Annotated in this window: 110 protein-coding genes, 3 tRNA genes and 1 pseudogene (2 of these 114 running past the window's edge); 46 read left to right on the plus strand and 68 right to left on the minus strand. The window is 60.8% G+C overall.

Annotated features, from left to right (window positions below; translation table 11 throughout):
• The 10 genes from motD to flhA all read right to left on the minus strand — a co-directional run.
• Positions 1 to 316, minus strand: partial view of a flagellar motor protein MotD gene (gene motD / locus ALTERO38_RS09855; RefSeq protein ID WP_159968276.1) — the beginning only. It extends 512 nt beyond the left edge of the window; only the first 316 of its 828 coding nucleotides appear in the window; it begins with the start codon at positions 314 to 316; its stop codon lies beyond the left edge, outside the window.
• Between the two features lie 141 nt (positions 317 to 457).
• Positions 458 to 1198, minus strand: a complete 741-nt coding sequence (locus tag ALTERO38_RS09860) for a flagellar motor protein (RefSeq protein WP_102836073.1) — start codon at positions 1196 to 1198, stop codon at positions 458 to 460.
• A complete protein-coding gene (locus tag ALTERO38_RS09865; RefSeq protein WP_159968277.1) occupies positions 1198 to 2319 on the minus strand; it encodes a chemotaxis response regulator protein-glutamate methylesterase in 1122 nt (373 codons plus the stop codon). The genes ALTERO38_RS09860 and ALTERO38_RS09865 overlap by 1 nt, the downstream gene beginning before the upstream one ends.
• 49 nt (positions 2320 to 2368) lie before the next feature.
• Positions 2369 to 4564, minus strand: coding sequence for a chemotaxis protein CheA (locus ALTERO38_RS09870; RefSeq protein WP_159968278.1), 2196 nt, complete (start codon positions 4562 to 4564; stop codon positions 2369 to 2371).
• A gap of 12 nt (positions 4565 to 4576) precedes the next feature.
• Positions 4577 to 5371 (minus strand): protein phosphatase CheZ, encoded by a 795-nt coding sequence (locus ALTERO38_RS09875; RefSeq protein WP_102836070.1) that lies wholly within the window; start codon positions 5369 to 5371, stop codon positions 4577 to 4579.
• Between the two features lie 23 nt (positions 5372 to 5394).
• Complete coding sequence (locus tag ALTERO38_RS09880; RefSeq protein WP_172830728.1) at positions 5395 to 5769, minus strand: chemotaxis response regulator CheY; 375 nt, start codon at positions 5767 to 5769, stop codon at positions 5395 to 5397.
• A 116-nt stretch (positions 5770 to 5885) separates the two neighbouring features.
• Positions 5886 to 6611, minus strand: coding sequence for an RNA polymerase sigma factor FliA (gene fliA, locus ALTERO38_RS09885; protein ID WP_102836069.1), 726 nt, complete (start codon positions 6609 to 6611; stop codon positions 5886 to 5888).
• A 14-nt stretch (positions 6612 to 6625) separates the two neighbouring features.
• Positions 6626 to 7456 (minus strand): flagellar synthesis regulator FleN, encoded by an 831-nt coding sequence (gene fleN, locus ALTERO38_RS09890; protein WP_102836068.1) that lies wholly within the window; start codon positions 7454 to 7456, stop codon positions 6626 to 6628.
• Positions 7457 to 7547: 91 nt separating this feature from the next.
• Entirely contained in the window at positions 7548 to 8825 is a 1278-nt protein-coding gene (gene flhF, locus ALTERO38_RS09895; RefSeq protein WP_159968279.1) for a flagellar biosynthesis protein FlhF, read from the minus strand.
• A 16-nt stretch (positions 8826 to 8841) separates the two neighbouring features.
• Positions 8842 to 10962, minus strand: a complete 2121-nt coding sequence (gene flhA / locus ALTERO38_RS09900) for a flagellar biosynthesis protein FlhA (protein WP_102836066.1) — start codon at positions 10960 to 10962, stop codon at positions 8842 to 8844.
• 203 nt (positions 10963 to 11165) lie between these two features.
• On the opposite strand from flhA, the gene sodC reads away from it, so the two are divergent.
• Positions 11166 to 11687, plus strand: coding sequence for a superoxide dismutase family protein (gene sodC / locus ALTERO38_RS09905; protein WP_102836065.1), 522 nt, complete (start codon positions 11166 to 11168; stop codon positions 11685 to 11687).
• 251 nt (positions 11688 to 11938) lie between these two features.
• Here sodC and flhB read toward each other — a convergent pair whose 3' ends face one another.
• From flhB to fliE, 18 genes are all read right to left on the minus strand, one after another.
• Complete coding sequence (gene flhB, locus ALTERO38_RS09910) at positions 11939 to 13075, minus strand: flagellar biosynthesis protein FlhB (protein WP_102836064.1); 1137 nt, start codon at positions 13073 to 13075, stop codon at positions 11939 to 11941.
• Positions 13076 to 13111: 36 nt separating this feature from the next.
• Complete coding sequence (gene fliR / locus ALTERO38_RS09915) at positions 13112 to 13891, minus strand: flagellar biosynthetic protein FliR (RefSeq protein ID WP_102836063.1); 780 nt, start codon at positions 13889 to 13891, stop codon at positions 13112 to 13114.
• A 36-nt stretch (positions 13892 to 13927) separates the two neighbouring features.
• Positions 13928 to 14197 (minus strand): flagellar biosynthesis protein FliQ, encoded by a 270-nt coding sequence (fliQ, locus tag ALTERO38_RS09920; protein WP_045425749.1) that lies wholly within the window; start codon positions 14195 to 14197, stop codon positions 13928 to 13930.
• A gap of 19 nt (positions 14198 to 14216) precedes the next feature.
• Complete coding sequence (fliP, locus tag ALTERO38_RS09925; protein ID WP_102836061.1) at positions 14217 to 14993, minus strand: flagellar type III secretion system pore protein FliP; 777 nt, start codon at positions 14991 to 14993, stop codon at positions 14217 to 14219.
• A complete protein-coding gene (gene fliO, locus ALTERO38_RS09930) occupies positions 14993 to 15412 on the minus strand; it encodes a flagellar biosynthetic protein FliO (protein WP_159968280.1) in 420 nt (139 codons plus the stop codon). Before fliO ends, fliP begins: the two co-directional genes overlap by 1 nt.
• Before the next feature lies 1 nt (position 15413).
• The gene (gene fliN / locus ALTERO38_RS09935) at positions 15414 to 15884 is read right to left on the minus strand and encodes a flagellar motor switch protein FliN (protein WP_102836059.1); all 471 of its coding nucleotides are present in this window, start codon (positions 15882 to 15884) and stop codon (positions 15414 to 15416) included.
• Positions 15885 to 15924: 40 nt separating this feature from the next.
• The gene (fliM, locus tag ALTERO38_RS09940) at positions 15925 to 16896 is read right to left on the minus strand and encodes a flagellar motor switch protein FliM (RefSeq protein ID WP_102836058.1); all 972 of its coding nucleotides are present in this window, start codon (positions 16894 to 16896) and stop codon (positions 15925 to 15927) included.
• A 12-nt stretch (positions 16897 to 16908) separates the two neighbouring features.
• Complete coding sequence (fliL, locus tag ALTERO38_RS09945) at positions 16909 to 17439, minus strand: flagellar basal body-associated protein FliL (RefSeq protein ID WP_102836057.1); 531 nt, start codon at positions 17437 to 17439, stop codon at positions 16909 to 16911.
• A gap of 201 nt (positions 17440 to 17640) precedes the next feature.
• Complete coding sequence (locus ALTERO38_RS09950; RefSeq protein ID WP_159968281.1) at positions 17641 to 18882, minus strand: flagellar hook-length control protein FliK; 1242 nt, start codon at positions 18880 to 18882, stop codon at positions 17641 to 17643.
• 122 nt (positions 18883 to 19004) lie between these two features.
• Positions 19005 to 19313, minus strand: coding sequence for an Hpt domain-containing protein (locus ALTERO38_RS09955; protein ID WP_372239411.1), 309 nt, complete (start codon positions 19311 to 19313; stop codon positions 19005 to 19007).
• A 76-nt stretch (positions 19314 to 19389) separates the two neighbouring features.
• Positions 19390 to 21093, minus strand: coding sequence for a fused response regulator/phosphatase (locus ALTERO38_RS09960; protein WP_159968283.1), 1704 nt, complete (start codon positions 21091 to 21093; stop codon positions 19390 to 19392).
• Entirely contained in the window at positions 21093 to 21398 is a 306-nt protein-coding gene (locus tag ALTERO38_RS09965) for an STAS domain-containing protein (RefSeq protein ID WP_102836053.1), read from the minus strand. Before ALTERO38_RS09965 ends, ALTERO38_RS09960 begins: the two co-directional genes overlap by 1 nt.
• Positions 21399 to 21572: 174 nt before the next feature.
• A complete protein-coding gene (gene fliJ, locus ALTERO38_RS09970) occupies positions 21573 to 22025 on the minus strand; it encodes a flagellar export protein FliJ (RefSeq protein ID WP_159968284.1) in 453 nt (150 codons plus the stop codon).
• 3 nt (positions 22026 to 22028) lie between these two features.
• Complete coding sequence (gene fliI / locus ALTERO38_RS09975) at positions 22029 to 23387, minus strand: flagellar protein export ATPase FliI (protein ID WP_102836051.1); 1359 nt, start codon at positions 23385 to 23387, stop codon at positions 22029 to 22031.
• Complete coding sequence (gene fliH, locus ALTERO38_RS09980) at positions 23377 to 24165, minus strand: flagellar assembly protein FliH (protein ID WP_159968285.1); 789 nt, start codon at positions 24163 to 24165, stop codon at positions 23377 to 23379. Before fliH ends, fliI begins: the two co-directional genes overlap by 11 nt.
• Positions 24166 to 24180: 15 nt before the next feature.
• A complete protein-coding gene (gene fliG / locus ALTERO38_RS09985) occupies positions 24181 to 25197 on the minus strand; it encodes a flagellar motor switch protein FliG (protein ID WP_102836049.1) in 1017 nt (338 codons plus the stop codon).
• Positions 25190 to 26977 (minus strand): flagellar basal-body MS-ring/collar protein FliF, encoded by a 1788-nt coding sequence (gene fliF, locus ALTERO38_RS09990; protein WP_159968286.1) that lies wholly within the window; start codon positions 26975 to 26977, stop codon positions 25190 to 25192. The genes fliG and fliF overlap by 8 nt, the downstream gene beginning before the upstream one ends.
• 15 nt (positions 26978 to 26992) lie before the next feature.
• A complete protein-coding gene (gene fliE / locus ALTERO38_RS09995) occupies positions 26993 to 27322 on the minus strand; it encodes a flagellar hook-basal body complex protein FliE (RefSeq protein ID WP_102836403.1) in 330 nt (109 codons plus the stop codon).
• 302 nt (positions 27323 to 27624) lie between these two features.
• On the opposite strand from fliE, the gene ALTERO38_RS10000 reads away from it, so the two are divergent.
• On the plus strand, positions 27625 to 28821 hold the full coding sequence (locus tag ALTERO38_RS10000; protein WP_159968287.1) for a benzoate/H(+) symporter BenE family transporter: 1197 nt from the start codon (positions 27625 to 27627) through the stop codon (positions 28819 to 28821).
• Here the strand turns inward: ALTERO38_RS10000 and ALTERO38_RS10005 are convergent, their stop codons facing one another.
• Positions 28822 to 29583, minus strand: coding sequence for an SDR family oxidoreductase (locus ALTERO38_RS10005; protein ID WP_159968288.1), 762 nt, complete (start codon positions 29581 to 29583; stop codon positions 28822 to 28824).
• Between the two features lie 213 nt (positions 29584 to 29796).
• Between ALTERO38_RS10005 and ALTERO38_RS10010 the strand changes: the two genes are divergently transcribed.
• Complete coding sequence (locus ALTERO38_RS10010) at positions 29797 to 30801, plus strand: NADP-dependent oxidoreductase (protein ID WP_159968289.1); 1005 nt, start codon at positions 29797 to 29799, stop codon at positions 30799 to 30801.
• Between the two features lie 48 nt (positions 30802 to 30849).
• Here the strand turns inward: ALTERO38_RS10010 and pyrF are convergent, their stop codons facing one another.
• Positions 30850 to 31545 carry an orotidine-5'-phosphate decarboxylase gene (gene pyrF / locus ALTERO38_RS10015; RefSeq protein ID WP_159968290.1) on the minus strand — a complete coding sequence of 232 codons (696 nt, stop codon included), beginning with the start codon at positions 31543 to 31545 and terminating at the stop codon, positions 30850 to 30852.
• Positions 31546 to 31697: 152 nt separating this feature from the next.
• On the opposite strand from pyrF, the gene ALTERO38_RS10020 reads away from it, so the two are divergent.
• Both ALTERO38_RS10020 and ALTERO38_RS10025 read left to right on the plus strand, forming a co-directional pair.
• On the plus strand, positions 31698 to 31865 hold the full coding sequence (locus ALTERO38_RS10020) for a DUF2897 family protein (protein ID WP_102836043.1): 168 nt from the start codon (positions 31698 to 31700) through the stop codon (positions 31863 to 31865).
• A gap of 144 nt (positions 31866 to 32009) precedes the next feature.
• On the plus strand, positions 32010 to 34589 hold the full coding sequence (locus ALTERO38_RS10025; RefSeq protein ID WP_159968291.1) for an EAL domain-containing protein: 2580 nt from the start codon (positions 32010 to 32012) through the stop codon (positions 34587 to 34589).
• 15 nt (positions 34590 to 34604) lie between these two features.
• Here the strand turns inward: ALTERO38_RS10025 and ALTERO38_RS10030 are convergent, their stop codons facing one another.
• From ALTERO38_RS10030 to ALTERO38_RS10060, 7 genes are all read right to left on the minus strand, one after another.
• The gene (locus ALTERO38_RS10030) at positions 34605 to 34958 is read right to left on the minus strand and encodes a hypothetical protein (RefSeq protein ID WP_159968292.1); all 354 of its coding nucleotides are present in this window, start codon (positions 34956 to 34958) and stop codon (positions 34605 to 34607) included.
• Between the two features lie 178 nt (positions 34959 to 35136).
• Positions 35137 to 36567 carry a PLP-dependent aminotransferase family protein gene (locus ALTERO38_RS10035; RefSeq protein ID WP_102836402.1) on the minus strand — a complete coding sequence of 477 codons (1431 nt, stop codon included), beginning with the start codon at positions 36565 to 36567 and terminating at the stop codon, positions 35137 to 35139.
• A 114-nt stretch (positions 36568 to 36681) separates the two neighbouring features.
• Positions 36682 to 37488 (minus strand): OmpA family protein, encoded by an 807-nt coding sequence (locus tag ALTERO38_RS10040; RefSeq protein ID WP_159968293.1) that lies wholly within the window; start codon positions 37486 to 37488, stop codon positions 36682 to 36684.
• Positions 37485 to 37796, minus strand: a complete 312-nt coding sequence (locus ALTERO38_RS10045; protein WP_159969675.1) for a DUF4398 domain-containing protein — start codon at positions 37794 to 37796, stop codon at positions 37485 to 37487. Before ALTERO38_RS10045 ends, ALTERO38_RS10040 begins: the two co-directional genes overlap by 4 nt.
• Before the next feature lie 48 nt (positions 37797 to 37844).
• Positions 37845 to 38669: an ABC transporter substrate-binding protein gene (locus tag ALTERO38_RS10050; protein WP_159969676.1), complete on the minus strand. Its 825-nt coding sequence runs from the start codon at positions 38667 to 38669 to the stop codon at positions 37845 to 37847.
• A 126-nt stretch (positions 38670 to 38795) separates the two neighbouring features.
• The gene (locus ALTERO38_RS10055; protein ID WP_102836038.1) at positions 38796 to 39725 is read right to left on the minus strand and encodes an electron transfer flavoprotein subunit alpha/FixB family protein; all 930 of its coding nucleotides are present in this window, start codon (positions 39723 to 39725) and stop codon (positions 38796 to 38798) included.
• A complete protein-coding gene (locus tag ALTERO38_RS10060) occupies positions 39726 to 40475 on the minus strand; it encodes an electron transfer flavoprotein subunit beta/FixA family protein (protein WP_045425680.1) in 750 nt (249 codons plus the stop codon).
• Between the two features lie 331 nt (positions 40476 to 40806).
• Here ALTERO38_RS10060 and ALTERO38_RS10065 point away from each other — a divergent pair, with 331 nt between their 5' ends.
• Positions 40807 to 42462 carry an electron transfer flavoprotein-ubiquinone oxidoreductase gene (locus ALTERO38_RS10065; protein ID WP_102836036.1) on the plus strand — a complete coding sequence of 552 codons (1656 nt, stop codon included), beginning with the start codon at positions 40807 to 40809 and terminating at the stop codon, positions 42460 to 42462.
• Between the two features lie 220 nt (positions 42463 to 42682).
• Here ALTERO38_RS10065 and ALTERO38_RS10070 read toward each other — a convergent pair whose 3' ends face one another.
• The 4 genes from ALTERO38_RS10070 to ALTERO38_RS10085 form a co-directional block, all read right to left on the minus strand.
• Positions 42683 to 42892, minus strand: coding sequence for a cold-shock protein (locus ALTERO38_RS10070; protein ID WP_014852307.1), 210 nt, complete (start codon positions 42890 to 42892; stop codon positions 42683 to 42685).
• A gap of 201 nt (positions 42893 to 43093) precedes the next feature.
• Entirely contained in the window at positions 43094 to 44938 is a 1845-nt protein-coding gene (locus tag ALTERO38_RS10075) for a Gldg family protein (protein ID WP_159968294.1), read from the minus strand.
• Positions 44939 to 44948: 10 nt separating this feature from the next.
• Complete coding sequence (locus ALTERO38_RS10080; RefSeq protein ID WP_159968295.1) at positions 44949 to 45680, minus strand: ABC transporter permease subunit; 732 nt, start codon at positions 45678 to 45680, stop codon at positions 44949 to 44951.
• A complete protein-coding gene (locus ALTERO38_RS10085; protein ID WP_159968296.1) occupies positions 45677 to 46600 on the minus strand; it encodes an ABC transporter ATP-binding protein in 924 nt (307 codons plus the stop codon). The genes ALTERO38_RS10080 and ALTERO38_RS10085 overlap by 4 nt, the downstream gene beginning before the upstream one ends.
• A gap of 184 nt (positions 46601 to 46784) precedes the next feature.
• Between ALTERO38_RS10085 and ALTERO38_RS10090 the strand changes: the two genes are divergently transcribed.
• The 3 genes from ALTERO38_RS10090 (at position 46785) to ALTERO38_RS10100 (ending at position 51758) form a co-directional block, all read left to right on the plus strand.
• Positions 46785 to 47261: a YqhA family protein gene (locus tag ALTERO38_RS10090; RefSeq protein WP_102836032.1), complete on the plus strand. Its 477-nt coding sequence runs from the start codon at positions 46785 to 46787 to the stop codon at positions 47259 to 47261.
• Positions 47262 to 47470: 209 nt separating this feature from the next.
• Positions 47471 to 49954, plus strand: coding sequence for a glycerol-3-phosphate 1-O-acyltransferase PlsB (gene plsB / locus ALTERO38_RS10095; RefSeq protein ID WP_159968297.1), 2484 nt, complete (start codon positions 47471 to 47473; stop codon positions 49952 to 49954).
• A gap of 166 nt (positions 49955 to 50120) precedes the next feature.
• Positions 50121 to 51758 carry a choice-of-anchor Q domain-containing protein gene (locus ALTERO38_RS10100; protein ID WP_159968298.1) on the plus strand — a complete coding sequence of 546 codons (1638 nt, stop codon included), beginning with the start codon at positions 50121 to 50123 and terminating at the stop codon, positions 51756 to 51758.
• Positions 51759 to 51774: 16 nt separating this feature from the next.
• Here ALTERO38_RS10100 and ALTERO38_RS10105 read toward each other — a convergent pair whose 3' ends face one another.
• On the minus strand, positions 51775 to 52212 hold the full coding sequence (locus ALTERO38_RS10105; protein WP_159968299.1) for a TerB family tellurite resistance protein: 438 nt from the start codon (positions 52210 to 52212) through the stop codon (positions 51775 to 51777).
• Between the two features lie 341 nt (positions 52213 to 52553).
• Between ALTERO38_RS10105 and ALTERO38_RS10110 the strand changes: the two genes are divergently transcribed.
• Entirely contained in the window at positions 52554 to 53240 is a 687-nt protein-coding gene (locus tag ALTERO38_RS10110; protein WP_148926361.1) for a DUF4197 domain-containing protein, read from the plus strand.
• Between the two features lie 26 nt (positions 53241 to 53266).
• Positions 53267 to 53884 carry a hemolysin III family protein gene (locus tag ALTERO38_RS10115; RefSeq protein ID WP_159968300.1) on the plus strand — a complete coding sequence of 206 codons (618 nt, stop codon included), beginning with the start codon at positions 53267 to 53269 and terminating at the stop codon, positions 53882 to 53884.
• A 23-nt stretch (positions 53885 to 53907) separates the two neighbouring features.
• Here ALTERO38_RS10115 and ALTERO38_RS10120 read toward each other — a convergent pair whose 3' ends face one another.
• From ALTERO38_RS10120 to ALTERO38_RS10130, 3 genes are all read right to left on the minus strand, one after another.
• Positions 53908 to 54363 (minus strand): hypothetical protein, encoded by a 456-nt coding sequence (locus ALTERO38_RS10120; protein WP_159968301.1) that lies wholly within the window; start codon positions 54361 to 54363, stop codon positions 53908 to 53910.
• 182 nt (positions 54364 to 54545) lie between these two features.
• On the minus strand, positions 54546 to 55901 hold the full coding sequence (locus ALTERO38_RS10125; protein ID WP_159969677.1) for a heavy metal sensor histidine kinase: 1356 nt from the start codon (positions 55899 to 55901) through the stop codon (positions 54546 to 54548).
• Complete coding sequence (locus tag ALTERO38_RS10130; RefSeq protein ID WP_148926363.1) at positions 55901 to 56584, minus strand: heavy metal response regulator transcription factor; 684 nt, start codon at positions 56582 to 56584, stop codon at positions 55901 to 55903. Before ALTERO38_RS10130 ends, ALTERO38_RS10125 begins: the two co-directional genes overlap by 1 nt.
• 219 nt (positions 56585 to 56803) lie before the next feature.
• On the opposite strand from ALTERO38_RS10130, the gene ALTERO38_RS10135 reads away from it, so the two are divergent.
• From ALTERO38_RS10135 to ALTERO38_RS10160, 6 genes are all read left to right on the plus strand, one after another.
• Positions 56804 to 57067 (plus strand): heavy-metal-associated domain-containing protein, encoded by a 264-nt coding sequence (locus tag ALTERO38_RS10135; RefSeq protein WP_159968302.1) that lies wholly within the window; start codon positions 56804 to 56806, stop codon positions 57065 to 57067.
• 22 nt (positions 57068 to 57089) lie between these two features.
• Positions 57090 to 57533: a DUF411 domain-containing protein gene (locus ALTERO38_RS10140; RefSeq protein ID WP_159968303.1), complete on the plus strand. Its 444-nt coding sequence runs from the start codon at positions 57090 to 57092 to the stop codon at positions 57531 to 57533.
• Between the two features lie 81 nt (positions 57534 to 57614).
• Positions 57615 to 59423 carry a copper resistance system multicopper oxidase gene (locus ALTERO38_RS10145; RefSeq protein WP_159968304.1) on the plus strand — a complete coding sequence of 603 codons (1809 nt, stop codon included), beginning with the start codon at positions 57615 to 57617 and terminating at the stop codon, positions 59421 to 59423.
• Between the two features lie 11 nt (positions 59424 to 59434).
• On the plus strand, positions 59435 to 59764 hold the full coding sequence (locus ALTERO38_RS10150; RefSeq protein WP_159968305.1) for a hypothetical protein: 330 nt from the start codon (positions 59435 to 59437) through the stop codon (positions 59762 to 59764).
• Positions 59754 to 60734, plus strand: a complete 981-nt coding sequence (locus tag ALTERO38_RS10155) for a copper resistance protein B (protein WP_159968306.1) — start codon at positions 59754 to 59756, stop codon at positions 60732 to 60734. Before ALTERO38_RS10150 ends, ALTERO38_RS10155 begins: the two co-directional genes overlap by 11 nt.
• Before the next feature lie 11 nt (positions 60735 to 60745).
• Positions 60746 to 61414: a cytochrome c gene (locus tag ALTERO38_RS10160; protein WP_159969678.1), complete on the plus strand. Its 669-nt coding sequence runs from the start codon at positions 60746 to 60748 to the stop codon at positions 61412 to 61414.
• Between the two features lie 48 nt (positions 61415 to 61462).
• Here ALTERO38_RS10160 and mdoH read toward each other — a convergent pair whose 3' ends face one another.
• The 4 genes from mdoH to ALTERO38_RS10180 form a co-directional block, all read right to left on the minus strand.
• A complete protein-coding gene (gene mdoH, locus ALTERO38_RS10165) occupies positions 61463 to 64048 on the minus strand; it encodes a glucans biosynthesis glucosyltransferase MdoH (protein WP_159968307.1) in 2586 nt (861 codons plus the stop codon).
• The gene (locus ALTERO38_RS10170; RefSeq protein WP_148926986.1) at positions 64041 to 65558 is read right to left on the minus strand and encodes a glucan biosynthesis protein G; all 1518 of its coding nucleotides are present in this window, start codon (positions 65556 to 65558) and stop codon (positions 64041 to 64043) included. Before ALTERO38_RS10170 ends, mdoH begins: the two co-directional genes overlap by 8 nt.
• Before the next feature lie 290 nt (positions 65559 to 65848).
• Positions 65849 to 68140 carry a beta-glucosidase BglX gene (gene bglX / locus ALTERO38_RS10175; protein WP_159968308.1) on the minus strand — a complete coding sequence of 764 codons (2292 nt, stop codon included), beginning with the start codon at positions 68138 to 68140 and terminating at the stop codon, positions 65849 to 65851.
• A gap of 312 nt (positions 68141 to 68452) precedes the next feature.
• Positions 68453 to 68992, minus strand: a complete 540-nt coding sequence (locus tag ALTERO38_RS10180) for a DUF3087 domain-containing protein (protein WP_159968309.1) — start codon at positions 68990 to 68992, stop codon at positions 68453 to 68455.
• A 250-nt stretch (positions 68993 to 69242) separates the two neighbouring features.
• Between ALTERO38_RS10180 and ALTERO38_RS10185 the strand changes: the two genes are divergently transcribed.
• The 5 genes from ALTERO38_RS10185 (at position 69243) to pdeM (ending at position 76583) form a co-directional block, all read left to right on the plus strand.
• Positions 69243 to 69797: a hypothetical protein gene (locus tag ALTERO38_RS10185; protein WP_159968310.1), complete on the plus strand. Its 555-nt coding sequence runs from the start codon at positions 69243 to 69245 to the stop codon at positions 69795 to 69797.
• A gap of 158 nt (positions 69798 to 69955) precedes the next feature.
• Complete coding sequence (locus ALTERO38_RS10190) at positions 69956 to 70972, plus strand: ligase-associated DNA damage response exonuclease (protein ID WP_159968311.1); 1017 nt, start codon at positions 69956 to 69958, stop codon at positions 70970 to 70972.
• A 223-nt stretch (positions 70973 to 71195) separates the two neighbouring features.
• Positions 71196 to 72905 (plus strand): ATP-dependent DNA ligase, encoded by a 1710-nt coding sequence (locus tag ALTERO38_RS10195; RefSeq protein WP_159968312.1) that lies wholly within the window; start codon positions 71196 to 71198, stop codon positions 72903 to 72905.
• 148 nt (positions 72906 to 73053) lie between these two features.
• Positions 73054 to 75672 carry a ligase-associated DNA damage response DEXH box helicase gene (locus ALTERO38_RS10200; protein WP_159968313.1) on the plus strand — a complete coding sequence of 873 codons (2619 nt, stop codon included), beginning with the start codon at positions 73054 to 73056 and terminating at the stop codon, positions 75670 to 75672.
• A gap of 254 nt (positions 75673 to 75926) precedes the next feature.
• Positions 75927 to 76583 carry a ligase-associated DNA damage response endonuclease PdeM gene (gene pdeM / locus ALTERO38_RS10205; protein ID WP_159968314.1) on the plus strand — a complete coding sequence of 219 codons (657 nt, stop codon included), beginning with the start codon at positions 75927 to 75929 and terminating at the stop codon, positions 76581 to 76583.
• A gap of 4 nt (positions 76584 to 76587) precedes the next feature.
• On the opposite strand, the gene ALTERO38_RS10210 is transcribed toward pdeM, so the two are convergent.
• Positions 76588 to 76821 carry a hypothetical protein gene (locus ALTERO38_RS10210; RefSeq protein ID WP_102836010.1) on the minus strand — a complete coding sequence of 78 codons (234 nt, stop codon included), beginning with the start codon at positions 76819 to 76821 and terminating at the stop codon, positions 76588 to 76590.
• Between the two features lie 184 nt (positions 76822 to 77005).
• Between ALTERO38_RS10210 and ALTERO38_RS10215 the strand changes: the two genes are divergently transcribed.
• Positions 77006 to 78337 (plus strand): erythromycin esterase family protein, encoded by a 1332-nt coding sequence (locus ALTERO38_RS10215; protein ID WP_159968315.1) that lies wholly within the window; start codon positions 77006 to 77008, stop codon positions 78335 to 78337.
• Between the two features lie 3 nt (positions 78338 to 78340).
• Entirely contained in the window at positions 78341 to 79018 is a 678-nt protein-coding gene (locus ALTERO38_RS10220; RefSeq protein ID WP_102836008.1) for a phosphoribosyltransferase, read from the plus strand.
• A 6-nt stretch (positions 79019 to 79024) separates the two neighbouring features.
• On the opposite strand, the gene ALTERO38_RS10225 is transcribed toward ALTERO38_RS10220, so the two are convergent.
• From ALTERO38_RS10225 to mazG, 3 genes are all read right to left on the minus strand, one after another.
• Entirely contained in the window at positions 79025 to 79180 is a 156-nt protein-coding gene (locus ALTERO38_RS10225) for a hypothetical protein (RefSeq protein WP_167369788.1), read from the minus strand.
• 309 nt (positions 79181 to 79489) lie between these two features.
• The gene (locus ALTERO38_RS10230) at positions 79490 to 80029 is read right to left on the minus strand and encodes a DUF2058 domain-containing protein (protein ID WP_102836007.1); all 540 of its coding nucleotides are present in this window, start codon (positions 80027 to 80029) and stop codon (positions 79490 to 79492) included.
• 108 nt (positions 80030 to 80137) lie between these two features.
• Positions 80138 to 80968: a nucleoside triphosphate pyrophosphohydrolase gene (mazG, locus tag ALTERO38_RS10235; protein ID WP_159968316.1), complete on the minus strand. Its 831-nt coding sequence runs from the start codon at positions 80966 to 80968 to the stop codon at positions 80138 to 80140.
• 451 nt (positions 80969 to 81419) lie between these two features.
• Here mazG and ALTERO38_RS10240 point away from each other — a divergent pair, with 451 nt between their 5' ends.
• From ALTERO38_RS10240 to ALTERO38_RS10310, 16 genes and pseudogenes are all read left to right on the plus strand, one after another.
• Positions 81420 to 81674 carry a hypothetical protein gene (locus ALTERO38_RS10240; protein WP_256663874.1) on the plus strand — a complete coding sequence of 85 codons (255 nt, stop codon included), beginning with the start codon at positions 81420 to 81422 and terminating at the stop codon, positions 81672 to 81674.
• Positions 81675 to 81748: 74 nt separating this feature from the next.
• The gene (locus ALTERO38_RS10245; protein ID WP_159968317.1) at positions 81749 to 82213 is read left to right on the plus strand and encodes an antitoxin Xre/MbcA/ParS toxin-binding domain-containing protein; all 465 of its coding nucleotides are present in this window, start codon (positions 81749 to 81751) and stop codon (positions 82211 to 82213) included.
• The gene (locus ALTERO38_RS10250; RefSeq protein ID WP_159968318.1) at positions 82213 to 82680 is read left to right on the plus strand and encodes an RES family NAD+ phosphorylase; all 468 of its coding nucleotides are present in this window, start codon (positions 82213 to 82215) and stop codon (positions 82678 to 82680) included. Before ALTERO38_RS10245 ends, ALTERO38_RS10250 begins: the two co-directional genes overlap by 1 nt.
• Positions 82681 to 82719: 39 nt before the next feature.
• Positions 82720 to 82815, plus strand: a pseudogene (locus tag ALTERO38_RS21525) (RES domain-containing protein); the annotation flags it as partial.
• A 415-nt stretch (positions 82816 to 83230) separates the two neighbouring features.
• Positions 83231 to 85186: a conjugal transfer protein TraG gene (locus tag ALTERO38_RS10255; RefSeq protein WP_372239412.1), complete on the plus strand. Its 1956-nt coding sequence runs from the start codon at positions 83231 to 83233 to the stop codon at positions 85184 to 85186.
• Entirely contained in the window at positions 85183 to 85635 is a 453-nt protein-coding gene (locus tag ALTERO38_RS10260) for a ribbon-helix-helix protein, CopG family (protein WP_159968320.1), read from the plus strand. Before ALTERO38_RS10255 ends, ALTERO38_RS10260 begins: the two co-directional genes overlap by 4 nt.
• Positions 85632 to 86645 (plus strand): P-type conjugative transfer ATPase TrbB, encoded by a 1014-nt coding sequence (gene trbB / locus ALTERO38_RS10265; RefSeq protein ID WP_256663875.1) that lies wholly within the window; start codon positions 85632 to 85634, stop codon positions 86643 to 86645. The genes ALTERO38_RS10260 and trbB overlap by 4 nt, the downstream gene beginning before the upstream one ends.
• Positions 86642 to 86980, plus strand: coding sequence for a TrbC/VirB2 family protein (locus ALTERO38_RS10270; RefSeq protein ID WP_159968321.1), 339 nt, complete (start codon positions 86642 to 86644; stop codon positions 86978 to 86980). Before trbB ends, ALTERO38_RS10270 begins: the two co-directional genes overlap by 4 nt.
• Entirely contained in the window at positions 86977 to 87249 is a 273-nt protein-coding gene (locus ALTERO38_RS10275) for a VirB3 family type IV secretion system protein (protein ID WP_159968322.1), read from the plus strand. Before ALTERO38_RS10270 ends, ALTERO38_RS10275 begins: the two co-directional genes overlap by 4 nt.
• A gap of 10 nt (positions 87250 to 87259) precedes the next feature.
• Positions 87260 to 89683, plus strand: a complete 2424-nt coding sequence (gene trbE, locus ALTERO38_RS10280; RefSeq protein ID WP_159968323.1) for a conjugal transfer protein TrbE — start codon at positions 87260 to 87262, stop codon at positions 89681 to 89683.
• 17 nt (positions 89684 to 89700) lie between these two features.
• Entirely contained in the window at positions 89701 to 90414 is a 714-nt protein-coding gene (gene trbJ / locus ALTERO38_RS10285; protein ID WP_256663877.1) for a P-type conjugative transfer protein TrbJ, read from the plus strand.
• The gene (locus ALTERO38_RS10290; protein ID WP_159968325.1) at positions 90411 to 90623 is read left to right on the plus strand and encodes a hypothetical protein; all 213 of its coding nucleotides are present in this window, start codon (positions 90411 to 90413) and stop codon (positions 90621 to 90623) included. The genes trbJ and ALTERO38_RS10290 overlap by 4 nt, the downstream gene beginning before the upstream one ends.
• Positions 90620 to 91789, plus strand: a complete 1170-nt coding sequence (gene trbL / locus ALTERO38_RS10295; protein ID WP_159968326.1) for a P-type conjugative transfer protein TrbL — start codon at positions 90620 to 90622, stop codon at positions 91787 to 91789. The genes ALTERO38_RS10290 and trbL overlap by 4 nt, the downstream gene beginning before the upstream one ends.
• 11 nt (positions 91790 to 91800) lie before the next feature.
• Positions 91801 to 92493: a conjugal transfer protein TrbF gene (gene trbF / locus ALTERO38_RS10300; RefSeq protein WP_159968327.1), complete on the plus strand. Its 693-nt coding sequence runs from the start codon at positions 91801 to 91803 to the stop codon at positions 92491 to 92493.
• An 11-nt stretch (positions 92494 to 92504) separates the two neighbouring features.
• Positions 92505 to 93497: a P-type conjugative transfer protein TrbG gene (trbG, locus tag ALTERO38_RS10305; RefSeq protein WP_159968328.1), complete on the plus strand. Its 993-nt coding sequence runs from the start codon at positions 92505 to 92507 to the stop codon at positions 93495 to 93497.
• Positions 93491 to 94780, plus strand: coding sequence for a TrbI/VirB10 family protein (locus ALTERO38_RS10310; RefSeq protein WP_159968329.1), 1290 nt, complete (start codon positions 93491 to 93493; stop codon positions 94778 to 94780). Before trbG ends, ALTERO38_RS10310 begins: the two co-directional genes overlap by 7 nt.
• Positions 94781 to 94846: 66 nt before the next feature.
• Here the strand turns inward: ALTERO38_RS10310 and ALTERO38_RS10315 are convergent, their stop codons facing one another.
• Both ALTERO38_RS10315 and ALTERO38_RS10320 read right to left on the minus strand, forming a co-directional pair.
• A complete protein-coding gene (locus tag ALTERO38_RS10315; RefSeq protein WP_159968330.1) occupies positions 94847 to 95134 on the minus strand; it encodes a type II toxin-antitoxin system RelE/ParE family toxin in 288 nt (95 codons plus the stop codon).
• Positions 95124 to 95363 (minus strand): type II toxin-antitoxin system RelB/DinJ family antitoxin, encoded by a 240-nt coding sequence (locus ALTERO38_RS10320; protein WP_159968331.1) that lies wholly within the window; start codon positions 95361 to 95363, stop codon positions 95124 to 95126. The genes ALTERO38_RS10315 and ALTERO38_RS10320 overlap by 11 nt, the downstream gene beginning before the upstream one ends.
• A gap of 405 nt (positions 95364 to 95768) precedes the next feature.
• Here ALTERO38_RS10320 and ALTERO38_RS21790 point away from each other — a divergent pair, with 405 nt between their 5' ends.
• Positions 95769 to 95876: a helix-turn-helix transcriptional regulator gene (locus ALTERO38_RS21790; protein WP_372239413.1), complete on the plus strand. Its 108-nt coding sequence runs from the start codon at positions 95769 to 95771 to the stop codon at positions 95874 to 95876.
• On the opposite strand, the gene ALTERO38_RS10330 is transcribed toward ALTERO38_RS21790, so the two are convergent.
• From ALTERO38_RS10330 to ALTERO38_RS10345, 4 genes are all read right to left on the minus strand, one after another.
• Positions 95827 to 97077, minus strand: coding sequence for an integrase arm-type DNA-binding domain-containing protein (locus ALTERO38_RS10330; protein ID WP_159968333.1), 1251 nt, complete (start codon positions 97075 to 97077; stop codon positions 95827 to 95829). The two genes, ALTERO38_RS21790 and ALTERO38_RS10330, sit on opposite strands and share 50 nt — an antisense overlap.
• Before the next feature lie 171 nt (positions 97078 to 97248).
• Positions 97249 to 97333: transfer RNA gene (locus tag ALTERO38_RS10335), tRNA-Leu, on the minus strand.
• Positions 97334 to 97379: 46 nt separating this feature from the next.
• Positions 97380 to 97455: transfer RNA gene (locus tag ALTERO38_RS10340), tRNA-His, on the minus strand.
• A 31-nt stretch (positions 97456 to 97486) separates the two neighbouring features.
• Positions 97487 to 97563 (minus strand) — tRNA-Arg (locus ALTERO38_RS10345).
• Positions 97564 to 97833: 270 nt separating this feature from the next.
• Here ALTERO38_RS10345 and folD point away from each other — a divergent pair.
• Complete coding sequence (gene folD / locus ALTERO38_RS10350) at positions 97834 to 98688, plus strand: bifunctional methylenetetrahydrofolate dehydrogenase/methenyltetrahydrofolate cyclohydrolase FolD (protein ID WP_159968334.1); 855 nt, start codon at positions 97834 to 97836, stop codon at positions 98686 to 98688.
• Positions 98689 to 98768: 80 nt separating this feature from the next.
• Here the strand turns inward: folD and ALTERO38_RS10355 are convergent, their stop codons facing one another.
• From ALTERO38_RS10355 to ALTERO38_RS10380, 6 genes are read right to left on the minus strand one after another with little or no spacing between them, the layout of a single operon-like run.
• Positions 98769 to 100508 carry an ABC transporter substrate-binding protein gene (locus ALTERO38_RS10355; protein ID WP_159968335.1) on the minus strand — a complete coding sequence of 580 codons (1740 nt, stop codon included), beginning with the start codon at positions 100506 to 100508 and terminating at the stop codon, positions 98769 to 98771.
• 42 nt (positions 100509 to 100550) lie between these two features.
• On the minus strand, positions 100551 to 100823 hold the full coding sequence (locus ALTERO38_RS10360) for a DUF2160 domain-containing protein (protein ID WP_159968336.1): 273 nt from the start codon (positions 100821 to 100823) through the stop codon (positions 100551 to 100553).
• Between the two features lie 10 nt (positions 100824 to 100833).
• A complete protein-coding gene (locus ALTERO38_RS10365; protein WP_159969680.1) occupies positions 100834 to 101634 on the minus strand; it encodes a carbohydrate ABC transporter permease in 801 nt (266 codons plus the stop codon).
• 10 nt (positions 101635 to 101644) lie between these two features.
• Positions 101645 to 102508 (minus strand): carbohydrate ABC transporter permease, encoded by an 864-nt coding sequence (locus ALTERO38_RS10370; RefSeq protein WP_159968337.1) that lies wholly within the window; start codon positions 102506 to 102508, stop codon positions 101645 to 101647.
• Positions 102505 to 103602, minus strand: coding sequence for an ABC transporter ATP-binding protein (locus ALTERO38_RS10375; protein ID WP_159968338.1), 1098 nt, complete (start codon positions 103600 to 103602; stop codon positions 102505 to 102507). The genes ALTERO38_RS10370 and ALTERO38_RS10375 overlap by 4 nt, the downstream gene beginning before the upstream one ends.
• Before the next feature lie 10 nt (positions 103603 to 103612).
• The gene (locus ALTERO38_RS10380; RefSeq protein WP_102835305.1) at positions 103613 to 104695 is read right to left on the minus strand and encodes an ABC transporter ATP-binding protein; all 1083 of its coding nucleotides are present in this window, start codon (positions 104693 to 104695) and stop codon (positions 103613 to 103615) included.
• A 219-nt stretch (positions 104696 to 104914) separates the two neighbouring features.
• Here ALTERO38_RS10380 and ALTERO38_RS10385 point away from each other — a divergent pair, with 219 nt between their 5' ends.
• Positions 104915 to 106786, plus strand: a complete 1872-nt coding sequence (locus tag ALTERO38_RS10385) for a sigma-54-dependent Fis family transcriptional regulator (protein WP_159968339.1) — start codon at positions 104915 to 104917, stop codon at positions 106784 to 106786.
• A gap of 171 nt (positions 106787 to 106957) precedes the next feature.
• On the opposite strand, the gene cysS is transcribed toward ALTERO38_RS10385, so the two are convergent.
• On the minus strand, positions 106958 to 108343 hold the full coding sequence (cysS, locus tag ALTERO38_RS10390) for a cysteine--tRNA ligase (RefSeq protein WP_159968340.1): 1386 nt from the start codon (positions 108341 to 108343) through the stop codon (positions 106958 to 106960).
• Positions 108343 to 110013, minus strand: a complete 1671-nt coding sequence (locus ALTERO38_RS10395; protein WP_159968341.1) for a glutamine--tRNA ligase/YqeY domain fusion protein — start codon at positions 110011 to 110013, stop codon at positions 108343 to 108345. The genes cysS and ALTERO38_RS10395 overlap by 1 nt, the downstream gene beginning before the upstream one ends.
• A 185-nt stretch (positions 110014 to 110198) precedes the next feature.
• Here ALTERO38_RS10395 and ALTERO38_RS10400 point away from each other — a divergent pair, with 185 nt between their 5' ends.
• Entirely contained in the window at positions 110199 to 110693 is a 495-nt protein-coding gene (locus tag ALTERO38_RS10400; protein ID WP_019339172.1) for a peptidylprolyl isomerase, read from the plus strand.
• A gap of 6 nt (positions 110694 to 110699) precedes the next feature.
• Complete coding sequence (gene lpxH, locus ALTERO38_RS10405; RefSeq protein ID WP_159968342.1) at positions 110700 to 111422, plus strand: UDP-2,3-diacylglucosamine diphosphatase; 723 nt, start codon at positions 110700 to 110702, stop codon at positions 111420 to 111422.
• A gap of 4 nt (positions 111423 to 111426) precedes the next feature.
• On the opposite strand, the gene ALTERO38_RS10410 is transcribed toward lpxH, so the two are convergent.
• On the minus strand, positions 111427 to 112032 hold the full coding sequence (locus tag ALTERO38_RS10410; protein WP_159968343.1) for a tRNA-(ms[2]io[6]A)-hydroxylase: 606 nt from the start codon (positions 112030 to 112032) through the stop codon (positions 111427 to 111429).
• A gap of 175 nt (positions 112033 to 112207) precedes the next feature.
• Between ALTERO38_RS10410 and ALTERO38_RS10415 the strand changes: the two genes are divergently transcribed.
• On the plus strand, positions 112208 to 112885 hold the 5' portion of the coding sequence (locus ALTERO38_RS10415; protein WP_159968344.1) for a universal stress protein. The gene runs 186 nt beyond the window's last position; the window shows 678 of its 864 coding nt (coding positions 1–678); it begins with the start codon at positions 112208 to 112210; the stop codon falls past the right edge of the window.

Below are 112885 nucleotides of genomic sequence, written 5' to 3' on the forward strand. Positions count from 1 at the left end.
CCGCCTGCATGCTCTTCATGATGCTCTGCAGCGGATCGATTGGCTGCTGCGATGATTGCGGCTCATCGATCTGGGATACATCTGGCTGCGTAGTCCGCGGCCGCTCTTCACCAATCGGAATCGGTTTGACGGCGCGGTCGACCTGATTGAAAACGCCTACCAACGAGTCGGACAAGATTTTGTATTTGCCCTCGTTGAGCGAGGAGATCGAATACATCACCACGAAAAAGGCAAACAGCAGTGTGATGAAGTCCGCGTAGGAGACCAACCAACGCTCGTGATTCTCGGGCTCTTCGTGACTGCGGCGACGAGCCATGATCAGATCACCACACGCCAGGCGCAACAAATGAACAGGCTCACCTTAGCGGCACTTGGGTAGAACGTCTTGCTTGCAGTCTTTGCCATGTTCAGTCCCAGATCCGCAGCGCCGAGCGTACGCAGCGTTGCCCTTGTGTCATTAATCGATGAAACCCTGGAGTTTCATTTCGATGGAGCGAGGGTTTTCTCCTTCGGCGATCGATAGAACGCCTTCGAGCAACATTTCGCGGTAAGCGGTCTGCTTCTGCACCACACTCTTGAGCTTGTTGCCCATCGGCAACACCAGCAAGTTGGCAAAGGCCACGCCATAGATGGTGGCAACGAATGCAACCGCGATACCGCTGCCCAGCTGGCTGGGATCGGCGAGGTTGCCCATGACATGTATCAGCCCCATCACCGCACCGATAATGCCTACCGTGGGCGAGTAGCCGCCCATGCTCTCGAATACTTTCGCCGCCCTGAGATCGCGGGTTTCCTGGGTGTACAGATCAACTTCGAGAATGCTGCGAATCACTTCCGGCTCAGCACCATCGACCAGCAGCTGCAGGCCTTTGCGAGCATAAGGATCCGGCTCGGTTTCGGCGATCGGCTCGAGGCCAAGCAGCCCCTCCTTGCGCGCCGTGGCACTCCATCCCGTGACCAGACTGATTCCACGAACCATGTCGATGCGCGGCGGGAAAAAAATCCAGCCCATCACCGACATCGCACGCATGAACACCGGCATGGGCGTCTGCAACAACACTGCCCCGAGCGTACCGCCGAGAACGATAAGCGCAGCCGGCCCGTTGAGCAGCGCCGAAACATGCCCACCCTCTAGGAAATTACCCCCAACAATGGCGACGAATGCGAGCACCAGCCCAATCAGGCTGAGTACATCCATTAGATGCACGCCTCGCTCAAGTGGCGACCAATGTCATCGAGCCCGTAAACGGCGTCGCTGAGGTTGGCCTTGACCACCGCCATCGGCATGCCATAGATCACACAGCTGGCCTCGTCCTGAGCCCACACCTGGCTACCGCTCTGCTTGAGCATCCTCGCCCCTTCGCGGCCGTCAGCACCCATCCCGGTCAGCACTACGGCCAGCACTTTGTCTCCGTAGGCCTTGGCGGCTGAACCAAAGGTAACGTCAACGCAAGGCCTGTAATTGAGGCGCTCATCGCCCGGCAGAATGCGTACCGTGCCGCGCCCGTCGACCATCATCTGTTTACCGCCCGGCGCCAGAAGTGCCAAGCCAGGGCGAAGTACATCGCCATCTTCTGCTTCTTTGACGCTGATCTTGCAGAGCTTGTCCAGACGTTCAGCGAAGGCTTTGGTAAACGCGGCCGGCATGTGCTGGATCAGCACGATAGGCGCCGGAAAATTGCCGGGCAGTTGCGTCAGTACGCGCTGAAGCGCAACCGGTCCACCGGTCGAGGTGCCAATGGCAACCAGCCGGTACGACTTGCGACGAGGCGCCGAAGCTGGAGCTTGAGCTTGAGCTTGAGCTGTATGGACCGGCGCCGAAGGCCTCGTATGAGAGGTGATACCCGAAGGGCTGCCGCCGACCGGGCGCGCTGCGTGGGTCGTGGCTGCCGGAGCGGTGACAGTACTGCTGAAACGGCGATTGCTTCGCGAGATGCTATGAACCTTCTCGCAGAGCAGCTGCTTGACCTTGTCCGGATTTCGCGAGATGTCCTCGAAATTCTTGGGCAGAAAATCAACGGCCCCCGCATCCAGCGCATCGAGCGTGACCCGCGCGCCTTCATGGGTAAGCGAGGAAAACATCAACACCGGCGTTGGGCAGCGTTGCATGATCTGCCGAACGGCGGTTATACCGTCCATCATCGGCATCTCGTAATCCATGGTGATGACGTCCGGTTTCAGCGCCAGCGCCTGGTCGATAGCCTCGCGCCCGTTGGTCGCGGTTCCGATCACCTGAATATTCGAGTCTGAAGAAAGGATCTCCGATACACGGCGGCGGAAGAAGCCGGAATCGTCCACCACCAGGACCTTGACTGCCATAAAACAACTCCTAGCGACAGCGGTCCGAGAAAAAACCGCTGCCTACTGATCAGATCCGGCGCGCGTAACGCTTGAGCATGCTCGGGACGTCCAGGATCAAGGCGATACGACCATCGCCGGTGATAGTCGCGCCGGACATTCCCGGAGTGCCCTGCAGCATCTTGCCCAATGGCTTGATCACCACCTCCTCCTGCCCCACCAGCTGATCGACGACGAAGCCGATACTTTGATTGCCGACGTTGAGGATCACTACGTGCCCCTCACGCTGCTCTTCGAGCTCGGCTCCGTGCACCAGCCAGCGCTTGAGATAGAACAACGGAAGCGCCTTGTCGCGGACTATCACGACTTCCTGACCGTCAACCACGTTGGTACGGGACAGGTCGAGGTGGAAAATTTCATTGACGCTGACCAGCGGGAAGGCGAACGCCTGGTTGGCGAGCATCACCATCAGGGTCGGCATGATCGCCAGCGTCAGCGGCACCTTGATCACGACGCGCGAGCCCTGGCCCTTGTTGGAAAAGACGTTGACCGTGCCGTTAAGCTGCGAAATCTTGGTCTTGACCACATCCATACCGACGCCGCGGCCGGACACGTCGGAGATTTCGGTCTTGGTCGAGAAGCCCGGCGCAAAAATAAGGTTGTAAGATTCCAGATCGCTCAGTCGGTCGGCGGCGTCTTTATCGAGCAAACCTTTCTCAACTGCCTTCGCACGCAAGACGTCCGCATCCATGCCTTTACCGTCATCGGTGATCAGCAGCAGGATATGGTCGCCTTCCTGTTCAGCGGAAAGCACGACCTTGCCGGTGCGCGGCTTGCCTGCGGCTTCGCGCTCTTCCGGAGTTTCGATGCCGTGGTCCACCGCGTTGCGCACCAAGTGCACCAGTGGATCGGCCAGCGCCTCGACAAGGTTCTTGTCCAGATCGGTTTCTTCACCGACCAGCTCCAGATTGATCTCTTTCTTGAGGCTGCGAGCCAGATCGCGAACCAGACGCGGGAAGCGGCCAAAAACCTTCTTGATCGGCTGCATGCGCGTTTTCATCACGGCACTTTGCAGATCGGCGGTCACCACATCGAGGTTGGACACGGCCTTGGCCATGGCTTCATCGGCACTGTTGGAGCCCAGGCGCACCAGGCGATTACGCACCAGCACCAGCTCACCAACCATGTTCATGATTTCATCAAGTCGGGCGGTATCGACTCGAACGGTTGTCTCCGCCTCGCTCGCGGGCTTTTCCGGTGCGGCGGCAGGCTTGGATGCAGGCTCTGCTTTAGCCGGAACAGGGGCTTTGCTCGCTACGGTGCTTACAGCTGGCTTCGCAGGCGCAGCCTTCTTTTCCGCAGGCGCGGTAACCGCTGCGGGCTTAGCAACAGGCACAACTGCAGCCGCAGCTGGTGCAGCCGCGTCGGGCTCAAACTTTCCTTTTCCATGCAGCTGGTCCAGCAGCGCTTCGAACTCGTCGTCGCTAATGTCGTCACCACCAGCAGCTACAGGCTTGGCCGCCGCTTCAGCGGGTGCGGCTGCCACCGGCTCGGCGAACTGGCCTTTGCCATGCAGCTGGTCGAGCAGCGCCTCGAACTCATCATCAGTGATCTCGTCGCTGGCAGACGGTTGCACGACAGCCGCAGCCGATGCAGCCGGCTTTGCGTCCTGCTCAGCCGCGAACTGGCCCTTACCGTGGAGTTGATCAAGCAACGATTCGAACTCCTCGTCGGTGATCTCGTCAGCGGCACTGGAGGCTGGGGTCTCGACAGACTCTTCCAGCGCGCCAAGAAACTGCTCGAACTCGCTATCGGCAGTAACCGCAGGCTCGGGTTCAGCCTCGACAGGGGCTTCGACCACAGGTTCCTGCGCACCGGCCGGCTCAGCCAAGCGGGCCAGTGCTGCCAGTAGCTCAGGGGTCGCCGGGGTTACCTCGGTACGCTCGCGCACCTGGCTAAACATTTCATTGACGGAGTCCAGAGCCTGCAGCACGACATCCATCAATTCCGAGTCGACGCGACGTTCACCCTTGCGCAGGATGTCGAAGACGTTTTCGGCGATGTGGCAGCATTCCACCAGCTCATGTAGCTGGAGAAACCCGGCACCGCCTTTTACCGTATGGAAACCGCGAAAAATCGCATTGAGCAAGGCTGTGTCATCGGGGCTGCTTTCCAGCTCCACCAGCTGCTCTGACAATAGTTCGAGAATCTCGCCGGCCTCTACCAGGAAATCCTGGAGGATTTCTTCATCGGCGTCGAAGCTCATATTTAACTTCCCCTAAAAGCCCAGGCTCGAAAGCAGATCATCGACATCGTCCTGCCCGGAAACGACGTCTTCACGTATATCGGCATGCATCTGCGGACCTTCACCATTGGAAGGCTGTTTTTCTTGTTTTTTTAGTTCCTGCTCGGCGCGCATCGCTTCGCGGTCATGCTGGATGCCCGCCACGCGGTCAACCTGGCCTGCCATCAGCACCAGATTAAGCAGGTTACTTTCGAGTTCGGTAATGAGCCGGGTCACCCTTTTGATCACCTGACCGGTAAGGTCCTGGAAATCCTGGGCCAGCATGATTTCGCTAAGGTTCTGCGACAGCTGACTGCCATCGTTCATGCTGCGCTGGAGAAACTGATCGATGCGTTTGACCAGGTCGCGGAACTGCTCAGCATTCATATCGCGACGCATGAAGCGCTGCCAATCGGCAGTCAGACTCTGGGCTTCGTAGCTGACGTAGTTCACCAGCGGCGCCGATTCCTCAACCAGGTCCATGGTGCGGTTGGCCGCTTTTTCGGTCATCTCCACCACGTAGGACAATCGGTCCGTGGCGTCGGTGATTGGCGACGGATCACCCCCCGTCGCACAGGTGTCCATTTCGAGCTTGACGATGGCGTTGTGCAGCTCACGCGTGAGCTTGCCGACTTCCTGGTACAGCCCCAGGTTGCGCGCCTGATTGAGCTCGTTAAACATCTGCGTCGCTTCTTCGAAGCGGCCTTGCTGCAGACTTTCAATCAATTGGGGTGCATGAGCCCTCAGAGTCGCTTCGAACTCTGCCAGGCCTTGGTCTGCTTGCGTCATAGTGCCCTCGCGGCGTTACTGCTTCAGCCGTTGACGCGCTCGAAGATCTTTTCGATCTTTTCTTTGAGCACTTGAGCCGTGAATGGCTTGACCACGTATCCGTTAACGCCAGCCTGCGCGGCCTCGATGATCTGATCGCGCTTCGCCTCGGCGGTCACCATCAACACCGGCAGGTGCTTGAGGCGCTCGTCGGCGCGGACCGCGCGCAGCAGGTCGATGCCGCTCATGCCGGGCATGTTCCAGTCGGTGACGAGAAAATCGAAACTTCCGCTCTTCAGCATTGGCAAAGCAGTAGTGCCATCATCCGCTTCGGCGGTATTGGTAAAGCCCAGATCGCGCAAGAGGTTCTTGATGATCCGTCTCATGGTCGAAAAATCGTCGACGATGAGGATTTTCATGTTCTTGTCCAAGTACACCTCCGTAAACCCGAATCCGAGACCTGCTCACGGTCTGTTTGCGGGCCTCATGAATGAAGCTCGTAAGCGGTCTCTAATGCTTTGTTGCAAACCGGTCGTTAACGCGCGCGCCACTCGCCAAGACGAGCCCGCAGACGTGCCGCGCACTGACTGTGCAACTGGCTCACCCGCGATTCACTGACGCCCAGTACCTGACCGATTTCCTTCAAGTTCAACTCTTCGTCGTAATACAGCGAAAGCACCAACTTTTCACGTTCAGGCAGGTTGCCGATGGCTTCAGCCAACGCCTGTTGAAAACGCTCGTCTTCGAGATCGCGGGACGGTTCCGGATGGGTGCTGGCAGCATCCTCCTCGAACTCCCCATGCTCGCCTTCCTGAAGCAGATCATCGAAGCTGAACAGGCGGCTGCCCAAGGTGTCGCCCAGAATGCCGTAGTACTCATCGAGACTCAATTTAAGTTCGGCCGCAACTTCCTGATCTTTAGCGTCGCGTCCTGTTCTGGCCTCAATTGCCCGAATCGCCTCACTGACCATGCGCGAATTCCGGTGTACCGAACGCGGCGCCCAATCACCCTTGCGCACCTCGTCGAGCATCGCACCGCGTATGCGAATACCTGCGTAAGTCTCGAAGCTCGCACCCTTGCCGGCGTCATATTTCTTTGACGCTTCCAGCAAGCCGATCATCCCAGCCTGCATCAGGTCGTCGACCTGCACGCTCGCCGGCAATCGCGCCAGGAGGTGGTAAGCAATGCGTTTGACCAGCGGCGCGTATTGATCGATGAGTTGGTACTGCGAGTCTTTAGCCTGAGCTTTGCTGTAATACATACCGAATCCAGCCGCTATTGTTCGTTAGGCTCTGCGGCGGGCCTTACCAGGCGCTCCACAAAGAACTCCAGATGACCGCGTGGCGTTGCCGGCAACGGCCAGGTGTCAACTTTCTGCGCGATGGCCTTGAACGCCAGCGAACACTTTGCACGGGGGTAGGCTTCATAAACGGCACGCTGCTTCTGCACGGCCTTGCGCACCGACTCGTCGTACGGAATCGCGCCTACATACTGCAGCGCCACGTCCAGGAAGCGCTCAGTCACCTTGGTCAACTTGGCGAACAGATTGCGGCCTTCCTGCGGCGCATGGGCCATGTTGGCCAGTACCCGGAAGCGGCTGATGCCGTAGTCGCGATTGAGCAATTTGATCAGCGCGTAGGCATCGGTGATCGACGTGGGTTCGTCGGTCACCACCAGCAGCACTTCCTGTGCGGCGCGCACAAAGCTCACCACACCATCACCAATGCCGGCGGCGGTATCGATGATCAGCACATCGATGTCATCGCCGATATCGCTGAACGCTTGGATCAGGCCGGAGTGCTGCAGCGTCGATAGCTGCACCATGCTCTGCGTGCCGGATGCGGCCGGCACGATGCGGATGCCGCCCGGCCCCTGGATCAGCACGTCACGAAGATCGCATTCGCCTGCAATGACATCAGCCAGGGTGCGTTTGGTTGTCAGGCCGAGCAACACATCGACGTTGGCCAGACCGAGGTCGGCGTCGAGCAATACGACCCTACGCCCGAGATCGGCCAGCGCCAAGGACAGATTGACCGACACGTTGGTCTTGCCGACGCCACCTTTGCCGCCGGTCACTGCAATAACCTGTACGGGATGCATACCCATTTTCACACGCCTATCTCTTGCTGGAGCCCTAGGGCCATCGATGCGTTCAGCCCGAACGCGTCTTCTTTGTGTGTCACACGTAGCAAAGCGTTCATCCGACCTTCCGAGAACCGTTGTAAAGATCGGAGAACATGTCAGCCATGGTTTCCTCGCTCGGATTCTCTTCCGATTGCAAGCTCACCGCACGACTGACCAACTGGTGACTGCGAGGCAGATGCAGGTCGTCCGGAATACGCGGCCCATCGGCGAGGTAAGCGATAGGCAGATGCTGACTGATGATAAGCCCCAACACATCGCCCAGGCTGCCGGCCTCATCCAGTTTAGTCAGGATGCAGCCAGCCAGCCCGCAACGGCGGTAATTGTGCCAGGTCGCCTTGAGCACCTGGCTCTGGCTGGTCGCTGGCAGAACCAGATAATTTTTCGCCTTGATGCCACGGTCCGCCAACGCTTCGAGCTGCACCTTCATCATCGAATCACCCGCGGGTAGACCAGCGGTATCGACAAGAATCAGGCGCTTACGAGCCAACGGCGCCAGTGTTTTGCTCAAGGGCTGACTCGGGTCCAGCTGAATAACCGGTACGTCGAGAATACGCCCCAGTGTTTTCAGCTGTTCCTGAGCCCCAATCCGATAGTTGTCCATGCTCGCCAGAGCGATGCTCTGCGGGCCGTGCTTGAGCACGTAGCGTGCAGCGAGCTTGGCCAGGGTGGTGGTCTTGCCGGCACCGGCTGGGCCGACCAGAGCGATCACCCCGCCCTCTTCCAGCGGCTCGACCTTGGTCACCTTGATCGATTGCGCCAGATGAGCCAACAACATCCGCCAGGCCTGGCGTGGCTCCGATACGGTGGAGACTTTTTCAAGCAAGGCGCGAGACAGTTCGGCCGGCAAACCGATGCGCTGCAGGCGGCGCCAGAGGCCAGCCTGTTGCGGACGGCGGCTCTGCTCCTGCCCCCAGGCAATCGAACCGAGCTGCACTTCGATCAGTTCACGCAGGCCTTGCAGTTCCGACTGCATCGCCTCGACCGCACGTGATTCGAACGACGGGCTCGCGGCGCCGGGGGTTGCCTGGGGCGCAGCTGCGGGCTTCTCGTCAAGCAGCTGACGATCCTGACCAGCCGAACCGCGCGCTGGCGCGCTTATTTCAGCGTGGGCACTGGCAAGTCGCGCCTGAGTCTTGCGCAGCTCGGCTTCGAGAGCCGGATTAGGCTGCTTCGCCACAGCCGATTCCATCGGATAATCAAGCACAGCGGTCAGCTCGACGCCGCCAGCGACCCGACGGTTTCCCGTGATCACGGCGTCAGCGCCCAGCTCGTCACGAATCATCTTCATGGCGATACGCATGTCGGCTGCGAAGAAACGTTTGACCTGCATGGCCTGTAGCCCTCAGTTAATTCTGACCCACCGTTGAAACGATGGTGACCTGCTTGTTATCCGGTATTTCCTGATAGGCCAGGACATGAATGTTCGGTACGGCGAGGCGGGCAAACCGCGACAGCATCGCGCGGACTGGACCTGCCACCAGCAGAATCGCCGGCTTACCTAACATTTCTTGACGCTGTGCCGCTTCTACCAGAGAACGTTGCAACTTTTCGGCCATTCCTGGCTCGAGGAGAATGCCATCTTCCGAGCCTTGTCCAGCCTTCTGAAGGCTATTGAGCAATATCTGTTCCAACCTGGGTTCAAGGGTGATCACAGGCAGCTGCGGCTCAAGCCCGACAACGTTTTGCACGATTGCACGAGACAGTGCGACACGCACTGCCGCTACCATCGCGGCGGGATCTTGACTCTTGGCGGCGACGTTGGCGATGGCCTCGGCAATCGTACGGATGTCACGCACAGGCACCTGCTCCTGCAGCAGCGCCTGCAGCACCTTGAGCAAGGTGGACAAGGAAATCATCCCGGGCACCAACTCCTCGGCGAGCTTGGGCGAGCTCTTGGCCAGCAATTGCAGAAGCTGCTGAACTTCCTCATGCCCGAGCAGTTCATGGGCATGCTTGTGCAGTATCTGGTTGAGGTGCGTCGCTACCACAGTGCTGGCATCCACCACCGTGTAGCCGAGCGATTGGGCCTGATCGCGCTGGCTGGCCTCGATCCATACCGCCTCCAGCCCGAAAGCCGGATCCTTGGCGGCGATGCCGTTGAGCGGGCCGAATACCTGCCCCGGATTGATCGCCAGCTCGCGATCCGGATACACCTCGGCTTCCGCCAGGCTTACGCCCATCAGCGTCAAGCGATAGGCGTTGGGCAACAGGTCCAGATTGTCGCGAATGTGCACCGATGGCATCAGAAAGCCCAGATCCTGGGACAGCTTCTTGCGCACGCCCTTGATCCGGGCCAGCAGCTGTCCACCCTGATTGCGGTCAACCAGGGGGATCAGCCGGTAACCGACTTCCAGGCCGACCATATCCACCGCCGTCACATCATCCCAGCCCAGCTCCTTGGTCTCGGCGGCCCGCTGGGCAGGGAGCATTTCCTGCTGCTTCTGCACCTCCTGCTCGGCCTGTTGCGTGACCTGCTTCTGGCGGTGCCAGATCCAGTAGGCGCCACCTGCAGCCACCGCACCGAGGCCGAGAAACGACATGTGCGGCATGCCCGGCACCAGGCCCATGGCAATCATGATGCCTGCCGATACCGCCAGCGCCTTGGGCGAGGCGAACATCTGCCGGTTGACCTGCTGCCCCATGTCCTCGGAACTGGTAACGCGGGTCACCATGATGGCGGCGGCCGTTGACAGCAAGAGCGAAGGGATCTGCGCAACGAGGCCGTCACCGATGGTCAGCAAGGCATAAACCTGCCCCGCCTCGCTGAAGCTCATGCCGTGCTGCGCCATGCCGATGCCGACGCCGCCGATGAGGTTGATGAACAGAATCAGCAGGCCGGCAATGGCGTCGCCGCGAACGAACTTGCTCGCACCGTCCATCGAACCGTAAAAGTCCGCCTCGGAGGCGACCTCGACCCGGCGTAACTTCGCCTCGGACTGATCGATCAACCCGGCGTTGAGGTCAGCGTCGATCGCCATCTGCTTGCCCGGCATGGCGTCGAGGGTGAAGCGCGCGCTGACTTCGGAGATCCGCCCGGCACCTTTGGTCACCACGACAAAGTTGATGATCATCAGAATCGCGAAAACGACGATACCGACGACGTAGTTGCCGCCGATCACCACGTTGCCGAACGCCTCGATCACGTGGCCAGCCGCTGAGCCGCCTTCATGGCCATTGATCAGCACCACTCGCGTCGATGCCACGTTGAGCGCGAGTCGCATCAGCGTGGCGACCAGGAGGATCGTCGGGAATACGGCAAAGTCCAGTGGCCGCAGGGCGTAGACGCTGACCAACAGCACGACGATCGACAACGCAATGTTGAAGGTAAACAGCAGGTCCAGAAGGAACGGCGGCACCGACAGCATCATCATGCCCATCATGACCAGCAACAGCAGCGGCACCCCGAGGTTACCCCGCCCTGCGCCAGCTAGGCCGTTGCCGAAATTGATGAGTTGCGTGCGATCCACGTAGACCCCGCCAGACAAGAACAAAGAATTGACGCAAAACGCGTCCTATCCGGGCTATAGCAAGAAGAGGTCCAGTTTTGGTCGAGCCTCTATACGGCCATGCGAGGCCATGGCAGGCCAATCGAACGCGTCTGGGCCGAGGTAGTCAGACAGTCGACGGGTGGCGTAACGCTGCCCCACTTCAGTCAGAACAGGAGCGTGCTATGAAACAGTGGTTAATCGCTGCAATGGCCGGCTGCGCCGCAATGGGCGTACAGGCCGAAACCCTTACGGTCGAGATGAACAAGGTCAATGACCAGGGCATCGCCAGCGCCGTCGGCACCGTGAAGATCGAAACCACCGATCAGGGCCTGGTATTTCGCCCCGACCTGTCTGGCCTGAATGCCGGCGCGCACGGCTTTCATGTCCACGCCAATGGCAGTTGCCAGCCAGCAGAGAAAGACGGCAAACCGGCAGCAGCGGTTGCGGCTGGCGGTCACTGGGACCCCAAGAACGCCGGCAAGCATGGCGAACCCTGGGGTGAAGGCCACATGGGAGATCTGCCGGTCCTGGTGGTTGACGCTGAGGGCAAGGCCAACCAACCGGTATTGGCACCACGCCTGAAAAGCCTCGGCGATCTCAAAGGCCACGCTTTGATGGTTCATGAAGGCGGCGACAACTATTCCGACGAGCCCAAACCGCTGGGCGGTGGCGGCGCACGAGTAGCCTGTGGGGTAATCGAGTAACGCCACTTGCGGCTTAAGCCATAAGGCAGGCTGGCCTTACCGGCCAGCTTCAGGCCCGCAAGGGTTGGCTGAATCCCACCCTATGGGGCCCTGTGCGCGGTTTGACGGATGCAGGGTGGGCTCCTGCCAAAGAGGAACAAAGAACCTGTCCTGGCAGGCCAATCAATATCCCTCTCGCATGCGCATCCCTACTTTTGCTCCCTCCGCAAGGCGCCAGGTTCGCGCTTCACGCCAAGCGTATTCCCATTCGATCATTCATCGCGGCGCAAGTCCGGCGGAATCGGCAAGCTGCTCAACGGATCCGGCCGCTTGCCCTTGCCGGAGCGGTACTGGCGTAACTGGTAGACGTAGGCCAAGACCTGCGCTACCGCAAGATACAGGCCTGCCGGAATCTCCCGGTCGAGCTCAGTCGAGTAGTAAACCGCTCGCGCCAGAGCCGGTGATTCGAGCACCGTCACCTGATGTTCGTTGGCGATTTCGCGAATTTTCAGGGCGACGAAATCCCCACCCTTGGCCACCAGCATTGGCGCCCCACCCTTGCTGCCGTCGTATTTGAGCGCCACGGCAAAGTGCGTCGGGTTGGTGATGACGACGTCCGCCTCCGGCACCGCCTGCATCATCCGCCGCTGAGCCGCGTCGCGCTGCAACTGGCGAATCCGCGATTTGACTTCAGGTTTGCCCTCGCTGTCCTTGTACTCGTCGCGCACTTCCTGCTTGGTCATCATCAGCTTCTGTTTGTTGTCCCAGAGCTGAAAAGGCACGTCCACTGCAGCGATCAGGATCAACCCGCAGGCCATCCAGAGTGCAGACCAGCCAACCACCTCCACGCTATGCATGATCGCCAAGTCCAGCGGCTGTTTGGCGATGGATAGCAGATCGTCCTGATAGGCGCTGAGGACCGCCAGCGCCACGAGCAGCACCACAAGAAACTTGCCCAGCGCTTTCAGCAGCTCGACCAGCGCCTTGGTCGAGAACATCCGTTTAAGGCCGGGCCCGGGGTTCATACGGCTGAATTTAGGCGCCATTGCCTTGGCTGAGAACAGCCAACCGCCCAGCGAGATCGGCCCGATGATCGAGACGAGCAGCAGCACGATCAGCAGCGGCATGATGGCTTCCAACGCAATCATGCCGCTGCCCATCAACAGCCTCACCATAGAGCCTTCGTCCAACAGCGTTTCGCGGCTCAATTCGAAGCTGCCCTGCATGATGGCCATCAGGCTGCCGGCCAGGCTGCCGCCGGACGCCAATAAACCGCCAATACCACCCAGTGTCACCGCCACCGTATTCAGTTCGCGGGAACGGGCCAGCTGGCCTTTTTCACGCGACTCACGGATGCGTTTCTCCGTGGGTTCCTCGCTTTTATCGGCGCCGCTTTCGCTCTCAGCCATATTCGGCCTCCGGCAGCGTTAGGGAACAAATGAGCATCAGCGTAGGCCGATCAATTCGCGCAGCATCGCCAGCGCTTCACTGACGAAGGTCTGGTACTGCGCAAGAATGTCGGCCATGCCGATCCAGACGATGATCAAACCCAGCACCAGCGTCAGCGGAAAACCGATCGAGAAGATATTCAACTGCGGCGCAGCGCGCGTCATCAGGCCGAAGGCGAGGTTAACCACAAGCAGCGCGGTGATCGCCGGCAGTACCAACAGCAGACCGGCACCCAGAACCCAACCAAGCTTGCCGGCCACTTCCCAGAAATGGTTGGTGCCTACCAGCCAACCACCGATCGGCAAAGTGGTGAAACTCTCGGTGAGAATTTCCAGCACCACCAGGTGCCCGTTCATGGCGAAGAACAGCAGAATCACCAGCATGTTGAAGAACTGGCCAATCACCGGCACCGAGACGCCGTTGGCCGGGTCGACCATCGACGCGAACCCAAGGCCCATCTGCATGGCAAGCAGCTGACCGGAGACTATGAACACCTGGAAGAACAGCTGTAGCACGAAGCCCAGCATGACCCCGATCAGGATTTGTTCCGCAATCAGCACCAGTGCCTGCCCGCTCAACGCCTCCACCACTGGCACCGCCGGCAACCCCGGGACGAGGACGACTGCAATCGCGACCGCCAGGTAAAGCCGAATCCGCATTGGCACCAGCTGGGTGCCGATGATCGGCATGCTCATCAGCAGCGCTGCAATCCGAAACAACGGCAGCAGAAATTGCCCGACCCAGGCCCCGATCTGAGCATCGCTGAGCTCAAGCACTGGCGCACCGCTTGCGAGAGGCTTCGATCATCATGGCTAGCCGATGATCAGCGGAATGTTCTGAACCAGACCCTGGGTGTACTCCATGAGCTCACGAACCAACCAGGGCCCGGCCCAGATCAGCGTCAGCAGCATGACCAACAGGCGCGGCAGAAAGCTCAAGGTTTGTTCGTTGATCTGAGTAGCGGCCTGGAACATCGCCACCACCAGGCCAACCAGCAGGCTGGGCACGACCAGCACACCGACAATCATGGCGGTCATCCAGAGCGCTTCGCGAAACAGGTCAACCGCGACTTCGGGTGTCATGAGTGTCTCCGTCTAGGCCCTAGAGCGTGCCGAAACTGCTGGCGAGCGTACCGATGATCAGACCCCAGCCGTCGACCAGTACGAACAGCATGATCTTGAATGGCAACGAAATGATCAGCGGTGAGAGCATCATCATGCCCATCGCCATCAGCACGCTGGCGACCACCATGTCGATGATCAGGAACGGAATGAAGATCATGAAGCCGATCTGGAAAGCGGTTTTAAGCTCGGAGGTCACGAAGGCGGGAACCAGGATGGTCAGTGGCGCCGCATCCGGAGTCTGAATATCGGTCCGCCGCGACAGTCGCACGAACAGCTCCAGATCACTCTCGCGGGTCTGGGCGAGCATGAAGTTTTTCAACGGCACCTCGGCGCGTGAAATAGCTTCTGGCGCCGACAGCTGCTGATTCAAGTAAGGCTGTACCGCCTCGTTGTTAATCCGCTCGAACACCGGCGCCATGATGAACAGCGTCAGAAAGATGGTCAGGCCGACAAGGATCTGGTTCGACGGTGTCTGCTGCAGGCCCAGCGCCTGACGCAAGATGGAAAAAACGATGATGATCCGGGTGAAACTGGTCATCAGCATGACAAACGCCGGGATAAAGCTCAGCGCGGTCATGATCAGCAGAATCTGCAGGCTGACCGAATATTCCTGCTGTCCCTGCGCGTCAGTACTCAGGGTAATGGCCGGTATTGACAAGGGGTTGTCGCCCTGGCTGATCAGCCCTCCTGCATCCTGGCCCACGGCAAACGGGGCGGCCAGGATCAGCAGGGCCGCCAACAACAATCGAAGCATCAGGGCTTGTCCTTATTGTCCCGCCCGAGCAGCTCCATCAGGCGCTGGGCAAACTCCGGGTTGGCAGGCTCGGCATCCGGCAGGTGTACCGGCTCCTCGAGCACATGCAATGGGGTGATTCGTCCGGCGCTCAGACCAAGCAGAACCTGTTCACTGCCGACCTGCACCAACACCAGCCGCTCGCGAGGGCCAAGCGCATGACTGGAGATCAGCTTGATCGCCTGATTGCTGCGCGGGTTCAGTTGCTGCATCCGGCGCAGCAGCCAGGCAAGCAGGAAGATCAGCCCGATGACCAGCAGCAGGCCAAGCAGCAACTTGGTCATCTGCGTGCCCATGCCGCTGCTGCTCATGCTTGCCGCAGGCTCGGCGGCCATCGCTGGCAACGCCAGGAACAACAAAGGAAAGGCCAGGCAGCGCATGTCAGCGCAACTTCTTGATGCGTTCGCTCGGACTGATCACGTCAGTCAGACGAATGCCGAATTTTTCGTTCACGACCACTACTTCGCCGTGGGCAATCAGCGTGCCGTTGACCAGTACATCCAGTGGCTCGCCGGCCAGGCGGTCCAGCTCGACCACCGAACCCTGATTGAGCTGCAACAGGTTCCGAATGCTGATTTCGGTACTGCCGACCTCCATGGAGATCGATACCGGGATATCCAGGATAACGTCCAGGTTAGGGCCTTCCAGACCAGCGGGCACCGCGGCCGCCTTGGGACTGCTGCCGAACTCCTCCAGCGGCGCACGAGGCGGCGCTGGCGCTGCCGCCGGCCCCTGATTCAGCAAGGCATCGATGTCATCCTGATTGGCGTCACCGGCCTCAGCCAGCGCCGAAGCCCATTCATCCGCCAGTGCCTGCTCGTCGGCGGAAGTGTTTTCGTGTTCGTCTGCCATCGCTAATCCTCGACCGGCGGGTAATTGAATAAAGACTGAATCAACGTGGTCGCAATACGGATTCGAGCACTTGCAGGGCCAGGTTGCCCTTGTGCGCACCCAGCTTGACCTTGAACGCCGGCATGCCATTGGCGCGCATGATCATGTCTTCGGGCATTTCCACCGGGATCACGTCGCCCGGCTGCATGTTGAGAATCTCGCGCAGCTTGAGCTGACGCCGCACCACCGTCGCACTGAGCGGCACATTCACATCGAGCACGTCCTCGCGCAGCGCGTTGACCCAGCGCTCGTCTTGATCGCTGACATCGGACTGAAAACCGGCGTCGAGCATCTCGCGGATCGGCTCGATCATCGAGTACGGCATTGTGACGTGGAAATCGCCGCCGCCGCTTTCAAGCTCGATATGAAACGTCGACACCACCACCACTTCGCTGGGGCTGACAATGTTGGCCAGTGCCGGATTCACTTCCGAATGCACGTACTCGAAGTTCACGTCGAGCACTGCGTGCCAGGCTTCCTTGAGGTCGACAAAGGCCTGATCCAGCACCATTCGCACCACCCGCAATTCGGTGGGGGTGAATTCCCGGCCCTCGATCTTGGCGTGCCGACCGTCACCACCAAAGAAATTATCCACCAGCTTGAACACCAGCTTGGCGTCGAGGATGAACAGCGACGTACCACGCAAAGGCTTGATCTTTACTAGGTTGAGGCTGGTCGGTACATACAGCGAGTGTATGTATTCACCAAACTTCATCACCTGCACGCCGCCGACCGAAACATCCGCCGAACGGCGCAGCAGGTTGAACATGCTGATGCGTGTGTAGCGGGCAAAACGTTCGTTGATCATCTCCAGGGTGGGCATGCGTCCGCGAACGATGCGGTCCTGGCTGGTCAGGTCGTAACTCTTGATGCTGCCCGGTTCGGAATCGCTTTCGGTATCGACCAGACCGTCGTCAACTCCGTGCAGGAGCGCGTCGATCTCGTCTTGCGAGAGCAGGTCTTGAACAGCCATCTGGAACGACCCCTATTGCAATACGAAGTTGGTGAACAGCACTTGCTCGACCGCAAGCTTGCCGATTTCCTTCTGCGCCAGCTCCTGAACGCTGGCGGTCGCCTGCTGACGCAGCATTTCCTGGCCCACCGGCGTCGCCAGGCTGGCAAAGTCCTGACTGGAGAACAACATAACCAGTTGATTGCGTAACAAGGGCATGTGTTCCTTCAATCCGTCGAGGGCTGCCTGATCGCGCGACATCAGCGCAACACTGACTTGCATGTAGCGTTGACGCCCACCGGCATTGGTGAAGTTGACAATGAAAGCCGGCGCCAGCACTTCGTAGATCGCCGCCTGGCGCTGGGGCGCGGCATCCTCGCTTGCAGCCTCGTCCGCCGGCTTGTCTGCCTCACCTTTAGACATGAAGTACAAGGTAGCGCCGACCGACACCCCGACAGCCAGCAGCAATCCGAGGACGATCATGATGATCAGTTTGAGCTTGCCCTTCCCTTCGGTCGCAGCCGCAGGACTCGGGACGTCCGGAGGTCCTTGTTTCTTTGCCATGCCAAATATCCGTCATCACAAGTGTTATCACTCGCCTCATCACGATGCGAGCAACTGCTGTGCCAAAGTATCGACTAGCGAACAGGCAGCGTAAACGATTGCCATGCTGCGTCCTCTTTTTGCAGACGAATAGTCGGAACCGCAATCAGCGCGGGCAAAAAAAACCGGGCTAGAAGCCCGGTTCCGGTCAGCCTGTGGTGGTCACGCGTAGTAATCCACCAAGCCGCGGTCGCCACCGGCACGTGCGGAGCTGATTTCCATGCTGCCTTGCACGACCTCATCTTCCCCTGCAGTCGATACACCGGCGACGCCTCGGTCTCGCGACTCGCCGCCGCTGCCGTCACCGCGCCACCCTCGGGACTGGTCAGAGACGTTTACGTCCATCGTCATCCCCTGCTGGGTGAACATATCGCGCAATCGCTGCATCTGCCCTTCCAGCGCATCGCGTACGCCAGCGTGCGGACTGAGGAAGGTTACCTGGGTCTGATCCTTGGTCATGTCGATACGGACCTCCATGCGGCCCAACTCGGCGGGATCAAGCTGGATCTCGGCCGACTTGAGGTTCTGGCTCGACAACCACATGACCCGATCCACCACCGCTTCACTCCAGCCAGACTGCTGCATCTGTACCGGTTGGCCCGGCACCATTGGCGGCTTGAGTATCTGCTGCATCTGGTTTTGCTGCGCGATCGCCTGGGTCAGGGGGTTCAGACGATTGATCGCGGCTTCGCTGGCGTTTGCGCGGCTTTCTTTGGGCGCTTCCAGTTGCTCGAGTAGCTCGGCGAAGCCTTCTTCTGGTGAGCTTTCGTCAGCCTCGTCGACCAGCTTTTCACCCAACAGGCTCGTCGAGACTGCCTCCTTGGCGTCCAACGTGGGCTCTTCGGCCGGAGCGAGGCTCGCCACTACAGGGCTCTTCTGAGCGGTGGATTGAATGTCCAGCGTCCGCTGCCCAGCCAGCACCGTTTCGCCATCTGCCGGAACATCCTCTGCAACCGCTTGTGGCTGCGCCAGACCAACCAAAAACTCACTGCCGGTCAACGGCGGCTCTTCGACCACCGCTTCCGTGCTGACCTCACCCTGCCCGCCCATGCCGAACAGCAGCAACGGATCAAGCTCGGCTTCGGCGGTCGGAACGCTGTCATCGACCGTCTCGAGACTGGCCGGCAAATCGTTGCCGGTTTCGTTCGCGACCGGCTTTTCGACGCCACTGGCCTTGTCGGTTTCCTGACTCGGCTCCTCGCCGGCGGCCTTGTTTCGGACTGGCTTCGCCGACGCACCTTGCGCCTCGGCAGGCTTGCCCTGACGCTCTTTTGCGTACACGTTAGCGAAGCTGGAAGCCTCATCCCGACTGGACTGTGGAGCAGGCTTGGGGGATATGCCCGCCGACTTGGCGGCGGCAGTCGGGGCCTTGATATTGAGCAACAGATCGGGGGAAACGGCCATGGATCTTTCCGCTGGGAGTGGGGACGTGTAGATGCCTAAGCAAACTCCGGGCCAGCCAGCACGAGGTGATGAGTCAAAGGCAACTTAGCGAACCGCAGCGGATCTGCCGGTACAGGCGTTGATCAGGCAGGTCCGCTCCAACGCTGGCGTTCGGCCCGATAGAGAATGCGCACAATGGCAAATTCGCGCTCTATGCGCTCGATCAACGCTGGCGCCTCGTCGAGCTGCTCGCGTCTGGCGGTTTCCTCCATCTCGCGACAAAGTTCTGCCAGCAGCGCGGCGCCCATATTGCTGCAGCTCCCTTTGAAACTGTGCGCAGCCTGGCGCAGGCTCTCTGCTTGGCCGCTCCGGCAGGCCGCCTGTAACAGACGCAGTCGCTCTTCCGAATCGACGAGAAAAGTATCCAGCAGCACCGGGTACTCCGCTTCCATCACTTCCTGAAGGGTTCCCAGCACGCTGTTGTCGAGATGTTCGGCCACGGAGATGCTCCTGGCTGTAAACGGCGGATTATGCATGACCGACCCAATGAAACTCTACGTTGAGCACCTTGCCATCAGGCTGCCAATAAAAGCGCTCGCTTAACTGGCGAATCATACGCAGGCCTCGCCCACCCAGCTGCTCGCTGCAGTACTGCTGATTCAGCGCACGCTGCACATCGAAGCCCGGACCACTGTCGCGGACAGTGATGCGCAGATATCCGCTGCCCCCTTCAGACTTGACGGTCAACTCGATGGACACGAACCCTTCGTCAAGCGCTTCCAGGCGTCGCTGACGCTCCCGGTAATAGCTGGCGAAGCCTTCCGCATCGCTTTTGATCGATGAATCGAGCAACAGCACCCCATGCTCCATGGCATTGGAATAAAGCTCGCTCAACACTGTGAAAATTGTTCCTACCCGATAGCGCAAGGGTGAAATCTGCAGCAGCAGCTGCATCGTCATAGGCAAAGGGTCGGCCGTGCGCAGGCTGTCAGGCCGCAACTCGAAGCAGGTCGTCCAGTCCCGCGGACGCAACTCCCGACTTCCTAACGGATAGACATGGGAAAGGTGGGCTGCAGTCTCCTCCGACTCGGCCAACATGCTCACTTCGACGAGGCTCAGGTCGTCAAGTATTTGACCATGGAAGGCCTGCAGTGCTTCCTGTACGTCGTCGAACAGTGTCGCCGGGTTGCGGTTGGCCTCAATCACTGCAAGCAACCGCTGTTCGCCAAACAGCTGATCGTCAGCGTTGCGGCTCTCCAGCAACCCGTCTGACAACAGCAACAAGCGATCACCCATCGCCAAGGGGAGTGTCTCGAAGCTGTCATCGAATGACGACGCTTCACGCACGCCCAAGGGCAGATGCCTGGACCGCAAAGGCAACCAATCGCCGTCCGCCTTGAGCAGATAACCGTCGGGCAAACCACCGTTCCACACACGCAGGATCCCCTGCTCGAGGTTGATGTCGAGAAAGGTCGCGCAGCAAAACATTTCCACCGGCAGGATCAGTTTCAACTTGGCGTTGATATCGCGAAGGATCTGGTTGCTCGAATAGCCCTTGGCAGTCATCCCGTAAAAGGTTTCTGCCAACGGCATGGCGCCTACCGCGGCCGGCAGACCATGGCCGGTGAAGTCGCCGAGCAGCACGAACATCCTGCCGGCAGGCGCTTGAGCAGCCAGTAAAAGATCGCCATTGAACAGTGCTCGAGGAGACTGCCGGTAACGAATGTTAGGAGCGTTCAGGCAGCCGGCGTGGGCGACCTTGTCGAAAATCGCCTTCGCCGCTCGTTGCTCGTCGAGCAATTGCTGGTTGCGGCGCCCGATGAGATCGCGCTGCTCCAGGACAGTCGCCTGCAATCGCCGCAAGCGGTGCATGGCCTGGATCTTCGCTTCCAGAATGATCGGGTTGTACGGCTTGGCGATAAAGTCATCGCCGCCCGCCTCAAGACAGCGAACCAGCGCTTCGTTCTCGGTCAGCGAAGTGAGAAAGATGATCGGGACCAGTTCATTGCCAGCCAGCCGCTTGATCTGTTGTGCCGCTTCGAAGCCGTCCATCACTGGCATCAACGCATCCATCAACACCAGCTGCGGACGTTCGCGCTCGAACAGGCTGATCGCCTCGGCGCCATTGGCCGCGGTGGTCACTCGATGGCCCTGGCGGCGAACGATGGCCGCCAACAGCATGCGGTCGGCCGCACCATCCTCGGCAATGAGTATGGAGAGCCGACCAGGCATCAGGCTATTGCGAACAATTGTTCGAAGTTGGAAACCGCAAGAACTTTGCGCACATCAGGGTTGCAGTTGACCAAACGAATATCGGCTTTTTCGCTGCCGCCGTGATCACGCAGCAAGAGCAACATGCCCAGAGCAGAGCTGTCGAGATAAGTCGCGCCGTCGAGGTCGACCACATAGCGTCGGGGCGAGCTCCCGGCATTCTGATAGGCGTCCCGAAAGGCCTGGTGGGTGTTGAAATCGAAGCGCCCCTGAATCGTAATGGTCAGCTCCTGTCCATCTGCCGATAGCTGTGAACTGATGGTCATCTAGCACTCCTGTTTCGAACGAGGTCGTGACCTTTCGCCACGGCTGTCGTTATTGCTGGGTTGGTGCCGGCCCGCCGATTGGCGCCTCGTCCAACGACTGCAGCTTCAGTTCCAGCCGCACTGTTGTAAAGAAGCTGGTGAAGATTTAGCACCCAAAGTCCGGCACAGCAAGCTTCAATCGGGTTTGGGGCGGCTGGACAGTCGCTGGGAAAACTCGTCCAGCAGCTTTTGCTCTCGCTTGTCCGCTGCGGTCCTCGCCTCCTGCAGGTAGCGTTCGACCAGTTTACGCAGACCGTCGAGCCGCGCTCGCCGCTGCTGCCATTGCTCGCGCAGCTTGTCGAGGTTGTTGCGGTGCCAATCCAGGCTGCGCTGCTGTTGTCCGATAGCCGACTCGAGCTGAGAGAGAAAGCGCTGGTAGTTCATCAGCCATTGGCCGGACACGCCTTGGCTGCCTTGGGCCATCCACTGCTGCTGGTAATCGGCAAAGTATTGCCGTAACTCGCCCAGTTTGGCTTCGGCCTGTGCGACTTGCGTCTGGCCTTGTCCAAACAGCTTCGCAGCCTCTCGCTCGGCACACTCGGCCATATCGATCACCGGCGCCAGGCGCGCCGCTCGGCTGGCCGGCAAGGTTTAGCCTGCTGCCTTGGGATTGAATACGCTGGCCAGCAGCGCTTCGCTCTGGGCCAGGTGTTCGGCCTCGTTCAGGCCCTGCCGGAGGTAGCGAACCATCTCCGCCTGCCGGGCGATGGCGAGGTCGGTTTCCGGATCACCACCAGGCACATAGGCGCCGACACTGATCAGATCCCGGCTTTGCTGAAAGCGCGACCAGAGTTGCTTGAAGCGCTGGGCATTGCGCATATGCTCGGCGCTGACTACCTGCGGCATGACCCGACTGATCGAGGCCTCGATGTCGATGGCGGGGTAATGCCCCTCCTCAGCCAAGCGGCGAGAAAGCACAAAATGGCCGTCGAGCACACCGCGCGCCGCATCGGCGATCGGATCTTGCTGGTCGTCCCCCTCAGACAAGACGGTATAGAACGCCGTGATCGAGCCACCGCCCTCTTCCGCGTTGCCCGCGCGCTCCACCAGGCTTGGCAGCTTGGCAAACACCGACGGCGGGTAACCCTTGGTCGCGGGCGGCTCGCCGATGGCCAGGGCGATCTCGCGCTGGGCCTGGGCGAAGCGGGTCAGCGAGTCCATCAACAACAGCACGTTTTTGCCTTTGTCGCGGAAATACTCGGCGATGCGCGTGCAGTACATGGCGGCGCGCAGGCGCATCAAGGGTGCATCGTCCGCCGGCGAAGCCACCACCACCGAACGCTTGATGCTTTCTTCGGTGAGGATGTTCTCGATGAATTCCTTCACTTCCCGACCACGCTCGCCGATAAGCCCGACAACGATGATGTCGGCCTCGGTAAAGCGCGTCATCATGCCCAGCAGGACCGATTTACCAACGCCGGTGCCGGCAAAAAGGCCAAGACGCTGGCCACGGCCCACGGTGAGCAGGCCATTGATGCTGCGGATCCCCACGTCCAGCGGGTCGCTGATCGGATGACGCTTGAGCGGGTTGATCACCGGGCCATCCATCGGCACCCAGTCTTCGGCCTTCATCCCGCCCTTTCCATCCAATGCACGCCCTGCTCCGTCCAGCACGCGGCCAAGCATCGAGGTTCCCATCGGCAGGCGTCCGGTGTTGGCCAGCGGCACGACGCGGGCCCCCGGTGCAATGCCAGCGAGGCTGCCCACCGGCATCAGGTAGAGTTTGCCGCCGGAAAAGCCCATGACCTCTGCCTCGACCTGGGTCGGATGGTAGCTGTCCTCGTTGATCACCAGGCAGCGGCTGCCAACAGCCGCGCGCAAGCCTTCGGCTTCCAGCGTCAGCCCAACCATACGCAACAACCGACCCTCGAGGATCGGTTGGCTGGGAAGCTTGATCGCCTCGCCGTAGGTTTCGAAGCGCTTGGCGAAGCTGGTGCGCTCAAGACGCATCGGGATTGTCCAGGCCTGGATCCAGATTCAGGTGCAAGTCAGCCTCGGGTGGACTGGTGGCGTTCTCGCGCTGCTGTTCGAACAACTGCTTGATAGCCTGCCCCAGGCGGGTCTCGATACTGGCGTCGATGCGGCTTTGCTCGGTTTCGATGCGGCAGCCGCCGGGCAGCAGATCACTGTCTTCTACGATTTTCCAGGTCTCTTCGTGGCGCTCGCGCAGCGCTTTCACCAGATCGAAATCTTGCGGGTTGATGTAGATGCGCACGTTGCTGGCGCCCATCGGCAGCAATTTGAGTGCTTCGCGCAGCACTTGGCGGATCTGGCTGGAATCGATCAGCAGGTCGCGTTGAATCACTTCGCGGGCCAGCTGACTGACCAGCGTGACCATGGCGTGTTCAAGGTTGCGATCCTGGTCGGCGATGGGTTCGAGCAGCTGCGTCATCAACTTTTCCAAACTATCCAGCTTGGGCGTAAGCGCCGCCTCGGCCTCCTGCTTGGCTTTGAGCTGACCGGCGTGAAACCCGTCCTTCTCGCCAGTACTGAAACCTTCGTTGTACGCCTCCTGACGGATTGCCTCGAGCTCGTCGAGCGTCAGCGGTTTGACTTCCTCGACCGGCACGTCTTCGCTGCGTGACAAGTTCTCGTCTTCGACCGGCTCCTCGTCAATCTCTGGGTCTTCCGGCTCGGCACCCAGAGGGTCGAAGCTCGGCAAGGCCCAGCGATCAAACACGTTGACGTCTTTCGCGCGGATTACGTCGCTGGGGTTTTCCTTGGACATACGGCTCGCTTAGACCTAGAGCATTTCTTCACCGCCCTTGCCACCGAGCACGATTTCTCCGGCTTCGGCCATGCGACGGGCAATGGTGAGGATTTCTTTCTGAGCGCCTTCGACTTCGCTGACACGCACCGGCCCTTTGGCTTCCAGGTCGTCACGCAGCAGTTCGCCGGCACGTTTGGACATGTTCTTGAAGATCTTTTCCTTGATGGCGTCATCGGCGCCCTTGAGCGCCAGCACCAGCACATCCGAGGATACTTCACGCAACAGCACCTGGATGCCCCGGTCGTCGACATCGGCGAGGTTGTCGAAGACGAACATCAGGTCCTCGATCTGCGACGAGAGGTCCTCATCCACATCGCGAATGGCGTCCATCAGCTGGCCTTCGACCGAGCTGTCGAGGTAGTTCATGATGTCCGCCGCGCGCTTGACGCCGCCCAGCGTCGCCCGCGTGGTATTGGCGTTGCCGGAGAACTGTTTCTCCAGGATCAGGTTCAGCTCCTTCAGCGCCGCCGGCTGCACGGTGTTGAGCGACGACACGCGCAGTACGATGTCGAGCCGTACCTTGTGGTCGAAGTGCGAAAGCACCTCGCCCGCCTGATCGGGGTCAAGGTAGGCGACGACGATCGCCTGGATCTGTGGGTGCTCGTAGCGGATCACGTCAGCGACCGCCCGTGGCTCCATCCACTTGAGGCTGTCTAGGCCGCTGGTGTTGCCGCCGAGCAGAATGCGGTCAATCAAGCCGCCGGCTTTGTCCTCGCCCAGCGCCTGGGTGAGCATCTTGCGGATATAGCCATCCGAACCGACCCCGAGACTGGTCTGGTCGCCAACAATCTCGACGAACTCCCCCATCACCTGTTCAATCTGGTTTTTTTGCACGTTGCGCAATTGCGCCATCGCCGTGCCGACCTTCTGCACTTCCTTCGGCCCGAGGTGACGCAATACCTGCGCGGCATCGGCCTCGCCCAGCGAGAGCAGCAGGACCGCAGCCTTGTCGACCTTGTTCAGCTTGACGGGATTTCGAGCATCACTCATCTGCGTTGATCCACTCTTTGACAACCTGAGCCACCCGGCCCGGGTCCTCTGCTACCAGATTCTTGATGGCATTCAATTGCGCATCGTATCCCTCGGTCGGGCTCGGCAGCATGATGCTCTGCGGGCCGCTCAGGCTGACGCGGTCGCTCGAAAGCGCACCGTCTATGCCTTCCATGTCACCAAGTTCGGCATCGCCACCCACCGTTTGCAATTCCTTGCTCTTGCCGGCGTTGGTCAGATTGTTCAGTACGGGCCTTAGCACGCCGAACACCAACACCAGGATGAACAGGACGCCGAGCACTTGCTTGACGATGTCCCAGAACCACGGCTGCGAGTAGAACGGAATGTCGATGAACGTCTCGTCGAGCGAATCAGCAGCGAACGGGGCATTGATCACGCTGACGCTGTCACCACGGCTCGCATCGAAACCAACAGCATCCTGTACCAGCCGGGTGAAGCGCGCCAGTTCTTCGGCGGTACGCGGTACGCGAGTCGTGGTTCCGTCAGCTGCAACCGTCGTCTGGTCGTCGAGCACCACAGCAACCGACAGGCGACGCAGGCGCCCCTGCTGCTGCTTGGTGTAACTGATCGAGCGGTCCAGCTCGTAGTTGCGGGTCGCCTGCTCGCGCTTGTCTGCCGGATACGGCGCCAACATCGGTTGGCCTGTTGCCGGGTCCATGACCTGCTGGCCGTTGGCGTCCAGCAGCGGCTGGCCCGGAGCAATGGCGCCCGCCGCGCCGGCCTGCCCGGCGACAGCATTCTCGGGCGCGGCAGCGGGCCCCGGTGGCTGATTGCTGAGAGCGCCAGGCACACCTTGCGGACCGAGGCTGCTCTGACGCTGCTCGCTAACGCTCTGCTCACTGCGCAGTGCCGGTTGGTCCGGGTTGAATGTCTCGGAGGTGGACTCTACCGCGCTGAAATCTACATCGGCAGACACTTCGGCCTTGTAGCGACCGCTGCCCAGCACCGGCTGCAGGATATTGTGCACGCGCTGGGTGTAGAGGCTCTCCATGCGGCGACTGTAGTCGAACTGCTTGCCGGCCATGCTCAGCTCGGTGAGTTCCTGCTGATCGGACAGCAGGTTGCCCTTCTGATCGACCACGGTAATTTGTGATTTGGTGAGTTCCGGCACGCTGGTCGCGACCAGGTTGATGATCGCCATCACCTGACTTGGCTCGAGATTGCGCCCCGGATAGAGCTCAACCAGAACCGATGCGCTCGGCTTGCGCTCGTCGCGGACGAAAACTGAACTCTTTGGAATGGCCAAGTGGACGCGCGCGCCCTTGACGTTGTTCAAGCTGGAAATGGTACGACCCAGCTCGCCTTCGAGACCACGGCGATAGCGGGTGGCTTCCATGAACTGACTGGTGCCGAGGCCTTGTTCTTTATCGAGAATCTCAAAGCCGATATTGCTGTCGGTCTGGGCAATGCCGGCGCTGGCCAGCTTCAGCCGCGCACGGGCAAGGTCGTCGGCCTTGACCAACAGGGCGCCGGAGTTGGGCTCTACCGTGTAGGAAATGTCTGCAGCTGCCAGGGTTTCCATCACCTGGTTGGCGTCCATTCCGGCAAGGCTGCCCAGCAGTGGGCGATAATCCGGTTGCTGTGACCAAAGCACCACGGCAAAGCCGATGGCGACGCTCGCTGCCAGACCGACCAGCAGGCCGATCTGCCGCAGCATCGACATTTCGGAAAGGTTTTCCAGAAAGGACAGGCCCAGCAGAGGCTTCTTCGGGCCTTCCGAAGCAACCGGCACTGGAACTTTGCTAAGCGCGTCAGCCATTGTTCAAATCCTGCCTTAAACCGGCATCTGCATGATGTCTTGGTACGCCTGAACCAGCTTGTTGCGCACCTGGGTCATCGCTTGAAAAGAGACGCTGGCTTTCTGGGAGGCGATCATGACTTCAGTCAGGTCGATGCCGCCCTGGCCCATCTCGAAGGCAGTAGCCAACTGGCTGGAGGCCTGCTGGGTTTCGTTCACTTTATTGACGGCCTGGCCGAGCATGTCGGAAAAGCTCGAAGCACCCACCTCCGGGGCCGCCGTCACAGGCTTGGAGCGCGCCATTGCATCGGTCTGCATGGCCCGCATTTCCAGCATCAAGCGATTGAATTCGATACCCTGACTCATCATTCCTCCAACAGCTGCGGTTTTTTTGACGCCTCGCAGCAGGCACAGGAGTAATAGCAACATCGGTGCCAGTGTCAGCACGGCCATCACCGTGCCTCTCGACATGGGAGACGAACGGCGCTGAGGGGTGCGGGTGACTGTTACGCTGATCGCGCCGTTGGCTGTACCGCGACGCGAAGCGCGTGACGCCCTAGCCTGTCGTCATACCGCCTGCAGACGCCTGTTGAGGCAGAACACCAGTTCACTCGTGAGCCTTCTGCAATTCCTGTGAATCCATTTCCGAACCGGACCCCAAGCCGACGATGACCGCCACCGCCGCTCAACCTTACCGTCTATTCAAGGACAGCTCGGCCTCTACCGTCGTGGCTGGCTTCATCGCCATGCTCACCGGCTATACCAGCTCGCTGGTGCTGATGTTCCAGGCCGGCCAGGCTGCCGGGCTCAGCGGCGCCCAGATCTCCTCCTGGATCTGGGCACTGTCGATCGGCATGGCGATCTGCAGCATCGGATTGTCGTTGCGCTACCGAACGCCGGTCGTGATCGCCTGGTCGACCCCGGGCGCCGCGTTGCTGATCAGCAGCCTGCCCGGCGTTCCGTACAGCGAAGCGATCGGCGCCTTTATCTTTGCTTCAGCGCTGATCGCCCTGTGCGGGCTCACCGGCAGCTTCGAGCGGTTGATGCGCAAGGTACCCGCATCGCTGGCAGCCGCGTTGCTGGCGGGCGTCCTGTTCAACATTGGCAGCGAGATTTTCCGCGCGGTTGAAGTCCAGCCGATTCTGGTTCTGGCGATGTTCTTCAGCTATCTACTGTTCAAGCGCGTGCAGCCCCGCTATGCGGTGCTGTCGGCACTTCTGGTCGGCTGTGCATTGTCGGCCGGGCTCGGTCTGCTGGACTTCCGCCAGCTGAGTCTGGAAGTGGCGGTGCCGGTCTGGACCACGCCCAGCTTGTCACTTGCGGCCATCTTCAGCATCGGCATACCGCTGTTCGTGATCGCCATGGCCTCGCAAAACATGCCAGGGCTGGCAGTGCTTCGCGCTGAGGGCTATCAGGTGCCGGCCTCACCACTGATCTCGGTGACGGGCATCGCCTCGGTATTGCTGTCACCCTTTGGCTCCCACGGTATTCATCTGGCAGCGATCACCATGGCTATCTGCAGCGGGCCGGAAGCGCATCCAGACCCGGCGAGACGCTACACCGCAGCCGTCTGGTGCGGCGTTTTCTACGGCATCGCCGGGATTTTCGGCGCCACGCTGGCAGCCCTGTTCGCATCCTTTCCGGCAGCGTTGGTGTTGTCCATCGCAGCGCTCGCCCTGCTCGGTTCGATCGGTAGCGGCCTGACTCAGGCCATGCAAACGCCGCGCGAGCGCGAAGCGGCGCTGATTACCTTCATGGTGACGGCGTCGGGGCTGACGCTTTTCGGCATCGGCTCCGCGCTGTGGGGATTGGTCGCGGGTGTGCTGACGCTGTTGATCGTCAGCGCACCCAAGCGATCAGCCTGATCAGATTGCCGTGGCTCCGCCATCGACCGCAAGTGCGTGACCGGTGGTAAAGGCCGCAGCATCGCTGCAGAGGTAGAGCACGGCAGCAGCAATTTCCTCGACCTTGCCTACGCGACCGACCGGGTGCATGGCCGCGGCAAACTCCGCTTTGCGTGGGTCTGCCTCATAAGCACGACGAAACATGTCGGTATCGATCACCGCAGGACAGACGGCGTTGACCCTGATTTTCTTCTTGGCGTACTCGATGGCCGCCGACTTGGTGAGGCCGATGACCGCATGCTTGGACGCCGAATAGATGCTCATTTTCGGCGCCGCCCCCAGGCCCGCCACCGAGGCCGTGTTGACGATGGCGCCGCCACCCTGGGCGAGCATCAACGGCAGCTGGTGTTTCATGCACAGCCAGACCCCTTTGACGTTGACTCCCATGATGGCGTCGAACTCGGCTTCACTGCCTTCAGCCAGGCGGCCCTGTTCGATTTCAATCCCGGCATTGTTGAACGCATAGTCGATGCGCCCATAGGTCGCCACCGCCTGCTCGACCATCGCCTTGACCTCTGCGTCGCGGGTGACGTCGCAGCGCACGAACTCCGCCTCGCCACCGGCCTGGCGAATCGCTTCAGCGCATGCTGCTCCACCGGCCTCGTCCACATCGGCCACCACCACCTTCAGCCCCTGTTCGGCAAACGCCAACGCCGTCGCACGGCCAATGCCCGCTGCACCACCCGTAACCAATGCAACCTGACCGGAAAAACACATGCTCATGCTAGATACCCTGATCGATTGAAGAAAGGCGCCAGTCCTAATGTGACTGCAAGCCATATGCTGGTCATGGTTATACCGCCATCCCGAGATCCGCTTAAGCAGTAGCTGGCGATATCACTCACGCGGATGCCATTGCATTCCAGCGTGACCGTCTTACTTGCGGTGCTGCCTCAGGGAGGCTAAACCAACGGTTTGCACACACAAGAGGCTCCCATGGACAAGACCAATCGCCAGTTCCTGCTGGCCAAGCGCCCCGTCGGCGCACCTGACCGCGCAACATTCGAGTTCGCTGAAAAGCCACTGGGCGAACCCGGCTCGAACCAGATACTGGTGAAGAACGAATACCTGTCGCTTGACCCAGCCATGCGCGGCTGGATGAACGATGCCAAGTCGTACATTCCCCCGGTTGGCATCGGCGAGGTGATGCGTGCGCTAGGCGTGGGCAAGGTCATTGCCTCCCAACACCCAGGGTTCGCCGAAGGCGATTACGTCAATGGCGCACTTGGCGTGCAGGACTATTTCCTCGGCGAGCCGAAAGGCTTCTACAAAGTCGATCCGAACCAGGCCCCGCTGCCTCGCTACCTGTCTGCGCTGGGCATGACTGGCATGACAGCCTATTTCGGTCTGCTGTCGGTCGGCGAGCCAAAAGCCGGTGAAACTGTGGTGATCTCCGGCGCAGCAGGCGCAGTTGGCAGCGTCGCGGGCCAGATCGCCAAGATCAAAGGCTGTCGCGTAGTCGGGATCGCCGGCGGTGCGGACAAGTGCCGCTTCCTCACCGAGGAGCTCGGTTTCGATGCGGCTATCGACTACAAGAGCGAAGACGTTGCCGCCGGCCTGAAGCGCGAATGCCCGAAAGGCGTTGATGTGTACTTCGACAACGTCGGCGGTGACATCCTCGACGCGGTGCTGACGCGCATTGCTGTGGGCGCGCGCATCGTCATCTGCGGCGCCATCAGCCAGTACAACAACAAGGAAGCGGTCAAGGGACCGGCCAACTACCTGTCGCTGCTGGTCAACCGCGGCAGAATGCAGGGCATGGTGGTGATGGACTACGTTTCACGCTATCCAGAAGCCATGAAAGACATGGCGGGCTGGATGCAAAGCGGCGAGCTGAAGAGCAAGGAAGACATCGTTGAAGGGCTGGAAACCTTCCCGGAGACGCTGATGAAACTGTTCACCGGCGGCAACTTCGGCAAGCTGGTGCTGAGGGTCAGCTAAGCGGATGGTGAATGAGCCGGCCGCGGCCATCGCGGCCGGCTTTTTAGTTCACGCCAGTTCTGCGACGACCGCCGCCAGCGCTTGAGCCGGGTCCGCGGCCTGAGCGATTGGGCGGCCGATCACCAGGTAATCAGAACCTGCCTGAATTGCCTGCGCAGGCGTGAGAATGCGCCGCTGATCATCCGCTGCGCTGCCGGCGGGACGAATGCCCGGCGTCACCAGCTGCAGTCCGGCGAACTGCGCTTTCAGTGATTGCGCCTCCTGAGCCGAGCAGACCAGCCCATCGAGCCCAGCCTTTTCCGCCAGCCCCGCAAGCCGCAATACCTGCTGCTGCGGTTGTAGATCCAACCCGATATCAGCCAGGTCCGCCTGCTCCATGCTGGTCAACACTGTCACGCCGATGAGCAGAGGCTTTTGCCCGCTCAGCGTGTCCAGAGTTTCGCGACAAGCCGCCATCATCCGCAGACCACCCGAGCAATGTACGTTCACCATCCACACGCCCAGCTCTGCCGCCGCCTTGACGGCCATCGCCGTGGTATTGGGGATGTCGTGGAATTTCAAGTCTAGAAACACCTCGAACCCCTTGGCCTGCAACGCTTCCACCACCGGCGGACCGCAGCGGGTGAACAGTTCCTTGCCAACCTTGACGCGACATAGCGCCGGATCCAATTGCCCGGCCAAAGCCAATGCAGCATCACGGGAGGGAAAATCGAGCGCAACAATGATCGGCGTCTGGCAGGGCATGGCAAGTCCTCGGCAAAATTCGGCGCGCATTGTCGCAGAAAAACAACTTTTGAGCGGAGCCGCTCAAGCCACGCCGTGTTGCACCGGTATGGCTTCACAATGCAGCCCGGCGTAAGGTGGTATGCATACAGATCAAGCTACTGGAGAAGTCCATGCCCTGGTACATCTGGCTTTTACTGGTTCTCGTCATTGGCACGATCATCGGCGGCCTGCTGATGTTGCGTGCCGGGGCGCGCAAGATTCCGCTGACCGAAGAGCAAAAACAGCGCATTGCTCAGCGCAACGCCGAAGCAGACGCCCAGGACGCTCGGGACCGATAAGCCCTTACAACCTTGGTTTGGTGTCGCACCCTCACGGCTCGACGCCCGACGACCGCGCGTCCAGAAACCTATGCAACCGGCGGCAACAGATGGCATTTAGCCATGAACCAAGCGATCATTCGATCCTCTCTACAGGATGATTGAATGCCAGCTTCTCACCCCCTCACCGATCACATCGATCCCAACGCTAAAAGCACCTTCGCTCGCCGCATTTTGCCGGGCATCGCGTGCCTGTTGGCGGTCGCGCTGCTGGCGGCTGCCGTTGCGGTAATCCAGATCGCCAGGACCATCGACAGTGATGCGCTTGTGCGGGAGCATTTTCTGACGGGCAAGGCGTTTGAAGCGCACCGGCGCGGCATGAGCCGCCACGTGGCGGACAACGCCTTCTGGGGAGATGCATACGCCAATCTGAGCACGCGGGTAAATCTGGACTGGGCATACGAACAGGCAAACCTGGGACCCTCGCTGTACGAAGACTTTGGCTACGACGCCGTTTTCGTTATCGACGCGGACGGCAAAACCACCTACTCAGTCATCCGCGGTGAGCTCGTTCAGGTCGATGCTCGGCAATGGCTCGAAAACGGGCTGCAGACTCTGCTAGCCGATGCTCGGCTCGCCGTTGAGGATGATGAGACGTCCTCTGGCGTACTCACAGCCGGAGGACAGCCTGCGCTGGCAAGTGCAGCCGTCATGACAACCGGCGGCAGCGACATCGAAGAACAACCCGGCCCCGCCTCGACTTTGGTCTTTGTCGACCTGATGGACCGCGACTGGCTCCTTGAGGTAGGAGAAGCGTACGCCGTTAAAGGCCTTCGTATAGACGATGGCAACGAGCGCATCGACGGTGCGCTGACCGAACTGATCAGGCTTGATGGCTCGCCGGTGCGTTTTACCTGGAGCGTGTCGCAGCCCGGCGAGTATCTGTTGTGGATGACACTGCCGGTCCTCGGTGCCGTCACCCTCGGGCTTGGCCTGCTGGCTTGGCTGCTCTTGTGCCAGGCACTCAAGACCGTACGCATCATGGAAGCCAGCTACAAGCGCTTGGCGATCAGCCGCACCGCCTTGGCGTCCAGCGAGGAGCGCTTTCGTGACGTGGCGGAAGCCGCTTCCGACTGGATATGGGAAACGGACCAGAATGCCCAGCTCACCTATCTATCGGCCCGCTTCGAGGAGATTACCGGCCATGCGCCCGCGGCCTGGATAGGCCGTCCTTTGATCGACCTGCTGCTCACGGATCATGCAGCACTGCAGGACTGGCTCACCGGTAAACACAGCGTACCGCTGCGTTGCAGCTATCACGCCGCTGATGGCTGCGTGCGTCATTGCCGTTTGTCTGCCCGGGAAATCCGCAACGGCGGCCAACTCCTGGGATATCGCGGCACTGCCAGCGATGTTACCGAGGAGACCAAGGCTCAGGCTCGGGTCCAGTATCTGTCTCAGCATGATGCGTTGACTGGCTTACCCAACCGCAACCGGTTACGCGATTATCTCGAAAGCAAGCTCAACTCTCTGAATACAGCCTCGCGGCTGACCGTGCTCTATATCGACCTGGATCGCTTCAAACCGGTGAACGATACCCTCGGTCATGGCGCTGGCGACGAAGTCCTCATCGGCGTCGCAAACCGCCTGAAGCAGTGCATCAGAGGTGACGATCTGGTCGCCCGGCTGGGCGGCGATGAGTTCGTCATGGTGGTGAGCCGCCTGCAACACAATGAAGACATCGAAATGCTCTGCGCCCGTGTTGTGCGCGTTGTCAGCGAGCCGTTCAGCTATGAGGACAAGCAGATCCACATCGGCGCCAGCGTTGGGATTGCCGTGGCGCCGACCGATGCCAGCCAGGCCAACGAACTGCTGCGGTGCGCCGATATTGCCCTTTATCAGGCCAAGGCTGATGGGCGTGGAACCTGGTGCTTCTACGGCAGCGAGATGGACAAACGACTGCATGAAAGGCGCTGTCAGGAGGACGAGCTGCGCCGGGCAATCACCGAAGGTCAGTTCGAAGCCTATTATCAGCCCCGCTATCTGAGCAAAGGCATGTGCATCAACGGTGCAGAAACGTTGCTGCGCTGGCACCACCCCACGCGAGGCTTACTGCTACCGGAACAGTTCATTCCCCTCGCAGAGGAAACCGGGCTAATCGTGCCGCTGGGCGAGTGGGTGCTTCGTAAGGCCTGCCTCGAGGCGTCGAACTGGTCAGATGAGCTGGTCGTGTCGGTCAATATTTCACCCCTGCAACTGCGCGTTGGCGACCTGTACCAGATGATCATCAGCGCGCTCACGGACAGTGGCCTGCCCGCCAGCCGCCTTGAGCTGGAGATTACCGAGACCGCTTTGCTGCAGGAAAACGAGAGCACGCTGGATGTGCTCAATCGGTTGAAGTCGCTCGGCTTGCGGCTTGCAATGGATGACTTCGGTACCGGCTACTCGTCACTGAGCAATCTACGGAACTACCCGTTCGACATGATCAAGATCGACGGCAGTTTCGTTGCGGGCATGTCCCATTCGGTTGAAAACCACTCCATTGTCAAAGCCTTGATCGACCTTGGTCATGGTTTGAGCATGCGCGTTACTGCGGAAGGTGTGGAAACGCTGGAACAACTGAATCTGCTACTGGCTGACGGTTGTAGCGAACTGCAAGGATTTCACATGAGCCATCCGCTGCCCGCCAACGAGCTCCACGCTCTACTTAGCACCGCGCGCCTGAGTGACGAGGTGAAACAATAATCCAACGTCAGCGGTTCAGCGTTTGAGTTCGAAATTGATCTGCGCACCATCGATGAGAGCTTCGTCCTCGGCCGTTCCCGGCAGCAACTCGCCGCTCATTTGCAGCGAGCGAGACTCCTGGCTGGACTCGAATAGCGGTGGCAGCAGGCTCAAGGACGCTGGCTTCTCAGCAGGGTCAAGGCTTTCCGCCCAGTCATCAGGAAGGCTAAGGTCGAGGTCTGGCTCTGGCAGTTCCACTTTTTCCAGCTTGGTCTTTGGCACGGAGGCAGAAGGCTTGGCCTTTGGCGCAGGCGTGGGCGCACTGGGTTCGGTCGGGGGCTGTTCCGGGTTCGCTGCTAGAGTTGGCTCCTTTTCAGACTCGATACTCACCGGTCCTACCTGCGTATCCAGCTCGGGCTCGGCAACTAGCGGCGCAGCTGTGTCAGGTGGCGAAACAGCGACCTTGGGCGGCGTGGGAGGCCTAGGCTGATCCGGAACCTCGTCACAGCCAGCCAGTAGCGACAGCCCAATCAACGTCAGCCATCTCATTTTCCGCCCTCCCCGTCATTCAGTTCGATTGCCGGCAAAGCTCCCCAGCAAGCTCACCTAAAGTTTTCAATGCTCGCTCCGCCTCGGCCGTCCAGGGCAGCGCGCAGTTGAGCCGGATACAGTGATTGAACTGTTCAGTGTTGCTGAAAATTAGCCCTGGCGCGATGCTGATGCCTCGCTTCAACGCCTGAACGTGCAGCTCCTTGGTATTCACCCGAGCCGGCAAGCTGACCCAGAGAATGAACCCGCCCGTAGGACGTGTCATCTGTGTGCCCTCAGGGAAATACCGTTGGACCGCCAACTGGAAAGCGCTGAGATTCTTCCGGTACTCGTGGCGAATGTAACGCAGATGGCGATCGTACCCCCCGTTTTCAAGATAGGCCGCCACGCCCATCTGCGTGACGCTGCAGGCCGAATGCGTACTAAAGGTCTGCAGGCGTTTTATTTCTTCGCGGTAACGACCAGGCAATATCCAGCCAATACGCACGCCAGGCGAAATGGTCTTCGAGAAGCTCGAGCAATAAATCACCCGCCCCTCGGTGTCATTCGACTTGAGCGCCCTAATCGACCCTACGTCGAACAATAACTCGCCGTAGATATCGTCTTCGACAATCTGTATGTCGAAATTCGCCGCCATTTTTAACAACTGCTTCTGCCGTCCGTCCGGGACGCTGCCACCCAGGGGATTACTCAGCCGCGCGGTCAACACCAGCGCCTTGATCGGCCACTGACTGGCTGCAAGCTGCAACGCTTCGAGGCTGAGCCCGGTATCCGGATCACACGGGATCTCGATCACCTTGAGCCCGAGCAAATCGGCCAGTTGAAGCAAACCGTAGTAACTGGGCGATTCCGCTGCGATCAAATCACCGGGCTTGGTCAGCACCCGCAACGACATCTGCAGCGCATCGACACAGCCATGTGTGATCACGACCTCGTCAGGCCCGACAACCACGCCGGCGTCGCGCATGCGGATAGCCACCTGCCGGCGCAGCGGCTCATAGCCGGGACTGAACATATAGCTGAAGGCCTGCTGACTCTGGAAGCGAGTGACCTTGGCAAGCTGCTGATGCAACGCCCGGGCAGGCAGATAGTCCACGTGCGGTACGGCGGCGCCCAGCGGTATGAGCCCGTCACGGCGTGACTCGCTAAGCACCTGATTGATAATGCTGCTGCGAGTGACCAGCGTCGGACGCTCGACCTGCGCAATATCCGGCGTAGGGGCAGTCAGTGCCGGAGTGTGATGCACATAAAACCCCGACTGCGGGCGAGCACGGATCATTCCCTGGTCTTCGAGATTGGCATAGGCCTGCAGGACCGTCGCATGACTCACGTTCAGCTGCATGCTCATCTTGCGTACCGACGGCACACGCTCGCCCGGGCGATAAACACCTCGCCGAATGTCATCGGCAAGCTGGTGTGCAATGCGCTGATAAAGCAACAGATTGGTCATCTCGTCCGTCTCCGCCAACTGGACCATAACAGTAGTACACCACCGTTATATTCGACCAATACAGTTGCTTGCTAACTCGCCAACACAGTCAGCGCTCTTTATCGAGAATTGAGATCAACGTGGACTGCTCAAACGTCCTTGCTCGTCGGAAAACCCAATCTCTACCCGGCGATTCTGTGCACGTCCGCGTGCTGAAGCGTTCTCTGCGACACGATACTGCTCGCCGTAGCCGACAACCTCGATACGCCCGGCATCGACTCCGAGGCTTTGCATAAAGTCACCCACCGCCTGTGCGCGCGCCCTCGATAAAGCAAGGTTCTCGGCGGCATCACCGCGGTTGTCTGTATAGCCTTCGATCCGCACCCGCCGCTTGGGATTGAGCTGCATAAAATGAACGACCTTCAGCAGTGTGCGGTTGGCTGACGATCCCAGCTCGGCACTGGCCGCCCTGAACAACACATCTCCAAGCGTCATGACCAGGCCGCGATCGGTCTCGGCGGCCGCGAGACTCCCCATCTGATCCTCCAACCAACGCCCCTGGTGCTGCAGGTCGAGCATTCGGGCTTCCTGTACAGCCTGACGCAAACGCTCATGCTCCATGCTCAGTTGGGTCGCGCGCCGCTGGTTCTGCAGCTGCTCGCTGTGCTGGCGGGCTATCTCGCTATAGCGCTTGCTGAGGTATGCATAGTGAGTAACGTCCTCTGCGTTGCCCAGGTAATCGGCGAAGCGCTTGGCTCGGTCAAGCGACTCGCTCGCGCGCATCACATCCTTGGGCGCATCCAGAAGGATCTGTGGTTCCTCACTGACGCTTTGAAGATCCATTGATGCGTTTTGCAGCTGCTGTTGCGACTCGCGCGTTGCACAACCTTGAAGCGAACCAAGCGCTACCAGCAGTGCGGGTATCAGGTAGACCGGTTTCACTGGAACGCTCCCAGCTGTTCACGCAAGCGCGCGATGCGGCGGTGCAATTCCGCCAGTTCCTGCTGACTCTTCTCGTTAAGGACCCGAGCCTCTGCCAGCCGTGCGTCAAGCTCGGCTTGCTCAGCCTGCAGGCGTGCCTCTCGATAATGCTCATCCTTCATCGCTGCGACCGCAGCCGCAAACTTCTGCTCCGCCTGCATCAATTCCGGCGTCTGTTCCGCAGCACCCACCGAGCGCGCCTGGCTCAACGCCTGCTCGGTAAGCCGCAGCTGTTCAATGGGAGCAGGATCGCTGGCGCAGCCAACCATCGCCAGCAGCACGAGCGTGCCGCAAGATTGTTTGATCAATTGAAAATCCTAGCGTTGCGAATTGCGGGTCGGCGCTGGCTGCTGTTTCCAGCGTTCAAGGTTCTCTACCAGCAGTTGCTGCGGTACCCCCGCAGCGCGCAATTCTGTCATTTTTATTGCGAGCTGTCCGCGCAGCCACGGACCGTTACACGCCGAGTCGTGAGCGACCGCGAAATGCAAACCGCGACTGAACACCGCTGGTTCCAAACGCTGGATATCAGCGAGCAGCCCTTGTCGGGCGGCATATGCAATGAAACTGTAACGCTCATGCAGGACATAATCCGCCTTGCCCGTCGACAGCCTATTGAGAGCCTCAGCCAGGCTGGGAGCAGCACGTAAACGAAGGTTTTCCTTGGCATAGTGCTCGAACGCACTGCCATAGCTTCCCGTCTTCACGTAGGCGCCCGTTCGACCTGCCAAATCCTGCCGGTCTGAATAGAGGAAGCCAGGCTCCTGACCTACCCAGGCGGACATCTGCAAGGCCGTAATCGATGGATGGATGAAATCCAGATATGCCAGTTCCTTTGGTGCCAGGACCGCATCGGCCAGCACATCGACCCGCCCACTGCGCACTTGCTCCAGCGCCGCGCCCGCATCGCCGGTGTAGAGCACTTCGAGCTTCAGGTCGAGCGAGTCGGTGATCTTTTTTAGCAGATCAGCGTTCGCTCCCACCAGCCGCTTGGGGTTCTGCGGATCGCGCCAAAGAAAAGGAGGGTTGTCTGCGCCGCCAGTCGCGATCAGCCGATCACACTTTGCAGCCGCCGCGTGTGCCGCGACGGGGGTTGCCAACAACACGGCGAGCAAAGCGGACTTAAGCGAAACGGCACAGCGCATGGAAAACCTCATGGGTAGAATCGGACAGGCTTCTTGTCGGGACTGCTGGAATCTTACCATTGGCCAGTGCAGCCGAGCGCTCATAAAAAAACCCGCTACGAGAGCGGGTTTTTTCAAGCGGCTCAGTTACACGAGCTGCTCCAGTTCCGGCAGGATTTCGAACAAGTCACCCACCAAGCCGTAATCGGCGACCTGGAAGATTGGCGCTTCTTCGTCCTTGTTGATCGCAACGATCACTTTGGAGTCCTTCATGCCCGCCAGGTGCTGGATGGCTCCGGAGATGCCCACCGCGATATACAGCTGCGGCGCAACGATTTTGCCGGTCTGACCAACCTGCATGTCGTTCGGCACGAAGCCAGCATCGACCGCCGCGCGAGAAGCGCCAACGGCGGCGCCAAGCTTGTCGGCCAGCGAATAGAGGTGCTTGAAGTTGTCACCGTTCTGCATGCCACGACCACCGGAAACGACGATCTTAGCAGCCGTCAGTTCAGGACGATCGGACTTGGCCAGTTCTTCACCTACGAACGCGGAAACGCCCGCATCGCCAGTACCGGAAACCTGCTCGACAGCAGCCGATCCGCCTTCAGCACTGACCGGATCAAAACCAGTGGCGCGCACGGTGATAACCTTGATCGCCGCGCTGGATTGCACGGTGGCAATTGCGTTACCGGCATAGATCGGACGCTTGAAGGTGTCTGCGCTTTCGACAGCGATGATTTCAGAGATCTGATCAACGTCCAGCTTGGCGGCTACGCGCGGCAGGAAGTTCTTGCCGTTGGTAGTGGCCGCAGCCAGCACGTGGCTGTAATCCTTCGCCAGATCGGCAATCAGCGGCGCAACGTTTTCCGGCAGCTGATTGGCGTAAGCAGCGTCGTCAGCGACCAGCACCTTGGAAACGCCTTCGATCTTCGCAGCCGCCTCACCGATAGCAGCGCAACCAGCGCCAGCAACCAGCACATGAATGTCGCCGCCGATCGCCTTGGCTGCAGCCACGGTGTTCAGAGTGGCCGCAGCCAGAACGGCATTGTTGTGTTCAGCGATAACCAGGATAGTCATTTAGATTACCTTCGCCTCGTTCTTCAGTTTCTCGACCAGTTCAGCCACGGACTTGACCTTGATACCCGCGCTACGTGCAGCAGGCGCTTCGACTTTCAAGGTCTTCACGGTGGAAGTAGTGGTTACGCCCAGCGCGTCCGGCGTCAGCACTTCCAGCGGCTTCTTCTTGGCCTTCATGATGTTCGGCAACGACGCGTAGCGCGGCTCGTTCAGGCGCAGGTCGGTGGTCACGATAGCCGGCAGATTCAACGCAACGGTTTGCGCGCCGCCGTCGATTTCGCGCTCGACGTTTACCTTGTCGCCCGACACTTCGACTTTCGAAGCGAAAGTGCCCTGAGCGAACCCGGTCAGTGCACCCAGCATCTGTCCGGTCTGGTTGTTGTCGCTGTCGATGGCCTGCTTGCCAAGGATCACCAGCTGCGGCTGCTCCTTGTCGACCACAGCCTTCAGAAGCTTGGCGACGGCCAGGGAGTTGAGTTCTTCGCTGGACTCGACCAGCACGGCACGATCAGCACCCAGCGCCAGCGCGGTGCGCAGCTGCTCTTGGGCAGCGGTCGGACCGATGGATACCACGACGATCTCGCTCGCGACGCCTTTTTCTTTCAGGCGTACGGCTTCTTCCACAGCGATTTCGCAGAAGGGATTCATCGACATTTTGACGTTGGCGAGGTCGACGCCGGAGTTGTCCGCCTTGACGCGAACCTTGACGTTGTAATCGACCACTCGTTTGACAGCTACAAGAATCTTCATGGATTCCTCGTTACTCTCCGGTGAATAGAATTTCGCCGAGGCGAACCGAGCCATGCTCAAGGACCGGGCCGCCATTAGCCTTCCGGACCTGTTCGGCGAGCACAAAACTGCCCGTATCTTGAATGCAGGCAACAGCTGGGGTCAACAACGCAAATGACCCGTCATAAGCCGCTGTTGCCGGATTCTATCAGGCTTGAGAGAAATTCAAACAAACGTTTGTATTGGACCCTTTCGGGCGTCTATATATAATGCGGCAGCTCGGCCTGGTCAGGGACACGATCCAGCCCTCCACTATCTATAAAACAATCAAGCCTTGAGTAGGAGATAGCCAATGGAACGCGAATACATGGAATTCGACGTAGTCATCGTCGGCGCCGGCCCCGCGGGCCTGTCCGCTGCCTGCCGACTGAAGCAGCGAGCCGCCGATGCCGGAAAGGAAATCAGCGTCTGCGTCGTTGAGAAGGGTTCCGAAGTTGGCGCCCACATCCTATCTGGTGCCGTGTTCGAGCCGCGCGCGCTGAATGAGCTCTTTCCCAACTGGAAAGAACTCGAAGCCCCCCTAAATACCCCGGTCAAGCGCGACGACATCTATCTGCTCAAGACTGCCGAAGCCGCTCGCAAGCTGCCCAACGCGCTGGTCCCAAAGACCATGCACAACGAAGGCAACTACATCATTTCGCTGGGCAATTTCTGTCGCTGGTTGGCTCAGCAAGCCGAGAATCTCGGCGTCGAAATCTACCCAGGCTTTGCGGCTCAGGAAGCACTGATCGACGAACAGGGTGTGGTTCGCGGCATTCTTACCGGTGATCTCGGCGTGGACCGCGAGGGCAATCCGAAAGAAGGCATGTACACCCCCGGCATGGAGCTGCGTGCGAAGTACACCCTGTTCGCCGAAGGCTGCCGTGGCCATATCGGCAAGCAGCTGATCAATCGATTCCAGCTCAATGCCAACGTCGATCCGCAGCACTACGGGATCGGTATCAAGGAGCTCTGGGACATCGATCCGGCCAAGCACGAGCAAGGGCTGGTCGTTCACACTGCAGGCTGGCCGCTGAACGATGACAACACAGGTGGATCCTTCCTTTATCACCTGGAAAACAACCAGGTCGTGGTCGGCCTGATCGTCGATCTGTCCTACAGCAACCCGTACCTTTCCCCGTTCGACGAGTTCCAGCGCTACAAGCATCATCCGGTGATCAAGCAGTACCTGGAGGGTGGCAAGCGCGTTTCTTACGGTGCACGAGCGATCGCCAAGGGCGGCATCAATTCGCTGCCGAAAATGGTGTTCAATGGTGGGGCCCTGATCGGTTGCGACGCCGGCACCCTGAACTTCGCCAAGATCAAGGGCAGCCACACCGCAATGAAGTCCGGCATGCTGGCTGCAGAAGCGGTTGCGGATGCCTTGTTTGCCGGCCGTGAGGGTGGCGATGAGCTGACTGGCTATGAAGAAGGCTTCAAAGCCAGCTGGCTGTATCAGGAGCTGTACGCTAGCCGTAACTTCGGCGCGGCGATTCACAAATGGGGAGCGATCAAGGGCGGCGCGTTCAACTTCATCGACCAGAACATATTCAGCGGCAAGATTCCGTTCACGTTGCACGACACCAAGCCCGATTACGCATGCCTGAAGACCGCCGCAGAGTCGAAGAAGATCGATTATCCCAAGCCGGACGGCAAGCTCAGCTTCGACAAGCTGAGTTCGGTATTCCTCTCCAACACCAACCATGAAGAAGAGCAGCCGGTTCACCTCAAACTGATCGATCCGAGCATTCCGATCGAGAAGAACCTGCCCATGTACGACGAACCCGCCCAGCGTTACTGCCCGGCCGGCGTCTACGAGGTGGTGGACAGTGATGAAGGCGGCAAACGCTTTCAGATCAACGCGCAAAACTGCGTGCACTGCAAGACTTGCGACATCAAGGACCCGGCCCAGAACATCGTCTGGGTCGCGCCGGAGGGCACCGGCGGGCCGAACTATCCCAACATGTGACTAAGGCTGCCCTGCAGCGTAGCGAACCCCGCCTCGGCGGGGTTTTGCTTTTTCAAGACCCACCACTTCGGCGACTGCGAACGAAACATCTGCCATCGAGAACGTCACCAGAGCATAGCCACTTAGCAAAAAGCTCTGAAAACGAAAAGCCCCGGCCTGGGCCAGGGCTCTTTCACAGTTCCGCTAACAGCCGAAGGGCTGTTTAGCGAATAGCCGGCGGCTACAACCCAGCCACATCCTCCGCCTGCAGGCCCTTCTGTCCCTGGGTGACCGAAAACTCGACCTGTTGCCCCTCAGCCAGAGAGCGGTGGCCTTCGCCACGAATCGCCTGGTAATGCACAAACACATCCGCACCACTGCCACGCTGGATGAATCCATAACCCTTGGCATCGTTGAACCACTTAACGGTTCCGGTTTCGCGCTCAGCCATCCTACTTCTCCAACTCGTTCTTATTATTCCCGCTCGGGGATCAACGGACAGGCGTGACCTTCTTGGAATCAACGCCAGCGCCAAATATAGCGCAGCGGCCATGACAAGTACGTTTCTGGCTTCGCCGGCGCATCAGAGTAAGCCCGATTGGGGCTCGGGGCGCTCAGCACACAACACAAGCAAACCGCCGGGCCGGCCAGCTCACCGTATTCTTTCTGATCGACGCCTGCGCCAGAGCCACAGCAACAACATGCCTAGCGTGAGCAGCAGCGGCACTAAGCCTATATTGAAGAATTTGAGCGTCCGCCCAAGCGCCTCAATATCCGCGTTGAGCTGGTAGCGTACCTCACGCAACTCTTTGCGGATGAGCAGCTTCTCTTGCATGAAATTCTGCAGCGCGGTCTGTTGTTCCGCAGTCAGCTGCACAACCCCTTCCGCGTCCGGCCCCTGTAACTCGGCAAGTTGTGCTTCAGTCTCAGTCAGACGTTGCTGCAACACTTCTTCCTTCTCGCGGAAGCGGTTCTCCGCCTGACGTTGTATGTCTTCGACAACCGTGAACGGTCGAGCAAACCGACCACGTGAGCGGACGCTGATCAGCGCATCGGTGCCCAATAGATTGTCCAGCGCGTTAATCACGAAGGTGCCATTGTCGGCCCAGGGCTGGGGCATGCGCTGGCCGAAGAAGTTATCGACCTGCACCCACATGCGGTCTGCAAGCAAGTCGGTGTCCGCCACAGCCAGCACATTGATGCTTGAGCTGTCTTTCAGACCGTCCGTATGCCCCTCGATACCATTGGGATAGGCCGACTTAGCGGGGCCCTGGATCCGCGCCGCAAGCGTATAGCGCTCGCCTGTGGGCTCCAGCTCCCGCAAGAGCAACTCGGGATTTTCCAATGTCGCGAAGCGCTCCGACTCGATCGGCATGGCATAGCTGGAGCTCTGGATCAGTGGCACGAAACGAGTCGTTGCATCCGTTAACGGTTCGAGGAAGCCCGCTGTCGCCACGTTCAGGCTCTCCAGCGAAGCGGTTACGACGTCCTCGCTGTCCATCATGCGCTGCGGCAAGCTCAGCCAGGCCGGATGCCTGACCGGGCGGCGCTCCTCGCCCACACCGACGGACATCGCATAGGACGCATCCAGCACCACCTGATTGGGCACCATACGCACGCCCCAGGCATTGAACAGAGGCTCCAGATCCGACACCTTGCCCTCGCCGAACTCACCTGGCCCGATACCCAAGCCAGGATCCGCCTCGCTATAGGGGTCGAGATATACCAGCAGCTTGCCGCCGCGCATGACGAACTGGTCGATGGCATACAGGGTCTGCTCCGGCAGCTCTTTCGGGTGGATCAGCATGAGCACCGACAGGTCCGACGGAATCATGTCCACGTCGCGCTTGAGGCTTTCGATATGGAACAACTGACGGATGTTCTCCAGCACCATCCAAGGAGGCGTTGCCTGCTGGGTACGCGTGTCAAAACCGCCCGTGATGGGCAGCCCTGAAAGCACACCGACCACCGGCATTTGTGGCGTAGTCAGCGTCTGCACCAGGCGACTGATTTCGTACTCGAGAAATTCCTCCTGGTCCAGCGGGAAGAACGGAATGCTCTGCGTCTGCCCCGCCGCGTTGATACCAGCCAAGCCGAAGTAGACCTTGTCACCGCCCTGATCCAGCGGCACGGCCTGCAGGCCGAGCTCGGCGGCCCGATCCTCCTCCTCGGAGAACGGTTCAGGATCGATCACCCGCAACGTGATCTTGCCATCAGCCTCACGCTGATAGGCATGCAGCAGCTCCTCAACGCGCCGTGCATAGTTGCGTAGCGCAACCAGTTCGCCCGTCGCCTCGTCCGAGTAGAACAGCTGCAATTCAATCGGCTCTTCGAGTCCTGCCAGGATGGTCTCGGTGCCTTTCGATAAGGTGAAGAGCTTCTGCTCGGTTAGATCCAGCCGCGCATCGGTAAAGATCAGGCTGGAAACAGCATTGAATGCCAGGAAAGCCAGTGCGATCAGCAGCAGCCCGGCACCTGAATACATCAGTCGTTTCATGCGGGCTCCCTTATGCCGCTTTCTTCATATCGACGACGATGGCAGTAGCCATCAGCCAGGCGATGATCAGGGTGACGAAATACAGCAGGTCTCGCAGATCGATGACCCCTTTGCTGAGCGACTCGAAGCGAATCAGGATGCTCAGCGAAGCCACTGCGTCCACCAGCCATTGCGGCGCCCAGGCGAAGGCGTCGAGCACCATCGGCAAACCGCTGACGATGAACAGGAAACACACGCTGACCGCCAGGATGAAGGCAATCACCTGATTCTTGGCCAACGCCGACATGCAGGACCCGATCGCAAGGAAAGCGCCAGCTAGCAGCCAGCTACCGAAATAGCCGGTGATGATCGCGCCGTTGTCTGGCTGGCCCAGGTAGTTGACGGTGATGACCATCGGAAATGTCAGCAGCAAGGCAAGCCCGGCAAATACCCAGGCCGCCAGGAATTTGCCGGTGACCGCTTCGAAACGGGTAATGGGCAAGGTCATCAACAGCTCGATCGAACCCGATTTGCGCTCCTCGGCCCACAGTCGCATGGCGATCGCTGGAATCAGAAACAGATAGAGCCATGTATGAAAGCTGAAAAAAGGGACGAGATCTGCCTGCCCCCGCTCGTAAAAGCCGCCCAGATAAAAGCTGAATACGCCAGACAGCACCAGAAAGATCAGGGTGAAGACGTAAGCGAGCGGCGTCGCGAAATAGCTGCCCAGCTCGCGTTTGAAGATCACCGGCAACTGACTCATAACGCCTCCCCACGCGTTAATGTCTGAAATACTTCGTCCAATCGGCCGCGTTCCACATCCAGCTCCCGCACGGCCCAGCCCTGCTGGGTGATCAAGGCATTGATCTGCGGAAAGATCACCTGACCCGGTTTGGCCAGCACCGTAAGGCTGTGCTCCAACTGATTCACCTCAATTCCGGCCACACCCGGCAAAGCCGCCAGGGCGACCTCATCCAGCGGCCCTTCGCCGACCAGCGTCACGGCCTGGTGATACCTGGAGCGACTTTGCAGTTCCAGTGGCGTTCCGTCGGCCACCAGCTGGCCGCGAGCGATGACGATGGCGCGCGTGCAGACCGCCGTGACCTCTTCGAGGATATGCGTAGAGATGATGACGATCTTGTCCCGGGCCAAGCCCTTGATCAATTGGCGAACCTGGTGCTTCTGGTTCGGGTCCAGGCCATCGGTAGGCTCGTCGAGGATCAGTACGCGCGGGTCATGCAGAATCGCCTGCGCCAGTCCAACACGACGCTTGAAGCCCTTGGACAGCGTGTCGATGCTCTGGCCAAGCACCGACTCCAGCTCGACCTGTCCCACAGCCATGTCTACCCGCACGCGCTTGTCCGCCCCGCGATAACCACGCACCTCGGCGATAAACTCGAGAAAGCCCCGCACCGTCATGTCGCCGTAGCAGGGCGCGCCCTCGGGCAGATAGCCCATCTGGCGCTGCGCCTGAAGCGCCTGGGTCCGAATATCGCAGCCAAAGATGCTTGCGCTGCCTGACGTCGGCGTGAGGAAGCCGGTCAACATCTTCATCGTCGTGGACTTTCCGGCCCCGTTCGGGCCTAGAAAACCCAACACTTCGCCCGGCTCGACGGAAAAGGACAAGGCATCAACCGCCGTGTGCTGAGCGAATCGTTTGGTCAGATTGTTCAGTTCGATCATCAACTTTCATCCGTGCTGACGGGCCTGCGGCCACGTTTGGCATACCGGCCCAATGCGCGCCGGACTATAAGGAGAGCCACAATGCTATTGCAACCGGACCAGGTGGCTATTCGACAGCAACGCCGCATGGCTTCGACTTGCACTAGCCTCAAGCGAGAGCCATAGGCGACCGGGATGTTAAAACATGATCGAACGAATCTTTCGCAGCAGCCGTTTCCTGGTACTGGTTGCCGTTGCAACGACGGCAATCTCCGCCGTGCTGTTGTACGGCGTCAGTCTGAACACCATGGTTCACCTGCTGCTGGAGCTGATCCATCAGTTCCCCCACACCGCAAATGACAGCAAGAGTCTCGCCGTCAAGCTACTGAAGCTGCTAGACCTGCTGTTGATCGCCATTACCTTTCAGCTGATAGCTATCAGCCTGTATCGACTGTTCATCAAGCCGGTGCCGGCCGAACAAAGCGCCTCGCTCGGGCCGCTGGATATCAGGTCGTTCCATGACCTGAAGAAAACCCTGATACAGGTTTCGGTGGTCATCATCGTCATATTGTTTCTCGAGCATGCGGTCGAGGTGGGCGCTCAGCTGGAGACGCTGTATTTCGGAGCAGCCGTAAGCCTGGTCGTGTTCTCAGCCGTCTATGCATGGAAAAACATGAGGTAAACCAGGGCGAACGCACAGGGCGACTCAAATAGCCGCTTGCCCCTTCTGCAAGCGGAACAGTTGCCCTCGCCCGCTTCGAACGCACATCACCGGTTGAGCCGACACACCAACCAGTGCACTTCCTTCACCAGACTTTTGCCCGCCAACACCGCATGCGGCACACTTGCGCGCTTCAAGGGCATTAACCCTTCCACAGTCGAATCTGCCGTATGACCCGCTCTCCGTTTCGCCGTCTCGTTTTCTCCCTCGTGCGTCGCCTGCTGTATGTCTGGGTGCGCTCGGAGACGATCAACCAGTCCGCCTTCACCCTCAAGCTAGACCGCAGCAAGCCAGTGTTCTACGTGTTGCAACGCGCCTCACTGAGCGATCTCGCGGTGCTCGATCACGAGTGCAGCAAGGCCGGTCTGCCGCGCCCGGTGGCGGACGTGGCGGTGGGCAATCATGTCGAGCCGGCTGCATTCATCTTTCTCAACCCGGCCGCCAGCTGGTTCGGCACCCGGACCCGCGCTGTTACGCCAGCACCACTGGTGCGCCTCGTCGGTGCCCTGGAACAGAACGCCGTAGACAATGCCCAGATCATCCCGGTCAGCGTGTTCTGGGGTCGCTCGCCGGATCGCGAAACCAGTGCCTGGAAACTGCTGTTCGCCGACAGCTGGGCCGTCACCGGACGGCTGCGCAAGTTGCTCAGTATCGTCATGCTCGGGCGCGAAACCCGCGTGCAGTTCTCTACGCCGATCCAGCTCAATGAGCTGGTGGCGCAGAACAAGGGCCACGAGCGCACCCTGCGCATGGTTCATCGCATGCTGCGGGTGCATTTCCGCAATCAGAAAACGGCGGTGATCGGCCCCGACCTGTCGCACCGTCGCAACCTGGTCAAAGGCCTGGTACACGGCCCGCAGGTGCGTCAGGCAATCAGGGACGAGGCCGAGCGCGAAAGCATTTCGCTGGAAAAGGCCGAAGCGCGGGCGCTGCGCTACGGCAACGAGATCGCCTCGGACTACGCCTACACGGCCGTGCGCTTTCTCGAGGTGGTGCTGTCCTGGTTCTGGAACAAGATCTACGACGGCATCCGCGTCAATCACTTGGAGCCGCTGCAGGAGGCGGTGCAGGGCTACGAAGTCATCTACGTGCCGTGCCACCGCAGTCATATCGACTACCTGCTGCTTTCCTATCTGCTGTTCCGCAACGGCCTGACGCCGCCGCACATCGCTGCGGGCATCAACCTCAACATGCCGGTGATCGGCAGCCTGCTGCGTCGTGGCGGCGCCTTCTTCATGCGCCGTACGTTCAAGGGCAACCCGCTCTATACCGCGGTGTTCAACGAGTACCTGCACACCCTGTTCAGCCGTGGATTTCCGGTGGAATACTTCGTCGAGGGCGGTCGCTCGCGTACCGGACGCATGTTGCAACCCAAGACCGGCATGCTCGCCATCACCCTGCGCAGCTATCTGCGCTCCTCGCGCCTGCCGATCCTCTTCGTGCCGGTGTACATCGGCTACGAGCGAGTGCTCGAAGGCCGCACCTATCTGGGGGAGCTGCGCGGTGCAGCGAAGAAGAAGGAATCGATCTTCGACATCTTCAAGGTCATCGGCGCGCTGAAGCAGCGCTTCGGGCAGGTCTGGGTGAATTTTGGCGAGCCGCTGAAGCTCAACGAGTTTCTCGACCAGCAACAACCGGGCTGGCGCAAACAGGAGCTGGCGCCGAACTTCCGTCCCGACTGGCTCAACGACACCACCAACAAGCTGTCCGAACGCATCGCTCAACGGCTCAACGAAGCCGCCGCCGTCAATCCGGTCAACCTGGTCGCGCTGGCGATGCTCTCCACCAGTCGTCAGGCGCTGGATCGGCGCTCACTGGCGCGCATCCTCGACCTCTACCAGAACCTGCTGCGCGCCGTGCCCTACTCGCCTCACACCACACTGCCGGACGGTGACGGCGAGGCGCTGATCAGCTACGTGAAGGCACTCGGCCTCTTGGCTGAGCAGAAAGACGCGCTGGGCAACATCCTCTATCTGGACGAGCAAAACGCCGTTCTGATGACCTACTACCGCAACAACGTGATGCATATCTTCGCCCTCCCGGCATTGCTGGCGAGCTTCTTCCAGAGCAGCTCACGGATCAGCCGCGAACAGATCCTGCGGTTCACCGAGGCGCTTTACCCCTATCTGCGCGCCGAACTGTTCATCCGCTGGGAACCCGAGCAACTGGGCGCGGTGATCGATCAGTGGTTGGATGCCTTCGTCGAACAGGGGCTGCTCAAGCGCGACGGTGAGACCTACGTGAGGCCGGCACCCAGCTCTCGTCAGTTCGTCTTGCTGACCTTGCTGGCGCGGGCGATCATGCAGACGCTGCAACGCTTCTACATGGCGATTGCGCTATTGCTCAACAGTGGTCAGAACACCCTCGATGCCGAAGAGCTGGAAAACCTCTGCACGATCATGGCCCAGCGCCTTTCGATCCTGCATGGTCTGAACGCGCCGGAGTTTTTCGACAAGAGTCTGTTCCGCCACTTCATCAAGAGCCTGCTGGATCAGAACGTGCTGCAGCAGGACGCCGCCGGCAAGCTTGGCTACCACGCCAAGCTTGGCGAACTGGCTGAGGGTGTCGCCAAGCGCGTGCTGCCTGCCGAAATCCGTCTCTCGATTCGCCAGGTCGCGTTGGAGCAGCACGACGAGGAACAGCTTTCGGACTGACGCCGCTGGATGCTCAAGCATGGGCGCTCGCAGTCATGTCCTCAGTGGCAACCACGCTAAGGACGCCCAGGCTTAATGCCGAAACGTTCGATTGACGCGGTATGCGCCACCCATACTCAGCAGGTCATCCACCGAACACTTCGGCGGCCTGCCGAGAGGGGACCGTATGACGCACAGCCGTGTGATCGCCTTGTCGCTCGTCCTGGGGATGGGCGGTTGCGCAACGCCCAGTCTGACCAACCTAACGCCCTCCTCCGTTGCCCGCTCGCCGGTCCCGCTCTACCCGTTGCGAGCGCAAGTGGATGGGCGAGGCAACCGCATCGCACAAGTCAACGCGGTGATCCATGGCACGCCCTGGGCCATGATGCCGTTGCCGAGTGATCAATACGCGGTGGGCTACTTCGCCGACACCTGCGAAACCAACATTCCCTATCACTTCAATGTCGGTTATCAACGCCGCAACTGGTTCGGCTCCGGTTATTCGAGCACCGTCCATGAGAAACGCTTCCCGGAAGCCTCCGGTTACGTCATGAACGTCACTGGCGACCCGCTGCCCGGCGATTGCGCCGCCTCCATTGGCCTGACCCTGCGTGTGGACAGTACGGCCGACGAGGTGGATACCGAGCCGGGCGACGGCAACTGCCAATCCATTTCCAATCGCTGCACGCTGAGAGCAGCGGTTATGGAGAGCAACGCGCACCAGGGCCACGATTTGATAGAGGTACCGTCAGGGCACTACGTGCTCTCATTGACCGGCACAGAGACCGCAGACGTGCCAAACGATGCGGTTGGCGATCTGGACATCACGGATGGACTAACGCTGACGGGCCTCGGGCGAGCCGCGAAAAACGATGACCTGCAAGTCATCATCGACGGCGGGGCCATCGACCGGATTTTCGATATCTATGCCTCCGCGCCGAGCGCGGTGACGCTCAGCTATCTGCGGCTGGAAAACGGCAGGCCCATGGGCAGCGGCGGCGGCGCAATCTGGAATCGCGGCAACCTGCGCATGGACCGGATGCTGTTACGTGGCAACACCATTGACCATGAACTGGAAACCTCCTGCGCGGCCTTTCCCAGTCGACGCCTGTGCAACCGTGGCGCGGGGTTGTTCAACGAGGGGCAGGCACTGGTTGCGCGTTCGACCATCGAACAGAATTCGACCGGGTACCAGTCCGGCCATGGCGGTGGCATTTCCAATATGGGCGCGGCGGCGCAGCTGTATGTGCGCAACAGCCTGATTACCGCCAATGACGCTCGCTTTTGGGGTGGGCTAGTGAACTATCAGGGCACCGTCGACATTTTGAACAGCACCTTTGTCGACAATCGCAGTACCACCGGTGGTGTCCGAGCCGCAGAAATCGGCAACATCGACGGGAAAGTCTCGGTCCGCAACGCGACCTTCAGCAATCACTCGCAGCTGTTCAGCCATTCGGGGACTGGCGAGTTCCGGCTGGCCAACAGCCTGGTCGAAATACGCACATTCGGCGACATGCCGTTCTGCAGTGGCGCGCTGACCAGTGGCAGCTTCAATGCCATCGGTGGCTCCGGAGGAGGACTTTTCGACTTCCTGAGTGGCTGCGGCTTCACGCCCACTACCGCGGATGAAGCCGGAGTACGCATGGTTCTCGGATCACTGCAGGACAACGGAGGTCCGACCCGCACCGTCTCGCTGCGTGAGCCGTTCGAAGACAGCCCCTATTTCGATCCCATCGACATGGGCGGTGTGCTTTGCCCGGACACCGACCAGCGCGGCAACCCGCGTGACGATCGGCAGTGTGACCCAGGTGCTTTCGAGTTCTGACCCGCGTGGCCGCCAGTCAGCTGCCGAGGATCTCCAGCTTGGCGCGGATGAAGTCCGTATGTGCCACGTACAGCAGGTCGGCGATACGACGGATCAGGTGGTCTTCGTATCGGTGAATGTCGCCATCGGCAGCGGCGACGCGCCATAGCGCCTTGATCAAAACGAATTTTTCATCCATCGAATATTGCGCGTTGATCAGCGTGGTGAATTCATACAGTGAAGTCGACCGCTCGGCGGTTTCCTGCGCGGAGGCGACCAGCGATGCAAGCTCGCCGTCCTCCACCCCCGAGCCGAGGCGGATGGCTTCGATAATGGCTTTTTGTTCTTCTGCATCGCTTTCGTAATCCGCACGGCCGACTTCGATCAGCAGCGCTGCTGCGGCCACTTCAACGCTGTGTGCCGTAGGCTGATCGTCCTCACTGCGGTCGAACAGCGACTTGAGTGATTTGAGCATGGTTTCATTCCTCTGCACGGGTTGGTGTTCGAACGGGTCCGCGGCGAAGGTTCAGCCGCAATCGTGTCGCTGGTCAGCGCGTAGCGGATGTTCGCTCTGGCAGATTGATAAATCCGCTCATGATGATCTTTTGTAGCCGTGAAGCGTCTAGAAGTTGCACCAACGCGATTGTTATAGCGACACCGCGCCTGTACTACACCGAGCGGCAAACCTGGCTGAATGCCGCCGGTCGGCCAGTAACGCCTCGGACAGGGGTCAACGAAACGGTTGAAGCTGCTGCCACCGTTTGGCACGCCGCGCCTGGCCTATTAAGCTCGCTGCATCACTCAGAGGATTTATCCATGCTGCGCACCACTGCTTTGCTCACCGGTTTGATGCTCTCCGCCAGCGCTTGGGCGCTTTCGCTGTCCGACCTGAGCCAGGGCGACGCCAACAAGGCGCTGAAGGACGCGCTGAGCCAGGGAACGAAAGTTGCCGTACAGCAGCTGGGCCGTCCCGGGGGCTTCAGTAATGATCCGGATGTGCGCATCGAACTGCCGGGCAACATTGGCAAGGCCTCGCGCATGTTGAAGATGATGGGCATGGGCGCTCAGGTCGAAGAGCTGGAAACCGGCATGAACAAGGCCGCCGAAGCCGCTGTACCGCAAGCGCAGGCGTTGCTGCTGGAGGCGGTGAAGAAGATGACCGTCGCCGACGCCAAGGCGATCCTGAGCGGCGGCAATGACTCGGCGACTCAGTATCTGAACAAGACCAGCCGTGACGAAATCCGCGCCCGATTCCTGCCGATCATCAAGCAGGCCACCGACCAGGTCGGCGTGGCCCAGCAGTACAACGCGCTGGCTGGCAAAGTCTCTGGCCTGGGTGCGGTCGATCCCCGGTACGGCACGGTCGAGGGTTACGTGGCCGAGCAAGCGCTCGATGGGTTGTTCACTGTTATCGCCGAACAGGAAGCCAGCATTCGTCAGAATCCGGCGCAGGCAGCCACCAGCGTGGCAAAAAAGGTTTTCGGCCTGTTGATGGGTAACTGATCGAACACCTTCAAGGCTGCACAACGATGTATCACGGAGAGAAGTTCAACGCCTGGACGCACCTGACAGGCGGTGTGCTGGCGCTGATCGGGACAGGCTGGCTGCTGATCCTCGCGGCCATGGACGGCGATCTGATGAAGATCGTCAGCGTCGCCATCTACGGGTTCACCCTGGTGCTGCTGTACAGCACCTCGACGCTCTATCACAGCGTCCGTGGCCGCGCCAAAGCGGTGATGCAAAAGCTCGATCACCTGTCGATCTATCTGCTGATTGCCGGCAGCTACACACCGTTCTGCCTGGTCACTCTACGTGGCAGCTGGGGCTGGTGGCTGTTCGGGATTGTCTGGTCACTGGCAATCATCGGCATGCTGCAGGAGATCAAGCCAAGGTCGGAAGCGCGGGTGTTGTCGATCGTCATCTACGCCATCATGGGCTGGATCGTGCTGGTGGCGGTCAAGCCACTGCTCGCCGCCCTGGGCACCACCGGCTTCGGCTGGCTGGTTGCCGGCGGCGTGTTCTATACGGTTGGCATCATCTTCTTTGCCTACGATCAGCGCTTCCGCCACTGGCATGGCATCTGGCACCTGTTCGTCATCGCCGGCAGCCTGCTGCATTTTGTGGCCATTCTGCGCTACGTGGTCTGACGCCATCCCCCTGCGTCGGTCAGCTACAGCTCGTGCATGCGGTTGACCTGCTGCGCCAGGCGCATGGTCTCGTGCTCTTCAAGCTGCAGCATTTCGCCGAGTAGCTCACGTGCCTTGTCCAGTGATGGACGCTTTTCCAGCGAGCGGTACAGGTCGATGATCCGGTTGTGAAGGGCGAAGACCTCGCGTGAGATGTCGTCGACACTCATCTGTGCATAGGCATCGCTGTCGAAATCCAGCGCAAGTATCTCGCCCTCGACCGCCTCGTGCAGTCGGGCTTGCAGCGCGCGCGGGTCGGCATGCTCCTTGATCCGCTCAATCGTGCGCGTCAGCTCTTGCTCGTGCTGCGCAAGATAAGTCATCAGCATCGTGGCCAATGAGTCGCTGCGCTCATCGGCGGCCTCTGTCATGCATTCGGAGAGCCGGGCATGGGCCTGGCCGGTCCAGTCGATCAGGTCTTCGCATCGTTCGATGTTCATACCACCTCCATCCGCCGCGTTTGATTTGCCGAGCAGGATAGCCAGCAGAGTTGCGCGTCAAGCGGTCGCCCGATGCAAACACGTGCAGCCCGGATTGGCCAGTGCTGGGTGTCGGTCGCCCACGGGCGTCGCAGCAATCATGTTCCGTCAGCCTGCCTCAAGTCAGCGTCGCCCGGCGGTGCTCAGTCAGCTGAGCGGAACAGGATATCGAACGACGTCCAGCCGTCGCGGCTGTTGCAATGGATCTCGCCATGGTGCGCCTCGATGATCGACCGGGTGATCGCCAAGCCCAGTCCGGCATTGCTCGGGCTGCCTTCCCGGCGCGCGGGGTCGACGCGATAGAAGCGGTCGAACAGTCGCGGCAAGTGTTGTTCAGGAATGCCCGCGCCCGGGTTGCCGATGCTCAGCGACACCCCCTGCTCGCCCGCCTCGATGGCCAGCTGGATCGTGCCGCCGTCGGGCGTATAGCGCAGCGCATTGGACAGCAGGTTCGACAGCGCGCGACGCAGCATGGCGGGATCCCCGTGGATGCGCGCATCGCCCGACAGCACGAAACGAATACCGCGCTCGTCGGCGGTCAGCTGGTAGAAGTCCAGCAACGTCTCGCACAGGGCATGCAGCTCGATCGACTGCCGCTCGGGAACGACCAGGCCGTTATCGGCTTTTGCCAGGAACAGCATGTCGTCAATCATCCGCGCCATGCGGCGCAGCTCGTCCAGATTGGAATACAGGTTTTCCTGGTAGTCCTCGCGGCTGCGCGCGCGGGTCAGAACCACCTCGGTGTGCGTCATCAGATTGGACAGTGGCGTGCGCAGCTCGTGGGCGATGTCGGCCGAGAAGTTCGACAGCCGCACAAAGGCGTCCTCCAGCCGCGCCAGCATCGCATTGAACGCCAGCACCAGCTGCTGCAACTCCGCCGGCGTCGACTCGGACGGAATGCGCTCGGTCAGCGACTTGGCCGACACCGATGCCGCCACCAGCGTCACCTCGCGCAACGGCCGCAGCCCACTACGTGCCAATAGCCAGCCGAGCCCGCCGCTGAGCAGCGCACAGAGCACCAGCGCGCCCCAGAGCCATCCCGCCAGCGTGTTCAGGAAGACTTTGTGCGTGGTGATATCGAGCGCCAACTCTATGCTCAGCGGACGACCCGCCACCTCGATGACGGCAGCCCTGCGACGCCACACCCGCGGCATGTCTGCGCTGACCGAACCATGCGCATGTGTTTCGGCCGCGTAGGCGGCGCCGCTGGCGGCAAACAGCACCTGACCCTCGGCATCGACTATCCGCACCGCCAGGTCGCTATGCCCGCCAAGCAATGCCTGCAGTTGCGGCCTCAGCGCGTCGAACCCGGCCAGATCATCGAGGCCCCGCAGCAGCTGTCGGCTGGCCTGGAGCTTGTCTTCCAGCGTATGCCGATCCAGCTCGTCGAAGTGATGCTGACTCAACTGGAAGAAAAAGAAGCCCGCCGCACCGAGCACGCCTGTGACCGCGAGCATGAACATCAGGCTCAGCCTGGCGGTTAGCGACAACTGCTTCATCATGCTGGGTCCGGCTCATCGATCATGTAGCCCATGCCACGCGCGGTATGGATGAGCTTGGGCTCGAAGCCATCGTCGATCTTCGCGCGAAGCCTGCGAATCGCCACCTCGATGACATTGGTGTCGCTGTCGAAATTCATGTCCCAGACCTGCGAGGCGATCAGCGACTTGGGCAGTACTTCGCCGCGGCGACGCAGCAGCAGCTCCAGCAGGGCGAACTCCTTGGCAGTCAGGTCGATGCGCTGGCCGGCACGGACTGCGCGGCGCTTGAGCAGATCCACCTCCAAATCAGCAATGCTCAGCTGAGTCTGCAAGGCAGCGGCACTGCCCCTGCGCAACAAGGTGCGCACCCGCGCCAGCAGTTCGGAAAAGGCAAACGGCTTGATCAGGTAGTCATCCGCGCCCAACTCCAAGCCCTTGACCCGGTCTTCCACGCGATCACGTGCGGTAAGGAACAACACCGGCACCTCTTGCCCCGCTGCACGAACCATGCGCAGCACCTCCCAGCCGTCCAGACCCGGCATCATCACATCCAAGATCAGCAGGTCGTAGGGCGTGCTCAGCACGTGCTGCAAGGCGTCAGTGCCGCTGGTGACGCGGTCGACAGAGAATCCTGCCTCGCTCAGGCCCTGCTGCAGGTAGGTTCCGGTTTTCGGTTCGTCTTCAGCGACCAGAAGCTTCATTCGGCTCGTCCTCTCTATCCATCATCCAAGTCTGCCGGTAACACCTCCGACGGACCACAAGCTGACAAAAAAGTAATGTTCCGCTCAGCTTGCAGAAAGCCGATTCAGGCTATGTTGACAGCCAGACGAAGCGTCAGAGGCAACACCTTGACCTTGCCATCAGGACAAGGTTGATGATCAAGCCTCGCCGGACTGGCCGGCATCTACAGAGGGCTTCTCATGAACTCCACCCAGCTTCAGGTTCAAGGCATGACGTGCGGCACCTGCGTTCGACACGTCACTCAGGCGTTGAGCACCATCGCCGGCGTCGAGGCTGTCGAGGTTGATTTGCAAAGCGGACGGGTTCGCATCGATGGGGATGTCGAAAATACAGCATTGATTGCCGCGCTGAACGGGGCCGGCTACCCCGCTCAGCTCACGAGCCAGACCACATCCGCCGCAGCACCGACAACAGGCTGTGGCAGCGGCTGCGGTTGCCGTTGATTTTCCATCAAGGAGTGCTGTCATGCGTTTCATAAAACCCAAGTTCGCATTCATTGCCGCCTTGTTTATGGCCGGCAGCGTCCATGCCGCTGATGTAATCGACGTGCACCGGGACGCCAACTGCGGTTGCTGCAAGGACTGGGTCAAGTACCTGCAGGCCAATGGTTTCGAGGTTCGCGACCATGTTGAAAGCAACATGTCGGCTGTCAAGGAGCGTCTGGGCGTGGCACCGCGGCTGGGCTCGTGCCATACCGGCGTGATCGACGGCAAATTCGTGGAAGGTCACGTGCCGGTCGCGCAGATCCGCGAGCTGCAACAACGCCACGACCTGCTTGGCGTGGCTGCGCCCGGTATGCCTGCCGGCTCACCCGGGATGGATTATGACCAGCCAGCACAGGCCTATCAGGTCATCGGGCTGACAGACAAAGGCACCGATCTGGTGTTGGCCAACTACCCGGCAGAGTGAATCTGGCCGAAACCTCTGCGTCTGCCTGCTTCAGCGCTGGCAGACGCATTTGCAATCAGAGCTGAGCACAACAGGATCTCCATGCGCCGTACATCATCGCGCCGTACCTTCGTCAAAAGTCTGGCCGCCGGAGGGATCGTCGCCGGGATGGGCGTCTGGCGTCAGCCTGTGTGGGCCGTTGCGCGTCCTCACCAGAACGCTGACCAGGGTGTATTGGCCGGAACGCAGTTCGACCTGACCATCGACTCGCTGGGGGTCAACTTCAGCGGTCGCGAGCGCACCGCAATGGCCATCAACGGGAGTATTCCCGGTCCTCTGCTGCGCTGGCGTGAAGGCGACACGGTGACGCTGCGAGTGCACAATCGCCTGCCGCAGGATACGTCGATCCACTGGCACGGCATCCTGCTGCCAGCCAACATGGACGGCGTGCCCGGCTTCAGTTTTGCTGGCATCGCACCGGATGGAATGTACGAGTACCGCTTCCGCGTCAAACAGAGCGGTACCTACTGGTATCACAGCCACTCCGCGTTTCAGGAACAGCTCGGTGTCTACGGGCCGCTGGTCATCGATCCGCTCGAGCCCGAACCCTTCGAGTACGAGCGTGACTACGTGGTGATGCTCACCGACTGGACCGATGAAGGCCCGGCCCGCGTACTCGACAAGCTGAAGAAGCAATCCGATTACTACAACCGCGGGCGGCGGACCCTCGGCGACTTCATCAATGATGTGGCCGACCAGGGCTGGCGCGAGACCGTTGGCAATCGCTGGGCCTGGGCAAAGATGAAGATGACGCCCACAGATCTCGCCGATATCAGCGGTGAAACTTACACCTATTTGCTCAATGGCCAGGCACCGGACGGCAACTGGACCGGTGCTTTCGAGCCGGGCGAGCGGGTGCGTCTGCGCCTGATCAACGGCTCGGCCATGACCTATTTCGACTTCCGCATTCCGGGCCTGAAGCTCACCGTGGTGGCCGTGGACGGGCAGAACGTCGAGCCGGTCGAGGTCGATGAACTGCGCCTGGCGGTCGCCGAAACGGTCGACGTGATCGTCACGCCGGATGGCGGTCAGGACGCCTATACCCTGTTCGCCCAATCACTGGACCGCAGCGGCTTCGCCCGTGGCACCCTGGCCGTTCGTCAGGGGCTGAGCGCGCCGGTACCAGAACCCGACGCCCGTCCTGAGCTGAGCATGGAGGACATGGGGCATGGCGATCACGGCGCACATGCGGCGGGCAACGATCAGCCGGCGATGCAGCACGAAGCTCCACAGCACGGCCAGATCAACCATGGCCAAATGGACCACAACGGCATGGGCGGCATGGACCATTCGGCAATGGGCCACGGTGGCGGTGCCAGCAGCCAGATGCAGACCCACCCTGCCAGTGAGAAGGGCAATCCGCTGGTCGACATGCAGACCATGATGCCAGTGCCAAAGCTGAATGACCCAGGTATCGGCCTGCGCGATAACGGCCGCCGCGTGCTCACCTACGCTGACCTGCGCAGCACCTTCCCCGACCCGGACGGCCGTGAGCCGACGCGCACCATCGAGCTGCACCTGACCGGCCATATGGAGCGCTTCGCCTGGTCATTCGACGGGATCCCGTACGCGAAATCCGAGCCGATCCGTCTCAAGTACGGCGAGCGGGTGCGCTTCGTGCTGGTCAACGACACCATGATGCACCACCCCATTCACCTGCATGGGTTGTGGAGCGATCTTGAGGATGAACACGGCCGGTTCCAGGTACGCAAGCACACCATCGACATGCCTCCCGGCTCCAAACGGAGCTATCGCGTCACGGCTGATGCACTCGGGCGCTGGGCTTACCACTGCCACATGCTGATGCACATGGACCTCGGGATGTTCCGCGAAGTCCGGGTCGAAGAATAAAGGAGAACCTCATGAGCATTATCAAGCGCAACTCACTGTTGGTGTTCGGCCTACTCGCCGCCCTGCCGCTGACCGCTCTGCAGGCACAGACCGAGCACGACGGTCACCATCCGGCTGAAACCTCGCCGCAGCAAGCCGCCCCCGAAGCTGGTCACCCGCAGAAGCCGCAACGCCGCATGATGAACCATGACGGGATGGGCCAGGGCAGCATGGATCCCGACCAGATGATGCAGATGCATGAGCAGCACATGGGGTCCGGGCAGATGAACCACGGCAACATGGGCTCAGCGCCTCATCAACCCCAGGGGCATGACGATAAGAGCCCGAAGCATGACCGTTAAGCTCGCGCTGCTAAGCGCGCTCTGCCTGGCTGCCGCGACCAGCCAGGCGCAGGAAGCGATGGACCACTCCGGCCATGCCGGCCACTCACCGGCCGCCCCCGTTCCCGCTGAAAGTCACCGTCATAACCACTCGCAGCCGAACCACACGCAATCGGACCGCGGCATGATGGATCATGGGGTGATGGATCATGAAGCGATGGACCATTCAGGTCACGCCATGCCGCATCCACCCCCAACGGGGATTCCGCCAGGCGAGGCACATCGCCCGCCTGTCCCGACGCTTAGTCCCGCCGACATCGATGCGGCCTTTCCCGACCTGCCCGAACACGGCATGCATCAGGGGAGCAGCCATTTCATGTTCGTCGCCGACGAGCTGGAATGGCAGGACGCCGATGCCGGAAGCACGCTGGCCTGGGATCTGAGTGGCTGGGCTGGCGGCGATATCGACCGGCTGGCCTTTCGCTCGGAAGGCGAGCGAACCAATGGGCATACCGAAGAAGCCGAACTGCAGCTGCTCTGGAGCCACGCAATAGGTCCCTGGTGGGAAACCGTCGCCGGTGTCCGCCAAGACTTCGAACCCGGCTCGCCGCAAACCTGGGCGGCATTCGGCGTGCAGGGAATGCCACTGTTTGGGCTGGAAACCGAGGCCACAGCGTTCCTTGGCGAGGGCGGTCAGTCCGCGCTCCGGTTGGAAGCCGAGTACGACCTGCTGCTGACGCAGCGTTGGGTGCTTCAGCCCACCGCCGAGCTTAATCTGAATGGACGCACGGACGCATCCCGTGGCATCGGCTCCGGGCTCAGCGACGCGAGCGTCGGGCTTCGGTTGCGCTATGAGATCAGCCGACAGTTCGCCCCTTACGTGGGCGTCAGCTGGAGCCGGGCTTACGGCAACAGCGCCGAGCTGCTGCGGGCGGAGGATGAAGACACAAGCGAGGCTCGCCTGGTGGCGGGTATCCGATTCTGGTTCTGAGGTAATGGATGATGCTCAAAACCCTGACGACACTGCTACTGGCTGCAGTGGCATTGGTGCTGGCCGCTGCGGCCGTGGTGTATTTCGGAGTCGTCAACGTCGGAGCCGACGTGCCGCATAGCGGGCCGATCCACGCGCTGTTGGAGACCGCCCGCCAGCGCTCCGTGGCGGTCCGTGCCGAAGCTATCGAGGTGCCGGAACTGGGCGATGCCGAACTCATTCGCTCAGGTGCTGGCAACTACGAAGCCATGTGCGTCGTTTGCCATCTCGCACCGGGTACCGGACCGACCGAGCTGAGCGAAAATCTCAGCCCGGCGCCGCCGAATCTGACTGACGCAAACCGCAAGCGCGACCCTGCCGAGGACTTCTGGACGATCAAACACGGGATTCAGGCCTCCGGTATGCCCGCATGGGGCCGGAGCATGGAAGACCGCTACATCTGGGAGCTGGTCGCCCTGCTCGAGCAACTGCCCGAGCTGACAGCCATGGAATACAAAGCGCTGGTGGCCACGAGCGGTGGTCATCATCACGGCGGTGGGGAAACCCACATGCCCAGCGCTGCGCCCGTGGCTAAAGGCGATCACCATAGCGACATGCACTCGTCTGGAAACCACCATCAGGCAGCGGAGCCCAAGCCTGACATCCACCGTCATGCCGACGGCAGCGATCACGTTCATTGACCCGCTACTCCGCGGCGTCTGGCTCAGACGCCGTTGAGTCTCTTCGGTTTAGCCCTGGGATGCAGCGACTGTTTCGCTGCTAGACGCGTCACCGAAGCCAGACGGACGATAGGCATCGCGCCACGCCTGATAGCGCTGATCTTGCCAGACCCGCGAATGCAACTGCGCCATGCCGTCCGGATCGTTCAGCAAGCGCCAGCGAGCCGCTTCGGCAGCCCCGTTTGGCCCCGCATCGAGGATCTGCTGCATACGTTGTTCACGCAGCGACTCGGCACCCGCAACCACCTTGGCATGCCGCGCCCGCGCCATGCCGCACACCAGCGCGTTGTAGATCGGATCGACAGTGGCCGCGATAAAGCCGTTCGCCAACGCGTTGACCTGGTTCTCCCGCGTGTAGCGGTCGGTCGATGCCAGTTCCTGCGGCGGCTGGAATTCCTCGGGGATGAGGAACAACTTGCGGCGAAACGCGGCCTGCCCCAGGCCCGTGCGGCTAGTGATCACCGATACCGGCGCCGACAGGATCAGCGAAACCACGATCGGCGCCAACCACCAGAGGAAGGCTGGGTCTAGCCATCCCACCAGCGCCATCCAGAGTACGCCCAGCAGCATCTGCGGACCGTGCCGGCGCAAGGCTTCGCTCCAGGGTGTCGCATTATCGGCGCGCTGCGGTGAGTTCCACTGCACCGACCAGCCGAGGAACGCGGCGCTGACGAACACCGTGTGGAACAACATGCGCACCGGCGCGGCCAGCATGGAAAACAGGCTTTCCAGCAGCATCGACAGCAGCAGGCGAGCACGCCCGCCGTACTCGTGAGCGCCCTGAATGCAGATCAGCAATACGCTGAGCAGCTTCGGCAGGAACAGCAGCGTCAGCGTCGCCGAGAACAGCGCAATAGCCTCCTGCGGATGCCATTGCGGCCACAGCGGATACAGCTGATTCGGCTGCAGGAAGTACTCCGGCACCATCAGCGTATGAATCGCCAGCAGCCCGGTCGACAGCGCCAGAAAGACGAACCACAGCGGCGCCGACAGGTAGGACATCACCCCTGTCAGGAACACGAAGCGGTGCACCGTGTGCATGCCCTTGACTAGGAACAGCCGGAAATTCATCAGGTTGCCGTGGCACCAGCGACGGTCGCGTTTAAGCTCGTCGAGCAGGTTCGGTGGCAACTCCTCGTAGCTGCCCGGCAGGTCATAGGCAATCCACACCCCCCACCCCGCACGACGCATCAGCGCCGCTTCGACGAAGTCGTGGGACAGGATGTCGCCCGCGAACGCACCTTTGCCAGGCAAAGGCGCCAGAGCGCAGTGCTCGATGAAGGGTTTGACCCGGATGATCGCGTTGTGACCCCAGTAGTGGGACTCGCCCAACTGCCAGAAATTGAGCCCGGCCGTGAACAGCGGGCCATAGACCCGCGTGGCGAACTGCTGCATGCGCGCATACAGCGTGTCCATGCCGGACGCCTTCGGCGCCGTCTGGATAATGCCTGCGCCGGGGTTGGCTTCCATCAGCCGCACCAGACTGGTCAGGCAGTCGCCACTCATGACGCTGTCAGCGTCGAGCACCACCATGTAACGGTAGCTGCTGCCCCAGCGACGGCAGAAGTCGTCGATGTTGCCGCTCTTGCGCTTCACACGGCGACGCCGGCGCCGGTAGAAGATATGGCCGAAGCCATCGACGCTCCTACAGACCTCCAGCCAGGCCTTCTGCTCGGCGACGCAGGTGTCGGGATCGTTACTGTCACTGAGCACGAAAATATCGAAGTGCTCCAGCTGTCCCGTCGCCTTGAGCGACTCGAACGTCGCGCGCAGTCCGGCGAACACCCGCGGCACGTCTTCGTTGGCAATGGGCATCACCAGCGCCGTGCGTGCCTCGCGCGGGATCGGCTCATCGCCGAGGGTCGTTGCCGAAATGTTGTATTGGTCGTGCCCCTTGAGCAGCTGAAAGAAGCCCATCAGCGCCGTCCAGAAGCCCACCGACACCCAGCAGAACAACAGCGCGAACAGCAGCAGAATGCTCGTCTGCACCACATACGGAAGGATCTGCCGTGCGGATTCCTGCAGCGGCTGCTGAAACACCTCCTGCAGATCGATCAGCGCCCAGCCCTGGTACGGCAGCACCGATTTCATGTGCCAGGTGGCTATCACCGTCTGCACCAGCATGAGCACCAGCAATGTGGCGCGCCGGACGCCTGCCACCTTGCGCCAGCCAGAACGATCAACGGACTGAGCAGGCGGCAGCTCCACCGTGCGGTTCTTCTTGTGTAGCAAGCGCCACCAGCTCAGCCGCAACACGTTGGTATGCCAGGGTTCCGGCACCATGCGTGTGCGCACGATGGGTGGTGTCGACTCGATGCAGGTGCGGCCCTGATGGTCAAGCGTGAGGGCTTTGGCACGCTCCAGGGTTTCGCCCCAGCCGAGTTTCAGCCGAGCAGCAACCGAGCCCAGCAGAGCACCTCCGCCCGGCTCGGTGTTATCGGGAGTCGGCACAGCTCGACCCAACGCCCGGTGAATATCCGCCAGCCCACCGTCGCCCTGCTCCAGGTTCTGGATAAGGGCCTGGCGCTGCGGGTCATCAAGGGGCAGCTGGCTGATGTAGCGCCCGGTAATCGCCGGGTCCACGGGACTATTCATTGGTCGGAATCTGGTAGCTCCAGGTTTCGGAAAGCGTCTTCTCGCCTTCCACCAGGGCTGCGCGCAGTTCCACCGGACGTTTGGGATCGCGCACCTTCAGACGCAAGGTCAGGCGCCAGCCATCAGTCACCGGGTTGTGCCGCAGGTTGTTTTCCACCAATTCGGCGTTCTCGCCGATGCTGACCCGCGTGGTGACCGGCGCATCCGCCGGCAGTTCGGCCAGAGTGGGGCCAACGAAATCGACGATCAGCGCGGTGCTGCCGTCAGGCTGACGAATCAGGTTGGACTGTTTGACGTCGCCTGCAGACAGGCGCGTCTGGCTGACCCAGGCGAGCTGCTGATCATGCAGCGCCGGTTCATCCAGGGTGAAGTGCAGACGGTACTCGAAGTCCAGCGGCTCGCCGGGCTCGGGTTGCTGCTCCGGCACCCAGAACGCGACGATGTTGTCATTGGTTTCGTCAGGCGTCGGAATCTCGATCAATTCCACGCGACCCTTGCCCCAATCGCCCTTGGGCTCGACCCAGCCGCTGGGGCGCAGCTCGTAGCGGTCGTCCAGATCCTCGTAGCGGTTGAAATCGCGGGTGCGCTGGAGCAGACCGAAACCGCGCGGGTTCTCGACCGCATAACTGCTGATCGCCAGTCGCTTGGGATTGTTCAACGGCCGCCAGATCCACTCGTCTGCACCGGTGTGAATCGCCAGCCCTTCGGAGTCATGCAGCTGCGGCCGATAGTTGAGCAGGTCACTGGGCTGGTTGGCGCCGAACAGATACATGCTGGTCAGCGCACCGATGCCGAGTTTTTCCACTGGCTCGCGCAGAAAGACGCGCGCTTTGACATCGACCGTACTGTCCTTGCCCGGCGTAACCACCATCCGATAGGCACCGGTGGCACGGGGCGAATCGAGCAGCGCATAGATCACCAGATTGCGGCGATCGGCTTCGGGGCGTTCGATCCAGAACTCACGGAAGCGCGGGAACTCTTCTCCGCTTGGCAACGCAGTATCGATAGCCAGACCACGCGCAGACAGGCCGTATACCTGATCCTTGCCGATCACCCGGAAATAGCTGGCACCGAGCAGCGTCATCAGCTCGTCGGCCTTATCCGCCTTGTTCAGCGGATAGAGCACCTTGAAGCCGGCAAAGCCCAGGTTTTCCAGCGCAGCAGGTTCAATCTCGACCTTGCCGAATTCGAACATGTCAGGGTTATAGCGGACCTTTTCGACGCCTTTTGCGGTGATCTCATTGATCCGCACCGGCACGTTGAAGTGCATGCCCTGGTGATAGAACTGCACCTCGAAGGGCGTCGGCGCGTCGTGCCATAGCGCTTTGTCGCCACGGAAACGCAATTGCTGATAATCGGCAAAGGCCATGTTGCGAAACACCGGCGGCAGATTGCTCTGCGGCGCCGTATAGTCTTCGGCCGCCAGCTTTTCCGCCTTGGCCGCCACATCATCTAGGCTGAACGCCCAGCTACTGCTGGCAAACAGTCCCACACACAGACTCAACGTCATTCCCAGTGCCCGACTCGTGCGAGCGCCTGTTTTGAAATGATAGGTACGTGACACATTGCCTCCTGAGCAATCGCGATTACCGCTGACCGCGTAGCGGCCCGGTTTGCTGTCATTGGTCTTCCTCAGTGGCAAATGATTCACTGGAAAGCCAAGCAAAGCGGCAAATCATCCCACGCCGCATGGGCGCCGGATAGCTGCTCCGAGAGGTCTTTTTTTCAGATTGCTCAATGCCGCTCAGCCCCCAGCCAGAGCGGGCTGAAGGCCAGGCGGCCAGCGCTCGACTGAACGCCTTACAGAAGGGTGAATTGCCCCCGTTTTACAGCAGCTGAATCCAGCCCGATCTGCACCTCAAACACGCCGGGCTCGGCTACCCGATCGAGCTGCGCGTTGACGAATTTCAGGTCTTCTTCAGTGAGTTTGAAGCGGACTTCCTGCGTCTCGCCGGCTTTGAGGAACACCTTGCGAAACCCTTTGAGTTCCTTGACCGGACGAATCACCGACGCCACCTCGTCGCGAAGGTACAGCTGCACGACTGTCGCGCCCTCACGCGACCCGGTGTTCTTCAGCGTCACGCTGGCTTCCACGCCGTCGCCGCGTTTCATGGTCGGACTGGACAAGCGCACCTCGGACAGTTCGAAGTCGGTGTAGCTCAGGCCATAACCGAAGGGGTACAGCGGCCCATTGGGTTCTTCGAAGTACTGCGAGGTGTAGTTGCCCGGCTTGCCCTCGACATAGGGCCGACCGACGCGCAGATGGTTGTAGTAAGTAGGGATCTGCCCGACCGAACGTGGGAAGGAGATCGGCAGCTTGCCAGCCGGGTTCTGGTCGCCAAACAGCACGTCAGCGATGGCATGCCCGCCTTCGGTACCGCTGAACCAGGTTTCAACAACTGCGTCGGCGTTGGCCTTAGCCCAGTTCAGGTCCAGCGGACGGCCGTTCATCAGCACCAGCACCAGTGGCTTGCCGGTTTTCTTGAGCGCCCTCAGAAGCGCCTGCTGGCTCTCAGGAATCTGCAGGCTGGTGCGGCTTGACGCTTCATGAGACATGCCGCGCGATTCGCCCACTGCCGCAACGATTACGTCAGCCTTTTCGGCAAGCGCGACCGCTTCGGCAATCATCGTCTCTGCCGAACGCGAATCCTGCACCACCTCGGGTTTGTCCCAGTTGAGGAAATTCAGGTACTCGACCATGTGTGGGTCGTCGGTGATATTGGCGCCGAGGGCATGGTGCACAACGGCTTCATCACCCACCGCATCAAGCAAGCCCTGACGCACGGTGACTGACTGTTTGGCAACGCCCGCTGCGGACCAGCTGCCCATCATGTCGACCGGCGAATCGGCCAGCGGCCCCACCAGCGCGATGGTTCCGCGCTTTTGCAGGGGCAAGGTCTGCTTCTTGTTTTCAAGCAGCACGATTGATTCACGCGCTACGGCTCTGGCGGCTTCGCGATGCAAACGGCTTTCCGCGTTGACGTCTGCTGGATCGTCCTCTGCCGACCCGATGCGCCGGAACGGATCATGAAACAGACCCATGTCGTACTTGGCGCCAAGCACCTCGCGCACAGCCGTGTCGATCTCACCGATCCCGACCTCACCCGACGCCACCAGCCCCGGCAGTTCCTCGCGATACAAGGCGTCGGCCATGCTCATGTCGATGCCGGCCTTGATCGCCAGCTTTGCCGCCTCGCGGCCATCCTTTGCAACGCCATGCCGGATCAGCTCGCTGATCGCCCCGTGGTCGCTGAGGGCCACACCGTCAAAGCCCCAGTCACGCCGCAGCAAATCCTGAAGCAGCCAGGTGTTGGCGCTGGCTGGTACCCCATTGATGGAATTCAGCGCAACCATCACTCCGCCCGCTCCGGCATCGATAGCGGCTTGGTAGGGCGGCAGGTAGTCCTGATGCATGCGCATCGGGCTCATATCCACCACGTTGTAGTCACGCCCGCCTTCAACCGCACCGTAGAGGGCGAAATGCTTGACGCTCGCAGTCACGCTGTCCGCTGCAGTGGGCGACTCGCCCTGATAGGCCTGCACCATGGTTCGCGCGATTTCCGAGACCAGATAGGGGTCTTCGCCAAACCCTTCGGAGGTCCGCCCCCAACGCGGATCGCGGGAGATATCCACCATCGGCGCAAAGGTCATGTCCAGACCGTCGGCACTGGCTTCAATGGCCTGCACGCGCCCGCTGGTAGCGATGGTGTCGAGATCCCAGCTCGAGGCCAGGCCCAGGCCGATGGGAAAGATCGTCCGGTGGCCATGAATGACGTCATAGGCAAAGAAGATCGGAATCTTCATTCGGCTGCGCAACGCCGCTTCCTGCATCGGCCGGTTGTCATGCCGGGTCACCGTATTGAAGGTGCCGCCAATGTGGCCGGCCGCCAGCTCATCGAGAATGCGCTCGCGCGGCATGTCGCCGCCTATGCTGATCAGCCGCAACTGGCCGACCTTTTCTTCCAGCGTCATCTTTTCGATCAGGCTGGCGATGAACGCCGGCTTGTCATCCAGCAACGGAGAGCGGGGCTCGGCGGCGACTGATTGCAGCGAAAGACCGGCCATCAGACCGAGCAGATACAGCCTTTTCATTATTGGGAAATTCCTGAGCCTGAGAGGCTAATGAGACGAACCATCTGATTCCGGCAGCGCCGGCACAAGCGGTGCCGAGTATGGGTTTTCCGATGGCTTACAACCAGTGCTATGCAACGTCGGCGCAGCCGTTGCAGCGTGCGGTTACGGGCCTCTGGAATGACAGGCATGCAAGCCGCGCAGGGCCTGTTGCCAGCACACCAGAGTGCTCAGTTGTGTGAGCCGGCGGGAGTGCGCTCACCGGACGACGTCGGCGGGTGTGGTCGGGATAGGCAGCATCGGCCCACTCCATTGGCGAACCGCTTTCCCGGATTACTTTCCTGCAGGGAAACGCTTCACGGCGGCCAGCCAGGCGTCATCCAGGCGGTTCTGATCGGTATCCATTCCGCGCGCTTCCATCAACTCTCGATGCTGATTGATTTTCCCTATCACTTCGCTGAGCGAGGCGCTGTTGCCATCGAGCTGATGCATCTGCGTTAGCCCGAGATGATAGAAGCGCAGCAGCTTGATCGCTTCGAGATCATCCGTCGCCACGCCCGCCGTGACATGGTGCATGACATTGGTAACACTCATCAGGCTGCGCTTGAGACGCCAACCGTAAGCCGCGCAGGACATCCACGGCTGCTTGAGATAGACAGAACGCACCAATGCTGCAGTAAGCAGCAAACCAGCCACGACCCCTGCAATGTTCCACTTCAGGTTATCGGCCCCCGTCTCGCCGAACAGCGCAACGGCCAGGGTCGCCAGCCCCATCGCCAGCACTGCAAAGGTCACGGCGACAACTAGCGTGCTGCGTCGCGTCTGTTGCCTGTAGGTTTCCGGGCTGAGCGACTTGATTTCGAATACCACCATGAGTTCGCGATCCTTGGGCTGGGCAGGTAATAGAGTGCCGACGGGCGCGGCATTATCACCCAGCCAATCATCGAGCAGCTGACGCGGGACAGCCTTTGTATCGCCTGCTGCCGACCACTATTGAGGCTTACAGCTCGGCATGCCAACGCCGTCGCAGCACAGACAGCGCAGCGGACCCGCCGGCTTTCAAGCGCCCGTACCAGGCTCTATGATCAGCGCATCCCACCTTCGGCCGCCAAAGGACCTCCTCATGAGCCGCTATGAAATATCGTTTTCCGGCGAACTCGCTCCGGGCGCCAAGCTGGAGCAGGTCGAGGCCAACCTGACTCGCCTGTTTCAGGCCGACGCCCAGCGCATCGCCTTGCTGTTTTCCGGTCGGCGAATCGTAATCAAGCAGGATCTCGACCATGCCAGCGTCGAGAAGTACCGCCAGGCCATGGCGCGCGCCGGCGCCATCGCCGAGGTCCGCCCGATGCCGGTTGAAGTCGAGGAAATCGAGCTCGCCCCACCACCGTCGGAAGATCCGGCACCGGCACCGCTGGCTTCCGCCGCTCAGGCGTCGCCTCAACCCTTGAAGGTGGCCCCACGGGATGAGTACATGGCTGCGTTCGTCGACGTCGAGGCGCCAGACTTCGGCATCGCGCCGGTCGGCGTGGACCTGCAGGACGCACAACCCGAGCCCAAGGCCCCGCCTGTGGACCTGTCCCAGTTCAGCCTGGCGCCGGTGGGCAGCGACATGGGTGAACGGCGCCGTGCCAGCGATGCGCCGGTGCCGGACACCTCTCACCTGAAGCTGGTGGACTGATCCCCGCCCTGCTGGATGACTTTCCCCTAACCCACCTGAACAGAGGCGCCCTCCCGGCCCTGTAGGGTGGGCTCAAGATCACCGACGCAACCTTGCGGGCGAACTCCCAACGCCGACCCGGGCTCCAACCTTACAAGCCCGCAAAGTGCCGCTCACTCATGGACCTTGTCGTTGCCCGCCCCGAAGGCCTCTACTGCCCACCCGGTGATTTCTACATCGATCCCTGGCGCCCGGTCGATCGCGCCGTCATCACCCACGCTCACGGCGACCATGCCCGCTGGGGCATGGCCCACTACCTGGCCTCGAGCGACAGTGAAGGCATACTCCGTTCGCGGATCGCCGCCGACATGCCATTGCAGACGCTGGCCTATGGCGAGTCCGTCGATCATCACGGTGTAAAGCTTAGCTTCCACCCTGCCGGTCACGTGCTCGGCTCGGCCCAGGTGCGACTGGAATACAAAGGCGAAGTCTGGGTCGCCTCGGGCGACTATAAAGTCGAGCCGGACGGTACCTGTGCGCCCTTCGAGCCGGTGCGCTGTCACACCTTCATCACTGAATCGACCTTCGGCCTGCCGATCTACAAGTGGCCGTCACAGGCTCAGGTGTTTCGTGAGATCAACGACTGGTGGCGCGCCAACGCCGCCGCCGGGCGCGCCAGCGTGCTGTTCTGCTACGCCTTCGGCAAGGCGCAGCGCATCCTGCACGGCCTGGACGAAAGCATCGGCACCATCGTGGTCCACGGCGCGGTGGAGCCGCTGAACAAGGTCTACCGCGAAGGCGGTGTTTACCTGCCGCCAACCGTTTATGCCGGCGACCTGAAAAAAGGCGACCCGCGCCTGAAGCACGCCATCATCCTCGCCCCTCCCTCGGCAGGTGGTAGCACCTGGATGCGTCGCTTCGGTGACTATGCCGACGCCTTTGCCAGCGGCTGGATGATGCTGCGCGGCACCCGTCGTCGGCGCGGGGTCGATCGCGGCTTCGTGCTCTCCGATCACGCCGACTGGCCCGGCCTGCTCTGGACCATCGAGCAGACCGGCGCCGAGCGGGTGATGGTGACCCACGGGTCCGTGCCGATTCTGGTCCGTTACCTGCGCGAAATGCGCGGTCTCGACGCCCAGGCCTTCGAGACCGAGTACGGCGACGAGGACGACGCCACGACTCAGGAGGCCGAATGATCCTCAGGCTGGCCCTACACTACGTGCCGAAAGATACCGTTGCGGAACCGCCAGACTTTCCTTGCAGGTGCGAGATTGCTCGCGAACCGGATCCTTCGCGTCGCCACGGTTCGCCAGCAAGCTGGCTCCTACAGAAGAGCACCCGCGTAGCAGCACGACGCCAGACCTGTAGGAGCGAGCTTGCTCGCGAACCGGCCGCACCACGCCGGTACGGAGGCGCCATATGAAAGCCTTCGCCACCCTCTACAGCCGCCTCGACGCCACCACCTCGAGCAACGCCAAGCTCGCGGCGATGCGGGACTACTTTCGTGAAGCCGACCCGGCCGACGCCGCCTGGGCGGTGTATTTCCTGGCCGGCGGCCGACCGCGTCAGCTGGTGCCGACCCGCGTGCTGCGCGAGACCGCCATGCAGGCCTCGGCGCTGCCGGAATGGTTGTTCGAGGAGAGCTACCAGGCGGTTGGCGACATGGCTGAAACCATCTCGCTGCTGATGCCCGAGGCCGAACACAGCTCCGACGACGGGCTGGCCGTGTGGATGCAGGACAAGCTGCTGCCATTGCGCGGCCTGCCGCCGGAAGAACTGGCCGAGCGATTACCCGCGCTATGGACACAGCTGGATCGCCTGAGCCTGATGGTCTGCATCAAGCTGATCACCGGCGCCTTTCGCGTGGGCGTATCGAAACTGCTGGTCACCCGCGCACTGGCTTCGTTGGCCGATCTCGATCCCAAGCGCGTGGCGCAGCGGCTGGTGGGCTATACCGATCTGTCGCACCGCCCCAGCGCCGAGGGATACCGCGCGCTGATCGCCGACGAATCCGAGCACGAACACGCGCAGCGTGGCGGCCAGCCCTACCCCTTCTTTCTTGCCCACCCGCTGCAGGCACCTGTCGAGGAATTCGACACCCTGCTCGGCGCACCGGAGAACTGGTTCATCGAATGGAAGTGGGACGGCATTCGCGCACAGCTGGTCAAGCGTGATGGGCGGATCTGGGTCTGGTCCCGTGGTGAAGAGCTGGTCAGTGAGCGCTTTCCGGAACTGTGCGAACTGGCCAGCTGCCTGCCGGACGGCACCGTGATCGACGGCGAAATCCTGGTCTGGAAGCACGCACCCGGCGAGCCGAAGCAAGAACTCTTCGAGCAACCTGAAGGCGATGATGCCGAAGCAGTCGAGCGCTTCGGCGTGCAGCCCTTCGCGCTGTTACAGCAGCGTATCGGGCGCAAGAACCTGACCGCCAAGGTCCTGCAGGACGCCCCGGTCGCGGTGCTCGCGTATGACCTGCTCGAATGGCAGGGCGATGACTGGCGGCAACGCGAACATCGTGAACGCCGGCAGCAACTCGAAACGGTGGTCAAAAATTGTCCGAACCCTCGGCTGATGCTGTCACCCCTGGTCACGGGCAAGAACTGGAACGATCTCGCGCAACAACGCGAGGCGTCGCGAGCGCGCGGCGTCGAGGGCATGATGATTAAGGCCCGCGCCGCGCAATACGGCGTCGGCCGGACCAAGGACGTAGGCGTCTGGTGGAAATGGAAGATCGATCCCTACTCCATCGATGCCGTGCTGATTTACGCTCAGCGTGGGCACGGGCGCCGCGCCAGCCTCTACACCGACTACACCTTTGCAGTGTGGGACGGCGAACCGGGCGACCCGGAGCGCAAGCTGGTGCCCTTCGCCAAGGCCTATTCCGGGCTGACCGACGAGGAGATGCGCAAGGTCGACGCCATCGTGCGCAAGACCACCGTGGAGAAATTCGGCCCCGTTCGTAGCGTGACGCCAACCCTGGTGTTCGAACTTGGCTTCGAGGGAATCGCCGCCAGCAGTCGGCACAAGAGCGGCATCGCCGTGCGCTTCCCGCGCATGCTGCGCTGGCGCCTCGACAAGCCTGTGGCTGAGGCCGATACGCTGGAGACGCTGAAGGAATTGCTGGGATGATCCGACGCACGGGAGAAGCCAGGCTGCCCTGCGCAGGTGCCGGCTTGCCGGCGATCCACACCGTTACAGGGCCACAGGATCGCGAGCAAGCTTGCTCCCACAAAAAGCCGAAGCTAGGCCTTCGCATGGATCGAGCGGAGGACGAGGCATGAGTGCGCGGCCCGCCTCGCTTGCCGATCACTGGTTCGCCACTCGCGATTGGCAGCCGTTCCCTTTTCAACAACAGGTTTGGCAAGCGATCGATGAGGGTGAGTCCGGCCTGCTCCATGCCACCACCGGCTCCGGCAAAACCTACGCCGTCTGGCTTGGAGCGCTCAATCGTTTCGCTGCAACAGGCGCAGATACCTCCGCCGAGAAACCGCAGGCGCGCGCTAGTTCGTCGGACAAACCCGCCCCGCTCACTGTCCTCTGGATCACCCCCATGCGTGCCCTGGCCGCCGACACGGCCCGCGCCCTGCAAGCGCCCCTGGATGAGTTAGGTATCAACTGGAGCATCGGTCTGCGCACCGGCGATACCAGCAGCGCCGAGCGGGCGCGCCAGGGTCGGAGATTGCCCAGCGCGCTGGTCACCACGCCGGAAAGCCTCACCTTACTACTGACCCGTGCCGACGCCCGTCAGGCCTTTTCCGGTCTGCGCATGCTGGTGGTGGATGAGTGGCACGAACTGCTCGGCAATAAGCGTGGCGTCCAGCTGCAACTGGCGCTTGCTCGTCTGCGTCAGTGGATGCCGGAGCTGATCATCTGGGGCCTGTCGGCGACACTGGGCAACCAGCCACACGCGCTGGAAGTGCTGCTGTATCCGGGCGACGGCAAGCTTGTGCAGGGCAAGGTCGACAAGGATCTGCGCGTCGACACGTTGCTACCGCCGAGCATCGAGCGCTTTCCCTGGGCCGGTCATCTCGGGCTGCGCATGCTGCCGCAGGTGGTCGAGCAGATCGATTCGGCTGCCACTACGCTGGTGTTCACCAACACCCGTTCACAATCCGAGATCTGGTATCAGGCGCTTCTCGAGGCGCGCCCAGACTGGGCCGGACTGATCGCCCTGCATCACGGCTCACTGGCGCGCGAGGTGCGCGACTGGGTCGAGCTGGGCCTCAAGCAAGGCGCGCTGAAGGCGGTCGTCTGTACCTCGAGTCTCGATCTCGGGGTCGACTTCCTGCCTGTCGAGCGGGTGCTGCAGATCGGCTCGCCGAAGGGCGTGGCGCGCCTGATGCAGCGCGCCGGTCGCTCCGGTCACGCACCCGGCCGGACGTCGCGGGTCACGCTGGTGCCAACCCACAGCGTAGAAGTCGTGGAAGCCGCAGCCGCCCAAGTCGCCATTGCCGAACGCCGCATTGAAGCCCGGAGCGCCCCGCACCGCCCTCTCGATGTGCTGGTCCAACACCTCGTCAGCATGGCCCTCGGCGGGGGATTCCGGCCCGACGAATTATTCGCCGAAGTACGCCAAGCCTGGTCCTATCGCGAACTTACAGAAGACCACTGGCAATGGGCGCTGGCCTTCGTGCGTCATGGCGGGCATTCGTTGACGGCCTACCCGGACTATCAGCGCGTCGAGCCGGACGAGACCGGACTTTGGAAAGTCCCCAGCCGCCGCGTCGCGCTTCGCCATCGCATGAGCATCGGCACAATCGTCAGCGACGCCAGCCTGACGGTGAAGTTCTGGGCCAAGGGTGGCAGCGGCCGGTCACTGGGCACCATCGAGGAAGGTTTCATTGCCCGACTGCGCCCGGGCGACAACTTCCTCTTCGGCGGCCGTCTGCTGGAGCTGGTGCGAGTCGAGAACATGACCGCCTACGTCAGCCGCGCCACCGGCAAGAAAGCCGCTGTTCCGCGCTGGAACGGCGGGCGCATGCCGCTCTCCAGCGAACTGGCCGATGCCGTGGTCGAGCAGCTCGGCGCCGCCTCGCGCGGCCAGTTCGACAGTGCCGAGATGCGCCTGGTAGAACCCCTGCTGCGCGTGCAGCTGGACTGGTCGGCGCTGCCCACCGAAACCACGCTATTGGCCGAGGTGATGAAGTCCCGCGAGGGCTGGCACCTGTTTCTCTATCCCTTCGCCGGTCGACACGTTCATCTCGGGCTGGCCAGCCTGCTCGCCTGGCGGATGGCCCAGCGCCAGCCGCTGACCTTTTCCATCGCCGTGAACGACTACGGCTTCGAACTGCTCTCGGCAACCGAGGTGGACTGGCCGCAGTGGCTGACGCCCGCGCTGTTCAGCCAGGACGAATTGCTGCACGACGTGCTCGCCAGCCTCAACGCTGGTGAGCTGGCGCGCCGGCGCTTTCGCGAAATCGCGCGCATCGCGGGACTGGTGTTTTCCGGCTATCCCGGCGCGCAGAAAAGCGCGCGCCAGCTGCAGGCCTCCAGTGGGTTGTTCTTCGACGTCTTCCGCCAGTACGACCCGGCCAACCTGCTGCTGACCCAGGCCGAGGAAGAGGTGCTGCGCCAGGAACTGGAGGTCGAGCGGCTGGAGCAGACCCTGAACCGCTTGCAGCAGCGCGAGCTGGACGTTCACGTTGTGAAACGCACCACGCCCCTCGCCTTCCCCTTGATGGTTGAACGTTTCCGCGAAAGCCTGACCTCGGAAAAGCTCGCCGACCGCATTCGCCGGATGGTCGCCGAACTGGACAAGGCGGCTGGCCCTGGCGGCTATCAGACGGAAGCAGGCGCCAGCATTGCCGTTGAGCGGGAGACCAGCGCGAAGCGCAAACCGCGCGCGACCAAGGACGGCACGCCGAGGGTGAAAAAAGCAAAGTCATCCCGCTTGTGAACCCTGCCACCTCCCGTTCAACAGCCTCTTGTCTGCATCAACCCGCCGACCTGCAGGTTCGACACAACTGAGGTGCGCTGCTGGGACAGAGCCTGAGCTTCGCGAGCAAGCTCGCTCCTACTGAAGAGCTCTCAACTGACAATAGGGTCTTCGCAGCGTTACCGGATGAGATGGCAGTACCTGCAACCACGCGAACGCACTCGAGATTCAGCGCCTCAGTGGGATCGACCCCGCACGCGCGATAGACTCCGCGCATGACCTCGCACCTCTCCATCGAACTCGAACAGACCGAACTCTGGTTGCTGGCCGACAAGGCCATCTACTGGCCGCAACAGCAGGCGTTGCTGATTGCCGATATTCACATCGGCAAAGCCGCCGCCTACCGACGTCTGGGCCAGCCGGTGCCCCACGGCACCACCCAGGCCAACCTGCAACGACTCGACGCGCTGCTGGCGCGTTACCGCTGCAAAAAACTGATCTTTCTGGGCGACTTCCTCCATGCACCGGAATCGCAAACGCCTGCCACGCTGAGCCAGCTGCAGGCATGGCGCGCGACGCATCCCGGCCTGGCGATCACTTTGATTCGCGGCAACCACGACCGCCGCGCTGGCGACCCACCGGCGAGCCTGGAGATGACTGTCGTCCCCGAACCCCTGCTGCTCGGTCCCTTTGCCCTGCAGCACGAGCCGGAGCCGCACGCCACTCACCATGTCCTCGCCGGTCATCTTCACCCTGCATTCCGTCTGCACGGGCGCGGCCGGCAGTCGTTGCGCCTGCCTTGCTTCTGCATCGGCGCACGCATCAGCCTGCTGCCGGCGTTCGGCAGCTTCACCGGAATGATGGAGGTGGGCGCCGACCCGGGCCGGCGCCTGTTCGTGGCTGGGGATGATGGAGTGTGGCAGGTGGCCTGAGCAATCAGGCCTGGGATATACCGGTTACGGTGATGCCGAAGCGCTGAGCCAGGCGGGTGGCGGGTGTCTGTTCGACGTCCGGGTCCACCTCGTAGGCATCCTCCTCACCGGCATAATCCTGCTCGGCCTTTCGGGTTACCAGCTCAACTGCCTCATCTATATCCGGCTGGCGATCGGATTCGGTCCGCAAAATGGAGGTATTGCCGTCTTTGCTGTAAGCGATGATCCAGGTCGTCATAGGTGCCCCTCGTGTCTTAGCGCCTTCAGCGGAAACTCGCTCGCCGAGATTGGCGTCGCTTTGTTTAGAGACTAGTCCCTCGCATTCAGTTCTGCCGCTTGTGCTTGTTGAATCAGCCGCCGGACGGTCTGAACGGGGCTATACACCGTAGGTCATCCTAAAAAGGCGAACAGGAGACGAGGCCATGAATCAATCGCGCCCACGACCTAAAGAAACGACCGAGGAGCAGCTGGTCGAGCTGTTGCACCGCAGCGCAACCGTATTGCCCGGCATTGATGACCCAGCGTTTGCCGATGCCTTCGACCAGTTTGCTGATGCGCGGGTGGTGTTGATCGGGGAAGCCAGCCACGGCACTTCGGAGTTCTACCGGGCCCGAGCAGCCATCACCCGCCGTTTGATCGAGCGCCACGGCTTTACCATCGTCGCGGCCGAAGCCGACTGGCCGGATGCGGCGAAGATCGACCGCTACGTTCGCCAGCAGCAGCCTCCGGCCTGGGTCGAGGAAGGCTTCAAGCGCTTTCCGACCTGGATGTGGCGCAACCAGGAAGTCGCCGACTTCGCCCGTTGGCTGCGCAACCACAACGACGCCCAGCCTGCCGAGCGTCGAGTCGAGTTTCGCGGGCTGGACGTCTACAGCCTGGGCGCTTCGATCCAGGAGGTGCTCGGCTATCTCGACCGGGTCGATCCGGACGCTGCCGCGACCGCGCGGCGTCGATATGGCTGCCTCAGTCCATGGCACGACGAACCGGCGGTCTACGGCCACAACGTGATGCGCGGCCAACCGTCCTGCGAGGCCGCAGTAGTCGAACAGTTGCGCGCCTTGCTCGACCAGCGGCTCGAGTACATGAAAAAAGACGGCTGCAGCTTCTTCAATGCCGAGCAGAATGCGCGCGTCGTGCTCGCTGCGGAGCAGTACTACCGCGCCATGTACCAAGGCTCTGCTGAGTCCTGGAACCTGCGCGACCGGCACATGTTCGACACGCTGCAGGCCCTGCTGAAGCATCGGGGCAATGACGCCAAGGCGGTGGTCTGGGCGCACAATTCGCACATCGGCAATGCCGCTTCGACCTCCATGGGCTGGGGCGGCGAATTCAATATCGGCGAACTCTGCCGAACCGCATTCGGGCGCGATGCGGTGCTGCTGGGCATGGGCACCGATCGCGGCCTGGTGGCCGCCGCCGACAACTGGGACGAACCCATGCAGATCCAACAGGTTCGCCCGTCGCGCCCGGACAGCTGGGAGCAATTGTTTCTGCGCGCTGGGTTGGCTGCCTCGCTGACCAGCTGGCGCGATGACACACCGCTGCGCGAGGCGCTGGCGCGTCCCCGTCTGGAGCGCGCAATCGGCGTGATCTACCGTCCGGCCACTGAACGTCAGAGTCATTATTTTCAGGCCATACTTTCAGAACAGTTCGACGCACTGCTCTGGTTCGAACAGACCAACGCGGTCCAGCCGATCGGCCCGCAGCAGATCGACGACCAGAGTGTTCCGGATACCTACCCATTCGGAGAGTGAGCCATGCGCGCCTACATGCCCGAATCCCAACTGTTTCGCGATCGCACCCATGCCGGCCAGGAGCTGGCCGAAGCCCTGCATCACCTGGCAGAAGCGCAACCGCTGGTGCTTGCCCTGCCGCGCGGCGGGGTTCCGGTGGCCTTCGAAGTGGCGCAGCGTCTCGGCGCACCACTGGATCTGGTGCTGGTACGCAAGATTGGCGCGCCCGGCAACGAGGAACTGGCGCTGGGCGCGGTGATCGACGGGGCCGAACCGAAGTGGGTGATCAATCAGGAATTGTTCAACCAGATTGCGCCGCCTCCGAACTGGTTCGAAGAGGAGATGCAGCGCCAACTAACCGAACTGGAACGACGTCGCCATCGCTATTGTGGTGAACGTCCCGCCCCGGTGATCGCTGATCGTTGCGTCATCGTCATCGACGATGGCATCGCTACCGGCGCTACGGTTCGGGCGGCGCTGAAGGGATTGAAGCAGTCGAAACCCAGCCGCGTGGTACTGGCTGTGCCGGTGGGTCCACGGGATGTAATCGAGATGCTCAGAGCGGACGTGGACGAGCTGATCTGCCTGGCAATGCCCGAGCCGTTCATTGGCGTCGGCTGCCATTACCGCAACTTCGAGCAGACCAGCGACGAGCAGGTCGTCGACCTACTCGCACGGGCGTCTGGCCAGCCCGGGTTGTAGCGGCTGTCAGGCTACCGGATCTGGCGGCGGCTGATCCGGAATCGTCGGTTCGCCGGGCTCACTGGGCAAATCCGGCACGCCAGGCTCTTCGGGGTCGCCTGGCACCCCCTGGGCTTGCCAGCTGAGCGTATCGATCTCGTCCGAATAACGTGTGGTTTCCATTTGACTCCTCCTGCTGTAACCGAAAGCCCGGTTGGGCTATAGCAGTAGAGGCTGCCAGACGGGCATAAATCCGTCCTTCCGTCGGAGGGGCTCGGGAACACCTCTAACTGCTACATCCGCAAGCGCAGTCGCCAAAAGCGCTAGCTCGTGGCGATCACGTATTCGCCAGCAAGCTGGCTCCTACAGAGGCGGCTATGCAGTGGTCGTGGTGCGCAGAACGCACCAACCACGGATAGTGCCTCTCACGGCAGCGCACAGGTCGCCCGCCTCTACATTACGCCTTAGGCCACACCGAGGATTGATGGGCTCTTACCACATCAGATCATCAGGAATCTGGTAGGCGGCGTAGGGATCATCGGCGTCCGGCGCTTCGGTCTGGACGTTGAGCTGCACGATGCGGCGCGGGTCACGCTCCTGGATCTTCAGTGCCGCCTCCCGCGGGATCACTTCGTAACCACCGCCATGGCGGACAATGGCCAGCGAACCGCTGGAGAGCTTGTCGCGCATCAGCTTGTTCACTGACAGCCGCTTGACCTTCTTGTCATCGACGAAGTTGTAGTAATCCTCGGTGGTCAGCTTGGGCAGCCGGCTGCCTTCGATCAGCTGTTTGACTTGCGCCGTGCGGGCTTTCTGCTCGGCTTTTTCCTGCTGCTGACGGTTCAGCTCCTGGTCGCGGGCCAGCTTTTCGGCATGAGCCTTCAGCGCCGCATCACGCTGCGAGGTGTCCTGTTCGGCCTGGCCTTTCTTCACCAGACGCTGCTGTTTCTGCTGTTGCTTGCCGGCCTGTTTGGCCTGCTTTTCATTGACCAGCCCGGCTTTGAGCAGCTGATCGCGAAGGGAAAGACTCATGTGTCGGGTCGTCTCGTCGTGAGTTCAAATTAGACGTAAGGGTGGATCAACCGTAATTCACCAAGCGGCTTCGTGGCACAGACAACTTCCACGATCAGGCTCCGGCTATCAACCGCAGGTCGGTATCTTTTCGGCTTTTTTGGCCTCGCCCCATAGCGCGTCGAGCGTCTCCAGGTCGCAATCTTCGATGGGCCGACCGCTTTCCCGCAAGGCTTGTTCGATAAAGCGGAAGCGGCGCTCGAATTTTTGGTTGGCTGCACGCAAGGCGTTTTCCGGATCGACCTTCAGGTGCCGCGCCAGATTCACCGTGACGAACAACAGATCGCCGAGCTCCTCCGCAATGGCATCGGGGTCGTTTTCGCTCATGGCTTCGAGCACTTCGTCGAGCTCCTCACGCACCTTGTCCACCACGGGCAGAGCATCCGGCCAGTCGAAACCAACCTGAGCGGTTCGCTTCTGCAACTTGGCCGCACGGCTCAGTGCGGGCAGTGCGCTGGGCACATCGTCGAGCAGTGACAATTGCTCCGGCGCAGCGGCCTTCTCGGCGCGCTCCTCGGCCTTGATTTCCTCCCAACGCACCTTGATGGCTGCCTCATCGAGGCGCGGTAGCTCGGGCGAGCCGTACAGATCGCCGTCGGGAAACACATGCGGATGCCGGCGCAACAGCTTGCGAGTGATGCCATCGACCACCGCATCGAATTCGAAACGCCCTTCTTCTTTCGCCAGCTGGCTGTAATAGACCACCTGAAACAGCAGGTCACCCAGCTCACCGGGCAGATGTTCGAAGTCGCCGCTCTCGATGGCATCCGCCACCTCGTAAGCCTCTTCCAGGGTATGCGGCACGATGCTGGCGTAGTCCTGCTGCAGATCCCACGGGCAACCGTGCTGCGGATCACGCAGCCGCGCCATCAGGTGCAGCAGGTCGTTGAGTTGGTACATGACATTCCTCGGTGAAAGCCTGAGATTGAAGCTGAGCCCATTGTAGGGTGGATGACGCTCCACCCATCCACCGCAGCGTCGTCATGGTGGATGTAAAAAGCGACATCCACCCTTGTATCTCGACTACCACGCTATGTTGGGGTGATAGTTCCCGACTGATCATCGGGGGAAGGCCAGGAAGCCGTATCCACCCTTAGGCTTTGAGCCTGCGACGTAGATAGCGCTGCGGCCTTCCATACTCACTCTTACAGCTCGAACGGTATCCAGAGCCCGCCTCCGGCGAGAGCTCGCTTCATACGATCGCTCCTAGAATGCTGCGCACCAAACGATGCGCAGTGCCAAATAGGATACTAAGCATCCCTAGTCTGCAGTGCCAAACCAACCGTCAAACTGTGCCAAACTCGGCGCGCGCTTACACATTGCTGAGCGCGTTCCCACACTCGACCTGATGATGGCGCTTGTAGCCGCCGGCTACGGCCTGGGCTTTTCAAGCCTGGCGCGAATTACCGAACTCAACAATCCGGATGTCGTAACGCGTCCAATGGCTGGCGATACGATGCTGACCACCTTCGTCGCCCGACGCGATATAGAACCGTCGGATGAACTGGCTCGCTTCATCCACCGCATTCAACAGCTCGATGCTGACGTGGGCGCACCTGCAGCCGTTGACTTGGCGAACATTCAATCGCTGGAGATCCGATCATAACAAGGTCAACGGAAACCTCCCGCAAACAGTGCTATCATTTGACGTATACCGTTACGTCATTTGATGGTTTAGATATGAGTACTGTAGCGAAACGACCCGTCAAGCGTTCCTCCAGCGGCACTGCGCAGCCCAGCTTCTGGAGCATGGCGCTTGAGCTAACAACGATCACCGAGCATGAGCGTCTTGCGAGGATCCGCCTGGGTTTCGAGCCCTATTGGCTGGTGGCAACCAAGTCGGCCTTTGGCCTGACCGTCCCTATGATCGCAGTGATTGCGAACGTGTCGGCCTCGACGGTCGAACGCAGGCTGAAGAGCGACGAGGCCTTGGACCCGGTAGCATCGGAACGGATCGACCGCCTGGCTCAGGTTGCGGTCCTGTCCAAGGAGGTTTTCGAGAACGAGGACATCGCGAGCCAGTGGTTGGCAACTCCGAACGACTCGCTCGGAGGGCAAACGCCTCTATCGCTGTGCGAGACGGAGCTTGGCGCACGCCAGGTGCGTCGGGTTTTGCATGCAATCGAATGGGGCGGCGCGGTCTGATGCGAGCCTGGCGTATTTCGAAAGCCAAGCGCGCCGCGGATCTGTCGGGTGTCGGAGCAGCACTTGAGGGGGGCCGCTGGAATGATGCCGAAGTTGCCGCGGTATATCTCGGCCTGTCGCCTGCTATCTGTTGTCTCGAAACCTTCGTTCATCAGACCCAGCGTCCAGTGATTCCGATGAAGATCACCGAACTGGAACTGCCTGATGATCCTGATCTTTACCATGAGCCCGATGCGAAAAGCCTACCGGTGGGTTGGGCTGCGCTGCCTGCCGATCGGCCGAGCATGTCTTTCGGCACAGCCTGGCTGAAACAAGTCTCCCATCTGGGATTGATCGTGCCTTCAGCTGTGATGCCCCTGGAACGAAACATCGTGCTCAACCCCAGGCACCCCGCAATGGCGCAAGTAAGGATCACCCGAATACTGGACTTCATCTATGACGAACGCCTCTTCGCGCTGCGACCGTAAAGGGAGTGTCATTGAGGGACGACGTGTCGCTATTGCTGAGCACTCATGATGCCGAGACCTGTAACTTCCATCATCCAGACTACCCACTTCGAGATGGTCTCGAATGGTCGCATTTTAAGCGTCGGTACACTTAGTGCGGAGCGCTATCGGCCCTCTCCGCCCTTGTCGGAGCCATACGCGGTCCGGCCACTCGCGCACCGATACGTGCGGAAGCAACAATTACGGCAAGCGATATTTCTGACAAGCGACGTGCGCAGTTGCGGACTCCATCATGAGCCGTGCAACGGTCTTTCCTGTCGATTTCTTCCCCCCCGTTTGCTTCCTAACAGCGATTGGTCCTAGCAGCCCGCCCTACCCCCGACCAAGCTGGAGCTGGCCCAGGCTGGTCCAGCCCCGCCTCTTTTCGTGGCAGACATAATCACCACCGAAACGGTCTTTGATGTCTTGCTGCTGATTACCGACTCTCCTGCTCGCGGCACATTGGCGTGCCGCGCTGACGAGGGTTGGTGCCGCGGTGAAACACGCAACGAACGTGCTGTACGGACAGGTGATGGTGGTGGCGACCATCGTAGTCGGGGGTATCTGGTCAGCAACCCAGTGGACCGCCCGTGCGCTCGATTATCAGCCACGACTGGGTGATTACTGGTTCGAAGTGTCGGGTACGCCGGTCTATTACCCCTGGCGCCTGTTCGAATGGTGGTTCGTCTATGGTGCCTACGCACCGGAGATCTTCGATAGCGCCGGCTTGATCGCAGTCGCTGGCAGCGCGCTGGCCGTGCTGGTGGCGATCGGGATGGCGCTGTGGCGTGCAAGACAGTCCCTACGCGTCACCACCTATGGCTCAGCTCGCTGGGCTGATGCCCGGGAGGTGACCAAAGCCGGTCTCACCGCAGCTGCCGGCGTTTTCCTCGGCCGGTTCGAGAGCGGCTATTTGCGCCACGAAGGTCCCGAGCACGTGTTGGCGTTTGCCCCGACCCGTTCCGGTAAGGGCGTCGGCCTGGTGGTGCCCACCCTCCTCTCATGGCCAGCTTCGGCAGTCATCCACGACATCAAGGGCGAGAACTGGGGCCTCACTGCCGGATGGCGTTCGCGGTTCTCGCATTGCCTGCTGTTCAACCCGACCGATCCGGCTTCGGCGGCCTACAACCCTCTGCTTGAGGTGCGTCGTGGTGTTCATGAGGTCAGGGATGTGCAGAACATCGCCGACATCCTGGTCGACCCCGAGGGCGCGCTTGAACGCCGCAACCACTGGGAAAAGACCAGCCATGCCCTGTTGGTCGGTGCCATCTTGCATGTGCTCTACGCCGGCAACGACAAGACGCTAGGCGGCGTCGCCAACTTCCTGTCCGACCCAAACCGTACGTTCGAGCTGGCCCTGCACAGAATGATGGCTACCCAGCACCTCGGCGAGAAGCCCCACCCCGTGGTGGCCTCGGCGGCAAGGGAAGTGCTCAACAAGAGCGAGAACGAGCGCTCGGGTGTGCTCTCCACTGCCATGTCGTTCCTGGGCCTGTATCGCGATCCTACCGTTGCACAGGTGACATCACGCTGCGACTGGCGTATCGCCGACCTCATTTCAGCGCCATATCCGGTATCGCTGTACCTCGTCGTGCCGCCTTCGGATATCAGCCGTACCAAGCCACTGATTCGCCTGATCCTGAACCAGGTAGGCCGACGCCTGACCGAGTCGCTGGACGGTGCGGACGGTATCGAGCGCAGGCACAAGCTGCTGCTGATGCTCGACGAATTCCCGGCGCTGGGACGATTGGACTTCTTCGAATCAGCGCTGGCCTTCATGGCCGGTTATGGTCTGCGCGCCTTCCTCATTTCGCAGTCGCTCAACCAGATCGATAAGGCCTACGGCCAGAATCACTCGATCCTGGACAACTGCCATGTGCGCGTGACCTTCGCCACGAACGACGAGCGCACCGCCAAACGCATCTCCGAGACGCTGGGAACGGCTACCGAGCTGCGCGCCCAGCGCAACTATGCCGGTCACCGCCTGGCGCCGTGGCTGGGACATCTGATGGTGTCGCGCCAGGAAACGGCCCGCGCTTTGCTGACGCCTGGCGAGGTCATGCAGCTCCCGGCCGACCAGGCCGTTGTGATGCTGTCAGGTCACCCGCCGATCCGGGCAGACAAGCTTCGCTATTACGAGGACGCAAACTTCACGCAGCGGTTGCTTCCGGCCCCATCACTTGCCCCGGGTCGATACCAGGACGCTCCGCCGTCCCGCCCCGATGACTGGAGCAACCTCAGGGTACCTGTCGCCCACGCCTGCCCATCGCAGGAAAATCGGACGGAACAGGTTGCGGCGGATGTCGGCCCCGCCCTTCAGCCCAAGTGGCAAACCTCGCCTGAGCACCAGGTCAGCCCGCCTGCCGCCAGCGACCTTGCCCTGCTGGATGACGACGAAGATTCCCCATTGCCCATTTCTCAGGGGCCAGGTCAGGCCAAGACTGCCCGCCTGGCCTCGCTTGATAACGACGACGGTATCGCCCTATGAGCCGAGCACGCCTGAACCTGTTCATCGAACCCGAGCATGCCAAGCGGCTGAACGAGCTGGCCATCAAGAAAGGCGTATCCAAGTCATCAATCGTCGCGGCTGCACTGGCCGCCTGGCTGTCACCCGCCTCGGGCGACCAGCGTGAGACGGCCATGGCCAAGCGCCTGGACCGACTGTCGCGTCAGTTCGAGCGGCTGGAGCGGGACCAGAACATCCTTATCGAAACCGTGGCGCTGTACGTGCGCTACTACCTCACGGTCAGCACGCCCGTTCCCGAGGCCCACCAGGAAGCGGCCAGGGCGCAGGGACGGCTTCGCTTCTCGCAATTCATCGAACAGCTGGGCCGTCGGGTGCAAAAGGGCCGCCACCTGCTCGACGAGGTGCGATTGGATGCATCCCCTGACACGTCTCCGCCTGCTCCCGTCACCGACAGGGAAGAGTCCCTATGACGACGCCTCCCTCCACTTCGCGAGGCATTGTGCTCGACCGTCGGGTATTGATGCTGCGCACGGCCATGGGTCCCCTGATCGCCGCGGCACTGGGCGATCCGGACGTGCTGGAGATCATGCTCAATCCTGACGGGCAACTGTGGATCGACAGGCTTTCAAGCGGCCGGGCCGTCCTTGGAACCATGGCGCCCGCCGACGGCGAGCGCATCGTTCGCCTGGTGGCTGCGCATGTTGGCAGCGAAGCGCATCGGGCTTGCCCCCTGCTGAGCGCCGAACTCCCTGAAACAGGCGAACGCTTCGAAGGTGTGCTGCCGCCAGTGTCGACCGCACCGGCCTTTGCGCTGCGAAAGCGCGCCAGACGGGTGATCAGCCTTGAGCAGTACGAGCGCGACGGCATCCTTTCGCCGGCACAGTCCCAGACCCTGCGAAGCGCGGTACACGACCGGTTGAACATCCTCGTTGCCGGCGGCACCAGCAGCGGCAAGACGACGCTTGCCAATGCACTGCTCGCCGAAGTCGCGGAGACCGGCGACCGGGTGCTGGTGCTCGAGGACACGGTTGAATTGCAGTGCGCCGCCCGGGATCAGGTCGCTCTGCGCACCCAGGCGGGTGCCGTGACCCTGGCCGATCTTGTGCGCAGCACCCTGCGCCTGCGTCCCGACCGCATCGTCGTCGGCGAGGTCCGCGGGGCAGAGGCATTGGACCTGATCAAGGCCTGGGGCACCGGCCACCCAGGCGGTATCGCCACCATACACGCCGGCTCCTGTCTGGGCGCACTGCTGCGCCTGGAGCAACTGGTCCTTGAGGTGGCACGAGTCGCGCCGCGCTCGCTGATCACCGAGGCGGTGAACCTCATCGTGTTCCTCGACGGTCGAGGCCAAGAACGGCGCGTACGGGAGATCACTCTCGTCACCGGCCATGACAGCCAGGGTTACCGGCTGCAAACAGTCGACAACCGCACCACCTTAGCAACTCCCGAACCCCAAAGCCCCCAAGGACCCCAATCATGACCCGACACCCCACCCTCCGCTCGTGCCGAATCTCCTCGCTACAGGGCGTGACTCTCGTTCTGCTGTGGGCCTTTACGCTTCGAGCCGTCGCTGCCGGGTCGGGTATGCCATGGGAAGGCCCGCTGCAGTCGATCCTCGACTCCGTGCAGGGCCCGGTCGCAAAAATCGTTGCGGTGATCATCATCATTAGCACGGGCCTCGCGCTGGCCTTTGGCGACACCAGCGGCGGCTTTCGCAAGCTCATCCAGATCGTGTTCGGCCTGTCGATCGCCTTTGCCGCGTCCTCCTTCTTCCTCAGCTTCTTCAGCTTCGCAGGCGGGGCGGTGATCGCATGACCCCGGCGGAGCAACACCTGCCGGGATTCGAACTGCCCCTGCACTGCTCGCTGAGCGAACCCATGCTGCTGGGCGGCGCGCCGCGCAGCGTGGCCATTCTCAACGGAACTGCTGCGGCCGTGGTCGGCCTGGGCCTGCAACTGTGGTTGCCAGGCCTCGCGCTGTGGCTGGGCGGGCACGCACTGGCCGTCTGGGGCGCGCGCCTTGATCCGCAGTTCATGCAGGTCTTCGCCCGCCACATCAAGTACCCCACGCTACTGGACGTGTAGGAGCCGATCGATGCTGAACCTGCGCGAATACCGCGACCGCCCTGCCCGGCTCGCCGACTGGCTGCCCTGGGCAGGCCTGGTGGCTCCCGGCGTCGTGCTCAATAAGGATGGCGCGTTCCAGCGCACCCTTAGCTACCGCGGCCCCGACCTGGAGAGCGCCACCGAAGCCGAGCTGATGGCCACGACAGCGCGCATCAACAACGCGCTGCGCCGTTTGGGTTCGGGCTGGATGCTTCACATCGAGGCCGACCGCCAGGTGGCCGCGCAATATCCGGCAAGCCTGTTTCCCGAACCGCTGTCCTGGCTCGTTGATGAAGAGCGCCGAGCCGCCTTCGCATTCCCCGATAGCCATTTCGAAAGTTGTCATTACCTGACGTTAACCTACCTGCCGCGGGAAGACGCGCACGCCCGCGCAGCCGGCTTGCTGTATGCAGACAAACCTGCGCACGGCGTGGACTGGCATCAGCAGCTCTCTGATTTCATTGCCGAAACCGATCGTTTCCATGACCTGTTCGCCGGCGCGATGCCCGAGGCCGACTGGCTCGATGACACCCAAACACTGAGCTACCTGCACAGTTCGGTTTCGACCGGGCGGCAGGTTGTAGCGGTTCCCGAGGTTCCCTTTTACCTCGACGCGCTGTTGGCCGACCGGGCCCTGACGACCGGCCTCGCGCCCATGCTCGGCGATCACCAGCTACGGGTGATATCGGTTCGCGGCTTTCCGACATCCACCTGGCCGGGCGTGCTCGATGATCTCAATCGGCTGGGGATCGCCTATCGGTGGTCAACCCGTTTCATCTGCATGGACAAGGATGAAGCGCTGGCCGAACTGACCCGGCTGCGCCGTCAGTGGTTCGCCAAGCGCAAGGGCGTGATGTGCCTGCTGCGCGAAACGATCTTCCAGCAGGAGAGCCCGCTGATCGACAGCGACGCGGCTAACAAGGCCACCGATGCCGACGCGGCCCTGCAGGAACTGGGTGCCGATCAGGCCGCCTTCGGCTACCTGACCATCACCGTCGTCTTGCTCGATGACGATGCGCGGCGAGCCGACGAGAAGCGGCGGCTGGTTGAGCAAACAATCCAGGCGCGCGGTCTGGTCACGATTGCGGAACAGTTAAATGCGGTGGAGGCATGGCTGTCATCGATTCCTGGCAATGCCTATGCGAACGTGCGACAGCCGATTCTCTCCACCCTCAACCTCGTCCATCTGATGCCCGTTTCGGCGGTCTGGGCCGGCCCCGTCCGCAACGCCCATCTCGATGGCCCTCCCCTGATGGTCACCCGCACGGGGGGCGCCACGCCCTTTCGGCTGGTCACCCATGTCGGTGATGTGGGCCACACCCTGGTGGCGGGGCCCACCGGCATGGGCAAATCCGTGCTGCTGGCCACATTGGCCATGCAGTTTCGCCGCTACACCGGATCCCGCCTGCTGATCTTTGACACGGGCCGGTCGTTGCGTGCAACCACGCTTGGGCTGGCCGGCGAACATTACGACCTTGGCAGAGACGGCGACATCGCCTTTCAGCCACTGGCGCATATCGATCACGAACGGCATCGCATCTGGGCGAGCGAGTGGATACAGGCACGCCTTCACCACGAGGGCCTCGAGCTTGCGCCCGAGCAGCGGAGCGCGATCTGGACGGCGCTGCAGAGCCTGGCCGGCGCGCCGGCCGCGCAGCGCACCATGACCGGTTTTGTGGTGCTGCTGCAGGACGCGCACCTACGTGAGGCATTGCAGCCCTACGTACTGGGCGGTGCCCATGGGCGGCTGCTGGATGCCGATCAGGAGCGCCTGGGCTCAGCGGATGTGCAGTGCTTCGAGATGGAGGAACTGATGCACAGCAGGACCGCCGTGGCCGCCGTGCTCGGCTATCTGTTCCACCGCTTCGAGGAGCGTTTCGACGGTTCGCCGACACTGCTCATCCTCGACGAGGCGTGGCTGTTTCTCGACGAGCCGCTGTTCGCAGCGCGCATACGCCAGTGGCTCAAGACCCTGCGCAAGAAAAACGTCTCAGTCATCTTCTCGACCCAGTCGCTGGCCGATATCCAGAACTCCAGCATCGCCGCGGCGGTCATCGAGAGCTGCCCCTGCCGAATCCTGCTTCCGAACCCACAGGCACAGGAGCCGCAGGTTCACGACCTTTACCAGTCATTCGGCCTCAACGCCCGGCAGATCGAGATCCTTGCCCAGGCGGCGCCCAAGCGCGAGTACTACTACCAGTCCCGCCAGGGAAACCGGCTGTTCGAACTGGATCTTGGCCCCGTCGCACTGGCCTTTGCCGCAGCCGCAGGCCCAGCCGATCAGCGCCGAGTCGACCGATTGCTCAACGACCATGCAAGCGCCGGATTTGCCAGCGCCTGGCTTCAGGACCGGGAGCTGGGTTGGGCCGCCGAGCTGCTTGCGAGCCATTCACTGCAGGCCAGCCAGCCATGAGCCGAGCCCGCACATTCATGACATCCTCACTGTTCGCGCTTGGCCTGACGCTGCTCGGCCGCGTCGAGGCGATGACAGTGATCGACCCGACCAATCTGATCCAGAACACCCTGACGGCACTGCGCACGCTGGAGATGACCAATAACCAGCTCAGCCAGCTGCAGAACGAGACGCGGATGCTACTGAACCAGGCTCAACACCTGGCTTCACTCGACTTCAACGTCGTCGACCGGCTGAGGCTGTCTATCGCGCGCAGCGAGCAACTGCTCGCCCAAGCCCAGGGACTCGCCTATGAGGTGACGCGCCTCGACCAGGAGTTCGCTCGTCTGTATCCGGAGCAGTACGTCCAGACCATCACCGCAACGCAGCTGGCGCAACAGCGGCTCGAGCGCTGGAACCAGCAGCGCCAAGGGCTGCACACCGCGCTTCGCGTGCAGGGCCAAGTGGCGCAAAACCTGGACGTGGACCAGACGATACTCACCGACCTGGTTGCCCAGAGCCAGTCGGCCGTGGGCTCGCTGCAAGCCAGCCAGGCCACCAACCAGCTTCTGGCGCTACAGGCCAAGCAGGCGATCCAGGCCCAACAAATGGCACTCACTCAGAATCGCGCAATGGCCCTTGACCAAGCCCGCCAGGTTGCCGACGAGCAGGAGGCACGGGAACAGCGGCGACGCTTCATGGGCGGGGGAACGCCCTATACGCCCCGTCCGGTCAGGATGTTCGGGCCATGAAACGCCTGCGGCTTAAGGGAATCGTCGTGGCCATGATCGCGCTGCTGGGCGCCTGCGACCGGCGCGTGACTGAACCGAAACCCGCAGCGCATCCCCACCTGGCGTCCCCCCAGCAGCGGTTTTTCGAAGGACAGGCGCTGCCGGGCGAATTCCTCACGCTAGAAGACCTGCCTGCGATACCGGCAAGCTTCGAGGAGCCGCAGCAATGAACGACGTCGGCGTGATCGATCGCTTCCTGGAGGTGTTCTCGCTGTACATCGATTCAGGCTTCGGGCTGCTGGGCACCGAGATCGCCTTTCTCTCAGCCACGCTCGTGGTCATCGACATGACCCTGGCGGGTCTGCTCTGGGCAACCGCCGGCGACGACGTCATCGGCAAGCTGCTACGGAAGACGCTCTATGTCGGTGCTTTTGCCTTCATCATCGGCAACTTCAATTGGTTGGCCGAAATCATCTTCAACTCCTTTGCCGGACTTGGCCTGCTGGCTTCTGGATCAGCGCTTACACACGAGCAGTTCCTCCAGCCGGGGCGGCTCGCAGCCATCGGCATCGAGGCCGGACGCCCTTTGCTTGATCATATTGGCAGCCTGACCGGCCTCACCAAGACGGTGAGCAACCTGGACAGCATCGTCGTGCTGTTCCTGGCCTGGCTGGTGGTGCTGGTGAGCTTCTTCATCCTGTCAATCCAGCTCTTCGTCACCCTCATCGAATTCAAGCTCACCACCCTGGCCGGCTTCGTTCTGGTGCCTTTTGCGCTCTGGAACAGAACCGCTTTTCTTGCCGAAAAGGTGCTCGGCAACGTGGTGTCCTCCGGCATAAAGATCCTGGTGCTCGCTGTCATCGTGGGCATCGGCAGCGGCCTGTTCGGAGAATTTCTCGCCGCACCGGAAGAACCTTCGATCGACCACGCGCTGGCCACGATGCTGGCGGCGCTGGCGATGCTCGGGCTGGGCATTTTCGGCCCCGGTATCGCCTCAGGACTAGTCTCGGGCTCGCCTCAACTGGGCGCCGGCGCCGCGGCCGGAACGGCGCTGGGTGCGGCCGGCATGGCAGCCGGTGCAGCCGCCATGGCCACGGGGGTCGGTGGAGCTGCCATGGCCGGGGCGCGCTTGGCGTCGCGGGGTACCGCCCTGGCCTCCACGACGCTGGCTAGTGGCGCATCGAGCACGGCGGCTACCGTGGGCATGGCCGCTGGGAACGCTACCCAAATGCCCGCCTCGGCAATGACCGCTTCCACCCAGCCGGCCTGGGCCAGGCAACTGCAACGCCGACAGCGACTCACCCAGGCGGCTTCGACGGTCGCCCATACGCTTCGCGGCGGTGACGCCAGCGGTTCCTCGCCCGGGCCACGGCTCAACGATCCATCCGACGCTTAAAGGAGATAGGCATGCGTTTCAGACGCGCCAGGGTTCGCTATTCGGAAACACCGGCCCCTGCCACACCCTACCAGGCTGCCGGCCAGCTCTGGGATGAACGACTGGGGTCCTGCCGCGTCCAGGCCAGAAACTGGCGCCTAATGGCGTTCGGTTGCCTGGGCCTGTCACTGATGATGACGGCGGGACTGGTCTGGCGCTCGGCGCAGTCGATGGTTACGCCCTACGTGGTAGAGGTCGACAGCCAGGGGCAGGTTCGCGCCGTGGGCGAAGCCGCCAGCCCCTATCATCCCGGTGATGCGCAGATTGCCCACCATCTGGCGCGCTTCATCGGCCTGGTGCGTGCCTTGCCCATCGATCCGGTGGTGGTGCGGCAGAACTGGCTACAGGCCTACCAGTTCACGACCGACCGGGGCGCCGCCACGCTCAATGAGTACGCCCGCCGCAACGATCCCTTCACCAGGGTTGGCAAGGAGTCGGTGACGGTCGAGGTCACCAGCGTGGTACGCGCCAGCGACCGCTCGTTCCAGGTTCGATGGGATGAGCGTCGCTACGTCAACGGCGCGCCGTCTGGCGTCGAGCGCTGGACGGCCGTGCTCTCGATCGTTCTTCAAGCACCCCGTACCGAAGAGAAGCTTCGGAGCAATCCGCTCGGCATCTACATCGACGGCCTGTCCTGGAGCCGAGAACTGAACACCACGCAATGAGCCAAGCCGCCATGAACAATGCAACCCGCCTCTACCTATACCCACTCCTACTCGCCATGCTGGCTGGCTGTACCAACCGAAGTGCACCGGCTCCGGTCGTTACGCTGGACGAACCCGTTCGGGCTAGAGAGCTGCCGAACCCGCCCGAGCCCTTCAAGGTTGTCACGATCCCACAACCGCTGGCGCTGCCGGCACAACTTAAGCCACTGCCAACTTCCAATCCGGCGCACAAGCCTGTCAATGCAAGAGAGAGCGTTACACAAGCGAACCGTGATGCCCGTGTTGCACCGACTCGTGACGGCTACGTCAACGCCATCCAGGTCTGGCCTTACTCGGACGGCGCTCTGTATCAGGTCTACACCAGCCCGGGTCGAATAACGGCAATCAACCTGCAGCCGGGCGAGGAACTGGTCACGGTTGCTGCCGGGGATACGGTGCGCTGGATCGTCGGCGACACCACCAGTGGCAGTGACGACGCCGCGAGAGTCAGCGTGCTCATCAAGCCGACCCGCACCGGACTGGAGACGAACCTGCTCGTAACGACCACACGGCGAAGCTATCTCGTCGAGCTGACCTCGACTGAAAAAACCTGGATGGCGTCGGTGTCCTGGGATTACCCGGACGACCGCATGCGCTCGCTAACGCGTCGAGCCGCTGCGGCGCGTTCTGCTTCGCCGGTCGACGTTGGCCTGTCGCTCGCGCAGCTGCGCTTCCGGTATGTGGTCGGCGGTAGCAACCCGCCGTGGAGGCCACTGCGAGCGTTCGACGACGGGCGCAAGGTGTACATCCAGTTTCCCCAAGGCATCGCACAGGGAGAGTTGCCTCCGCTCTTCGTGATCGGCCCGCAAGGAGACGGCCAATTGGTGAACTACCGGTTTCGCTCGCCCTACTACATTGTGGATCGGTTGTTTGGTGCAGCCGAGCTGCGGCTCGGCGCGGATAAGGGTGATGTAGTCAGGATCGAGCGCACCGATGGGCTGGCACGGAAGGCACCGGCATGGTGAGCAATGACGACTCCCCACAGAGCGATGCCCAAGCCGTGCTGCCGAAGGTGGCTCCGGAGACACTGGAGCTGCGCGCCAGACCACCACGCGTCACCCGTCTGAACTCACGGACACTAGCCGCGATCGTCGGCGGACTCGCCGCTGTCGTGCTGGGGGCTCTCGTGTGGTCGTTGCAGCCCCAGCATCGAGCTAAGATCGCGGCGAAGGATGAACTCTTTAATGTCGAGCGTATTCCCCGCTCCGAAGGACTGCAAAGGCTGCCGGCCGATTACACCCAGCTTGAACCAACGCCTTCGCCAGTGCCACAGCTGGGACCTCCGCTTCCAGGCGACGTCGGCGCGGCCATAGTCAAGGTGCAGGACCAGGCCCTTGTCTCCGGTGATGGAACTGAAGCTGACAACCACACTGAGGAGATGCGCCTGGCAATGCTCAGGGAAGCCGAAGACGCGGTTCGTTCACCCATTTTCTTTGGAGTCGGGAAATCGAATGCCCCGGGTGGCCGGCGTTCGGGCCTCGCCGATAAAGACTTGGATCGCGGCGTGCATCCGGCGACAACCAAAGCCGGCGCTACATTAGCGAGCCGGCCGGGTCTGAACGAGCCGCTTACCAGTAATTCTTCCGATGTGCAGAAGCGGAATTCTGGATTTGTGCAACTGCCCGCGTCACCCTACCAACTGATGGCAGGCACTATTATCGCGGCCGCGTTGGTGACCGGAATCAAGTCGGACCTGCCGGGCGAGGTAATCGCCACCGTGACCGAGCCGGTGTATGACAGCGCAACGGGCGATCACCTCTTGATACCACAAGGCTCGCGCCTGCTGGGTCGCTACAACAGCCAGGTCAACTACGGGCAGCGGCGCGTGCAGGTGGTTTGGCAACGCGTGATATTCCCGGACACATCCTCCATTCAACTGGATAACCTGGTTGGTACCGATGCCGCCGGGTATTCAGGCTTGGAAGATGGCGTCGACTGGCATTGGGACCGCATCGTCGCAGGCGCCGCCATGAGTAGCATGCTGGGCATCGGCGCCGAACTGGCGGCCCCTTCGAACGGTATCGATAGTGGCCGGATCATCATTGCCGGACGCGATGGACTTCAGGACACGGTAAATCAGGTTGGTCAGGAGATGACGCGGCGCAACCTGGACATCAAGCCAACACTCACGCAACGTCCCGGCCTGCCGCTTCGCGTGATCATCAATCGCGATCTGGTGTTGCATCCGTTTCTGCCGACATTTCGTGAACCGGCGGACCCGCCCCTAACTGAGGGAGCCGTCAAGTAGCGAAGGAGCGATTGCCTTCACCGGAAGCAATTTGAATCGAGTGTCGGGGGCCAGACATCCCCGCTGTTATTTGAGACGCCCAGCTGCCTTGCTATATGCCTGTTCGCGTTCACGGCGATCAACCGCAATCACAAACACCACCACCTCTTGGTCAAGCACCTGATACACCAAGCGGTAGCCGCTGCTTCGTAATTTGATCTTGTAGCAGTCCGGCAGCGAGCGGAGCCGATTAGCCTCAATTCGCGGATTCAGCAATACTTCTGCAAGCTTTTTCTTGAGCTGCTGGCGGACGGTGTCGCCAAGCTTTTGCCATTCTTTCAGTGCTCGCGCATCGAACTCGAGGCTATAGGTCATCCAGCGCAACCTTCACGCGCTGTGGACCCGCAAGACGCTCACGAACAGTGGCGATCATCGCTTCGTCTTCCTCGGTCATCAACACAGGTCGAAATGGTAGCTGTCCGCGCTCGGCCACATACTGCAGAGTTTGTCGCATCAGCTCAGAAGGGGTAATGCCGAGCTTTTCAAGTTCATGGTAGGCCCGGGCTTTCAGTTCATCATCGATACGGATATTTATAGAAGCCATGATGATAGACCTGTAATGACAATGGTCTTTACAATGACAGCTTTATTGTAACCAGGCAACCATTCCAAAGCCCCACGGTACGTCTTGCGTAACCTTCAGTTTGGCCTTCTGTCTCGACTCTCATGGTCCCGCTCGCCCATAGAGTTGGCACCTGCCAGCCCGCGCTCCGCCAAACAGGCGCCGTTTGGGTCTGGATGATCGCCATACTACGCCCACGGTCTCCCAAGCCGGTTTCTGCAGGTGAACGAGTCGATCAGCATGCATTCGTGCATGTCGCGCGCCCTGCTAAGAGGACATTTCATGAACCGTACCGAATTTCAGCCAGTTCTCACCACAAACCGCATGGTGGATGTCAAAACGCTGTCCCGGACAGTCGGCGTCAGCGTCCCAACGTTGTATCGCTGGATGGGCGAGTTGGACTTCCCGCGCCCAATCAAGCTTTCAGCCCGCTGCTCGCGTTGGCCTATGGCCGATGTCGAGGAATGGATCGAGAGTCGAAAGGCGTCGTCGTAGCGGCTAGATGGTCAAGGTAGTCGGCCCATCGCTGCATCATGTCCCGGCGTTGATCGACATACAGTGCATGGTTGTAGGCGCCGCGCACTTTGTTGTCGTCGGCATGAGACAGTTGCGCTTCAATCCATGGACTCGGATAGCCCATTTCATACAGAGCGGTAGACAGCGTGCCGCGAATTCCATGGCCCGTGAGCTTTTCTCCATATCCCATGCGCCTGATGGCGGTATTCAGCGTATTTTCGCTTAGCACCTTGCTCGGATCGTTACGGCCCGGAAGAAGCAGGTCGTACTGCCGAGTGAACACCTGAATAGCTTTGACCACCTCGACCGCCTGAGACGATAGAGGAACAAGATAATCCGGTACGTCGGCACCCTCTGCCTTCACCCGTTTGCGCAACTGTTTGACCGAGCCTGCAGGGATCGACCAGACCCGGCTGTTGAGGTCGAACTGCTCATGACGTGCGTGACGGATCTCCGCGGTCCGCACCCCAGTGAGCAACATCAGCTCCACCGCCAACCGGACCAGCAGCGAACCATGGTAGGTCCTAAGCGTCCGGACAAATTCGCCTAGCTCATCGAGCTGGAGCCAGGGATTGTGCTTAACCGGGGGCTGCTCAGCCGCAACGATGTCCAAATCCGTAGCAGGATTGAGCTCAACGTATTCGTGAACCATCGCGTACCGGAATATCTGATGCAGCCAGGTGCGTACCTTTTCTGCGACATTCAGAGCCCCACGTTCTTCTACTGCGCGGATTACTCTGAGAATGTCGGACCTTCGCACCTCTGCGATAGGGATATCCCCGATCAGCGGAAGGATGTCCTTGTCCAGATAACGTCGTGCTTGTGCTGCCGAACCCTTGCGGCCCTGCGTAAGACGAGGGGTTCGGAAGGCGTCCCAATCGTCAGCGACCTCGCGAAAAGGCTTTTTGTACACCTCGGTGTCCAATGCTGATTCGGAGGGGTCCAAACCGTCGGCAAGTCGGACTCGGCACTCATCCCGCTTCTCCCTCGCACGCTTGAGAGAGACCTCGGGATAAACGCCTAACGACATCTTTCGCTTTCTGCCTAGGTGGGTGTAGCGAAATGTCCAGTACTTGCTACCGTTGCGGTGCACGAGTAACGCCAGCCCGTTGCTGTCGCTGACCGTATAGTCCTTGCGCACCGGCTTTGCCTGTCTCACAGCGGTGTCTGAAAGCGCCATGTGTCCAAAAACCTCCGGTCACATTCGTTTGGGACACATTTTAGTACACCCTGATCCGCGCTGGCACGGTAGTTACTAAAAGAAGCTGATAATCAACAGGCACAAAAAAGCCCCTATTACGGGGCTTTCAGGGATTTCCGAGTCCTCGTGAGAGGCCTTGAAATCATGTGATGGTGCGGACGGAGAGACTCGAACTCTCACACCTTGCGGCGCCAGAACCTAAATCTGGTGTGTCTACCAATTTCACCACGTCCGCAAACTTCTAAACGAAAACGCCAGGCAGTGCCTGGCGTTCCGGAATATGGGGTGGACGATGGGGTTCGAACCCACGACCGCAGGAGCCACAATCCTGTGCTCTACCAACTGAGCTACGCCCACCATATTACCTTGCTTGTGCCAGAGCCCAAAATGGCGCACCCGGCAGGACTCGAACCTGCGACCATCCGCTTAGAAGGCGGATGCTCTATCCAACTGAGCTACGGGCGCTTTATATCTGCATTCGGCTGAGCGCAGACTTCAAGCTACGACCAGTGAAGGACTGACCTTCAAAAGCCGCCTTACCCAGCAGCAAGCTGTGCTCGACAAGCGGGGCGAATCTTAATGGCCTGACTTCACCTCGTCAACAGCTAAACCAAAAAAAATTCAGCCTGGTAAAGGAGTTACGGGAATCCCCCACCGGGTCGCCTTTGCCGAACGGTGCCGCCGTGCGAGAATGCGCGTCCTTTTTCAGTCCTTCTCGATGGTTAATCACGCGTCATGACCGCAAAACTGATCGACGGTAAACAGATCGCTGCCAATGTCCGCCAGCATATTGCCGGCCGGGTTGCCGAGCGCTCCAAGCAAGGTTTACGAGTACCTGGCCTGGCAGTGATTCTCGTGGGCACGGACCCGGCCTCTCAGGTCTATGTGGCGCACAAGCGCAAGGATTGCGAGGAGGTAGGATTCAAGTCCACCGCTCATGATCTTCCCGCTTCGACCAGCCAGGATGAACTCCTGGGTTTGATCGATCAGCTTAATGATGACCATTCGATCGATGGCATTCTCGTGCAGCTTCCGTTGCCTAAGCATCTGGATGCATCGCAACTGCTCGAACGCATTCGTCCGGACAAGGATGTGGATGGATTCCACCCCTATAACATCGGCCGTCTCGCCCAGCGGATGCCTTTGCTACGCCCCTGCACACCCAAAGGGATCATGACCCTACTCGAGAGCACTGGCGTTGACCTACATGGCCTCAACGCGGTGGTGGTAGGTGCGTCCAACATCGTCGGCAGGCCCATGGCGCTGGAATTATTGCTGGCAGGCTGCACAACAACCGTCACGCATCGCTTCACCAATGACCTGGCTGACCACGTCAAGCGCGCCGATCTGATTGTGGTCGCGACCGGCATCACGGGTCTTGTCAAAGGTGAATGGATCAAGGAAGGGGCCATCGTGATTGATGTGGGAATCAATCGCCAAGCCGACGGCAAGCTGGTGGGTGATGTCGAGTTCGATGTGGCTGTACAACGTGCCGGCTGGATTACCCCGGTTCCTGGCGGAGTGGGCCCGATGACCCGTGCGTGCCTGTTGGAAAACACGCTGCATGCCGCTGAACACCTGCATGACTGAAGCCTTCAACGCCTCCACATAAAGCGCGTCTAGAGCAAAACGGCACCCTCGGGTGCCGTTTTTTTTCCCATGGATCGCGACTACCGCGCCTGCTCCCACGACTTGATCAGCTCGTCGTAGCTGACTGTCTGCCCTTGTGGTTTTTCATTGTCCAGTTTGGGTTTGGGCGACCCTGGCTGGCTTAGCCAGTATTCCGGGTCACGTGGTTCGTTCAGCTTTGGCCCACACTTCGGTTGCACCTTGGCGCGTTCCAGTCGCGCCATCATGGTGTCCTGCGCTTCGGCAAGTCCGTCCAGCGCTTCCTGAGGCGTCTTGTCGCCACTGGCCGCTTCGGCGATGTACTGCCACCAGAGCTGCGCGAGACGTGGATAGTCCGGCACATTGGTTCCGGTCGGTGTCCACTGAACGCGTGCCGGGCTGCGATAGAACTCAACCAGACCGCCCAGTTTTGGCGCGGCCTCGGTCATGGCGTCTGAATTGATGTCGGACTCACGGATCGGCGTCAGCCCTACCAAGGTCTTTTTCAACGACACGGTTTTGGCCACGGTGAATTGCGCGTAGAGCCAGGCAGCCAGACGTCGCTGCTCCGGAGTCGAGTTCAGGAAGGTCCAGGAGCCCGCATCCTGATAGCCGAGCTTCATGCCCTCCTCCCAATACGGCCCTTTTGGCGACGGCGCCATCCGCCACTTCGGCGTGCCGTCTTCGTTCACCACCGGCAGACCCGGCTTGGTCATGTCAGCTGTAAAGGCGGTGTACCAGAAGATCTGCTGGGCGATGTTGCCCTGTGCCGGAACCGGTCCCGACTCGGAAAAGGTCATGCCCTGAGCTTCGCGCGGTGCGTATTCACGCATCCAATCGACATATTTCTGCGTTGCATAAACCGCCGCAGGGCCATTGGTGGCACCGCCGCGCGCAACGCTCGAGCCGACCGGGTGGCAATCCTCAACGCGGATGCCCCATTCGTCTACGGGCAAACCGTTTGGAAGCCCTTTGTCGCCGGCACCCGCCATGGAGAACCAGGCATCGGTGAAGCGCCAGCCAAGCGACGGATCCTTCTTGCCGTAGTCCATATGGCCGTAGACCCGCTGCCCGTCGATCTCCTTGACGTGTTTGCTGAAGAATTCAGCGATGTCTTCATAGGCGGACCAGTTCACTGGCACACCAAGCTCGTACCCGTAGCGCTCTTTGAACTGCTTTTTCAGTTCAGGCCGCTCGAACCAGTCAGCACGAAACCAGTAGAGGTTGGCGAACTGCTGGACCGGCAATTGGTAGATCTTGCCGTCGGGACCGGTGGTGAACGAGATACCAATGAAGTCGTCCAAGTCGAGTGTCGGGAGTGTGTAGTCCTTGGCCTCACCCTCGATCATGTCGCTGATAGCCACGGCCTTGCCATAACGGAAGTGCGTGCCGATCAGGTCCGAGTCGTTGATGTAGCCGTCGTAGATATTTTTGCCAGACTGCATCTGTGTCTGCAGCTTCTCGACGACATCGCCCTCCTGCATCAGGTCGTGCCGCAGCTTGATGCCTGTGATTTCACTGAATGCACGGGCCAAGGTCTTGGACTCGTATTCGTGCGTGGTGATGGTCTCCGATGCGACGTTGATTTCCATGCCGCGGAACGGCTCGGCCGCTTTGATGAACCAGCGCAGCTCTTCCATCTGCTGCTCGGGCGACAGGGTCGATGGATTGAATTCGGATTCGATCCATTTTTTCGCCGCATCCTCATAGGCATCGGCCCAAGCCGATGCTGAAATGCCGGACAACGTCAGCAGGGCCGCGAGCGCCATGCTATGTCGGGTGTTGTTTTTATTCTCGAACATACACACCTCCTTTGGGTTTTTCGGAGGGATGAACCCGAAGGCTCAGCCCCAGCGCATCACTGCAAACAACCAGACGAGAGACAGCGCGGACGCTATCCAGATGCTCCAGTCGGTCAGGCCGATCAGCAGAAGATGCCAATAGGCGCTGCCCAGAAGTCCTATAAACAGTCGATCGCCGCGCGTGGTGACGATGGGCAGAAAGCCTTTACGCGGCAGACAGGGTCGCCGCAGTTCCCATGCGCTCATACACGCCAGCATCAAGCCGATCACAGCAAAGAAGGCTGCTGTAGGGGTGGTCCAGGCCATCCAGTTCATCTGAGGTCTCCTATACCCGGCCAAGGGCAAAGCCCTTGGCGACATGATTGCGAACAAACCAGATCACCAGCATGCCGGGCAGAATCGTCAGCACGCCGGCAGCCGCCAGAACGCCCCAGTCGATCCCCGATGCCGAAACGGTTCGCGTCATCACCGAAACGATCGGCTTGGCGTCAACCGAAGTCAGCGTGCGCGCCAGCAGCAGCTCCACCCAGGAAAACATGAAGCAGAAGAAAGCCGTGACGCCGATGCCTGAGCCAATCAGCGGAATGAAGAGCTTCACGAAGAATTTCGGAAAGCTGTAGCCGTCGATGTAAGCCGTTTCATCGATTTCCTTGGGTACACCGGACATGAACCCCTCAAGAATCCACACCGCCAATGGCACATTGAACAGGCAATGCGCGAGCGCCACGGCGATATGCGTATCGAACAGTCCGATCGATGAGTAAAGCTGAAAGAAAGGCAACAAGAAGACGGCCGGTGGCGCCATCCGATTGGTCAGCAGCCAGAAGAACAGGTGCTTGTCACCGAGAAACCGAAACCGAGAAAAGGCATAGGCGGCGGGCAGCGCGACGGCCAGCGAAATGATCGTGTTCAGGCACACGTAATACAGAGAGTTGATATAGCCGCTGTACCAGCTTCGGTCGGTGAAGATCACCCGGTAGTTTTCCAGCGTGAACGCCTGCGGCCAGAGCGTCAGCCCACCGAGAATCTCGGTGTTGCTCTTGAACGACATGTTGATCAGCCAGTAGATCGGCACCATCAGAAACGCGATGTAGACGATCAGTACGACTCGCTTGCGCAGGTTCATCAGCAGACCCTCATTTTTGATCGCCATGGGTCATGGCCGTGTAGAACAACCAGGACACCAGCAGGATGATCAGGAAGTAGATCAGCGAGAACGCCGCAGCCGGCCCCAGATCGAACTGGCCGACCGCCATTTTAGTCAGGGTCTGGCTGAGGAAGGTCGTTGCATTGCCCGGCCCACCACCGGTGAGCACGAAAGGCTCGGTATAGATCATGAAGCTGTCCATGAAGCGCAACATCACGGCGATCAGCAGCACGCTCTTGAGCTTGGGCAGCTGTATGTAGCGAAACACCGCCCAGCTCGACGCCCGGTCGATGCGAGCCGCCTGGTAATAGGCATCGGGAATGGCTCGCAGGCCCGAGTAACACAGCAGCGCGACCAGCGATGTCCAGTGCCAGACGTCCATCACCAGCACCGTCAGCCAGGCATCCCTTGTATTGGATGCATAGTTGTAGCTGATGCCCAGCTCGCGAAGGCTGTAACCCAGCAAACCGATATCCGCGCGGCCGAAGATCTGCCAGATGGTTCCCACCACGTTCCATGGAATCAACAGCGGGATCGCCATCACGATCAGGCACAGCGAAGCCCAGCGTCCACGTGTCGGCATCGCCAGCGCAACCGCAATCCCGAGCGGGATCTCGATCAACAGTACGCAGCCCGAAAAAATGAACTGCCGCAGCAGCGAATCGTGTAGCCGGGGATCATTGAGTATCTGCCGGTACCAATCCGCACCAACGAAGAAGCGTGTCGAGGGGTCGAAGATATCCTGCACCGAATAGTTCACCACGGTCATCATCGGCAGGATGGCGCTGAAAGCGACCAGCAGGAAAACCGGCAGCACCAGCCACCATGCGCGATTGTCATGAGTCTTGGTCATGGCAGCTCCTCCACCAGCTTGTCGTCGGCGTAGAGCATCAACCACTGCGCCGGGAAGCCCACCCAGGCCTCACCTTTCGGAACCGCTTGATCCTCGGGCAAGCGCGCCTTGATCAGATGCCCTTGCAGACGAAGCGTGAGGATCTTGTAAGTGCCCAGATCCTCGACGCGTACTGCCTCGGCCTGCATTGCGCCAGCACCTGGCTCCTCGCTGACCTGAACGAACTCGGGACGGATGCCAAGCTGCAGGCGACTTGTAGCCAAGCCCGGGAGGCGCGCGGCCAGCGCACCCGAAAGAGGGAGGTGCAGGCCATTGAAACCGACCCCTCCGTCCTGAGCATCCACCTCGATAAGGTTCATCCCAGGGCTGCCTACAAAATAACCAACAAAGGTGTGCTGGGGCCGCTCGAAGAGTTCTCGCGGCGTGCCGAACTGGACAATCTGTCCGCCGTACATCACTGCAATCTTGTCAGCGAACGTCGACGCCTCCAGCTGGTCATGCGTGACGTAAATCATGGTGATATTGAACTGCTCATGGATCTGCTTGAGCTTGCGTCTCAGCTTCCACTTGAGATGTGGATCGATGACAGTAAGCGGCTCGTCAAAGAGGATCGCCGAGACGTCGTCCCTGACCAGGCCCCGCCCCATAGAGACCTTCTGCTTCTCATCGGCCGTCAGGTTGTGAGCTTTTCGTTTAAGCAGTGGGTGGAGGTCCAGCACCTCGGCAATTTCATGCACTTTGCTGGTGATGCGCGCCTCGGCGATGCCTTGATTGCGCAGCGGGAAAGCCAGATTGTCGAAGACGGTCATGGTGTCGTAGACGACCGGAAACTGAAAAACCTGGGCGATGTTGCGTTGCTGCGGCGTCAGGGCGTTCACCTTGCGCGTATCGAACAGCACCTCGCCCTCGGACGGGCTGAGCAATCCTGAGATGATGTTGAGCAAGGTCGACTTGCCGCATCCAGACGGACCCAGCAGCGCATAGGCACCGCCCTGCTCCCACACGTGGTCCATCTCACGGATCGCATAGTCGGCAGCGCCCTGCGGCTGGCTGCTATAGCTGTGCGCAAGATTCTGCAAACGAATTTCTGCCATAACGATGCCCTCAGCCGCGTCGAGACGGTGCCTGGGCCAGCCGGCCCGAGGCATCGAAGACGAACAATTTGTGAGTCGGGATATAGACGCGGATCGGCGAATCGACGTGATAGTCGTGAACGCCTTGCAGGTGCAGCACCAGGCTGAGGTGTTCGTTGCGCACATGTAGAAAGGTTTCCGAGCCGCTGATTTCTGCCAGCTCGACCAGGCCGGACACTTCCAGATCATCGTCATTGGACGGCACCAGACCGATATGACTGGGCCGAATCCCGAAGCGATACTCGCCCTTTTCCAACCCACTCAGGTCGCTGTTGAGCGGGAAATGCATGCGATCTTGAAGACTCACCTCGTTCGCGGCGATCCGCCCGGGCACCAGGTTGATCGGTGGCTCGGAGAACAGCTCGGCACTGAGCACCTGGCTGGGGCGGTGATACACCGCTGACGTCGGTCCGCTCTGTATCACTCGACCTTCGTGCAAAACGGTTGCGGTCCCGCCTAGCGCGAGAGCCTCGTTCGGCTCAGTGGTTGCGTACACCGCGATACTGCGGCGAGTTTTGAACAGCTCGCGCATCTCCTGACGGAGCTCTTCGCGCAATTTGTAATCGAGGTTTACCAGCGGCTCATCAAACAGGACCAGATCGGCGTCTTTAACCAAGGCTCGCGCCATTGCAGTTCGCTGCTGCTGCCCCCCGGAGAGCTCCAGTGGGTGTTTGTGCAGGAAGGCTTCGATGTGCAACATCTCGGCGGTTTCGCGCACCTTGCGTTCGATTTCCGCTTTACCCACACCGGCCTGTCGCAACGGTGACGCGATGTTCTCGTATACGGTCAACGTCGGGTAGTTGATGAACTGCTGGTAAACCATCGACACATTGCGCTTGCGTACCGGAACCCCGGTTACGTCAGCGCCGTTCATTACGATTCGCCCCCGGGTAGGCTTGTCGAGCCCCGCCATGAGTCGCATCAGCGACGTTTTTCCCGACAGGGTTCGACCGATCAGCACGTTGAACGAGCCAGGTTCGAAACTCAGGCTGGCGTCGTCGATGTGCAGCTGACCGTCGACGGTTTTGGTGACGTGTTCCAGGGTGAGGGACATGCCGCATCCTTCTAGTTGTTATGGAAGGATCCAGAGCGATATCCATGCCAGTTACGCTGTACCGCTCTAGCGCGCGGTCCTCTGCGCAGACTGCAGTTGTTAAGTGTTCAAAATGAACATTTCTGAACATTGACAGTGAACAAAAATGAACAAGACTGTTCATGGCACCGACTGCGGCAAACATCAAAACAACAAAAACATGCAGCGATAAGAGGCAACATGGCCAACCCCGCCCAGCCCATCTCACACCAGGCTCTGGTAGAAGGTTCCTGGAGCCGTTGCGAACGCTACGGACTGAACCCACTCAGCATTCCAAGCTTCGGCGACCCGACGGAGCGAGACGTCAGTGCACTGCTGGAGCGTCAGCGAAACCTGGTCTACACCACACAGCGCGAAGTACTTCCTTATTACGAGAACATCCTTTCGAATTCGAGCTGCCTGATCCTGCTGGCGGACAGTGCGGGTCAACTGCTCGAGTCCTGGGGCGACCGGCGCTTCGTCGAGCCTGCGCAGCAGAGAGGATTCAAGCCGGGCGCCAGCTGGATGGAGCGGGATACCGGGACCAATGCGATCGGCACCGCATTGGCCAGCGGGCAGGCGGTACATATCCAGCGAGACGAGCACTTTCTCAAGGCCAATCGTTATCTGTCCGGCGCGGCGTCACCTATCTATGACGCACAACGCCAGCTGATCGCCGTGCTCGACGTATCCAGCGACAGCTACCTGCCGCCGTCGCACACGCTGGGCATGGTCAAGATGATGAGTCAGTCTGTGGAAAACCGGCTGATCCTCAACCTGTTCCGCGACGACTATTTTCAGCTGACCTTCAACACCGGCCAGGACAATCTTGATAGCCAGTGGGCCGGCTTGCTGGTTTTCGACGAGTCCGGGCTGATCGTCTCAGCCAATCGCCGGGCAGACAATCTGCTTGGGTTAGCACTTACCCGGAGCCGCATCGACAGGCTGTTCGACGTTCCTCTGCAGCAGCTGCTCAGTCAGCCGGAAGATCAGCCGATGCTGCTACGAACAACCGGCAATCATCGTTTTCATGGCCTGGTTCGACGCCCGCAAAAGCCCTTGGTCCAACCTCGTGATTTCCGGAATACAGCAACCAAACCCGCCCGCACCCTGGACCTTGCGAGCATCGACCAAGGCGACCCGCAGGTTCATAAGGTAATTGGCCAGGCGCAGCTCATGCTGGAAAAGGACATTCCGATTCTGGTCAATGGGGAAACGGGCGTCGGCAAGGAAGTGCTGGTCAAAGCACTGCATGCTGCCAGCTCAAGGGCAAACGCTCCGTTGATCGCCGTTAACTGCGCGGCGATTCCCAGCGAGCTGATCGAATCCGAACTCTTCGGCTACGAAAAAGGCGCGTTTACCGGCGCACATCAGAAAGGAAGCCTCGGCCTGATCCGCAAAGCAGACGGTGGCGTGCTGTTTCTCGACGAGATCGGGGATATGCCGCTGAGCTTGCAGGCGCGCCTGTTGCGCGTCTTGCAGGAGCGCAGCGTTCAGCCACTGGGCGGTGGTGAGCCCTATCCAGTCGACTTTCGATTGATCTGTGCAACCAACCGTTCGCTGCGCAAGGAGGTTGAAAGTGGTCATTTTCGTCAGGACTTGTTTTATCGGGTCAGCGGCCTAAGCGTTGAATTGCCACCCCTTAGAGCGCGCCACGACAAGCATGCGCTTTTCCAGCAGATATGGGAGCAGTACCGGGAGCCCGAGCAGTGGGCCGGGTTCAGTCCAGAAGTGCAGCGTGTGCTGCACAGTCACCCTTGGCCGGGAAACATCCGCCAGCTAAGCAGTGTTGTGCAGGTTGCGCTGGCATTGGCTCAAGATCAACCGATCCGTCTGGAACACTTACCGGATGATTTTCTTGCTGATACGGACTTAAGGCCGACGAACCAAAGCAATGCCGGGCCGTCTCTGCCGACAGACAAGATGCCGTCGTTTCCGATACCTGCGAATGAGCCGCTCCGCGCACAGTTCGAAGCCTGTCGTGGCAACGTTTCGCACCTGGCCCGGCATCTCGGCGTGAGCCGTAACACCCTATACAAGCGCTTACGAGCCGAAGGGCTTTATCCAACATAGGCTTGCTGGGAGGCGAGCTTCCTACAGAAATGAGAATGACCTAACCAAGGCGCCGAATGCGCCAGCATGCCGCCTGAACCGGTTATCACAGCGAACATCGCAGACAACGAATGAAAAGACCGCATCCAGGCGCGTGCAGCCTGAAATGCGGCCTGTAACTGACAGTGCGCTCTAGTCGCCAAGTCGCCAGGTTGTGCCGCCCTTCCCGTCTTCGAGAACGACACCCATGTCGGTCAGTTGGTCGCGAATCCGGTCTGACTCCGCCCAGTTCTTATCGGCGCGAGCGTGGAGGCGTGCGGCAATCAACGCTTCTACCTCAGCGGCATCCACCTTGCCTTCAGCCCCTGCTTGCAGGAAAGCGTCTGGATCCACCTGCAATATACCGAGCACGTTGGCGAGCTCTTTGAGTTGGGCCGCAAGGCCAGCCGCAGCCTGCAGTTCCGTATCGCGCAGACGGTTGATCTCGCGAGCCATCTCGAACAGTACCGCGCAGGCCTCGGGTGAGTTGAAGTCGTCATCCATTGCCTCGCCAAAGCGAGCAGCGAAGGTATCGCCACCCTGCGCTGTTGCCTCAGGCAGGCCTCTGAGGGCGGTGTAGAACCGCTCCAGGGCGCCCTTGGCTTCCTTCAAACTGTCTTCGGAATAATTGATCGGGCTGCGATAGTGGCTTGAGACAAGCAGGTAGCGAACCACTTCCGGCTGGTACTTCTCCAGCACTTCTCGGATGGTGAAGAAGTTGCCTAACGACTTCGACATCTTCTCGCCGTCGACACGGACGGCACCGGCATGCATCCAGGTATTGGCGTACTGCTTGCCAGTTGCAGCCTCACTCTGGGCGATCTCGTTCTCGTGATGCGGAAATACCAGGTCAGGCCCACCGCCATGAATATCAAAAGTGTCGCCCAGGCAGCAGGTGGACATGACGGAGCATTCGATGTGCCAGCCCGGACGGCCTGCGCCCCAAGGCGATCCCCAACTCGGCTCGCCCGGCTTGGCGGCCTTCCAGAGCACGAAATCCAACGGATCTTCCTTGGCTTCGTCGACCTCGATACGCGCCCCGACCTTGAGGTCTTCGATCTTGCGCCGCGACAACTTACCGTAGCCGGCAAACTTGCCAACCCGGTAGTACACGTCGCCATTGCCCGGTGCGTAGGCAAAACCCTTGTCGATCAGCGTCTGGATCATGCCGTGCATGCCAGCGATGTGGTCGGTAGCCCGAGGTTCGATGTCCGGACGCAGCACGTTGAGCCGTGCCTCGTCGTCATGCATGGCCGCGATCATGCGGCCTGTCAGCGCCTCGAAGGTTTCGTCATTCTCCTGAGCTCGGCGAATGATCTTGTCGTCGATGTCGGTAATGTTGCGCACATAGGTCAAGTCGTAACCGCTCTGACGCAGCCAGCGCGAGATGACATCAAACGCCACCATGACCCGTGCATGACCGATATGGCAGAAGTCATAGACAGTCATGCCGCAGACGTACATACGCACCTGGTTTCCGCTCAATGGCTTGAGCGGTTCCTTGGTTTTACTCAGCGTGTTGTAGATCGCCAGCGCCATTACTGGCCTCCCCAGGAATCACGCAGCGTTACGGTACGGTTGAATACCATCGCGTCCGGCCGGCTGTCCTTGCGGTCAACACAGAAGTAGCCTTCACGCTCGAACTGGAAGCGATCCTCAGCCTCGGCAGAGGCCAGCGATGGCTCGGCGCGGCAGCCTTTCAGCACCACTAGCGAATCCGGGTTGATGTTATCCAGGAAGCTGCCGCCGTCTTCATCCTTCTCGGGGTTAGCCGAGCGGAACAGGCGATCGTACAAACGCACTTCGCACTCGACGCTCTCAGCAGCCGGCACCCAGTGAATGACGCCTTTGACCTTGCGGCCCTCGGGGTTCTTGCCCAGCGTGTTCTCGTCGTAGGTGCAGCGCAGTTCGATGATGTTGCCCTGCTCGTCCTTGACCGCTTCATCGGCACGGATCACATAACTGCCACGCAGACGCACTTCCCCGCCCGGAATCAGCCGTTTGAACCCGGCCGGCGGCACCTCTTCGAAATCGGTGGCGTCAATGTAGATTTCCCGCGAGAAAGGCAGCTGGCGCACGCCCATGTCGTGCTTTGGATGGCGCGGCAGCTCCAGATTCTCAGTCTGACCCTCGGGATAATTGGTGATGACGACCTTCAACGGCTTGAGTACGCACATGGCCCGCGGCGCGTTGGCGTCCAGATCTTCACGAATCGCAAACTCGAGCATACCGATATCGACCACGCCGCCCGCGCGGTTCACGCCGATCATGTCGCAGAAGGTACGAATCGACGCTGGGGTATAACCGCGTCGACGATAGCCTGTGAGCGTCGACATGCGCGGATCGTCCCAGCCGCTGACGTGCTTTTCATCAACCAGCTGCTTGAGCTTGCGCTTGCTGGTGATGGTGTAGTTCAGGTTCAGCCGCGCGAATTCATACTGGCGCGGACGCGCCGGCACCGGGAGGTTCTCAAGGAACCACTCGTAGAGTGGGCGATGGTCTTCGAACTCGAGGGTGCAGACCGAGTGAGTAACGCCTTCGATGGCGTCCGACTGGCCATGGGTGAAGTCGTAGCTCGGGTAGATGCACCAGTCGTTTCCGGTCTGGTGGTGATGGGCATGGCGAATCCGGTAGAGGATCGGATCGCGCAGATTCATGTTCGGCGAGGCCATGTCGATCTTGGCGCGCAGCGCCTTGGCGCCGTCCGCAAACTCTCCAGCCTTCATCCGCGCGAACAGATCCAGATTCTCTTCCGCCGAGCGATCGCGGAACGGGCTGTTCTTGCCCGGTTCGGTCAGGCTGCCGCGGTACTCTCGGGCTTGCTCTGGCGTCAGGTCGCAAACGTAAGCCTTGCCCGCCTTGATCAGCTCGATAGCCCAATCATGCAGCTGGCCGAAGTAGTTCGAAGCGTAGCGCTCTTCGCCCGCCCACTGAAAACCGAGCCACTGAACATCGCTCTTGATCGCATCGATGTATTCCTGGTCTTCTTTCGCCGGGTTGGTGTCATCGAAACGGAGATTGCACTCGCCACAAAACTCCTTCGCCAGACCGAAGTTCAGGCAGATCGACTTGGCATGGCCGATATGCAGGTAGCCATTGGGCTCTGGCGGGAAGCGGGTGATGATCTTGGCATGCTTACCCGATTCCAGGTCGGCCTGGACGATCGGGCGGAGAAAATTGGTGGCTGCGGTAGTCTCAGGCTTGCTCATGGTGTCCTTAACGATCTGCGAGTGTGCGGCTCAGGGTAGGCCCGCCAAATCAAAGCGCCTATCATAGCGGACCCGTCAACCCCCTGACAGAGCAAAGCGCCTGCCGTGCAGCGCCCTTCAGCCGCAGCGCTTACCCATTGTCGGCACGACGCGACCTTCCCTCTTCTTCATTAGGACGACTTTCAATGATCAAGCTTCATACCAATCACGGCGTTATCACCGTCAAACTCTTCGAAGACAAGGCTCCCGAGACAACCGCCAACTTCAAGGAATACGTCAAGAGCGGCCATTACGACGGCACCATTTTCCATCGCGTGATCAGCAATTTCATGATTCAGGGTGGTGGTTTCGAATCCGGCATGAAGCAGAAAGCAACCCGCGCGCAGATCAAGAACGAAGCCAACAACGGCCTTTCCAACAAGACAGGCACGCTGGCCATGGCGCGCACGATGGAGCCACACTCGGCGTCCGCCCAGTTCTTTATCAACGTCAAGGACAACGACTTCCTCGACCACACCGCGCCGACCGTTCAGGGCTGGGGTTACGCGGTATTTGGTGAAGTGGTTGAAGGCATGGACGTGGTCGAAAAGATCAAAGGCGTGCCCACCACCATGAAGTCCGGCCATCAGGACGTTCCGGTGGAAGACGTAGTGATCGAGAAAGCCGAGATCGTCGAGTAACTTGCATTGATTCTGTTGATCTCAGATCTGCACCTCGAAGAAAAGCGCCCGGATATCACCCGGGCGTTTCTTCGTTTCCTGGAGACACGTGCAGCCCAAGCCGAGGCGCTCTATATCCTTGGCGACTTTTTTGAGGTCTGGGTCGGCGATGACGGCATGTCGCCGTTCCAGCATGAAATAGCCCGGGCGCTGAATGCGCTGAGTCAGGGTGGGACGCGTGTCTACCTGATGCACGGCAACCGCGACTTCATGATCGGCAAGGCGTTCTGTCGCGAGGCCGGGTGCACACTGCTGGCCGATCCGCATATTGCACAGATTGGTGGCGAGCGGGTACTGCTGACCCATGGCGACAGTCTATGCACGCGTGACGAAGGCTATATGCGCTTACGGCGCTGGCTGCGCAATCCGCTCAGCCTCTTCATCCTGCATAATCTTTCCCTCGCCAAGCGTCAGAAGCTGGCGCAGAAACTGCGCTCAAGCAGCAAGGAAGAGACGCGCATGAAGGCCAGCGACATCGTCGACGTGACGCCAGACGAAGTCATCAAGATCATGCAACGTCACAAAGTCCGCACCTTGATCCACGGCCACACCCACCGACCAGCAACCCATTCGATACAGATCGACGGTCAATCTGCCGTGCGCATCGTGCTGGGTGACTGGGATCGCCAGGGCTGGGCGTTGCAGGTCGATGAGGCAGGCCTTCACCAAGCGCCATTCGACCTGACCTGAACCGTCAAGCGGCGCTCGGTACGCCGCTGTGGAAACGGAACTCGGAGTCAGGGCTTTCGATCAGTTCGCGCTCACGTTCACGAACGCGCACGATGGTTGCATCGATGTCCGCCGCCTCTCCATAGAGGTAGGCCAGCTTCAGGTAATCCTGAAAGTGCCTCGCTTCAGACTTTAGCAGCCCGTGGTAGAACCGCCCGAGCTCGTCGTCGAGGTGTGGCACCAGCATCGCAAAACGCTCACAAGAGCGAGCTTCGATGAATGCGCCAATCACCAGCGTATCGGTTAGCCGGTAGGGTTCGTGGTTGCGTACCAACTCGCGCAAAACGGCGGCATAACGGGACGAGCCGATATTGCGCAAACCGATTTCGCGCTTGCGGATGAGCGAGAGCACTTGCTCGAAATGCCGCAATTCTTCTCTGGCCAAACGCGACATTTTGTTCTGCAAGTCGGGCTTATCGACGTAGCGAAACATCAACTGGAAGGCCGCGCCCGCAGCCTTCTTCTCGCAGTTGCCATGATCGATCAGCATCACGTCCTGGTTCTGCAGCGCAACGTCGACCCACGCCGAAGGTGTCACACAGCCAAGGAATTCATTCAGTTCAGGGAGCATGAGGTCTTGGTATTCATGAAGGAAATGAAAGCGGCGGGGCCGCATGAAGTCGTTCGCCCGCCGCGCATTATACGAGCCCGGCAATCAACGACCAGCGCTGCTTGATATGGATCAGTGGCTGTCGTGCAACCCTTGTCTATAGTGAAACCGTCCGATCACCCAAACGGAGCCGATCATGCAAGCCATACGCTGCATCCTCGTGGTAATTGACCCGAAACTTTCCGAAAACCTGGCGTTAAAAAGAGCGCGGCTGATTTCCAGCGTCAGCCAGTCCCGGTTGCACTTGCTGATCTGCGACGCCAAACAGGACCACAGCAGCTACCTTGAGAGCTTGCGTCAAGAGCTCGAAGACCAAGGCCACGCCGTCACGGCAGGTCAGGCCTGGCATGAGAACCTTCACCAGACCATCATCAGCGCTCAGCAAGCCGAAGGCTGTGGCCTGGTGATCAAACAGCATATTGCCGACAACCCACTGAAACGCGCCCTGCTGACGCCTGATGACTGGAAGTTATTGCGCTATTGCCCCTGCCCGGTGCTGATGGTCAAAACCGAAGCGCCGTGGACGGGCGGCAACATTCTCGCCGCAGTAGATGTTGGCAATGCCGACATCGAGCATCGGACACTTCACTCCAGCATCATCAACTATGGCTACCAGATTGCATCGCTCGCCGAGGGCACTTTGCATGTGATCAGCGCTCATCCGTCGGCGATGCTGTCCTCCGCTGATCCCGCGTTTCAGCTCAAGGAAACGATAGAAGCCCGCTACCGCAACGCTTGCCGGCAATTTCAGACCGAGTTCGACATACCTGACGGCCAGCTGCACATCGAGGAAGGGCCTGCGGACGCTCTGATC

Source organism: Pseudomonas sp. 9Ag, from assembly GCF_902506445.1.
Classification (GTDB): Bacteria; Pseudomonadota; Gammaproteobacteria; order Pseudomonadales; family Pseudomonadaceae; genus Stutzerimonas; species Stutzerimonas stutzeri_AB.

Coding starts and splice junctions, on each gene's coding strand:
- ALTERO38_RS09860 (WP_102836073.1), bottom strand. CDS start 1,198: ATGGATGTACTCAGCCTGATTGGGCTGGTGCTCGCATTCGTCGCCATT.
- ALTERO38_RS09865 (WP_159968277.1), bottom strand. CDS start 2,319: ATGGCAGTCAAGGTCCTGGTGGTGGACGATTCCGGCTTCTTCCGCCGC.
- ALTERO38_RS09870 (WP_159968278.1), bottom strand. CDS start 4,564: ATGAGCTTCGACGCCGATGAAGAAATCCTCCAGGATTTCCTGGTAGAG.
- ALTERO38_RS09875 (WP_102836070.1), bottom strand. CDS start 5,371: ATGACGCAAGCAGACCAAGGCCTGGCAGAGTTCGAAGCGACTCTGAGG.
- ALTERO38_RS09880 (WP_172830728.1), bottom strand. CDS start 5,769: ATGAAAATCCTCATCGTCGACGATTTTTCGACCATGAGACGGATCATC.
- fliA (WP_102836069.1), bottom strand. CDS start 6,611: ATGTATTACAGCAAAGCTCAGGCTAAAGACTCGCAGTACCAACTCATC.
- fleN (WP_102836068.1), bottom strand. CDS start 7,456: ATGGGTATGCATCCCGTACAGGTTATTGCAGTGACCGGCGGCAAAGGT.
- flhF (WP_159968279.1), bottom strand. CDS start 8,825: ATGCAGGTCAAACGTTTCTTCGCAGCCGACATGCGTATCGCCATGAAG.
- sodC (WP_102836065.1), top strand. CDS start 11,166: ATGAAACAGTGGTTAATCGCTGCAATGGCCGGCTGCGCCGCAATGGGC.
- flhB (WP_102836064.1), bottom strand. CDS start 13,075: ATGGCTGAGAGCGAAAGCGGCGCCGATAAAAGCGAGGAACCCACGGAG.
- fliQ (WP_045425749.1), bottom strand. CDS start 14,197: ATGACACCCGAAGTCGCGGTTGACCTGTTTCGCGAAGCGCTCTGGATG.
- fliP (WP_102836061.1), bottom strand. CDS start 14,993: ATGCTTCGATTGTTGTTGGCGGCCCTGCTGATCCTGGCCGCCCCGTTT.
- fliO (WP_159968280.1), bottom strand. CDS start 15,412: ATGCGCTGCCTGGCCTTTCCTTTGTTGTTCCTGGCGTTGCCAGCGATG.
- fliN (WP_102836059.1), bottom strand. CDS start 15,884: ATGGCAGACGAACACGAAAACACTTCCGCCGACGAGCAGGCACTGGCG.
- fliM (WP_102836058.1), bottom strand. CDS start 16,896: ATGGCTGTTCAAGACCTGCTCTCGCAAGACGAGATCGACGCGCTCCTG.
- fliL (WP_102836057.1), bottom strand. CDS start 17,439: ATGGCAAAGAAACAAGGACCTCCGGACGTCCCGAGTCCTGCGGCTGCG.
- ALTERO38_RS09950 (WP_159968281.1), bottom strand. CDS start 18,882: ATGGCCGTTTCCCCCGATCTGTTGCTCAATATCAAGGCCCCGACTGCC.
- ALTERO38_RS09955 (WP_372239411.1), bottom strand. CDS start 19,313: ATGGAAGCGGAGTACCCGGTGCTGCTGGATACTTTTCTCGTCGATTCG.
- ALTERO38_RS09960 (WP_159968283.1), bottom strand. CDS start 21,093: ATGCCTGGTCGGCTCTCCATACTCATTGCCGAGGATGGTGCGGCCGAC.
- ALTERO38_RS09965 (WP_102836053.1), bottom strand. CDS start 21,398: ATGACCATCAGTTCACAGCTATCGGCAGATGGACAGGAGCTGACCATT.
- fliI (WP_102836051.1), bottom strand. CDS start 23,387: ATGCGTCTTGAGCGCACCAGCTTCGCCAAGCGCTTCGAAACCTACGGC.
- fliH (WP_159968285.1), bottom strand. CDS start 24,165: ATGTCCAAGGAAAACCCCAGCGACGTAATCCGCGCGAAAGACGTCAAC.
- fliG (WP_102836049.1), bottom strand. CDS start 25,197: ATGAGTGATGCTCGAAATCCCGTCAAGCTGAACAAGGTCGACAAGGCT.
- fliF (WP_159968286.1), bottom strand. CDS start 26,977: ATGGCTGACGCGCTTAGCAAAGTTCCAGTGCCGGTTGCTTCGGAAGGC.
- fliE (WP_102836403.1), bottom strand. CDS start 27,322: ATGAGTCAGGGTATCGAATTCAATCGCTTGATGCTGGAAATGCGGGCC.
- ALTERO38_RS10000 (WP_159968287.1), top strand. CDS start 27,625: ATGACCGCCACCGCCGCTCAACCTTACCGTCTATTCAAGGACAGCTCG.
- ALTERO38_RS10005 (WP_159968288.1), bottom strand. CDS start 29,583: ATGAGCATGTGTTTTTCCGGTCAGGTTGCATTGGTTACGGGTGGTGCA.
- ALTERO38_RS10010 (WP_159968289.1), top strand. CDS start 29,797: ATGGACAAGACCAATCGCCAGTTCCTGCTGGCCAAGCGCCCCGTCGGC.
- pyrF (WP_159968290.1), bottom strand. CDS start 31,545: ATGCCCTGCCAGACGCCGATCATTGTTGCGCTCGATTTTCCCTCCCGT.
- ALTERO38_RS10020 (WP_102836043.1), top strand. CDS start 31,698: ATGCCCTGGTACATCTGGCTTTTACTGGTTCTCGTCATTGGCACGATC.
- ALTERO38_RS10025 (WP_159968291.1), top strand. CDS start 32,010: ATGCCAGCTTCTCACCCCCTCACCGATCACATCGATCCCAACGCTAAA.
- ALTERO38_RS10035 (WP_102836402.1), bottom strand. CDS start 36,567: ATGACCAATCTGTTGCTTTATCAGCGCATTGCACACCAGCTTGCCGAT.
- ALTERO38_RS10045 (WP_159969675.1), bottom strand. CDS start 37,796: ATGGTTGGCTGCGCCAGCGATCCTGCTCCCATTGAACAGCTGCGGCTT.
- ALTERO38_RS10050 (WP_159969676.1), bottom strand. CDS start 38,669: ATGCGCTGTGCCGTTTCGCTTAAGTCCGCTTTGCTCGCCGTGTTGTTG.
- ALTERO38_RS10055 (WP_102836038.1), bottom strand. CDS start 39,725: ATGACTATCCTGGTTATCGCTGAACACAACAATGCCGTTCTGGCTGCG.
- ALTERO38_RS10060 (WP_045425680.1), bottom strand. CDS start 40,475: ATGAAGATTCTTGTAGCTGTCAAACGAGTGGTCGATTACAACGTCAAG.
- ALTERO38_RS10065 (WP_102836036.1), top strand. CDS start 40,807: ATGGAACGCGAATACATGGAATTCGACGTAGTCATCGTCGGCGCCGGC.
- ALTERO38_RS10070 (WP_014852307.1), bottom strand. CDS start 42,892: ATGGCTGAGCGCGAAACCGGAACCGTTAAGTGGTTCAACGATGCCAAG.
- ALTERO38_RS10075 (WP_159968294.1), bottom strand. CDS start 44,938: ATGAAACGACTGATGTATTCAGGTGCCGGGCTGCTGCTGATCGCACTG.
- ALTERO38_RS10080 (WP_159968295.1), bottom strand. CDS start 45,680: ATGAGTCAGTTGCCGGTGATCTTCAAACGCGAGCTGGGCAGCTATTTC.
- ALTERO38_RS10085 (WP_159968296.1), bottom strand. CDS start 46,600: ATGATCGAACTGAACAATCTGACCAAACGATTCGCTCAGCACACGGCG.
- ALTERO38_RS10090 (WP_102836032.1), top strand. CDS start 46,785: ATGATCGAACGAATCTTTCGCAGCAGCCGTTTCCTGGTACTGGTTGCC.
- plsB (WP_159968297.1), top strand. CDS start 47,471: ATGACCCGCTCTCCGTTTCGCCGTCTCGTTTTCTCCCTCGTGCGTCGC.
- ALTERO38_RS10100 (WP_159968298.1), top strand. CDS start 50,121: ATGACGCACAGCCGTGTGATCGCCTTGTCGCTCGTCCTGGGGATGGGC.
- ALTERO38_RS10105 (WP_159968299.1), bottom strand. CDS start 52,212: ATGCTCAAATCACTCAAGTCGCTGTTCGACCGCAGTGAGGACGATCAG.
- ALTERO38_RS10110 (WP_148926361.1), top strand. CDS start 52,554: ATGCTGCGCACCACTGCTTTGCTCACCGGTTTGATGCTCTCCGCCAGC.
- ALTERO38_RS10115 (WP_159968300.1), top strand. CDS start 53,267: ATGTATCACGGAGAGAAGTTCAACGCCTGGACGCACCTGACAGGCGGT.
- ALTERO38_RS10120 (WP_159968301.1), bottom strand. CDS start 54,363: ATGAACATCGAACGATGCGAAGACCTGATCGACTGGACCGGCCAGGCC.
- ALTERO38_RS10125 (WP_159969677.1), bottom strand. CDS start 55,901: ATGAAGCAGTTGTCGCTAACCGCCAGGCTGAGCCTGATGTTCATGCTC.
- ALTERO38_RS10130 (WP_148926363.1), bottom strand. CDS start 56,584: ATGAAGCTTCTGGTCGCTGAAGACGAACCGAAAACCGGAACCTACCTG.
- ALTERO38_RS10135 (WP_159968302.1), top strand. CDS start 56,804: ATGAACTCCACCCAGCTTCAGGTTCAAGGCATGACGTGCGGCACCTGC.
- ALTERO38_RS10140 (WP_159968303.1), top strand. CDS start 57,090: ATGCGTTTCATAAAACCCAAGTTCGCATTCATTGCCGCCTTGTTTATG.
- ALTERO38_RS10145 (WP_159968304.1), top strand. CDS start 57,615: ATGCGCCGTACATCATCGCGCCGTACCTTCGTCAAAAGTCTGGCCGCC.
- ALTERO38_RS10150 (WP_159968305.1), top strand. CDS start 59,435: ATGAGCATTATCAAGCGCAACTCACTGTTGGTGTTCGGCCTACTCGCC.
- ALTERO38_RS10155 (WP_159968306.1), top strand. CDS start 59,754: ATGACCGTTAAGCTCGCGCTGCTAAGCGCGCTCTGCCTGGCTGCCGCG.
- ALTERO38_RS10160 (WP_159969678.1), top strand. CDS start 60,746: ATGCTCAAAACCCTGACGACACTGCTACTGGCTGCAGTGGCATTGGTG.
- mdoH (WP_159968307.1), bottom strand. CDS start 64,048: ATGAATAGTCCCGTGGACCCGGCGATTACCGGGCGCTACATCAGCCAG.
- ALTERO38_RS10170 (WP_148926986.1), bottom strand. CDS start 65,558: ATGACGTTGAGTCTGTGTGTGGGACTGTTTGCCAGCAGTAGCTGGGCG.
- bglX (WP_159968308.1), bottom strand. CDS start 68,140: ATGAAAAGGCTGTATCTGCTCGGTCTGATGGCCGGTCTTTCGCTGCAA.
- ALTERO38_RS10180 (WP_159968309.1), bottom strand. CDS start 68,992: ATGGTGGTATTCGAAATCAAGTCGCTCAGCCCGGAAACCTACAGGCAA.
- ALTERO38_RS10185 (WP_159968310.1), top strand. CDS start 69,243: ATGAGCCGCTATGAAATATCGTTTTCCGGCGAACTCGCTCCGGGCGCC.
- ALTERO38_RS10190 (WP_159968311.1), top strand. CDS start 69,956: ATGGACCTTGTCGTTGCCCGCCCCGAAGGCCTCTACTGCCCACCCGGT.
- ALTERO38_RS10195 (WP_159968312.1), top strand. CDS start 71,196: ATGAAAGCCTTCGCCACCCTCTACAGCCGCCTCGACGCCACCACCTCG.
- ALTERO38_RS10200 (WP_159968313.1), top strand. CDS start 73,054: ATGAGTGCGCGGCCCGCCTCGCTTGCCGATCACTGGTTCGCCACTCGC.
- pdeM (WP_159968314.1), top strand. CDS start 75,927: ATGACCTCGCACCTCTCCATCGAACTCGAACAGACCGAACTCTGGTTG.
- ALTERO38_RS10210 (WP_102836010.1), bottom strand. CDS start 76,821: ATGACGACCTGGATCATCGCTTACAGCAAAGACGGCAATACCTCCATT.
- ALTERO38_RS10215 (WP_159968315.1), top strand. CDS start 77,006: ATGAATCAATCGCGCCCACGACCTAAAGAAACGACCGAGGAGCAGCTG.
- ALTERO38_RS10220 (WP_102836008.1), top strand. CDS start 78,341: ATGCGCGCCTACATGCCCGAATCCCAACTGTTTCGCGATCGCACCCAT.
- ALTERO38_RS10225 (WP_167369788.1), bottom strand. CDS start 79,180: ATGGAAACCACACGTTATTCGGACGAGATCGATACGCTCAGCTGGCAA.
- ALTERO38_RS10230 (WP_102836007.1), bottom strand. CDS start 80,029: ATGAGTCTTTCCCTTCGCGATCAGCTGCTCAAAGCCGGGCTGGTCAAT.
- mazG (WP_159968316.1), bottom strand. CDS start 80,968: ATGTACCAACTCAACGACCTGCTGCACCTGATGGCGCGGCTGCGTGAT.
- ALTERO38_RS10240 (WP_256663874.1), top strand. CDS start 81,420: ATGGCGCTTGTAGCCGCCGGCTACGGCCTGGGCTTTTCAAGCCTGGCG.
- ALTERO38_RS10245 (WP_159968317.1), top strand. CDS start 81,749: ATGAGTACTGTAGCGAAACGACCCGTCAAGCGTTCCTCCAGCGGCACT.
- ALTERO38_RS10250 (WP_159968318.1), top strand. CDS start 82,213: ATGCGAGCCTGGCGTATTTCGAAAGCCAAGCGCGCCGCGGATCTGTCG.
- ALTERO38_RS10255 (WP_372239412.1), top strand. CDS start 83,231: ATGGTGGTGGCGACCATCGTAGTCGGGGGTATCTGGTCAGCAACCCAG.
- ALTERO38_RS10260 (WP_159968320.1), top strand. CDS start 85,183: ATGAGCCGAGCACGCCTGAACCTGTTCATCGAACCCGAGCATGCCAAG.
- trbB (WP_256663875.1), top strand. CDS start 85,632: ATGACGACGCCTCCCTCCACTTCGCGAGGCATTGTGCTCGACCGTCGG.
- ALTERO38_RS10270 (WP_159968321.1), top strand. CDS start 86,642: ATGACCCGACACCCCACCCTCCGCTCGTGCCGAATCTCCTCGCTACAG.
- ALTERO38_RS10275 (WP_159968322.1), top strand. CDS start 86,977: ATGACCCCGGCGGAGCAACACCTGCCGGGATTCGAACTGCCCCTGCAC.
- trbE (WP_159968323.1), top strand. CDS start 87,260: ATGCTGAACCTGCGCGAATACCGCGACCGCCCTGCCCGGCTCGCCGAC.
- trbJ (WP_256663877.1), top strand. CDS start 89,701: ATGACATCCTCACTGTTCGCGCTTGGCCTGACGCTGCTCGGCCGCGTC.
- ALTERO38_RS10290 (WP_159968325.1), top strand. CDS start 90,411: ATGAAACGCCTGCGGCTTAAGGGAATCGTCGTGGCCATGATCGCGCTG.
- trbL (WP_159968326.1), top strand. CDS start 90,620: ATGAACGACGTCGGCGTGATCGATCGCTTCCTGGAGGTGTTCTCGCTG.
- trbF (WP_159968327.1), top strand. CDS start 91,801: ATGCGTTTCAGACGCGCCAGGGTTCGCTATTCGGAAACACCGGCCCCT.
- trbG (WP_159968328.1), top strand. CDS start 92,505: ATGAACAATGCAACCCGCCTCTACCTATACCCACTCCTACTCGCCATG.
- ALTERO38_RS10310 (WP_159968329.1), top strand. CDS start 93,491: ATGGTGAGCAATGACGACTCCCCACAGAGCGATGCCCAAGCCGTGCTG.
- ALTERO38_RS10315 (WP_159968330.1), bottom strand. CDS start 95,134: ATGACCTATAGCCTCGAGTTCGATGCGCGAGCACTGAAAGAATGGCAA.
- ALTERO38_RS10320 (WP_159968331.1), bottom strand. CDS start 95,363: ATGGCTTCTATAAATATCCGTATCGATGATGAACTGAAAGCCCGGGCC.
- ALTERO38_RS21790 (WP_372239413.1), top strand. CDS start 95,769: ATGGGCGAGTTGGACTTCCCGCGCCCAATCAAGCTTTCAGCCCGCTGC.
- ALTERO38_RS10330 (WP_159968333.1), bottom strand. CDS start 97,077: ATGGCGCTTTCAGACACCGCTGTGAGACAGGCAAAGCCGGTGCGCAAG.
- folD (WP_159968334.1), top strand. CDS start 97,834: ATGACCGCAAAACTGATCGACGGTAAACAGATCGCTGCCAATGTCCGC.
- ALTERO38_RS10355 (WP_159968335.1), bottom strand. CDS start 100,508: ATGTTCGAGAATAAAAACAACACCCGACATAGCATGGCGCTCGCGGCC.
- ALTERO38_RS10360 (WP_159968336.1), bottom strand. CDS start 100,823: ATGAACTGGATGGCCTGGACCACCCCTACAGCAGCCTTCTTTGCTGTG.
- ALTERO38_RS10365 (WP_159969680.1), bottom strand. CDS start 101,634: ATGAACCTGCGCAAGCGAGTCGTACTGATCGTCTACATCGCGTTTCTG.
- ALTERO38_RS10370 (WP_159968337.1), bottom strand. CDS start 102,508: ATGACCAAGACTCATGACAATCGCGCATGGTGGCTGGTGCTGCCGGTT.
- ALTERO38_RS10375 (WP_159968338.1), bottom strand. CDS start 103,602: ATGGCAGAAATTCGTTTGCAGAATCTTGCGCACAGCTATAGCAGCCAG.
- ALTERO38_RS10380 (WP_102835305.1), bottom strand. CDS start 104,695: ATGTCCCTCACCCTGGAACACGTCACCAAAACCGTCGACGGTCAGCTG.
- ALTERO38_RS10385 (WP_159968339.1), top strand. CDS start 104,915: ATGGCCAACCCCGCCCAGCCCATCTCACACCAGGCTCTGGTAGAAGGT.
- cysS (WP_159968340.1), bottom strand. CDS start 108,343: ATGGCGCTGGCGATCTACAACACGCTGAGTAAAACCAAGGAACCGCTC.
- ALTERO38_RS10395 (WP_159968341.1), bottom strand. CDS start 110,013: ATGAGCAAGCCTGAGACTACCGCAGCCACCAATTTTCTCCGCCCGATC.
- ALTERO38_RS10400 (WP_019339172.1), top strand. CDS start 110,199: ATGATCAAGCTTCATACCAATCACGGCGTTATCACCGTCAAACTCTTC.
- ALTERO38_RS10410 (WP_159968343.1), bottom strand. CDS start 112,032: ATGCTCCCTGAACTGAATGAATTCCTTGGCTGTGTGACACCTTCGGCG.